General features: G+C 71.3%; 97 protein-coding genes, 1 tRNA gene and 1 riboswitch (2 of these 99 running past the window's edge). Of the genes, 44 read left to right on the forward strand and 54 right to left on the reverse strand.

The genetic code is table 11. The annotated features are described in order from the left end of the window. Positions 1-866 carry the 3' portion of an EamA family transporter RarD gene (rarD, locus tag P8S73_RS04800; RefSeq protein ID WP_396350534.1) on the forward strand. 73 nt of this gene lie to the left of the window's left edge, so 866 of the gene's 939 nt are visible here — the last part of the coding sequence; its start codon lies beyond the left edge, outside the window; its stop codon occupies positions 864-866. Between the two features lie 123 nt (positions 867-989). Here rarD and P8S73_RS04805 read toward each other — a convergent pair whose 3' ends face one another. From P8S73_RS04805 to P8S73_RS04820, 4 genes are all read right to left on the reverse strand, one after another. After that, positions 990-1,274 (reverse strand): methionine/alanine import family NSS transporter small subunit, encoded by a 285-nt coding sequence (locus P8S73_RS04805; RefSeq protein WP_191872433.1) that lies wholly within the window; start codon positions 1,272-1,274, stop codon positions 990-992. Then, positions 1,271-3,037, reverse strand: coding sequence for a sodium-dependent transporter (locus P8S73_RS04810; protein WP_124109489.1), 1,767 nt, complete (start codon positions 3,035-3,037; stop codon positions 1,271-1,273). Before P8S73_RS04810 ends, P8S73_RS04805 begins: the two co-directional genes overlap by 4 nt. Before the next feature lie 95 nt (positions 3,038-3,132). After that, positions 3,133-4,095 (reverse strand): polyprenyl synthetase family protein, encoded by a 963-nt coding sequence (locus tag P8S73_RS04815; RefSeq protein WP_223110203.1) that lies wholly within the window; start codon positions 4,093-4,095, stop codon positions 3,133-3,135. 109 nt (positions 4,096-4,204) lie between these two features. Beyond that, positions 4,205-5,476 carry a geranylgeranyl reductase family protein gene (locus tag P8S73_RS04820; protein ID WP_124109491.1) on the reverse strand — a complete coding sequence of 424 codons (1,272 nt, stop codon included), beginning with the start codon at positions 5,474-5,476 and terminating at the stop codon, positions 4,205-4,207. 269 nt (positions 5,477-5,745) lie between these two features. On the opposite strand from P8S73_RS04820, the gene P8S73_RS04825 reads away from it, so the two are divergent. The 4 genes from P8S73_RS04825 (at position 5,746) to P8S73_RS04840 (ending at position 10,005) form a co-directional block, all read left to right on the forward strand. Then, positions 5,746-7,167 (forward strand): isochorismate synthase MenF, encoded by a 1,422-nt coding sequence (locus P8S73_RS04825; protein ID WP_124109492.1) that lies wholly within the window; start codon positions 5,746-5,748, stop codon positions 7,165-7,167. Positions 7,168-7,446: 279 nt separating this feature from the next. Beyond that, positions 7,447-8,217 carry an ABC transporter substrate-binding protein gene (locus P8S73_RS04830; RefSeq protein WP_047978709.1) on the forward strand — a complete coding sequence of 257 codons (771 nt, stop codon included), beginning with the start codon at positions 7,447-7,449 and terminating at the stop codon, positions 8,215-8,217. Between the two features lie 82 nt (positions 8,218-8,299). Continuing rightward, complete coding sequence (locus tag P8S73_RS04835; RefSeq protein ID WP_047978710.1) at positions 8,300-9,094, forward strand: amino acid ABC transporter permease; 795 nt, start codon at positions 8,300-8,302, stop codon at positions 9,092-9,094. Between the two features lie 146 nt (positions 9,095-9,240). Further along, the gene (locus P8S73_RS04840; protein ID WP_124109502.1) at positions 9,241-10,005 is read left to right on the forward strand and encodes an amino acid ABC transporter ATP-binding protein; all 765 of its coding nucleotides are present in this window, start codon (positions 9,241-9,243) and stop codon (positions 10,003-10,005) included. Positions 10,006-10,170: 165 nt separating this feature from the next. Here P8S73_RS04840 and P8S73_RS04845 read toward each other — a convergent pair whose 3' ends face one another. From P8S73_RS04845 to P8S73_RS04880, 8 genes are all read right to left on the reverse strand, one after another. Beyond that, positions 10,171-10,908, reverse strand: coding sequence for an SDR family oxidoreductase (locus P8S73_RS04845; protein ID WP_047978711.1), 738 nt, complete (start codon positions 10,906-10,908; stop codon positions 10,171-10,173). A 167-nt stretch (positions 10,909-11,075) separates the two neighbouring features. Continuing rightward, entirely contained in the window at positions 11,076-12,929 is a 1,854-nt protein-coding gene (gene menD, locus P8S73_RS04850; RefSeq protein WP_396350535.1) for a 2-succinyl-5-enolpyruvyl-6-hydroxy-3-cyclohexene-1-carboxylic-acid synthase, read from the reverse strand. 113 nt (positions 12,930-13,042) lie between these two features. After that, positions 13,043-14,383 (reverse strand): sulfate adenylyltransferase subunit 1, encoded by a 1,341-nt coding sequence (locus P8S73_RS04855; protein WP_047978712.1) that lies wholly within the window; start codon positions 14,381-14,383, stop codon positions 13,043-13,045. Positions 14,384-14,385: 2 nt separating this feature from the next. Next, the gene (cysD, locus tag P8S73_RS04860) at positions 14,386-15,321 is read right to left on the reverse strand and encodes a sulfate adenylyltransferase subunit CysD (RefSeq protein WP_047978713.1); all 936 of its coding nucleotides are present in this window, start codon (positions 15,319-15,321) and stop codon (positions 14,386-14,388) included. Continuing rightward, positions 15,303-16,166 carry a phosphoadenylyl-sulfate reductase gene (locus tag P8S73_RS04865; RefSeq protein WP_144803523.1) on the reverse strand — a complete coding sequence of 288 codons (864 nt, stop codon included), beginning with the start codon at positions 16,164-16,166 and terminating at the stop codon, positions 15,303-15,305. The genes cysD and P8S73_RS04865 overlap by 19 nt, the downstream gene beginning before the upstream one ends. Further along, positions 16,163-17,875 carry a nitrite/sulfite reductase gene (locus P8S73_RS04870; RefSeq protein ID WP_047978715.1) on the reverse strand — a complete coding sequence of 571 codons (1,713 nt, stop codon included), beginning with the start codon at positions 17,873-17,875 and terminating at the stop codon, positions 16,163-16,165. Before P8S73_RS04870 ends, P8S73_RS04865 begins: the two co-directional genes overlap by 4 nt. A 277-nt stretch (positions 17,876-18,152) precedes the next feature. Further along, positions 18,153-20,378 (reverse strand): PhoX family phosphatase, encoded by a 2,226-nt coding sequence (locus tag P8S73_RS04875; RefSeq protein WP_144803520.1) that lies wholly within the window; start codon positions 20,376-20,378, stop codon positions 18,153-18,155. A 187-nt stretch (positions 20,379-20,565) separates the two neighbouring features. Continuing rightward, a complete protein-coding gene (locus P8S73_RS04880; protein WP_396350559.1) occupies positions 20,566-21,501 on the reverse strand; it encodes an o-succinylbenzoate synthase in 936 nt (311 codons plus the stop codon). A 520-nt stretch (positions 21,502-22,021) separates the two neighbouring features. Between P8S73_RS04880 and P8S73_RS04885 the strand changes: the two genes are divergently transcribed. From P8S73_RS04885 to P8S73_RS04900, 4 genes are all read left to right on the forward strand, one after another. Then, on the forward strand, positions 22,022-22,321 hold the full coding sequence (locus P8S73_RS04885) for a hypothetical protein (RefSeq protein WP_144803517.1): 300 nt from the start codon (positions 22,022-22,024) through the stop codon (positions 22,319-22,321). Further along, positions 22,318-23,658, forward strand: a complete 1,341-nt coding sequence (locus P8S73_RS04890; RefSeq protein WP_144803514.1) for a glycosyltransferase family 2 protein — start codon at positions 22,318-22,320, stop codon at positions 23,656-23,658. Before P8S73_RS04885 ends, P8S73_RS04890 begins: the two co-directional genes overlap by 4 nt. Then, entirely contained in the window at positions 23,655-24,305 is a 651-nt protein-coding gene (locus P8S73_RS04895) for a family 16 glycoside hydrolase (protein WP_223110188.1), read from the forward strand. Before P8S73_RS04890 ends, P8S73_RS04895 begins: the two co-directional genes overlap by 4 nt. Before the next feature lie 145 nt (positions 24,306-24,450). Further along, positions 24,451-26,229, forward strand: coding sequence for a DUF2334 domain-containing protein (locus P8S73_RS04900; RefSeq protein ID WP_144803511.1), 1,779 nt, complete (start codon positions 24,451-24,453; stop codon positions 26,227-26,229). A 64-nt stretch (positions 26,230-26,293) separates the two neighbouring features. Here P8S73_RS04900 and P8S73_RS04905 read toward each other — a convergent pair whose 3' ends face one another. Next, on the reverse strand, positions 26,294-27,412 hold the full coding sequence (locus P8S73_RS04905) for a Fic family protein (RefSeq protein ID WP_245190526.1): 1,119 nt from the start codon (positions 27,410-27,412) through the stop codon (positions 26,294-26,296). Positions 27,413-27,699: 287 nt separating this feature from the next. Here P8S73_RS04905 and P8S73_RS04910 point away from each other — a divergent pair, with 287 nt between their 5' ends. The 8 genes from P8S73_RS04910 (at position 27,700) to P8S73_RS04945 (ending at position 40,559) form a co-directional block, all read left to right on the forward strand. Further along, on the forward strand, positions 27,700-29,673 hold the full coding sequence (locus P8S73_RS04910; protein WP_327062704.1) for a class I SAM-dependent DNA methyltransferase: 1,974 nt from the start codon (positions 27,700-27,702) through the stop codon (positions 29,671-29,673). Next, positions 29,670-30,995, forward strand: a complete 1,326-nt coding sequence (locus P8S73_RS04915; RefSeq protein ID WP_396350536.1) for a restriction endonuclease subunit S — start codon at positions 29,670-29,672, stop codon at positions 30,993-30,995. The genes P8S73_RS04910 and P8S73_RS04915 overlap by 4 nt, the downstream gene beginning before the upstream one ends. 9 nt (positions 30,996-31,004) lie before the next feature. Continuing rightward, complete coding sequence (locus P8S73_RS04920; RefSeq protein ID WP_396350537.1) at positions 31,005-34,205, forward strand: type I restriction endonuclease subunit R; 3,201 nt, start codon at positions 31,005-31,007, stop codon at positions 34,203-34,205. A gap of 301 nt (positions 34,206-34,506) precedes the next feature. After that, positions 34,507-34,971: a prevent-host-death protein gene (locus tag P8S73_RS04925; protein WP_396350538.1), complete on the forward strand. Its 465-nt coding sequence runs from the start codon at positions 34,507-34,509 to the stop codon at positions 34,969-34,971. Positions 34,972-35,288: 317 nt separating this feature from the next. Continuing rightward, positions 35,289-36,497 (forward strand): TAXI family TRAP transporter solute-binding subunit, encoded by a 1,209-nt coding sequence (locus P8S73_RS04930; protein WP_396350539.1) that lies wholly within the window; start codon positions 35,289-35,291, stop codon positions 36,495-36,497. Beyond that, positions 36,494-38,683 (forward strand): TRAP transporter permease, encoded by a 2,190-nt coding sequence (locus tag P8S73_RS04935; protein ID WP_396350540.1) that lies wholly within the window; start codon positions 36,494-36,496, stop codon positions 38,681-38,683. Before P8S73_RS04930 ends, P8S73_RS04935 begins: the two co-directional genes overlap by 4 nt. A 173-nt stretch (positions 38,684-38,856) precedes the next feature. Continuing rightward, complete coding sequence (locus tag P8S73_RS04940) at positions 38,857-39,687, forward strand: enoyl-CoA hydratase/isomerase family protein (RefSeq protein ID WP_396350541.1); 831 nt, start codon at positions 38,857-38,859, stop codon at positions 39,685-39,687. Beyond that, positions 39,684-40,559, forward strand: coding sequence for a 3-hydroxyacyl-CoA dehydrogenase family protein (locus P8S73_RS04945; RefSeq protein WP_396350542.1), 876 nt, complete (start codon positions 39,684-39,686; stop codon positions 40,557-40,559). The genes P8S73_RS04940 and P8S73_RS04945 overlap by 4 nt, the downstream gene beginning before the upstream one ends. 6 nt (positions 40,560-40,565) lie before the next feature. On the opposite strand, the gene P8S73_RS04950 is transcribed toward P8S73_RS04945, so the two are convergent. Next, positions 40,566-41,489 carry a LysR family transcriptional regulator gene (locus P8S73_RS04950; protein WP_396350543.1) on the reverse strand — a complete coding sequence of 308 codons (924 nt, stop codon included), beginning with the start codon at positions 41,487-41,489 and terminating at the stop codon, positions 40,566-40,568. A 122-nt stretch (positions 41,490-41,611) separates the two neighbouring features. Between P8S73_RS04950 and P8S73_RS04955 the strand changes: the two genes are divergently transcribed. From P8S73_RS04955 to P8S73_RS04965, 3 genes are all read left to right on the forward strand, one after another. Further along, entirely contained in the window at positions 41,612-42,787 is a 1,176-nt protein-coding gene (locus tag P8S73_RS04955; RefSeq protein WP_396350544.1) for a CaiB/BaiF CoA transferase family protein, read from the forward strand. Then, entirely contained in the window at positions 42,784-43,986 is a 1,203-nt protein-coding gene (locus tag P8S73_RS04960) for an acyl-CoA dehydrogenase family protein (protein WP_047979104.1), read from the forward strand. Before P8S73_RS04955 ends, P8S73_RS04960 begins: the two co-directional genes overlap by 4 nt. 285 nt (positions 43,987-44,271) lie before the next feature. Then, entirely contained in the window at positions 44,272-45,525 is a 1,254-nt protein-coding gene (locus P8S73_RS04965) for a phosphatase PAP2 family protein (RefSeq protein WP_235005140.1), read from the forward strand. Here the strand turns inward: P8S73_RS04965 and P8S73_RS04970 are convergent. After that, positions 45,434-46,333 (reverse strand): MBL fold metallo-hydrolase, encoded by a 900-nt coding sequence (locus P8S73_RS04970; RefSeq protein ID WP_135010868.1) that lies wholly within the window; start codon positions 46,331-46,333, stop codon positions 45,434-45,436. The genes P8S73_RS04965 and P8S73_RS04970 overlap by 92 nt on opposite strands. 188 nt (positions 46,334-46,521) lie before the next feature. On the opposite strand from P8S73_RS04970, the gene gluQRS reads away from it, so the two are divergent. Both gluQRS and putP read left to right on the forward strand, forming a co-directional pair. Then, positions 46,522-47,448 (forward strand): tRNA glutamyl-Q(34) synthetase GluQRS, encoded by a 927-nt coding sequence (gene gluQRS, locus P8S73_RS04975; protein ID WP_160119497.1) that lies wholly within the window; start codon positions 46,522-46,524, stop codon positions 47,446-47,448. 121 nt (positions 47,449-47,569) lie between these two features. Further along, positions 47,570-49,108, forward strand: coding sequence for a sodium/proline symporter PutP (gene putP / locus P8S73_RS04980; protein ID WP_396350545.1), 1,539 nt, complete (start codon positions 47,570-47,572; stop codon positions 49,106-49,108). 103 nt (positions 49,109-49,211) lie between these two features. On the opposite strand, the gene P8S73_RS04985 is transcribed toward putP, so the two are convergent. From P8S73_RS04985 to P8S73_RS05000, 4 genes are all read right to left on the reverse strand, one after another. Continuing rightward, complete coding sequence (locus tag P8S73_RS04985) at positions 49,212-50,180, reverse strand: L-lactate dehydrogenase (protein WP_396350546.1); 969 nt, start codon at positions 50,178-50,180, stop codon at positions 49,212-49,214. A 483-nt stretch (positions 50,181-50,663) separates the two neighbouring features. Next, positions 50,664-51,599: a CoA ester lyase gene (locus P8S73_RS04990; RefSeq protein ID WP_053069501.1), complete on the reverse strand. Its 936-nt coding sequence runs from the start codon at positions 51,597-51,599 to the stop codon at positions 50,664-50,666. Positions 51,600-52,104: 505 nt separating this feature from the next. After that, the gene (gene hrpB, locus P8S73_RS04995) at positions 52,105-54,744 is read right to left on the reverse strand and encodes an ATP-dependent helicase HrpB (protein ID WP_102614082.1); all 2,640 of its coding nucleotides are present in this window, start codon (positions 54,742-54,744) and stop codon (positions 52,105-52,107) included. A gap of 34 nt (positions 54,745-54,778) precedes the next feature. Beyond that, on the reverse strand, positions 54,779-55,546 hold the full coding sequence (locus P8S73_RS05000; protein ID WP_102614083.1) for a sulfite exporter TauE/SafE family protein: 768 nt from the start codon (positions 55,544-55,546) through the stop codon (positions 54,779-54,781). 177 nt (positions 55,547-55,723) lie between these two features. Here P8S73_RS05000 and P8S73_RS05005 point away from each other — a divergent pair, with 177 nt between their 5' ends. The 4 genes from P8S73_RS05005 (at position 55,724) to P8S73_RS05020 (ending at position 59,903) form a co-directional block, all read left to right on the forward strand. Next, a complete protein-coding gene (locus P8S73_RS05005) occupies positions 55,724-56,680 on the forward strand; it encodes a 1,4-dihydroxy-2-naphthoyl-CoA synthase (protein ID WP_102614084.1) in 957 nt (318 codons plus the stop codon). Between the two features lie 8 nt (positions 56,681-56,688). Then, the gene (locus P8S73_RS05010; protein WP_396350547.1) at positions 56,689-58,362 is read left to right on the forward strand and encodes an AMP-binding protein; all 1,674 of its coding nucleotides are present in this window, start codon (positions 56,689-56,691) and stop codon (positions 58,360-58,362) included. 19 nt (positions 58,363-58,381) lie between these two features. After that, the gene (locus P8S73_RS05015; RefSeq protein ID WP_121566537.1) at positions 58,382-58,894 is read left to right on the forward strand and encodes a 2'-5' RNA ligase family protein; all 513 of its coding nucleotides are present in this window, start codon (positions 58,382-58,384) and stop codon (positions 58,892-58,894) included. Positions 58,895-59,018: 124 nt separating this feature from the next. Then, positions 59,019-59,903, forward strand: coding sequence for a 1,4-dihydroxy-2-naphthoate polyprenyltransferase (locus tag P8S73_RS05020; protein ID WP_396350548.1), 885 nt, complete (start codon positions 59,019-59,021; stop codon positions 59,901-59,903). A 6-nt stretch (positions 59,904-59,909) separates the two neighbouring features. Here P8S73_RS05020 and P8S73_RS05025 read toward each other — a convergent pair whose 3' ends face one another. Then, entirely contained in the window at positions 59,910-60,188 is a 279-nt protein-coding gene (locus tag P8S73_RS05025) for a DUF4229 domain-containing protein (RefSeq protein ID WP_019311124.1), read from the reverse strand. A gap of 103 nt (positions 60,189-60,291) precedes the next feature. Between P8S73_RS05025 and P8S73_RS05030 the strand changes: the two genes are divergently transcribed. After that, positions 60,292-60,864: a PLDc N-terminal domain-containing protein gene (locus tag P8S73_RS05030; RefSeq protein ID WP_035885419.1), complete on the forward strand. Its 573-nt coding sequence runs from the start codon at positions 60,292-60,294 to the stop codon at positions 60,862-60,864. Between the two features lie 224 nt (positions 60,865-61,088). On the opposite strand, the gene ccsB is transcribed toward P8S73_RS05030, so the two are convergent. From ccsB to P8S73_RS05085, 11 genes are all read right to left on the reverse strand, one after another. After that, positions 61,089-62,219 (reverse strand): c-type cytochrome biogenesis protein CcsB, encoded by a 1,131-nt coding sequence (gene ccsB, locus P8S73_RS05035; RefSeq protein ID WP_019311121.1) that lies wholly within the window; start codon positions 62,217-62,219, stop codon positions 61,089-61,091. Positions 62,220-62,235: 16 nt separating this feature from the next. Next, complete coding sequence (locus P8S73_RS05040; RefSeq protein WP_019311120.1) at positions 62,236-63,927, reverse strand: cytochrome c biogenesis protein ResB; 1,692 nt, start codon at positions 63,925-63,927, stop codon at positions 62,236-62,238. Further along, a complete protein-coding gene (locus tag P8S73_RS05045; RefSeq protein ID WP_019311119.1) occupies positions 63,924-64,682 on the reverse strand; it encodes a cytochrome c biogenesis CcdA family protein in 759 nt (252 codons plus the stop codon). The genes P8S73_RS05040 and P8S73_RS05045 overlap by 4 nt, the downstream gene beginning before the upstream one ends. Continuing rightward, positions 64,679-65,311: a TlpA disulfide reductase family protein gene (locus P8S73_RS05050; RefSeq protein WP_019311118.1), complete on the reverse strand. Its 633-nt coding sequence runs from the start codon at positions 65,309-65,311 to the stop codon at positions 64,679-64,681. Before P8S73_RS05050 ends, P8S73_RS05045 begins: the two co-directional genes overlap by 4 nt. Before the next feature lie 44 nt (positions 65,312-65,355). Beyond that, positions 65,356-66,027, reverse strand: coding sequence for a histidine phosphatase family protein (locus P8S73_RS05055; RefSeq protein ID WP_019311117.1), 672 nt, complete (start codon positions 66,025-66,027; stop codon positions 65,356-65,358). 58 nt (positions 66,028-66,085) lie between these two features. Next, positions 66,086-66,427 (reverse strand): glutaredoxin family protein, encoded by a 342-nt coding sequence (locus P8S73_RS05060; RefSeq protein WP_082019223.1) that lies wholly within the window; start codon positions 66,425-66,427, stop codon positions 66,086-66,088. 69 nt (positions 66,428-66,496) lie between these two features. Further along, positions 66,497-66,595 carry a 30S ribosomal protein bS22 gene (locus P8S73_RS05065; protein WP_005504750.1) on the reverse strand — a complete coding sequence of 33 codons (99 nt, stop codon included), beginning with the start codon at positions 66,593-66,595 and terminating at the stop codon, positions 66,497-66,499. Positions 66,596-66,749: 154 nt separating this feature from the next. Continuing rightward, positions 66,750-67,547 carry a FadR/GntR family transcriptional regulator gene (locus P8S73_RS05070; protein ID WP_059280799.1) on the reverse strand — a complete coding sequence of 266 codons (798 nt, stop codon included), beginning with the start codon at positions 67,545-67,547 and terminating at the stop codon, positions 66,750-66,752. 87 nt (positions 67,548-67,634) lie between these two features. Continuing rightward, positions 67,635-68,975, reverse strand: a complete 1,341-nt coding sequence (gdhA, locus tag P8S73_RS05075) for an NADP-specific glutamate dehydrogenase (protein ID WP_039100592.1) — start codon at positions 68,973-68,975, stop codon at positions 67,635-67,637. 39 nt (positions 68,976-69,014) lie between these two features. Continuing rightward, entirely contained in the window at positions 69,015-70,127 is a 1,113-nt protein-coding gene (locus tag P8S73_RS05080; protein ID WP_052239179.1) for a metalloregulator ArsR/SmtB family transcription factor, read from the reverse strand. A gap of 72 nt (positions 70,128-70,199) precedes the next feature. Next, a complete protein-coding gene (locus P8S73_RS05085; RefSeq protein WP_019311112.1) occupies positions 70,200-71,411 on the reverse strand; it encodes an acetoin utilization protein AcuC in 1,212 nt (403 codons plus the stop codon). 140 nt (positions 71,412-71,551) lie between these two features. Here P8S73_RS05085 and P8S73_RS05090 point away from each other — a divergent pair, with 140 nt between their 5' ends. Further along, positions 71,552-72,997: a TrkH family potassium uptake protein gene (locus P8S73_RS05090; protein ID WP_019311111.1), complete on the forward strand. Its 1,446-nt coding sequence runs from the start codon at positions 71,552-71,554 to the stop codon at positions 72,995-72,997. Then, on the forward strand, positions 72,990-73,658 hold the full coding sequence (locus P8S73_RS05095) for a TrkA family potassium uptake protein (RefSeq protein WP_019311110.1): 669 nt from the start codon (positions 72,990-72,992) through the stop codon (positions 73,656-73,658). The genes P8S73_RS05090 and P8S73_RS05095 overlap by 8 nt, the downstream gene beginning before the upstream one ends. Positions 73,659-73,822: 164 nt before the next feature. Here P8S73_RS05095 and P8S73_RS05100 read toward each other — a convergent pair whose 3' ends face one another. Both P8S73_RS05100 and proC read right to left on the reverse strand, forming a co-directional pair. Continuing rightward, on the reverse strand, positions 73,823-74,914 hold the full coding sequence (locus P8S73_RS05100) for a YbdK family carboxylate-amine ligase (RefSeq protein ID WP_059280800.1): 1,092 nt from the start codon (positions 74,912-74,914) through the stop codon (positions 73,823-73,825). A gap of 46 nt (positions 74,915-74,960) precedes the next feature. Then, the gene (gene proC / locus P8S73_RS05105) at positions 74,961-75,800 is read right to left on the reverse strand and encodes a pyrroline-5-carboxylate reductase (RefSeq protein ID WP_019311108.1); all 840 of its coding nucleotides are present in this window, start codon (positions 75,798-75,800) and stop codon (positions 74,961-74,963) included. Positions 75,801-76,310: 510 nt separating this feature from the next. Between proC and P8S73_RS05110 the strand changes: the two genes are divergently transcribed. After that, positions 76,311-76,838, forward strand: coding sequence for a potassium channel family protein (locus P8S73_RS05110; protein ID WP_019311107.1), 528 nt, complete (start codon positions 76,311-76,313; stop codon positions 76,836-76,838). Positions 76,839-76,967: 129 nt separating this feature from the next. Here P8S73_RS05110 and P8S73_RS05115 read toward each other — a convergent pair whose 3' ends face one another. The 5 genes from P8S73_RS05115 to P8S73_RS05135 form a co-directional block, all read right to left on the reverse strand. Then, positions 76,968-77,774 (reverse strand): sugar phosphate isomerase/epimerase family protein, encoded by an 807-nt coding sequence (locus P8S73_RS05115; protein WP_396350549.1) that lies wholly within the window; start codon positions 77,772-77,774, stop codon positions 76,968-76,970. Next, on the reverse strand, positions 77,771-78,751 hold the full coding sequence (locus P8S73_RS05120; protein ID WP_019311105.1) for an exopolyphosphatase: 981 nt from the start codon (positions 78,749-78,751) through the stop codon (positions 77,771-77,773). The genes P8S73_RS05115 and P8S73_RS05120 overlap by 4 nt, the downstream gene beginning before the upstream one ends. Before the next feature lie 95 nt (positions 78,752-78,846). Then, a complete protein-coding gene (gene topA / locus P8S73_RS05125; protein WP_039100590.1) occupies positions 78,847-81,747 on the reverse strand; it encodes a type I DNA topoisomerase in 2,901 nt (966 codons plus the stop codon). Positions 81,748-81,978: 231 nt separating this feature from the next. Next, the gene (locus tag P8S73_RS05130; RefSeq protein WP_135010873.1) at positions 81,979-83,733 is read right to left on the reverse strand and encodes a methyltransferase; all 1,755 of its coding nucleotides are present in this window, start codon (positions 83,731-83,733) and stop codon (positions 81,979-81,981) included. A 2-nt stretch (positions 83,734-83,735) separates the two neighbouring features. Then, entirely contained in the window at positions 83,736-84,194 is a 459-nt protein-coding gene (locus P8S73_RS05135; protein WP_039100588.1) for a pyridoxamine 5'-phosphate oxidase family protein, read from the reverse strand. Positions 84,195-84,471: 277 nt separating this feature from the next. On the opposite strand from P8S73_RS05135, the gene P8S73_RS05140 reads away from it, so the two are divergent. After that, positions 84,472-86,802, forward strand: coding sequence for a DEAD/DEAH box helicase (locus tag P8S73_RS05140; RefSeq protein ID WP_039100629.1), 2,331 nt, complete (start codon positions 84,472-84,474; stop codon positions 86,800-86,802). 191 nt (positions 86,803-86,993) lie between these two features. Here P8S73_RS05140 and P8S73_RS05145 read toward each other — a convergent pair whose 3' ends face one another. From P8S73_RS05145 to ssd, 7 genes are all read right to left on the reverse strand, one after another. Further along, positions 86,994-87,362, reverse strand: coding sequence for an Rv3654c family TadE-like protein (locus P8S73_RS05145; protein ID WP_135010764.1), 369 nt, complete (start codon positions 87,360-87,362; stop codon positions 86,994-86,996). Beyond that, entirely contained in the window at positions 87,349-87,846 is a 498-nt protein-coding gene (locus P8S73_RS05150) for a TadE family type IV pilus minor pilin (protein WP_052239178.1), read from the reverse strand. Before P8S73_RS05150 ends, P8S73_RS05145 begins: the two co-directional genes overlap by 14 nt. A gap of 121 nt (positions 87,847-87,967) precedes the next feature. Next, on the reverse strand, positions 87,968-88,345 hold the full coding sequence (locus P8S73_RS05155; protein WP_039100586.1) for a DUF4244 domain-containing protein: 378 nt from the start codon (positions 88,343-88,345) through the stop codon (positions 87,968-87,970). 140 nt (positions 88,346-88,485) lie between these two features. Continuing rightward, on the reverse strand, positions 88,486-89,091 hold the full coding sequence (locus tag P8S73_RS05160) for a type II secretion system F family protein (protein ID WP_124109104.1): 606 nt from the start codon (positions 89,089-89,091) through the stop codon (positions 88,486-88,488). Continuing rightward, the gene (locus P8S73_RS05165; RefSeq protein ID WP_224764893.1) at positions 89,088-89,858 is read right to left on the reverse strand and encodes a type II secretion system F family protein; all 771 of its coding nucleotides are present in this window, start codon (positions 89,856-89,858) and stop codon (positions 89,088-89,090) included. Before P8S73_RS05165 ends, P8S73_RS05160 begins: the two co-directional genes overlap by 4 nt. Further along, on the reverse strand, positions 89,855-91,075 hold the full coding sequence (locus P8S73_RS05170; RefSeq protein WP_224764892.1) for a TadA family conjugal transfer-associated ATPase: 1,221 nt from the start codon (positions 91,073-91,075) through the stop codon (positions 89,855-89,857). Before P8S73_RS05170 ends, P8S73_RS05165 begins: the two co-directional genes overlap by 4 nt. Beyond that, positions 91,072-92,328 (reverse strand): septum site-determining protein Ssd, encoded by a 1,257-nt coding sequence (gene ssd, locus P8S73_RS05175; RefSeq protein ID WP_224764891.1) that lies wholly within the window; start codon positions 92,326-92,328, stop codon positions 91,072-91,074. Before ssd ends, P8S73_RS05170 begins: the two co-directional genes overlap by 4 nt. Positions 92,329-92,499: 171 nt before the next feature. Between ssd and P8S73_RS05180 the strand changes: the two genes are divergently transcribed. Beyond that, entirely contained in the window at positions 92,500-93,081 is a 582-nt protein-coding gene (locus P8S73_RS05180; protein WP_121566562.1) for a hypothetical protein, read from the forward strand. A gap of 36 nt (positions 93,082-93,117) precedes the next feature. Here the strand turns inward: P8S73_RS05180 and P8S73_RS05185 are convergent, their stop codons facing one another. After that, positions 93,118-93,792: a peptidyl-tRNA hydrolase PTH2 gene (locus P8S73_RS05185; RefSeq protein WP_019310059.1), complete on the reverse strand. Its 675-nt coding sequence runs from the start codon at positions 93,790-93,792 to the stop codon at positions 93,118-93,120. A 223-nt stretch (positions 93,793-94,015) separates the two neighbouring features. Here P8S73_RS05185 and P8S73_RS05190 point away from each other — a divergent pair, with 223 nt between their 5' ends. Together P8S73_RS05190 and P8S73_RS05195 are read left to right on the forward strand one after the other, a co-directional pair. Beyond that, on the forward strand, positions 94,016-94,462 hold the full coding sequence (locus P8S73_RS05190) for an HD domain-containing protein (protein ID WP_019310058.1): 447 nt from the start codon (positions 94,016-94,018) through the stop codon (positions 94,460-94,462). A gap of 186 nt (positions 94,463-94,648) precedes the next feature. Beyond that, positions 94,649-96,406 (forward strand): bifunctional 3'-5' exonuclease/DNA polymerase, encoded by a 1,758-nt coding sequence (locus P8S73_RS05195; RefSeq protein WP_019310057.1) that lies wholly within the window; start codon positions 94,649-94,651, stop codon positions 96,404-96,406. Positions 96,407-96,502: 96 nt separating this feature from the next. Here P8S73_RS05195 and P8S73_RS05200 read toward each other — a convergent pair whose 3' ends face one another. Together P8S73_RS05200 and nth are read right to left on the reverse strand one after the other, a co-directional pair. Further along, positions 96,503-97,285, reverse strand: a complete 783-nt coding sequence (locus tag P8S73_RS05200) for a CoA pyrophosphatase (RefSeq protein ID WP_019310056.1) — start codon at positions 97,283-97,285, stop codon at positions 96,503-96,505. 11 nt (positions 97,286-97,296) lie between these two features. Further along, positions 97,297-98,160 (reverse strand): endonuclease III, encoded by an 864-nt coding sequence (gene nth, locus P8S73_RS05205; RefSeq protein ID WP_019310055.1) that lies wholly within the window; start codon positions 98,158-98,160, stop codon positions 97,297-97,299. 183 nt (positions 98,161-98,343) lie between these two features. Between nth and acs the strand changes: the two genes are divergently transcribed. Next, entirely contained in the window at positions 98,344-100,293 is a 1,950-nt protein-coding gene (gene acs, locus P8S73_RS05210) for an acetate--CoA ligase (protein ID WP_019310054.1), read from the forward strand. Positions 100,294-100,510: 217 nt separating this feature from the next. Continuing rightward, complete coding sequence (gene aroQ, locus P8S73_RS05215; protein WP_029603198.1) at positions 100,511-100,957, forward strand: type II 3-dehydroquinate dehydratase; 447 nt, start codon at positions 100,511-100,513, stop codon at positions 100,955-100,957. Positions 100,958-101,059: 102 nt separating this feature from the next. Here the strand turns inward: aroQ and P8S73_RS05220 are convergent, their stop codons facing one another. Beyond that, a complete protein-coding gene (locus tag P8S73_RS05220) occupies positions 101,060-102,244 on the reverse strand; it encodes a MarP family serine protease (protein WP_039100578.1) in 1,185 nt (394 codons plus the stop codon). Between the two features lie 254 nt (positions 102,245-102,498). On the opposite strand from P8S73_RS05220, the gene P8S73_RS05225 reads away from it, so the two are divergent. Next, complete coding sequence (locus tag P8S73_RS05225; protein ID WP_019310051.1) at positions 102,499-103,176, forward strand: Crp/Fnr family transcriptional regulator; 678 nt, start codon at positions 102,499-102,501, stop codon at positions 103,174-103,176. 84 nt (positions 103,177-103,260) lie between these two features. Here P8S73_RS05225 and P8S73_RS05230 read toward each other — a convergent pair whose 3' ends face one another. From P8S73_RS05230 to P8S73_RS05240, 3 genes are read right to left on the reverse strand one after another with little or no spacing between them, the layout of a single operon-like run. After that, entirely contained in the window at positions 103,261-104,175 is a 915-nt protein-coding gene (locus P8S73_RS05230) for a hypothetical protein (RefSeq protein WP_019310050.1), read from the reverse strand. Between the two features lie 2 nt (positions 104,176-104,177). Beyond that, positions 104,178-104,657 (reverse strand): RidA family protein, encoded by a 480-nt coding sequence (locus P8S73_RS05235; RefSeq protein ID WP_019310049.1) that lies wholly within the window; start codon positions 104,655-104,657, stop codon positions 104,178-104,180. 19 nt (positions 104,658-104,676) lie between these two features. Further along, complete coding sequence (locus P8S73_RS05240; RefSeq protein ID WP_019310048.1) at positions 104,677-104,871, reverse strand: DUF4177 domain-containing protein; 195 nt, start codon at positions 104,869-104,871, stop codon at positions 104,677-104,679. Between the two features lie 118 nt (positions 104,872-104,989). Between P8S73_RS05240 and P8S73_RS05245 the strand changes: the two genes are divergently transcribed. The 3 genes from P8S73_RS05245 to P8S73_RS05255 are packed head-to-tail and all read left to right on the forward strand — an operon-like array spanning position 104,990 to position 111,079. Next, positions 104,990-107,131, forward strand: a complete 2,142-nt coding sequence (locus P8S73_RS05245; RefSeq protein WP_019310047.1) for a transglycosylase domain-containing protein — start codon at positions 104,990-104,992, stop codon at positions 107,129-107,131. Further along, positions 107,128-108,051, forward strand: a complete 924-nt coding sequence (locus tag P8S73_RS05250; RefSeq protein ID WP_019310046.1) for a metallophosphoesterase — start codon at positions 107,128-107,130, stop codon at positions 108,049-108,051. Before P8S73_RS05245 ends, P8S73_RS05250 begins: the two co-directional genes overlap by 4 nt. A gap of 10 nt (positions 108,052-108,061) precedes the next feature. Beyond that, a complete protein-coding gene (locus tag P8S73_RS05255; protein WP_039100576.1) occupies positions 108,062-111,079 on the forward strand; it encodes an FAD-binding and (Fe-S)-binding domain-containing protein in 3,018 nt (1,005 codons plus the stop codon). 16 nt (positions 111,080-111,095) lie between these two features. Here P8S73_RS05255 and P8S73_RS05260 read toward each other — a convergent pair whose 3' ends face one another. Next, positions 111,096-112,343: an MFS transporter gene (locus tag P8S73_RS05260; protein ID WP_039100575.1), complete on the reverse strand. Its 1,248-nt coding sequence runs from the start codon at positions 112,341-112,343 to the stop codon at positions 111,096-111,098. Between the two features lie 98 nt (positions 112,344-112,441). Here P8S73_RS05260 and P8S73_RS05265 point away from each other — a divergent pair. The 3 genes from P8S73_RS05265 to P8S73_RS05275 all read left to right on the forward strand — a co-directional run bounded on the left by P8S73_RS05265 (position 112,442) and on the right by P8S73_RS05275 (position 113,877). Next, positions 112,442-112,515: transfer RNA gene (locus tag P8S73_RS05265), tRNA-Pro, on the forward strand. 91 nt (positions 112,516-112,606) lie between these two features. After that, positions 112,607-113,461 carry a PhzF family phenazine biosynthesis protein gene (locus P8S73_RS05270; RefSeq protein WP_039100574.1) on the forward strand — a complete coding sequence of 285 codons (855 nt, stop codon included), beginning with the start codon at positions 112,607-112,609 and terminating at the stop codon, positions 113,459-113,461. After that, the gene (locus P8S73_RS05275) at positions 113,458-113,877 is read left to right on the forward strand and encodes a thiol-disulfide oxidoreductase DCC family protein (RefSeq protein ID WP_224764890.1); all 420 of its coding nucleotides are present in this window, start codon (positions 113,458-113,460) and stop codon (positions 113,875-113,877) included. Before P8S73_RS05270 ends, P8S73_RS05275 begins: the two co-directional genes overlap by 4 nt. A 15-nt stretch (positions 113,878-113,892) precedes the next feature. Here the strand turns inward: P8S73_RS05275 and thiE are convergent, their stop codons facing one another. Next, positions 113,893-114,555 carry a thiamine phosphate synthase gene (gene thiE / locus P8S73_RS05280; protein WP_039100573.1) on the reverse strand — a complete coding sequence of 221 codons (663 nt, stop codon included), beginning with the start codon at positions 114,553-114,555 and terminating at the stop codon, positions 113,893-113,895. 132 nt (positions 114,556-114,687) lie between these two features. After that, positions 114,688-114,810: riboswitch (TPP riboswitch) on the forward strand. On the opposite strand from thiE, the gene thiO reads away from it, so the two are divergent. Then, a protein-coding gene (gene thiO, locus P8S73_RS05285) for a glycine oxidase ThiO (RefSeq protein WP_039100572.1) crosses the window boundary here: on the forward strand, positions 114,801-115,343 show its beginning. It continues 729 nt past the right edge of the window; 543 of the gene's 1,272 nt are visible here — the first part of the coding sequence; it begins with the start codon at positions 114,801-114,803; the stop codon falls past the right edge of the window. Its footprint overlaps the riboswitch before it by 10 nt.

A 115,343-nucleotide genomic window follows, 5' to 3' on the forward strand; every position in this document is an offset into this window, starting at 1 on the left:
TCGGCGCCTACGCGATCTGGGGGCTGCTGCCGCTGTACTTCGTGCTGCTGGCGCCCGCCACGCCCTTCGAGATCGTGGCCATGCGGGTGGTCTTCTCGTTGCTCTTCTGCCTGGTCCTGCTCACGGTGACGGGCGGGCTGCGGCAGTACCTGCGGGTCTTCCGCGACCGCCCCGCCGTCCTGGCCCTGAGCGTGGCGGGTGTGCTGATCGCCGGGAACTGGCTGCTCTACACCGTTGCCGCCACCACCGGGCACACGCTCGAGGCGTCCCTGGGGTACTTCATCAACCCCATCGTGGCCATCCTGCTGGGTGTGCTCGTGCTGCACGAGAAGCTGCGGCCCCTGCAGTGGGCCGCGATCGCCGTGGGAGTGGTCGCCGTGCTCGTGATGTCCGTGTTCTACGGCTCCGTGCCGTGGCTGTCCCTGGGACTCGCGTTCTCCTTCGGCTTCTACGGGCTCGTGAAGTCCCGGCTGGGGTCGCGGTACCCCGCCCTCGTCACGCTCGCCGCGGAGACCACCATGATCACCCCGCTGGCCCTCGTGGCCGTGGCCGTGCTCGGGGTGCAGGGGCAGATCACGCTCGTCTCGGAGGGCGCCGGGCACTTCCTGCTGCTGCTCTCCGCCGGCGTGATCACCGCGGTGCCCCTGCTGCTGTTCGGCGCTGCCGCCTCCCGTCTGCCCCTGAGCACCGTGGGCATGATCCAGTACGTGGCCCCCATCGGGCAGTTCATCCTGGCCACGGCGGTGTTCCACGAGGCCATGCCGCCGGAGCGGTGGGCCGGTTTCGTGCTCGTGTGGATCGCGGTGGTGCTGCTCGTGCTCGACGCCGTTCGCGCACCGCGTGCCCCGCGGCTGCCCCGCCGCTGAGCTCTCGCCGGAAGACGCTGCGGCACCCCGTCGCGGCGAGCCCGCGGCCGAACCGCCCCCGGGGACGACGAAGGCCACTGCCGGAGATCTCCGGGAGTGGCCTTCGCTCGTGGGAGGGTCGGGTCAGAGGTGGCGGCCCGCGGTCTGCTCGGGAGCCTGGGCACCCTCACCCGCGGGGTGCGGCCCACCACGCAGGTCGCGCGGACCCCCGGCCGGGGTGCTCGCCCCGCCTGCAGCGTCGTCGACGCCCCCGTGGTGCGCCTCCAAGGGCTCGTCCTCGTCCTCGGCGGGCGTGTCGATCTCGTCCTCCAGCTCGGGAGAGCGCTTGATGTTGATCAGCGCCAGCACGAGCCCGCCCCACACCAGGGTCATGGCCACGACCATCATGACGATTGCGCTGCCGTTCATCGGTTCTCTCCTTCGCTGTGGCGGGACGCGGTGCCCGCGGGGGTGGTCTCACGGGTGCCGCGCTCGGCGTTCGAGCGTGACCACGGCATCCTGCGCCTGACCACGGTGCCGCGGTAGATGGCGCGCAGGGAGAAGTCCTGGCCCAGTGCCGGGGTGCGCCCGGCAGTGTCCGGGTAGTGGGTCAGGGACTCCTGGTTCTCCAGCGCCTTGCGGTCCAGGTAGGCGTCCTGCACCGAGGGTGCAGGGCTCGTGAAGGCCTCCGACGTGCGTCTGCTCCAGGGCAGCCGGGAGATCAGGAAGGAGATCACGATGAGCCCGACCGCCATGCCCCAGCCGAACACGTTCACGAACCACTGCGGCATGTCGTTGTAGCCCTCGGCCACGGTCTGGGTGAGCTGGTCGATGAGGATGTAGCCCAGGATCACCGGGGTCACACCGCCGGCCATGATCATCCAGGTGCGCCCCAGCTTGAAGGACGAGACCGAGTTGATGTGGTCGCGCAGCGTGGGCAGCGCGGTGAACCCAGAGGTGAGCAGCAGCACCGAGACCAGCGCGGCCGTGACGATGCCGAAGTTGTTCACGAACGCGTCCACCACGTCCAGCAGGTTCAGCCCCGTGGTGGTGGGGAAGAAGAGCAGGGACACGGCCGCGAGCGGCAGGACCACGGTGGCCACGGCCGCCTTGCGGGAGAGCCCGAGCTTGTCGCGCACGCCGGCCACGATGACCTCCACGATGGAGATCAGGGACGTGAAGCCCGCGAAGGACAGGGCGCCGAAGAACAGCACGCCCAGAACGGTGCCGAACGGCGCCTCGGAGATGATGGCCGGGAAGGCGATGAACGCCAGGCCGATGCCGGACGTGGCCACCTCGTCCACGCCCACGCCGGAGGCCGTGGCCATGAAGCCCAGGGCGGCGAACACGCCGATGCCGGCGAGGATCTCGAACGAGGAGTTCGCGAAGCCCACCACCAGGGCCGAGCCGGAGAGGTCCGAGCGGGGCTTGAGGTAGGACGCGTAGGTGACCATGATGCCGAAACCCACGGAGAGGGAGAAGAAGATCTGCCCGTAGGCGGCCACCCACACGGAGGAATCGCCCAGGGCCTCCCAGTTGGGAGTGAACAGCGCGTTGAGCCCCGCGGAGGCGCCGGGCAGCGTGACGGCCATGACCACCATGATGAGGAACATGACCACGAGCAGCGGCAGGAGCACCACGTTGAGCTTGCCGATGCCGTTCTGCACGCCCATCATCAGCACCACGAGCAGCACGACCCAGGCGATCGCGGTCACGAGGAACACGGGCCAGATGTAGTCGAAGCCGATGGTCACCTCGTCCGAGACCTGCATGTAGTCCGACATGAAGAACGTGGCGGGATCGTCCCCCCACGCCTTGGTGAAGGAGAACACCGTGTACTGCATGGCCCAGCCGATGATCAGCGCGTAGTAGACCGCGATGACCACGCAGATCCCGAGCTGCCACCAGCCGATGGTCTCGAGCTTGGGGTGCAGCCGCCGGAAGGACAGCGGGGCGGAACCGCGGTAGCGGTGCCCGATCGCGTAGTCCAGCATGAGCAGGGGGATCCCCGCGGTGAGCAGTGCCACCAGGTAGGGGATGATGAAGGCGCCGCCGCCGTTCTCGTACGCGACGTACGGGAAGCGCCAGATGTTGCCCAGGCCCACGGCCGAGCCGATGGCGGCGAGGATGAACATGGTGCGGCCGGAGAAGGCTTCCTTCGCGGCGCCACCCTGTTTCGTGTCAGTGGTCATGTGTGAACCTCACGGGGGAATTCGTCCCATAGACGCGGCCACCGGGGTCCCGGGGCACGCAAGCGGATCGTGAATGCCCCAAGGATACTGACAACTCAGCCGGTTCTGTGGACCACGGCGTGAGCGAATTCACAGAGTGCGGACTTGGCCACGGAACCGGGCAGGGGCGCGAGCGCCTCGACGGCCTCGTCCGCCCACTGGTTCGCGATCCGCCAGGCCTCCGCGGAGACCGGGTGCTCGGACACGGCGTCCACGGCGCGGGCGAGCGCCTCGTCCTCGGAGAGGTCACCGTCCACGAGGGCGAGCACCTCGCGTGCCGTGGCGGCGGCCTGCGTGTCGGTTCCCGCCGCCTCGCGGCGCAGCAGCAGCACGGGCAGCGTGTCCACGCCCTCGCGCAGGTCCGTGCCGCGGGTCTTGCCGGAGACGTCCGGGTGGCCGGTGAGGTCGATGATGTCGTCCGCGAGCTGGAAGGCGAGCCCCAGCTTCTCGCCGTAGACCACCATGAGATCCACCACGGAGGCGGGGGCACCACCGAGCAGGGCGCCGTACTGGCCGCTCGCGGCGATCAGCGAGCCGGTCTTGCCCGCGATCACGTCCAGGTAGTGCTCCACGGGGTCCTCGCCCTCGGCCGGCCCGGCCGTCTCGCGCAGCTGACCGATGACCAGCCGCTCGAAGGTGCGGGCCTGGATCATGAGGGACTCCTGGCCGAGCTCGGACACCATGGACGAGGCCCGCGCGAAGATCATGTCCCCGGTGAGGATGGCCACCGTGTTGCCCCACACGGTGTGCGCGGTCTCCACGCCCCGGCGCATGGGGGCGGAGTCCATGACGTCGTCGTGGTAGAGAGAGGCCAGGTGGGTCAGTTCCACCACCACCGCGGCCTCGACGACGTCCTCGTTCACGGACCCGGCCACTTCCGCCGCGAGCAGCGCGAGCAGGGGCCGGATGCGCTTGCCGCCTGCATTGAGCAGGTGGCGCGCGGTGACGTCCGCCAGCTGGTCCGTGGAGCGCACCGATTCGCCCAGGCGCTCCTCCACGCGCTCGAGCGAGCGCAGCATGAGGGGACCCAGGCGAGGGTCCTGGGCGATGAGTTCGAACCCCGCGGGCAGGCGCGGGGAGGCCTCGGGGCGGCTGGGATCAGTCACGGTGCACCACTCTATCGACAATTCAGCGCGCGGGCGTCAGCGCGTCCAGCACCGCGATGGCGCGGTCCGTCAGGGTCCGGGCGGGGTGGTCCGAGAGCTCGGTCATCACCTGCACGGCGAAGCGCATCAGCGCGGGCACGTGCATCCCGGCGCGCACCGCGGCCGAGAGCACCGCGGGGTGGCCGATGAGCTCGGCGAGCGCCCTGCCCTGCGTGAAGTGCGATCCCCACTCGTCGCGCACGAGCTGCGGGTAGCGGGCCAGGGCGTTCTCGCGCTGCTGGGCGCCGTTCGCGCCGGCGGCGTCGAGGATGCAGGACGCGGCGAAGAGCCCGGACTCCATGGCGTTGGAGATCCCCTCGCCGTTGAACGGGGAGACGAGCCCGGCGGCGTCGCCCAGGAGCATCAGACCGGGAACGTAGTGGGGGGTGCGGTTGCCGGCCATGGGCAGGGCCGCGGAGCCGATGCGCCCCACCTGGTGCTCGGGGTCGAACGTCCAGTCCGCGGGCATGGAGGCCACCCAGTCGCGCAGCACCGCGCGGTAGTCCAGGGTGCCGAAGGCGGGGGACGTGTCCAGGATGCCGAGGCCCACGTTCGCGGTGCCGTCCCCCACGCCGAACACCCAGCCGTAGCCGGGCAGCAGCGAGCGCTGCGGGGAGGTGCCGTCCTGCAGCTCCAGCCAGCCCTCCATCCAGTCCAGCTCGGAGCGCGGGGAGCGGTAGTACGTGCGCACGGCCACGCCCATGGGCCGGTCCGTGCGCCGGTGCAGACCCGCGGCCACGGCGGTGCGGGTGGAGTTGCCGTCCGCGGCGAGCACGAGGTCCGCGGTGTGATCCTCGGTCTCCGCGGTGCGGCGGCCGGTGGCGGGGTCCATCACGGTGGCGCGCACGCCCACCACGCGGCCGGTGCCGTCCCGCAGCACGTCCTTCACGGCGCGGTGCTCGACCACGTGCGCGCCGGCCCGCTGCGCGTGGCGGATGAGGTCCTCGTCGAAGCCCGCGCGGGTGCGAACCAGGCCGTAGGAGGGGAAGTCGGTGAGCTCGGGCCAGGGGAACTCCACGGTGCGCCCGGCCGCGACGAGCCGCAGCCCGCGGTTGCGCGTGTAGCCCTCGGCCTCGCCGTGGGGCAGTCCCATCAGCCGCATCTGCTGCACGGCGCGCGGGGTGAGTCCGTCCCCGCAGACCTTCTCCCGTGGGTAGCCCGTCTTCTCCAGGACGGTCACGGGGATGCCCTGGCTCGCGAGCCAGTACGCCGCCGTGGCGCCGGCGGGACCGCCCCCGCTGATCAGAACCTTCACTGCGCCGCAGCCCTCCGCGTCCTCGTGCACCCGGGGTGTGCGCCGGCCGGCGCGCGTGACCCCCTGGAATCCACGGACCATTGTGTCACTGCCCGCCGACGCCGCCCGCCCACCCGGCGTCCCGGCTCAGCCTTGCGCTCGGGCTCCGGTGCGGGCCGCGAGCCCGCCATTGCGCACCACCGGGGCCGGGATCCCGCGAGAGGGCAGGGCCCAGGGGCGGGCTGCCGAGCGGCAGCACCGGCACCCCGCGCGTCCTATGCTGGTGGGCGATGACACCAGAGTTCCCCGCGCCCCGTCTGAGCGCGCTCACCCTCCCCCTCTCGGACGTCCCCGCCGCCTCGGACTTCGCGCGCGACCCGGACGTCCGCCGCCTGCTCGGCAGCGAGGACCCCGCCACGTGGATCGTGCGCGGCCAGGGCCTCGTGGGCCTCGGGCGCACGGCCGCCTACCGGGTGCGCGGCGGCACGCGGTTCACGTCCGCGCGCGTGTGGTGGGACGCCGTGCGGGAGGCCGCCCACGTCACGGACGAGGTGCGGCTGCCGGGCACCGGGCTGCTGGCCTTCGGCGCGTTCGCGTTCGCCCCGTCCTCCACCGTGGACTCGGGACTGATGGTCCCCGAGCTCGTGGTCGGCACCAGCGGGGACACCGCGTGGCTCACGCTCGTCACCACTGACCCCTCCCCCACGGTCTCGGACCTCGACGCCGCCTGGCGCCGCCTCGCACGCCTGGCCCCCACCGGGCACGCTGCCCCCGCCGGGCACGACGCCGCAGCGCCGCCCCGCACGGACGGCGACCGTGCGGCGTCGTCGCACCCCACGGCGGTGCCCGGTGCGCTGGACGAGGAACGCTGGATGGCCGCCGTGGCGGACGGCGTGGGCATGATCCGCGCCGGGGAGCTGGACAAGCTCGTGCTCGCGCGGGACGTGGTGGTGGACACCGGCGCGGACATCGACCTGGGCGGGGTGCTCGGGCGGCTGAGCGAGCGCTTCGACACGTGCTGGACGTACTGCGTGCGTCTGGGCGAGGAGGGCTCGCCGTGCGCGGGGCGCCTGCTCGGCGCCACCCCGGAGATGCTGATCCGCGTGCACCGCGGCACCGCGACGGCCCGTGTGCTCGCGGGGACGCTGGACCGGCAGGACCTCCCGGAGGGTGCGAACCCGGAGGACTTCGCGGGCACCGAGCTGGGCGGGTCCGAGAAGCAGCAGCGCGAGCACCGCTTTGCCGTGGACTCCCTGGTGGCGGGGCTGTCCCCGTACGCGGACGAGGTCTCCGGCGGCGAGCACCCGTTCATCCTGGCCCTGCCCAACGTGTGGCACCTGGCCTCGGACGTCACCGCGCAGCTGCGCATCGGTGTGGACGGCACCCTGCCCTCCGCGCTGGAGCTTGCGGAGGCCGTGCATCCCACCGCTGCGGTGTGCGGGACCCCCACAGTCACCGCGGGCGCGGTCATCGAGGACCTCGAGCGCATGGACCGCGGCCTCTACGCGGGACCCGTGGGCTGGCTCGACGGCGCCGGCAACGGCGAGTGGGGCATCGCCCTGCGCGGGGCGGTCCAGCTGGACGGCCACCGGGCGCGCGTGAGCGCGGGCTGCGGGATCGTGGCGGAGTCCGATCCGCGGGCCGAGCTCGCCGAGACGTGGGCCAAGCTGCGTCCCATGCTGGAGTCGCTGCCCGCGCGGCAGACACCCTGACCCGGACCGGCCGGCGCGCCGGGGTGCATCGCAGGGCGCACCGGGGTCCGTGACGGGGCACGCCAGAGGGTTGCTCCGGGTCTCTCTTCGAGAGCACGGAGAGGCCCCAGCGAGGTCGCGGTGCTGCGATCTCCGAGGCCGCCGCAGGGCCGTCCACGATCCGTCACCGGGACCGCTGAGGGATGGTCACGGGGCGCGCAACGGGCCGGATGTGATGTGCGGCATAGTACGATCGCCAGCAAGCACCACCCGATCCGCCCCACTCGATGAGGAGTCCCCATGCCTTCCCTGCGCCAGCTCGTCCCCGCGCTCGCCGTCATCTCCGTGGCGGGACTGGCCCTGACCGGGTGCGAGTCCACCTCCGGCGGGGACTCCGAGGCCAGTGGCGGATCCGGCACCTTCACCGTGTGCACCAACTCCCCCTACGCCCCGTTCGAGTTCGAGAAGGACGGCGAGATCGTGGGCTTCGACATGTCGCTCGCGGACGAGATCGCCAATGACATGGGCAAGGAGAAGAAGGTGGTCCAGGCCAACTTCGAGACCCTGGAGTCCGGGGCCGCCCTGGACACCGGCCAGTGCGACGCCGCGATCTCCGGGATCACCATCACGGACGCCCGCAAGGAGTCCGTGGACTTCTCCAAGCCGTACTTCAACGACCAGATCGCCCTGCTGACCACCAAGGACTCCGGGATCTCCGGCTTCGACTCCGTGGGGGGCAAGACCGTGGGCGTGCAGCAGGCCACCTCCGGTGAGCAGTACGCCAAGGACAAGGGTCTCAAGACCCAGCAGTTCGAGGACGTGGAGCTCATGTTCCAGGCCCTCGAGTCCGGCGGCGTGCAGGCCGTGTCCGGCAACATCTCCACCCTGTCCAAGCGCGCGAGCGAGAACCCGGACCTGAAGGTCGTGCAGTCCGTGGACACCAACGAGAACCTCGGGGTGGCCGTGAAGAAGGGCAACACGGAGCTGCTGGACTCGGTGAACAAGACCCTGGACCGGGTCACCAGCGACGGCACCGTGGACAAGATGAAGGAAGAGTGGATGGGGCTGTAGGCCCCGCCGATGAACACCCGTGCCGGGCGGTGACCACCGCCCGGCACGCACTTGTGGAGAACCCACGGACAGGGAGACACCCATGGCCATGACCACCAGGCAGCGGGCCAGGCTGTCGCGCGGCATCCAGTACGCCGTGCTCGTGATCGCGCTGATCGCCTTCGTGGTGCTCGCGGACTGGGAGGTGCTCTACCAGAAGGTCTTCAACCCGGAGGTGGCGCTGGCCCAGTTCCCGGAGATCATCACGGTGGCGCTGAAGAACACCCTGATCTACACGGTGCTGGGCTTCGTGGTGGGCCTGACCCTGGGCGTGCTGCTCGCCCTCATGAAGCTCTCGTCCGTGGCGCCGTACCGGTGGCTGGCCACCCTCTACATCGAGTTCTTCCGCGGGGTCCCCGCGCTGCTGGTGTTCCTGGCGCTCGGCTACGGCATCCCGCTGGCGTTCGGCTTCCGCTTCAACCACTACGTGACCGTGATGATTGCGCTGGGCCTGGTGGCCGCGGCGTACATCGCCGAGTCCCTGCGCGCCGGTCTGCAGGCCGTGCCCCCGGGCCAGTACGAGGCCGCCCGCTCCCTGGGCATGTCCCACAGCAGGGCCATGGTCACCATCGTGATCCCGCAGGCGCTGCGGATCGTGCTCCCGCCGCTGACCAACGAGGTCATCCTGCTCACCAAGGACTCCTCCCTGGTGTACCTGCTGGGCATGAGCGTGGAGCAGTACGAGCTCACCAAGTACGGCCGTGAGGGCATCTCCGACGCCGGCGCCGGGCTCACCCCGCTCGTGGCCGCGGGCGTCTGCTACCTGATCATCACGGTGCCGCTGGGGCTGCTGTCCCGCCACTTCGAACACAAGACCGACCGGGTCGCACAGTCCTAGGAGCTTCCGTGTCCACTTCCGCAGCATCCCCCACGCCCGGTCCCGGTGGCCCCGTTCCCGGTGCGTCCACCGGAGCGGACCGTGCCGCGGCGTCGTCCGCCGCTCCCGCCCAGGGCACCGCCTCCCCCGAGCGCAGCGGCACCGCCGTGCGCGTGCGGGAGCTGCACAAGTCCTACGGGGACCTGGAGGTGCTGCGCGGGATCGACCTGGACGTGGAGACCGGCGAGGTCGTCTGCCTGATCGGGCCCTCGGGCTCGGGCAAGTCCACCCTGCTGCGCTGCCTCAACCTCCTGGAGACCCCGCAGTCCGGGAGCATCACCGTGGACGGCTTCGACGTGATGGACCCGGACCTCGAGGTGGACGCCATGCGCCGGCGCGTGGGCATGGTGTTCCAGCAGTTCAACCTGTTCCCGCACCTGAGCGTGCTGGAGAACTGCACCGTGTCCCAGGTCAAGGTGCTCAAGCGCTCCAAGGCCGAGGCCCAGCGCGTAGCCCTGGCCAACCTGGAGCGCGTGGGGCTGGGGAACAAGGCGGACAACCGCCCCGCCCAGCTCTCGGGCGGTCAGCAGCAGCGCGTGGCGATCGCCCGGGCCCTGTCCATGGACCCGGACCTGATGCTCTTCGACGAGCCCACCTCCGCCCTGGACCCGGAGACCGTGGGAGACGTGCTCGCCATCATGCGCGGGCTCGCGGCGGACGGGATGACCATGCTCGTGGTGACCCACGAGATGTCCTTCGCGCGCGACGTCGCCGACCGCGTGGTCTTCATGGACGGCGGCGTGGTCGTGGAGCAGGGACCGTCGCGTGACGTGATCGGCTCGCCGCAGCACCAGCGCACCCGCTCGTTCCTCTCCCGCGTGCTGAACCCCACCACGGTGGAGGCACCGGAGGCTCCGCCCGCCCACGCCTGAGGCCCGGAGGGACGGGCGCGGGTGACGAGGCTGGTTGGGTCGGGGAGGCCCACCCTGCGGTCGGTCCCGCGGGCACAGGGTGGAGAACCCGGGCCCCGCGGCCCCGGACATGACGCGGACCCCGAACGCCGCTCCTGACCGCCCGAATCCCCGTCCTGGTGGTGCTCAGCGCATCCCGGAGGGGCGCACGGAAATGACCTCAACCTCGGAGGTGCGCTCGGCGTCCACCGCCATGCGGACCGCCGCGGCGATCTGCTCGGGTTGGATCCACTCCTCCGGGCGGTACTCCTGGCCCATGTACTCGTGCAGCTGCTCCTGCATGTCCGTGGCCACGCGGCCCGGGTGCACCGAGGCCACGCGCACACCGTGCTCGCGCTCCTCCTCACGCAGTGCGTCCGTGAGGGCCCGCAGCGCGAACTTGGTGCCGGAGTACAGCGCGGAGGACGCGCGGGACGTGAACCCCGAGCCGGAGTTGATGGCCACCACGTCCCCCTGCGCCGCGCGCAGCTCGGGCAGGGTGAGCCGGGTCAGCTGCGCCACGGAGATCACGTTGACGTCGAAGATCTGCTCCCACATATCACGGGGTGCGTCCGCCACGAGGGACTGCGGGGCGATGCCCGCCGAGTGCACCAGGACGTTCAGGGCCCCGAACTCCTCGCGCAGGGGCGCCCACGCGGCGGCCACCTGCTCGTCGTCGGTCACGTCCGCCACGAACGGGCGGGTCCCGGGGCCCACGCCGGCGAGCTCGGCGCGCAGGCGCTCGACGTCCTCGGCCGAGCGGCCTCCCACGAACACCACGTGGTCGGCGGCGAGGTCCCGGGCGATCGCGCGGCCGATGCCGCGGGTCGCGCCCGTAACCAGGGCGGTGCGAGGGGTGCTCTGCGGTGCGGTCTGTTCACTCATGACGCCATGCTAACGAGCGGGCCCGCACCCCGGGCCAGCGGGGGCACGCGGCGGACGGCGGACACACCGCCGCGACCACGGTGACGGTGCGGCCCTCCGCAGCTCTCGGCAGCACGACGCCGCCCGGTGCGGGCGGCCTCCCGGGTTCAGCTCGGTTGGTGCTCGGCTCAGCCGCGCGCGAGGTGCTCCTGCGCGGCCCGCGCTCCCGCCCGCCGCGCAGCCGCGTTGACGTCCCGCAGGGTCTCCCGGGACACCGGCACCTCGATGACCCTGCGGCCCACCACGGGTGCCGCGAGCGCGGCGGCCAGTTCCACGGCCGTCTCCGCCCGCACGTGCTCCACGCCGTGGGCCGCGCACAGGTCCGCGATCCCCGCCCGGTGCGGGGTCCCGAAGAACCGCTCCACCGCTGCGGTGTAGCGCTCGTCCAGGCCCAGCCCCCCGTGCTCCAGGGTCTGGAAGATGCCCCCGCCTGCGTCATTGACCACCACCAGGTGCACGTCCGGAACCTGCTCCCCCGGGCCCACGAGCAGCCCCCCGGCGTCGTGCAGGAACGTGAGGTCTCCCATGACGGCGCGCACCGGGCGCCCGGTGCCCAGCCCCACGCCGTGGGCGGTGGCGACCGTGCCGTCGATCCCGGCAAGGCCCCGGTTCGCGATCACGGGCACGGGCGAGTCCGCTCGCGCCACGAGGTCCACGTCCCGCACCACCGTGGAGGAACCCACCACCAGCACGGAACCGTCCCGGCAGCTCGCGTCCCACACCGCGCGCGCCACGTGCAGCCGGGTCAGCTCCTCCCGGGTGTCCGCGAAGCGCAGCACGGCGGCGTCGGCGGCGTCCCCGGCCTCGCGCCACGCACCGAGCCACCCCTCGGTCACGGTCCCGACGGCGCTCGCGGCCTCCTCGAAACTGGGCACCTCGGTCTCGGAACGGCGCCCCGGCTCGAACCACGGTGCAAGGTCCGGGCGCACTGCGACGACCCTGACCCCGGAACGCTTGAGCAGGGCGGAGACCGCGCGGCTCAGCGTGGGCCGTCCCACGAGCACCACGGTGTCGATCTGCCGCCCGAGGGTGGTGTCCAGGAGGCTCTCGTAGGAGGCGATCGCCTCCCCCTCGCGGGCGTTCGAGGAGGGTTCCGCGAGCAGGGGAAAGCCGTGCTTCCGGGCGAATCGAGCTGCGGCCCGCCCGGCGCCGTCGCCCGCGAAGACCACCGGATGGGAGGGCACCGAGGCCGTGCCCGAACCGGGAAGCGGTGTGGACGGGGCGTTGGTCGGCGCGCCATCCGTCGGGGCCTCATCGGTGGGGGCCCCAGCGGGCAAGAACGGCTCGGGCAGGAACGGCTCGGGCAGCACCGACCACGGGTGGGCCGTGAGATCGGAGGGGCCGTCGGACCGGGTTCGGCGCAACTGTCCGGCCAGTTCCCGGGCCCAGTCCTTCAGGTGCTCGTGGTCCTCGTCCGAGACGGGATAGAGAGGGTCCCGGAGGGCGATGTTGAGCTGCACCGGGCCCGGCGCGGCGTCCCAACTCCCGGCAAGCGCGGCGAGCGGGGCGTGCAGGGCGGCGTCGATCTCGGCGCGCTGCTCGACCTCGGTGCCGGTGCCGTCCGGGGGCAGAACGTCCACCTCCGCACGCACGAAGGTGCTGAACAACCCGGGCTGGCGCGTGGTCTGATTGGCGCCGGTGCCGCGCAGCTCGGGCGGGCGGTCCGCGCTGAGCACCACCACGGGCACTCCCGCGTGGGAGGCCTCCATCACGGCGGGCAGCAGCTCCCCCACGGCGGTGCCGCTCGTGGTGAGCACGGCGCACGGGTGGCCCGTGGAACGCGCGACCCCGAGGGCGGTGAACGCGGCGTCCCGCTCGTCGATCCGCACGTGCACACTCAGCGCACCGCTCGCGTGGGCGGCCGCCGCGGCGTAGGCCAGCGGCGCAGAGCGCGAGCCGGGGGACACCACCAGGTGCCGCATCCCGCGCTCCGCGAGCGCGCGCAGAACCGTGGTGGCCGTGAGGATGCTGGGGGTGATCACCCTCCCGAGGGTACTCAGCCGCACCGACGCAGGCGGACCGGTCGACGGCGCCGGGCACGGCACGCACCCGGCGGCACCGTGGAACCGGACCGGGCGGCGTCGTCAGCCGGGGCTCAGATGGCCCACTCCCCCGCGTCCGCGCGGAGGCTGCCGAGCACGCCGGGGGTGCGCACGCTGTCGTCCTGGACCATGCCCGCGGCCTGGGTGCGCCCGGACTGCGGGTCGATCAGCAGGAACGAGCCGAGCGCGTGGGAGGCCGTGTACGCGGTGGTGAACAGGGGTTCGGCCACGCGGATGCTCACGCGCCCGATGTCGTTGAGCTCGAACGCGCCCACGGACTCCGCCGCGAGGCTCTCCAGGTTGAGCCGCCCGTCCAGCGAGCCGACGATGCCGCGGACCACGCGCGTGGTGTGCTTGAGCAGCACGCGCTGGCCCTCGCGCAGGGGGTTCTCATCGTCCAGCCAGCACACCACGGCGTCCACCGTCTTGGAGCCCCGCGGCGCATCGGCAGGGGCGGCGAGCAGGTCACCGCGGCTGATGTCGATCTGGTCCGCGAGACTCAGTGTGACGGACTGCCCCGCCACGGCGTGCTCGGCGGGGGCGCCGGCGACGTCGATGCGGGTCACCGTGGTGGTGCGCCCCGCGGGCTGGACCGCCACAGCATCGCCCACGGCCACGGACCCGGAGGCAATCTGACCCGCGTAGCCGCGGTAGTCCGTGAACTCCGGGGACACCGCCGCGGACTGCGGGCGGATCACGGTCTGCACGGGCAGCGCGAAGGGCTCGGAACGCGTGAGCTGCGAGGAGTCCGGGAGGTTCTCCAGCCATCCCAGCAGGGAGGGCCCCGAGTACCACGGGGTGGCCTCGGAGGTCTCCACCACGTTGTCCCCGCGCAGCGCGGAGACCGGGATGCTCTGCAGGTCCAGCACGCCCAGCTCGTCCGCGAGCGCGTGCAGATCCCGCTCCAGCGCCTCGAAGGCGTCCTGGGCGTCCGCCACCAGGTCGATCTTGTTGACTGCCACGATCAGGTGCGGCACACCCAGCAGCGCGGCCACGGCCAGGTGGCGGCGGGTCTGCTCCACGATCCCGTGGGTCACGTCCACCAGCACGATCAGCGCGTCCGCCGTGGAGGCGCCGGTCACGGTGTTGCGGGTGTACTGCACGTGCCCGGGGCAGTCGGCCAGGATGAAGCTGCGCGCGGGGGTCGCGAAGTAGCGGTAGGCCACGTCGATCGTGATGCCCTGCTCGCGCTCGGCCCGCAGCCCGTCGGTCAGCAGGGCCAGGTCCGCGGAGCTCAGCCCGCGGGATTCGCTGACCCGCTCGATGGCCTCCAGCTGGTCCACCAGGATGTTCTTGGTGTCGTGCAGCAGCCGCCCCACCAGGGTGGACTTGCCGTCGTCCACGCTGCCGGCCGTGGCGATGCGCAGCAGGCTCGCTTGGTTCTCGGTGCTCATCTCTAGAAGTAGCCCTCTCGCTTGCGGTCCTCCATGGCGGCCTCGGACACGCGGTCGTCCGCGCGGGTGGCCCCGCGCTCGGTGAGCGTGCTGGTCCTGACCTCGGCCAGCACCTCCTGTGCGGTCGCGGCCGGGGACTCGACGGCGCCCGTGCAGCTCATGTCCCCCACCGTCCGGTAGCGCACGGTGCGGGTCTGCACGGTCTCGTTCTCGCGCGGGCTCACGTGCTCGCCCACGGCCAGCCACATGCCGTCCCGGCTCACCACGTCCCGCTCGTGGGCGTAGTAGAGGGAGGGCAGCTCGATGCCCTGCTCGGTGATGTAGGACCAGATGTCCAGCTCGGTCCAGTTGGACAGCGGGAACACCCGCACGTGCTCCCCGGGGCGGTGGCGCGTGTTGTACAGGCTCCACAGCTCCGGGCGCTGGTTGCGGGGGTCCCACTGGCCGAACTCGTCCCGCAGGCTGATGATCCGCTCCTTGGCGCGGGCCTTCTCCTCGTCCCGCCGGGCGCCGCCGTAGACCACGTCATGGCGGCCCTCGGTGATGGCGTCCAGCAGGGGCACGGTCTGCAGCTGGTTGCGGGTGCCGTCCGGGCGCTCGGTGAGGCGGCCGTCGTCGAGGTAGTCCTGCACCTTCGCGACCTCCAGGCGGATGTGCAGCTGCTCCACCGTGCGGTCCCGGAACTCCAGGACCTCCGGGAAGTTGTGCCCGGTGTCCACGTGCAGCACGGGGAACGGGATGGGTGCCGGCCAGAAGGCCTTGGCGGCCAGGTGCAGCATGACCACCGAGTCCTTGCCGCCGGAGAACAGCAGCACGGGGCGCTCGCCCTCCGCCGCGGTCTCCCGGAAGATGTGGATGGACTCGGCCTCGAGGCGTTGCAGCTGGCTCAGCGCCGTCTCAGTGGGGGCAGTGGTGGTGCTCACAGGTGGATCCCGCATTCTGTCTTGCCCACACCGGACCAGCGTCCGGCACGGGGGTCTTCTCCGGGGGCAACCTTCCGCGTGCACGGGGCGCACCCGATGGACGGGTAGCCCTGGCTCAGCAGCGGGTTGACCACCACCAGGTTCTCCTCGGCGTACGCGACCACGTGGTCGAAGGTCCAGTCCACAATGGCGTTGATCTTGACCATCTGGTGGTGCTCATCCCACTCCACGGGCGCGGCGTTCGCGCGGTGCGGCGTCTCTTCACGACGCAGCCCGGTCACCCACGCCTCGTAGCCCGCCAGGGCCTTGTCCAGCGGAGCCACCTTGCGCATCCCGCAGCACAGCCCCGGGTCACGGTCGTGGAGCTGGGCACCGTACTTCTCGTCCTGCTCGGGCACGGTGAGCTCGGGCAGCAGGGTGCGCACGTTCACGGGCCAGTCCCGGGCGAACTCGTCGCGGGTCTGCAGGGTCTCCGGGAAGTGGTAGCCGGTCTCCAGGAACAGCACGTCCACGCCCTTGAGGTGCGTGCTGACCAGGGCGGGCACCACGGTGTCCGAGGCCATGGAGCACGCCACCGCCAGGCGGGGCCCGAAGGTCTCCGCGGCCCACGCGAGCACCTCGTCCGGGTCCGCGTCCCGCTCGCCGAAGCGCTCACGCGCCTCCTCCACGAGGGCCTTGAGCTCCTCGGCGGAGCGGGTGCGCCCGGGTGAGACCCCCTGGGAGGTGGCCGGTGCCGCGGAGCCCGCGGGCGGCGTCGTCGTACCACGGGCGTCCAGGGCCGCGGCGGACCGCGCCGCCGGGTCCCCGCCCTGCCCCGCCGCGAGCGGGTGCGTGGTGAGCTGGATGTCGGTGGCTGTCATCGCAGGGAATCCTCCTCGGCGCTCAGCGCCCACTCGGCGAAAGACTGTTCGGGGCCGCGCTCCCGCAGGAAGGTGCGGGTCACGCGCTCCACGTAGTCGGAGAGGTCGTCCGCTGTGACCTTGAGCCCGCGCACGGTGCGACCCAGGCCGCCCTCCTCGCGGTCGGTGGAGGCCAGCCCGCCGCCCAGGTGCACCTGGAACACGTACTCTTCCCCGATGTACTGGCCCTTGAGCCCGATGTCCGCGGTCTGGATGCGGGCGCACGAGTTCGGGCAGCCGTTGATGTGCAGGGAGATGGGCGTGGGGATTTCCACGTCCGCCAGGCGGTCCTCCATGTCGTCGATCACCCGGGCGGCCAGGCCCTTGGTCTCCACGAACGCGAGCTTGCAGAACTCGATGCCGGTGCACGCAATGGTCGAGCGGCGGAACGGGCTGGGCTTCGCGTGCAGTCCCAGGGGCTGCACGGCCTCGATCAGCCCGTCCACGGTGTCCTCGGGCACGTCCAGCACCAGCACCTTCTGGTGCGGGGTCAGGCGGATGCGCTGGGAACCGGCGGCCTCGGCGGCGTCGGCCAGGGCCACGAGCGCGTCCCCGGAGAGCCGGCCCGCGGTCAGCGCGAAGCCCACGTACCGGTTGCCGTCCACCTGCTCGTGCACGCCCACGTGGTCCGAGTGGCCCACCGCGCGCTCGGGGGCGGGGCCGTCCGGCAGCTCGAAGCCCAGGTACTCGTCCTGCAGCACCTGCCGGAACGTTGAGGGGCCCCACTCGGCCAGCAGGAACTTCAGGCGGGCCTTGGTGCGCTGCTTGCGGTAGCCATAGTCGCGGAAGATCCCGCACACCCCGGCCCACACGGGCACCACGTTCTCGCGGGAGACGAACGCGCCCAGGCGCTCGCCGAGCCGCGGGGCCACGGACAGCGCGCCGCCCACCCACAGGTCGTAGCCGGGGCCCAGCTCGGGGTGGTTCACGCCCACGAAGCTGACGTCGTTGATCTCGTGCACCACGTCCAGCGTGGGGCTGCCGGTGATCGCGGTCTTGAACTTGCGCGGCAGGTTCACGTACTCGGGGTTGCCGATGAACTCCTCGCGCAGCGCGGCCAGCTCCTCGCTGGGGTCGATGACGGCGTTCTTCTCCACGCCCGCCACGGGGCTGCCCAAGAACACGCGCGGGGTGTCCCCGCACGCCTCCAGGGTGGTCAGGCCCACGGCCTCCAGGCGCTGCCAGATCTCGGGGACGTCCTCGATGCGGATCCAGTGCAGCTGGATGTTCTGCCGGTCCGAGACGTCCGCGGTGCCGCGCGCGAACTCCCGGGAGATCTCCCCCAGCACGCGCGCCTGCTCGGTGCTGAGCTGCCCGCCGTCCAGGCGGATGCGCTGCATGAAGTACTCATCCGAGAGGGACTCGGCGTCCAGCTTGGAGGTGCTGGCACCCTCCACACCCTGCTTGCGCTGCGTGTACAGGCCCAGCCAGCGGAACCGGCCGTGGACGTCGTCCGTGGGGATCGAGGCGTAGCCGGTTTTCGAGTACTCCTCGATGATCCGCCGCTGCACGTTGAGCGAGTTCTCCTCCGCCTTGAACTCCTCGTTGTGGTTCAGGGGCGTGCGCCCGCTGACCTTCCACTGGCCCAGATCGGTGCCCTTGCGAGGTCCGCGCACGCGTCCGGACGCGCTCTTGGGGGGCGCGGTCCCGGTGTCTGCGGAGGTGGTCATGGGGTGCTCCTTGGGTGAGAGGGAGGCGAGTCGTTCCAACGTACAGACCGCGCGGTAACCCCCACGAACCCCCGTCACAAACACGTCACATACCCGGCGTCCTCCCACGTCACACCCGGTTTCGACGGAACGACGACGCCGCTGCGCCCGGTTCTGCGCCCGGCCGCACCAGGCCACGGAAGGCGCGCGGGCGGCGTCGCCAACCGGGCATGGAAAAGCGGGCGGGACCGCGGCTGTCCGCGATCCCGCCCGCCTGCTCAGGCCGAGCCGGAGAGTCTCAGCTCTCGTAGCTCTTGGGGGCCTGCTGTGCGCGCTGCTGCAGCTCCTGGGTGGGCTTCTCGTCGTAGCCGCGGTACTGCGGACCGGTGGCGCCGTTCTTGCGCTTCTTGTCCTGGTTGGCGGTCTGGCCGGGCTGATCGCTCACGCCGCCCGGGAACTGGGGCTGGTTCTTCTTGTTCTTGCGGAAGACCTGCACCACCGCAGGGCGCGGCATGGAGAACTCGCCGGGCTTGACCCGCGTGGGCAGGGCGTAGTCCGGGAAGTACGAGCGGGGCTGCTCGAACGTGCCGTCCTCACCCGGGTGCTGCACGGAGATGTAGACCATGCCCTCGGTGTCGTGGATCACCGGGCCGCAGGTCTCGGCGTCCTGCGGGACGGACAGGAACTGCTGCACGCGGCCGCGCTCGGAGCCGTTGAGGGTCACCTTGAACAGACCGTCGTTGTAGCCGATCTTGGAGGGCGCGCCGTCCGTGGAGATCCACAGGTTGCCGGCCTTGTCGAACGCCACGTTGTCCGGGCAGGAGATCGGGGAGACCTTCTCCTTGGGGAACCCGCCGAAGTACGTGCCGGAGTCCTTGGTGGGGTCGCCGCACACCAGCAGCAGGTTCCAGTCGAAGCGCGTGGCCTGCGGGAGGTTGTGGCACTCGGTGAGCTCCAGGACGTAGCCGTCCCGGTTGCCGGTCTTCGGGTTGGCCTCGTCCACGCCGGCCTTGCCCTTGGAACCGCGGTCCGAGTTGTTGGTCAGCGCCGCGTACACCTTGCCGGTGTGGGGGCTGGGCTCCACGTCCTCCGGGCGGTCCATCTTGGTGGCGCCGGCCTTGTCCGCGGCCAGGCGGGTGTAGACGAGCACCTCCTCCACGGACATGCCCTTGATCTTGGACTTGCCGTCCTTGACCAGCGGGAGCCACTCGCCGGAGCCGTCGAACTCGCCGTCCTTGGGCAGGGTGCCGTCACCGGTGATCTGCTTCTTGGGCGAGTTGCCCTTGAGCCGGGCCACGTAGAGATCACCCTCGGACAGCAGGGTCATGTTGTGCTTCTTGTCGCCCTTCTTGTACTTCTTGGCGGAGACGAACTTGTAGATGTACTCGAACTTCTCGTCGTCACCGGAGTAGGCCACCACGGTGCCGTCGTCGCCCACGCGCACGTTCGCACCCTCGTGCTTGAAGCGGCCCATGGCGGTGTGCTTGAGCGGGGCGGAGTTCGGGTTCTGGGGGTCGATCTCCACCACCCAGCCGAAGCGGTTGGGCTCGTTCTTGTACCCGGGGATACGGGCGTCGAAGCGCTTCTCCACCTCGGGCCAGCGGCGGGAGGGCATGGTGGTGGGGAACCCGTAGCGCTTCTCCTCGGCGGTGCCGGAGGTGATGAAGTACTGGTGGATGTTCTCCTCGCCGGAGAGCACGGTGCCCCACGGGGTCACGCCGCCCGAGCAGTTGTTCTGGGTGCCCAGCACGCGCTTGCCCGTGGAGTCGTCCTGCGTCTTGAGCAGGTCCGAGCCGGCCGCGGGGCCGTCCACCACGAACGGGGTGGTGAGGGTGATGCGCCGGTTGCGGGCGCCGCCGCGCACGTACGTCCAGGGCTCCCCCACCTTGGTGCGGGTGATCTCCACGACCGCCATGCCGTGGGCCTGGATGGCCGTCTTGACCATGTTGGTCAGGTTGGTCTTCTCGTACCCCGTGGGGAACATGGTGTTCTCGTTGGTGTACTCGTGGTTGTTCACCAACACGCCTGTGAGACCGTTCGGGTCCGGGATGATGTCCAGGTAGTCGGAGTTGTAGCCGAACTGCTTGGCCTGCGCCTCCGGGGTCTGGTTCTTGGGGTCGAACTCCGGGGAGTCGTAGAACAGGGGGTCACCCCAGCGGATGATGGGCGACCAGTCGTAGCCCTTGGGGACGTTGAGATCGTCCACCGTCATGTTCACCGGCTTGATGGGGGTGAAGTCCAGGCGGGACTTGCCCTTGCCCCAGTAGCCGTAGGTGGCCTCCGCGGGCTGGGCGGTGGCAGCCACCAGACCCACCGTGACGGCGCCGGCGGCACCGAGCCCGAGAGCGGCACGGCGGCTCATCGCGGCGGAGATGACGTCCTGCACGTACTCGTTGCGGGAGGTGTTGGTGTCCGGGGTGGTGCACTGGCTGCCGCACTTGAGCTCGCACGTGAGCGGGCTGCGCTTGCCGTTCACGTGGCCCAGCATGGGCAGGAGACGACGGCGTTCGGGTGCTTGGGTCATGGAGTGGCTCCCTGGGTGAGACATGCGTCCGTGCATGTCAGCGAGTGATTCCGTGGTCCACCTCACCACCCGGGCGTGATCATCACGCGACCTGGAAGCGAACTGCGGGTTAACCCGGGACTGCGCCACCGGCAGGTGCATGCACACGCACAGAGGTTCGTCACCTGCGGCGAGGCCATGGGTAGAGCTACAGCCCCGCCAGCAGCGCGTGCGTGCGGCGCACCCGGTCCAGCCACCAGTCCCGGCGCTCACCGGTGACGGCGTGCTCGGTGAGCAGCGCCTCGTCCACGGCGACGTCCCGCACGGGCAGGAACCCGTCCACGGGGCGCAGGGGCTCGGCCGTCACGTCCGCCGCCATGAGGGAGAGGGTGCCCAGTCCGCACGCGTACGGCAGCTCGGGCAGCGCGGCGGCCAGGGCCACGCCCGCGCGGATCCCCACGGAGGAGTCGATGGCCGAGCTGACGACGGCGGGCAGTCCCGCCTGCGCCACGATCTCCAGGGCGCGGCGCACTCCCCCGAGCGGCGCGACCTTCACGACGATCAGGTCCGCCGCCCCGGCCCGGGCAACGGCCAGCGGGTCCTCGGCCTTGCGCACGGACTCGTCCGCGGCGATCAGCGTGCCCACGCCCTTCTCCCGCAGCCGACGCCGCACGCTCGCCAGGCCCTCGACGCTCGCCACGGGCTGCTCGGCGTAGGCGAGGTCGAACTCGCTCAGCGCACCCAATGCGGCCACGGCGGTGTCCTCGTCCCAGCCCATGTTGGCGTCCACGCGCAGTTCGGCGTCCGGGAGGAGGTGGCGGACGGCGGCGACGCGCGCGACGTCGTCCGCGAGACCCTGGCCGCGCTCGGCCACCTTGATCTTCACGGCGTGAACCCGCCCGGAGTAGCCGCCGAGAACGTCCGCGACGCGCTCGGCCGGGACCGCGGGGACGGTGGCGTTGACCGGGACGCGGTCACGAACGGGCTCCGGGAAGCCCTGCCACGCGGCCTCGATCCCCGCGCGCAGCCATGCGGCGGCCTCGGTGTCCCCGTACTCCGGGAATGGGCCGAACTCGCCCCACCCGGCGGGGCCGCGGAAGACGACGGTCTCGCGCTCGGTGACGCCGCGGAAGGTCACGCGCATGGGGAGGGAGACCACGTGGGCGGAGGCCAGGAGGTCCGGGAGCGGGGGAACGAACAGGGAGGAAGTGGTCACCGGCCCAGGCTACGTGCCGCGCGCGCCGACGGACGGGCTCGCGAGGACCACCACGTCCCGTTCGCGGATCGACACCCTGCCCCGCGCTCGACGCCGCGCCTCTCCCGGCCCCGCAGCGGTCGGGACCGCCGCTCGTCGCCCTCCGCCGTGCCCGAGGCCGCGAGGGAGCTGCGCCGTAACAATCCATGAATGTCGAACGACTCTTCACCCCCTTGTTGAATGCGTTTGCAATGGCACTTCGGAGGCCGCCGCATCCCAGACCTCCGCCCGGGGAGTACATGCCCCCACAACGCCCCACAGTTGCGCCCGCGGAAGCTCAACCGAGGTGTTTGCCATTGCTATTTCTCGGGGCCACACTCAGGAGCAGAGCCACCCCCAGTGGCTCTCCACACACGTCGCGCCTCCGGGGGGATGCGCGCGACGACCGGCGTGAATCGGGGGATTCCACATGCCAACACCCATGCTGACCCAGGCCGCCACAGTCGGGGAGTCGTTGCAGACGTTCCTGCAGGGCGGCAGCCGTGTCCTGCTCATGATCGCCATGGCGCTGTTCCTGGCCTACATGATCTTCTTCCTGGCCACCGTCTCCATTGCTAGCGCCGTCACCACGTGGCACCAGCTCCGCCGCCACCCCCGGCAGGCCGCGCACCCGCGGGCCATGGCCCCGGTGGTGCCCGCGGAGGAGCTGGCACACCAGCAGCTGCCGGCCCACGGCCGCCGCGCCGTGCACCACGGAGGCCGCGCGTGATCCTGCTCTTCGGCCACCGGGTGGACCTCGTCCTCCTGCTCGCCGTGGTCCTCGTGGTCGTGAGCGTGCTGTACGGTCTCTTCATCCTGGTGCTCTCGCGATTCGAGCCCAGAAGCTGCCAGGACCGCCGCGTCCGTATCGCCTCGCTGGAGGACCACCTCAAGGTGGTCTTCGTGGTCCCGTGCCTCAACGAGGAGCGAGTGCTCGGCGCAAGCCTGCAGCGCCTCGCCGGTCTCGACCACCCCGGCGTGGAGATCATCGTGATCGACGACGGCTCCGACGACGGGACGGCGGAGATCGTCCGTTCCTTCCCCGATCCCAGGGTCCACCTGTTCCAGCGCACCCTGCCGCACGCCCGGGAGGGCAAGGGTGAAGCGCTCAACGCCGCGATCCAGCACCTGCGCACGAGCGAACTGATCGCCGGCACGTCGCACTCGGACGTGGTCGTGTGCGTGATGGACGCGGACGGCCGCCTGGACCCGCATGCGCTGCAGGACGTCATGCCGCTGTTCCGGGACCGCCGCCTGGGTGCCGTGCAGATCGGCGTGCGCATCAACAACCGCGCCCAGAACCTGCTCGCGCGCATGCAGGACCTCGAGTTCGTGCTCTACACGCACGTGTTCCAGCGCGGCCGCCGCCACCTGGGCAGCGTGGGCCTGGGCGGCAACGGCCAGTTCGTGCGGCTTTCTGCCCTCAACGGTCTGGGTGTCTCCCCGTGGTCCCGCAGCCTCACCGAGGACCTGGACCTGGGCGTGCGGCTGCTCATGGACGGCTGGCAGACCGAGTTCGTCTCCACCGCCTCCGTGCACCAGCAGGGCCTGGTGGACGTCAAGCGGTGGGTCAAGCAGCGCACCCGGTGGTTCCAGGGCCACCTGCAGTCCTGGAGCCTGGTGCCGTGGGTGCTGCGCGACCTCTCCGGGGCGCGCCGCGCGGACCTCGTGTACCACCTGACCAGCCCGTTCCTGCTGCTGCTCACGTCCTTCCTGTCCCTGGCCTTCGCGTTCTGGGTGCTGGACCTCGCGGTGGGCATCGTGACCGGTCACGCCGTGGTCTCCGGGTGGTGGCTGTCCTCCTACCTCATCGCCTTTGGCCCGGCCCTGCTCTACGGGCTGGTCTACTGGTCGCAGGAGCGCCACAGCGGCCTCTCCGCACTGGCCGCGGTGGGCCTGATCCATCTCTACGTGCTGTACGCGGTGCTGTGGTACGTGGCCGGGTGGAAGGCCGCCTGGCGGGCGGCGCGCGGGAAGAACGGCTGGGCCAAGACGGAGCGCACCGTGGAGAACCAGGAACAGGTGGACTCCTCTGCAGACGCGCTGACGGCCGAGGCCCATGCATGAGGCGACGCGGCGTCGTCGTGACCCTGGTGGTGCTGGGCGTTGCACTGCTCGTGGTGACCGCCATGAATAACCTGTGGCGGGTGCAGCCCTGGGCGGACGGATCCACGCACGGGCGGTGGCAGGTCATGTACACCGGCTACGGAACCGTCACGGGCAACGACCAGCAGGTGCGGCTCGAACCGCACACCGCAGAGGCCGCGAACATCACCCACGGTGCGCTCGTGCACACCACGGACACCTACCAGGACGCCTCGTTCGCGGTCACGGTGCGCACCGAGGAGCAGCTGCGCCGCAACGACCAGCCCAATGCCTGGGAAGTGGGCTGGGTGCAGTGGAACCTGCGGGACAACGACCACTTCTACGCAGTGGCTCTGAAGCCCAACGGCTGGGAGATCTCCAAGCAGGACCCCGCCTACCCCGGGGCGCAGCGGTTCCTGGCCACCGGGACCGAGCGGACGTTCCCCGTGGGGGGCGACCACCGGGTGGAGATCACCCAGGAGTGGCCCCGGATGACCGTCACCGTGGACGGCACCGAGCTGGCCACGGTCACTGATGAGGAGAACCCGTACCGCGGAGGCTCCATCGGGCTGTACACGGAGGACGCAGCGGTGCTCTTCCACGACTTCCGGATCTCCGGAGAGGACTGAGCAGCCAGCTCGGGGCGGGCTGGGAGAACAGACACGGCGAATGGCATCGGCCAGGCAACGGGAAACCTGGCCGGCCCGCTCGCACCAGGAAGCGAAGGACGTCCGTGCCCGCGGGAGATGCGGAGCCGAGGGGAGAGAGAAGACGATGGACGAGAATTTCCGACTGACACGGCGCGCGCGGTTCGCGTGGCTGGCAGGGCTGACCGTGGCGCTGACGATCGCGCTGGTGGTGGTGTTCGGGCTGACGAGCAGCACCCTGGTGGAGGGTCAGGGGTCATCCCTGGCCAAGCAGTACACGGACCCGGCGCTGGACGGTGAGAGCTCCACCGCACCGGAGGAGCAGCTGCCGGCGAGCTACGGACGCGAGGGCGGGAAGTCCACGCTCGTGCTCTACGACGCCTCCGGGAAGTACGCGGAGGACGCGGCCATGTACGCGATCGCCACGGGCAACCTGCTCTCGCACTTCGGGCGTACGGAGCTCAAGCCCGTGGCCGAGTACACGGCGGGCACGGTGGAGGCCCACGACGCCACCGTGTACATCGGCACCGACTACGCGGCCACCCTGCCGGAGGAGTTTCTGGCGGACGTCCGCTCCACCGAGCGGCCCGTGATGTGGCTGGACCAGAACGTGGACGAGCTCGCCGGACAGGACCAGGCGCAGAAGGCACGGTTCCAGCAGCGGTACGGATGGGACCCTGCGGCCACCACCACGGTGGGCAGCTCCCGGGTCACCACCGTGGCGTACGGCACGAGGTCCGTGCACCGAGAGAGCGCAGGGGCGCAGGAGCTGACCGTCCCGTTCACCGGAACCAGGGATGGAGTGGAGGTGCTCGCCACGTCCCAGTGCACCGAGGGCGGCAAGCCCGCGTCCTGCACCGGCGCGCGCAGCGGGCCCACCGAGGTCCCCTGGGCCGTCCGCTCCGGCAACCTGACGTACCTGGCCGAGGTGCCGCTGGACTACATCGACTCCAACGACGTGTACCTGGTCTACGCTGACCTGTTCTACGACCTGGTGGGCTCTGAGGCCCGCGCCACCAAGCAGGCCGCCGTGCGGCTCGAGGACGTGGGCCCGGAGTCCGACCCCGAGGACCTGCGCCGGGTGGCCGACTACCTGGCCTCTGAGAACGTCCCCTTCCAGGTGGCCGTGATCCCCATCCAGCTGGGCAAGAACAAGGACGGATCCGACTGGTACGGGCTCAGCCTCAAGGACCGGCCCGAGGTGGTGAAAGCCCTGCAGTACATGCAGGAGAAGGGCGGAACACTGATCCAGCACGGCACGACCCACCAGATGGGCACGGGCACCAACCCCTACAGTGGCCGCTCCGGGGAGGACTACGAGTTCTACCGGTACGGGTGCACCACCACGGACACCGCGCCCTACACGTTCGAGGAGTGCACCAACGACTCCTACATCACCCCCGTGGCGCGGGTGGCGCAGGACGACGTGGCGCAGTGGCAGGAACGCCTGGAAGCCGGACGAGAGGTCATGGTGGAAGCCGGGCTGGGAGAGACCACCATCTTCGAGACCCCGCACTACGGCGGGTCCGTGAACTCCTACGTGGCCATGGCCCGCACCTACGACGCCCGCTACGAGCAGGGCGACTACTACGCGAGCATCCTCACCGGCACACCCTCCGAGGCCGGGAAGTCCTACAGCCAGCAGTTCCCCTACACCGTGCACGACATCTACGGCGGCACCGTGCTCCCCGAGAACCTGGGCAACATCACCGAGGGCGAGCAGAACAACCACGCCGCCCGCACCCCCGAGTTCCTGGTGTCCCGGGCGGAGGCGAACCTGACCGTCCGGGAGTCCACGGCCAGCTTCTTCTTCCACCCGTACCTGGACCTGGAGTACCTCAAGAAGACGGTCACGGGGATCAAGGAGCTGGGGTATGAGTTCCAGGTTGTGACGGAGTTGAAGTAGGAGATGGCGCTCACCGGTGAGGTGGCCCGCGACCATGTGGTGCGCTGGCTCCGCTCGCCATTCCTCATCCTGCGGAACGCCGCCCCGCCCGCTCCGCAAAAGCGTCGATCGCCGCGAGCACCTCATCACTGCGCCAGAACGGCCCCAGTTGGTGCTCTGCCTTGGACTTCACGATCCCCGCCTCGGTGAGCCTCCGCAGGGGCGGATACACGTTCGGTTGCTGGACCCCCAACTCCGAGGCCGCGGTGGCGCTGTCGAGCACGGGGCGGCGGGCCAGGACGTCCAGGAGCTTCCAGGCGTTGGAGTTCTTCCGTGCTGTGAGCCGGGTGTTCCACGATTCGCGGATGTGGTCGATCTCCGAGACAAGCTGTCGGGCGTTGGCCACCGCGCGGAGGGAGGCGTCGGAGAACTGCCGCACAATCGGTTCCAGGTCCCCCGTTCGGTACGCCTCCAGTGCCGCGTGGTACCCAGACACGTCGGCGAGCAGTCCCGCAGACACTGGCACCGCCACGTTGCGCGTGATGCCCCAGTGGCGCAGCATCGCCTGGGCCAGGGCTCTGCCGGTTCGTCCGTTGCCGTCGCTGAAGGGGTGGATGGTCTCGAACTGGGCGTGGGCCACGGCCACCGTCACCAGAGGGGTGGCGGTGCTCTCACCCATGAACTGCACCAGGTCCGCCATGAGCGCTGGGATGCGTTCGTGCCTCGGCGCCACGTATGCCGCCCCCACAGGGGAGTCGGACCGCGTGCCGATCCACACGGGCTCATCACGCCACTGCCCTGGGGTGTGCCTCGGCTGATCGGCCATGAGCACGCGGTGCATGTGCAGAACGGCCTCAATGGAGAGGTGGTCCGCGAGCGCCAGCGCCGACTGCATGGCCCGGGCGTTGGCGGCGATCTCGTCGGCGTTCCGGCTGCGGCGCACGCCTAGTTCTGCACTGAAGATCGCCCTGGCGGACGCCGTGAGGTTCTCAATCTGCGAGGACGACGCCGCCTCCGAACGCAGCAGCACCGGCGCGAAGGACGCCACGCGCTCCCCCAGCTCGGCGTCGAACCGCGTGAGTTCGTGGGCAGCTTCCTCAGCGATCAGCCGCGTACTCTCGCTGACCCCCGGCCTGCGTCCGGCAATGAGGGGGACCACGGCGGCCCGGTACGTGTCGGCTCGGCCGCCACGGGTAGCGCCCACGCCCCAGGATGCTTGGGCACTCGGCACCCATGTCAGTTCCTCGGACGAGATGGTCGGCCAGGTGGGCTTGCTCAGAAGATCGCCTCCCAAAGTTATGAGTAACTGAGTTTCTCATAAAAATTGCCCCACGCGTTATGAGTTCGGTGCTGCCCGCCGCCCGGTCCATTGGACGCCTCGGCACCTCCAGCCCATGCCCGCACGACGCCGCTGCACCTGCTTCCACGCCCCCGGCACCCCCGCGCCCTACACTCGCAGTACCCTCCCGATCACCACGTAAGGCCCCACAAGTGTTCAACCACGCATCCTTCATCTGGGGTGCCGCGGACATCCTCCGCGGCACCTACAAGCAGCACGAGTACGGGGATGTGATCCTGCCGTTCACGGTCCTCTTCCGCCTGGATGCGGTGCTGGCCCCCACCAAGGACGCGGTGCTGGACGCCATCGGTCCCATGTACGTGGGGGTGGAGCCGCCCATTGCCATGCTCCGCAACCGCGCTGGCCACACCTACAGCTTCTTCAACCGCTCCCAGCACGACCTCAAGTCCATGCAGGGCGATCCGGACAACTTGGAGGAGAACCTCCGGGACTACGTCAACGCGTTCTCCCCCAACGTGCGGGAGATCTTCCAGAAGTACCGCTTTGAAGACACCATCGTGGACCTCGCCAACCACGACCTGCTGCTGCAGATCCTCCAGCACTTCTCCAAGGCCAACCTCCACCCGGACGCCGTCAGCAACGACCAGATGGGCCACATCTTCGAGGAGCTGATCCGCAAGTTCGCGGAGGCCTCCAACGAGACCGCGGGTGAGCACTTCACCCCGCGCGAGGTCATCGACCTCATGGTCACCCTGCTGCTCACGGATGATGCGGACCTCACCGTCCCCGGCCTGATCCGCGAGGTGTACGACCCCACGGCCGGCACCGGCGGCATGCTCTCCGCGGCGGACGACAAGATCACCGCCATGAACCCGTCCGCGCAGGTGAACCTGCTGGGCCAGGAGATCAACCCCGCGTCCTATGCGATCTGCAAGGCGGACATGGTGGTCAAGGGCCAGCCGATCGACAACATCGTGCTCGGCAACACCCTCACGGAACCGGCGTTCCGGGGCCGCACGTTCCACTACTGCCTCTCCAACCCGCCGTTCGGCGTGGACTGGAAGCAGAACCGCAAGGAGGTGGAGCGCGAGCACACGGTCGCGGGCTTCGGCGGCCGTTTCGGCCCGGGCCTGCCCCGCGTCTCGGACGGCTCGCTGCTGTTCCTGATGCACATGATCTCCAAGATGCGCGAGCCGGGCTCCGCGGACGAGAACCAGGCGGCCGGCCGCGCGGCCATCGTGCTCAACGGCTCCCCGCTGTTCACGGGCGGTGCGGGCTCCGGTGAGTCGAACATCCGCAAGTGGGTCCTGGAGAACGACTACCTGGAGGCCATCATCGGCCTGCCCACGGACATGTTCTACAACACGGGCATCTCCACGTACGTGTGGCTGCTGGCCAAGGACAAGCCCGAGGAGCGCCGCGGCAAGGTTCAGCTGATCGACGCCACGGACATGTTCGTGAAGATGCGCAAATCGGTGGGTTCCAAGCGCAAGCAGCTCTCGGCGGAGAACATCGCGGAGATCGCCCAGCTCTACCGGGACTTCGCGCAGACCAAACGCTCCAAGATCTTCCGCACCGAGGACTTCTTCTACCGCACCATCACGGTGGAGCGCCCGCTCAAACTCAACTTCGCGTGCACGCCCGAGCGCATCGAGCGCGTCATGGCCGCCAAGCAGGTCTCCAAGCTCCCTGACGACGACGCCGCTGCGCTCCGTTCCGCACTCACCGGCCTGTCCCAGCGTGGAGACGGCAGTGTCAGCACCAACCGCGCGCGGTTCACCAACGAGTTCATGGAAGCCGCAACGGAGGCAGGGCTGCGGTTGAAGCCGGCGCTGGTGAAGGTGATCGTGAACGAGCTGAGCGAGCGGGACGAGGAGGGCGAGCTGCAGACCGGCCGCCTCAACCAGCCCGAAGCTGATTCGACACTGCGGGACACCGAGAACGTCCCCTGGGACGAGGACATTCACGAGTACTTGGAGCGCGAGGTCAAGCCCTTTGTTCCGGACGCGTGGATCGACGAGTCCAAGACCAAGGAGGGCGCGGAGATCCCCTTCACCCGCCACTTCTACGAGTACGTCCCACCCCGCCCGCTGGAGGAGATCGACCGCGACCTGGACGAGGTGCTGGGCCGCATCCGCGCGCGGTTGGAGGAGGTGAAGCGGTGACCGCCAACTCATGGGTCCCCCCGTTGCCAGACGGGTGGCAGAAGACCACGCTCCGGCGAATGGGGAGGATTTTCGCCGGAGGCACTCCAGACCGAAAAAACGAATTCTATTGGTCAGGTGGCGATGTTCCGTGGCTGAACTCTGGTGCCGTTAACCAGGGGGTCATCACGCAGCCCACGACTTTCATTACCAAGCAAGCCACCATGAATGGTGCGACTCGATGGGTGGCACCCAAAAGCGTATTAATTGCACTGGCGGGTCAAGGTAAAACCAAGGGTATGTCCGCAAGGACAGAAATCAGATCAACATTTAATCAATCCTTGGCCGCCATTGAACCAGATGGCAATTTAGATTACCGCTATTTGCACTACTGGGTTCAGTCAAACTACCAAAATATCCGCAATTTGGCCGGCGGCGACTTGCGAGATGGCCTGAACCTTGACCACATCGGCTCCATCGAAATCCCCCTTCCCCCTCGGGCAACTCAACGCGACATCGCGGACTACCTCGACCACGAGACCACCGAAATCGACAAACTCATCGGGGACCTTCAGTCATTCGACACCATTTACACAGAGCGGCAAATGGCGCAGGTTTCCTCCCTCATTGCATACCCGGCTGATCTCAGCACTTCCCACGCGTGCGCCTCCGGCATCGTGAAAGCTAAGTACCTGGGGGGCATCGCCCTGGGGAAGATGCTCGACGCGCGGCAGGAAGACGCGGATTCCACCACGCACCCCTATTTGCGAGCAGCCAACGTGCAGCCAATGGGGAAGCTGGCCCTTGAAGACATCAAGCACATGCGATTCACCCATCGCGAGGCTGCGCATTTGACTATCAAAGGTGGGGACGTACTTGTCGTAGAGGGTGGCGTCGGTGGTTACGGTCGGGCTGCGTATGTTTCTGGGGATATTCCTGAGACTGGCTTTCAAAACTCGATCCTCCGCCTACGGCCCCATGCCCACGCAGATGGCAGATTCATCACATATGCACTTCTTCTTCTACGTCACCGGGGATACATGAAGATGGCGGCGTCAGTGACGTCCATGCCACATTTCACTGTGGACAAACTTGCCAACACACCGATCCCTCTCATGAACCTCGCACGGCAGACCGAAATCGCCGACGAACTTGATGCCATGTGGCAGCGCGTGGACTCAGTGCGGGACGAGGGGAAGCGAGCCATCACCCTCGCTCGCGAGCGCCGCGCCGCCCTCATCACGGCGGCGGTCACGGGTCAGATCGACGTCACCGCTCGACACAAGCCGGCCGCGGAGCAGCTGGAAGACGACATCGCGCAGGGTCTGCACAGGGAGAACTAGGGAGAGCCCATGAGTCAGCAGCACCAGGAGAAGAAGCTCCAGCAGGAGATCGCCACCTACCTCTCCGAGCACGGGTGGCTCCACTCCCCCAGCTCGGAGGGGTACGACAAGGAGCGCGCCATCTTCCCGGAGGACGTCCTGGGCTGGCTCGAGGACACGGACCCGGAGAACTTCGCGAAGGTCGTCCCGCCCCACGGTGACGATGCCGCCCGGGCCAAGGGTGAGCGTCGCATCCTGGACCGGATCGCCAGTCAGCTCTCCCAACCCGAGCGGGACGGCGGTGGCGTGCTGAACGTACTCCGCAAGGGATTCCTGGTGCCCGGCGCCCGGCGCTTCAAGATGCTGCAGATGCCGCCTGCGGACGACCGCAACCCTCAGATTGCCGCCCGCTACGCGCAGAACCGGCTGCGCGTGGTCCAGGAGGTCGTCTACTCCACCCGCAAGGCGGACCGGATCGACCTGGTGTTCTTCCTCAACGGCCTGCCGGTGGCCACCGTGGAGATCAAGACCGACTTCACCCAGTCGCTCCAAGCCGCGATCAAGCAGTACGAGAACGACCGCACGCCCGCCGGCGAGCCCCTGCTGACCCCGTTCCGGGGCGCGCTGGTGCACTTCGCACTCACGGACCACGACGTCTACATGACCACCGAGCTGAAGGGCCCGGGCACGTCGTTCCTGCCCTTCAACCGCGGTCACCACAACGGCGCGGGCAACCCGCCCAACCCCAACGGCGCACGGTCCTCGTACTTCTGGGGGGAGACCCTGCAGCGGGACACGTGGCTGAGCATCCTCACCAAGTTCGTGTACGTGAACCACCAGAAGAAGGTGGATCCGCGTACGGGTGCGGAGATCGACCGCGCGCAGATCCGCTTCCCCCGCTACCACCAGTGGCGCGCGGTCAGCCGGCTCACCGCCGCCGCCCGGGAGGACGGCCCGGGTCACAAGTACCTCATCCAGCACTCCGCAGGTTCCGGCAAGACGGATTCCATTGCGTGGACCGCCCACCGCATGGCCACACTCCACACGGCCGCGGGCGAGAAGGTGTTCGACACCGTCTTCGTGATCGCGGACCGCCAGGTATTGGACCGTCAGCTCCAGGACGCCGTGGACCAGCTGGTCAACAGCACGGGACAGTTCCAGCCCATCACCTCGGGCTCGGAGGGTTCCAAGACCGGGCAGCTCATCGAGGCGCTCTCGGCGGGGGTGCCCATCATCGGCGTGACCCTGCAGACCTTCCCCTATGCGCTGTCCCAGATCCGGGAGAAGGGCGGCTCGTTCGAGGGCAAGCGCTTTGCGGTCATCGCGGACGAGGCCCACTCCTCGCAGTCCGGCAACGCGGCCAGTGCGGTCAAGGAGCTGCTGTACCTCAACGACCCCACCGCCGCCACGGGCTCGGACTCCCCCGCGGTGGACGAGAACGGGGACCTGGAACCGGGCGCCGACCAGGACGCCCTGGTCCGCATGGCCGCCCAGGCGGACGACGGTCACAGAATCAGCTACTTCGCGTTCACCGCGACTCCCAAGGCCAAGACCATCGAGCTCTTCGGCACCCCCAACGAGGCGGGCAAGAAGGAGCCGTTCGACCTCTACTCCATGAAGCAGGCCATCCAGGAGGGCTTCATCCTGGACGTGCTGAAGAACTACACCACCTACGAGCGCGTGGCCAAGATCGCGCTGCGGGGTTCGGACCCCGCGAACGTGCCCGGCGGAAACGGGACGAACGGCAGGGAGGGGGCGGGAGCGGCGTCGTCGTCCGGGCAGAGTGCGGAGAGCGGCGAGGTGGACGTGCGCCGGGGCACGCGCGCGTACATCGGGTTCGTGGAGCTGCACCCCACGAACGTGAGCTCCAAGGTGGACGTGATCGTCAAGCACTACCTCACCACGGTGCAGCCCGCACTGAACGGGCGCGGCAAGGCCATGGTGGTCACCGGCTCGCGCGCGGCCGCGGTGCAGTACCAGCGCGCGTTCCAGCGCCACATCGAGCGCGAGAACCTGCCGCTGAAGACCCTGGTGGCGTTCTCCGGCACCCTGCCGGACCCGGACGTGGCGGTGATCGGGGACGGCGAGCGCCCCGAGGTGACCGAGGCGTCCATGAACCCGGACGTGCGCGGGCGGGACCTCGCGGCGGTGTTCAACCAGGACGACCAGAACATCCTGATCGTCGCGAACAAGTACCAGACTGGCTTCGATCAACCCCTGCTGGTTGGCATGTACGTGGACAAGCAGCTCTCCGGCATCGCCGCCGTGCAGACGCTGTCCCGGCTCAACCGCCGCATGGACGGCAAGACGGACACGTACGTCCTGGACTTCGTGAACGATCCGGACCAGATCCTCGCCGCGTTCCAGGAGTACTACGAGGACGCCGAGATCAAGACGCCCTCGGACCTGGACCTGGTGATCAAGCAGCTGGAGAAGCTCAAGGCCGCCGCCATCTTCACCGACGCGGAGGTGGACCAGGTGTGGGACGCGTGGAACCACGTCCACGGCCGGCACACCGCGCTGCTCCCGGGCCTGGACCCCGCCGTCTCCCGTTTCATGGAGCGCTGGGACCGCGCGGACGACGACGCCGCGGAGCGGGACACGCTCGAGGAGTTCCGTTCCCTGCTGGGCCAGTACGTGACGTCCTACGCGTTCTTCTCGCAGATCCTCAATTTCGGGGACCCGGAGTTCATCAAGCTCTCCGTGTTCGCGGACCTGCTGGGGCGCCAGCTCAACGCCAGGCTGGACACCGAGATCCCCGAGACGGTGACCGCGGAGGACGTGGTGCTCACGCACTACCACCTGGAGAAGCAGCGCGAAGAAGACTTGAAATTACAAGAAGACCAGGCCGAGGGGCTGCGCGGGCTCACCGAGGTGGGCATGAGCAAACAGGCGGAGCGCGAACGTGCCGCCAAGGCCGAGCTGGTGGAGAAGGTCAACAAGTACCTGGGCGGGCTGGATGCCTCGGACGAGTACAAGGTGACGTCCGTGGACCTGTGGCTCACCCCGGCCCAGGAGAACGAGAACCTCCGGCAGCAGGCCCGCAACAACACCCCTGCGGACTTTGCCCGATCCCCCGAGCTGCGGGTGGTGCTGGAGGACAGCGTGTGGCGGCACAACGACCTCTCGGAGAAGTTCGCGAAGCTGCTGCAGGACATGCCCACCGAGGAGCTGGTGTCCCTGGCCATGGCGGCGGGGTTCTACGAGCGGTTGCGGGGACAGGCGGGGTAGCGTGGCCTTTCCATGCCCCACCTGACGACCGGGCACGGCGGCCCGCAAGCGGGCGGCTCAGGAGGCCGCACGAAACCGTGAGGAGCGCAGGGTCCGGGACCAGCGGCGTCGTCTGCTGGCGGACGTGCAGGCGCACCAGCGCAACGTGGCCCACGGAGGGGGCCCGGCGGCGTCGCGCTGAGTCCCGCGGACGCCCGGGTCGGGGCCCAACCGAGGACACGCGACGGGCGGAGCGGGCCCTGCCGCCTGGCACCGAGACCTCCGCTTGTTTTCAGAATAAGTTCAGAACTACAGTTACTCCATGAGCACCGCCCAGGCCCTCCCGCACGAGTTCAAGTCGTCAGACCTCAGTCGGTCATCCGCTGAGGTCTTTGCCGCTGCGACCGAGCACCCCGTGACCGTCACCCGGCGGGACGGCGAAACCCTCGTGATGATGACCGACAGCGAGGACCGCGCGCGCCGTGAACTGCTCGATCTGGCTGCTCAGCTGATCGCGATTGCCACCGACACCAGGGGCACGCTCACGGAACGCATGAGTGAGGTCTTCCCCTGGATGTTCGCACTGTCGCCGCAGGGCAGGGACGACTGCGCCCGGGCAATCCTGCAGGCCGCCCGTGCGTCGTTCTCCACCAAGCAGCCGCACCTGGCCGTCGCCGAGCTCACCTCGTGGAAGGAAACGGCCACCGCCCTGGCCGCCGGTCTTCGCAACGCCCCCGTGGAGTGGCTCGATGACGAAGAACCCGTCGAGCGGCCCACCGAAGGTTGAGGCTCTCCGACCCCTCCCCGCAGATGAATGTACGGAGGGGGTTCCTGAGGCCCACCTCAGCTACTGGGCCCGACCCTTTCGCACTGCGCCCCGAGCGCCCTTCCTGAGACCGCCAACGGCACCCACCCGTGTCGCAACCCGGCCCGGCGTTGCCCGCCCCAACCACCGCTGATACCCGTTACGCATAAAACTCGCGAGTAAGTGTCGTAGATCACTTCATGGCTGTATGAATGAGAACCTCCGGTTCCCCTGGCCGCGCCCACTGGGGCGGGACGCAGGACCCGGTCGATCCGTCGGACCAGTTCAGTGGAGGCACCATGCCGCGTACCCTCAACCGCCGCGCGCTCCTGGCCGCAGCGGCGTCGTTGCCCGTGCTGGCCGGTGTGGCCGGGTGCTCGGGCGGCTCGACGGCCGCCGGGGGCACCCAGCAGCTCGTGTGGTCCACGTTCGGCGTGGGCACGGGCACGTACAACGACCTCGCTGCGGTGGCCAACACGCTGACCCAGGAGACGGGCCGGCAGATCCGGCTGATGACCTCGGACACCGGCATCGGGCGCCTGGCGCCGCTGATCAACGGGACGGCGCAGTACTCGCGCACCGGGGACGAGTACTACTACGCGTTCGAGGGCAACGACGAGTACTGCTCGGAGCAGTGGGGACCGCAGGCGCTGCGCCTGGTGTGGACGCCCCCGGGCAACTACGGGGTGCTGGTGCGCAAGGACAGCGGCATCGAGACCGTGGCGGACCTCAAGGGGAAGAAGTTCCCCAAGCTGATCGCAAGCACGTCCATCAACCGCAAGATGGAGGCGATCCTCAACTTCGGCGGCCTCACCGGCAAGGACGTCCAGATGGTGGACGTGACCTACAGCGGCCAGATCGAGGCGCTGAAGACCGGGCAGATCGACACCCTGTACCAGAACGTGGTGGGCGCCAACGTGTCCGAGCTGGCGTCCCAGTACCCCATCCGCTGGTTGAACCTGGGCGGCGGCACACCCGCCCAGTACGCCACGTGGAAGGAGCTGGCCCCCATGGTCAAGCCCGGCGAGTTCTCCAAGGGCGCGGGCCTGGCCAAGGGCGAGACGGCGGTGAACATGCAGTACACCATCCCGGTGGTCGCCCGTGCGGACCGGCCCCACGAGGAAGTTGCGTCGCTGGTGGCTGACATGGACCACTACTACCCCGACTACAAGGACACCACCCCGGACGCCCACCGCTTCGGCGCGGAGCAGATCCAGCTCACGCCCCTGGTGATCCCGTTCCACGACGCCATGGTGGAGTTCCTCACCCGCAAGGGCCGCTGGAGCAAGGACCTGCAGACCCGCCAGGACGCCCTGCTGGAGCGCGAGCGCCGCATGCACGAGGCCTGGCCCGCGTTCTGGCAGGACCACAAGGACCGCGACGACCCCAAGTCCGCGCGCAAGGAGTGGGTGGACTGGAAGAAGGCCAACCTCCCCGAGCTCCCGGACACCCCCGGCACCCTGCCCGGCGCCTCGTCCACCACCGCACCCTCCGGAGGCCACGCATGAGCACCCCGTACCAGTCCGGCGACGCCGCCGGCACCGCCAGTGCCTCGGCTGCCGCTGGCACCGTTGGCCCCATCACCGCCCCCGGACCGGCCATCGACCCCCGCACCGGCGCTGAGATCACCGCCACGCGCCTGCACCCGCACGCCGCGGGCACCGGCAGCTCCGCGTCCGCCGCTCCCTCCGGGGGCGACGCCGCCCAGCCCACCATGCCCTCGGACGTCTCCCTGCACGACGCGAGCCCGCGGCTGACGCCGTTCTGGCGCAGCCTGGTGATCGTGCTGACCGTGGTGGGCGTGCTGCTGACCATGAACCAGGTGTTCTTCTGGAACGTGGGCGGGGTGACCATCCCCACCAACTCGTTCCTGTACCTGCTGATCGCGGTGTTCGTGCCGATCGTGTTCATCGTGACCCCCATCCGCAAGCACGCCCCCGGGGCCGCGGCTCGGCAGCGGCGGGGTGTGCCGTGGTACGACGTCCTGCTGCTGCTGGCCGTGGTGGGCACGTGCGTGTACTTCGCGGTGCACGGCATCGAGATCCAGGAGTACGGCTGGCAGTACATGGCACCCACCCTGGCCACCGTGCTGAGCTTCGTGTTCTGGGCCCTAATCCTGGAGACCCTGCGCCGGGCCGCCGGTCTGGTGGTGCTCGTGATCGCGTTCCTGTTCTCCGTGTACCCGCTGTTCGCGGGGATCATCCCGCTGTCCTTCCTGCAGGGCATCTCCTACGACCTGCCCACCCTGGCCCAGGTGCACACCATGGGCGTGGACAGTGTGCTGGGCCTGCCCCTGCAGACCGCGGGCACCATCCTGGTGGGCTTCCTGCTCTTCGGCGTGGTGCTGCAGCACACCGGGGGCGCGGACTTCTTCCACGAGCTGTCCATGGCCGTGTTCGGCCGCTACCGCGGCGGCTCCGCCAAGGTGGCCGTGGCCAGCTCCGCGGCCATGGGCATGATGAGCGGCTCGGCGGTGTCCAACGTGCTGACCACGGGGCCCATGACCATCCCGGCCATGAAGCGCTCCGGGTTCAGCGCCCGGGTGGCCGGGGCCGTGGAGGCCACCGCGTCCTCCGGCGGCTCCATCACCCCGCCCATCATGGGCACCGCGGCGTTCCTCATGGTCTCCTTCGTGGGCGTGCCGTACACGACCATCCTGGTGGCGGCCACCATTCCCGCGATCCTCTACTACCTGGGCATCTTCCTGCAGATCGACGGCTACGCCGCCCAGCGCGGCCTGCGCGGAACGCCCAAGAACCTGCTGCCGCGCGCCCGTCACGCCCTGGCCATGGGCTGGCCGTACCTGGGTGCGCTGGCCGTGCTCACCGTGCTGCTGTTCACCACGGACTCCGAGGCCCAGGTGCCCTACTGGGTGGTGGCCATCCTGCTGATGATCGCCCTGGCCAAGCCCAGCGTGACGTTCGGTCCCCGCCAGTGGGTGGACATGGGCGTGGACGTGGGCAAGACGCTCGCGCAGATCGTGGGCATCATCGCCGGGGTGGGCCTGATCCTGGGTGGCCTGACCGCCACGGGCGTGGCGCTGTCCCTGTCCCGCGACCTGGTGGCCCTGGTGGGCGACAACGTGGTGCTCATCCTCATCGCCGGCGCCGTGGTGTGCTTCATTCTGGGCATGGGCCTGACCATCTCCGCCGCGTACGTGTTCCTGGCCATCGTGATGGTCCCGGCCGTCACGGCCCTGGGGGTGGACCCGATCGCCGCGCACCTGTTCGTCATCTACTGGGCATCGGTCTCCTACATCACCCCGCCCGTGGGGCTCGCGGCCTTCGCCGCGGCCGGCATCTCCAAGGCCTCCCCCATGGCCACGTGCTTCTCCGCCATGAAGCTCGGCGCCGTGAAGTACGTGGTGCCGTTCGGCTTCGCGCTCAACCCCGCACTGGTGGCCCAGGGCGAGCCAGTGCACATCGTGCTGGCCTTCCTCTCCAGCCTCGTGGCGGTCTACGCGATCGCCGCGGCCATGGGCGGCTGGCTGACCTTCGTGGAACGGCAGCTGCCCGTGTACCTGCGGGTCGTTCTCGCGGTGGGCGGATTCATGATGTTCCTGCCCGGCGTGCTCGTCACGGTCATCGGGCTGGCCCTCGTGGTCGCCGCGGCCGCGCTGGCGCGCCTCAGGAAGCCCCGCGCCGTCGTCGACCCCGAGACCGGGGAGATCACCCGGGTCCCCCAGGGCGCGTGACCCACCGCCGAGCGCAACCCCCGGGCGCGTTGCCCGCACCGCAACGGATTGATGCCGGATCGGAATGAATGCCCGGCGAGTGCGACCCGCGTCACCGTCAGGCGGTATGAAAGAAGGTGACGACGAGCGCGGGCCGCAAGGCTCCGTACGAGCACACCGAAGGAGAACGCCCCATGAGCACACAGAACACCGACGTCCTGACCGTGGACGTCACGGACGGGATCGCCCTGGTCACCGTGAACCGGCCAGAGGTGCGCAACGCGATCAACGCCACCGTGCTGCGGGCCATCACCGAGACCCTCGCGGAGCTGGCCGAGAACGAGGACGTGCAGGTGCTGGTCTTCACCGGCGCCGGGGACAAGGCGTTCGTGGCGGGCGCGGACATCAACGAGCTCGCCGTGCGCACGCCCAAGGACGGGCTGAGAGCCACCATGCAGGGCGTGTACGAGAAGGTGGAGCAGTTCCCCAAGCCCACCATCGCGGCGGTGAACGGCTACGCGTTCGGCGGTGGGCACGAGCTCGCCCTGGCGTGCGACATCCGCATTGCGTCCACGAACGCGCAGTTCGCGCTGCCCGAGACCGGGCTGGGCATCATGCCCGCCGCGGGCGGCACGCAGCGCCTGGCCAAGCTCGTGGGCCTGGGCCGGGCCACCGAGATCGTGCTGACCGGGCGCCGGGTGAAGGCCGAGGACGCCCTCGCCATGGGGCTCGTGACCCAGGTGGTGGAGCCGGACGAGCTGCTGGACACCGCCCGCGAGACGGCGCAGGCCATCATGGCCAAGGGCCCGCTGGCCATCCAGCTGGCCAAGACCGTGATCCGCCACGGCTTCGACGTGGACCACCAGACCGGGATCCTGCTGGAGCGCCTGGCCCAGTCCGTGCTCTACAGCAGCGCCGAGAAGGCCGAGGGAACCACCGCGTTCCTGGAGAAGCGCACCCCCGATTTCCGCACGGCAGCACAGCAGGACGCCCCGCAGAACGCACAGAAGGACGTGAGCAAGTGAGCGAGAACCCCCTGAAGGACATCCAGCACATCACCGTGATCGGCGCCGGGGCCATGGGCTCCCAGATCGCCATGGTGTGCGCCCTGGCCGGGTACGACACGGACGTGGTGGACATCAAGCAGGAGGCCGTGGACAAGGCCTCCGAGCAGCTGCACTCCCGCATGGACCGGGACGTCAGCAAGGGCCGGCGCACCCAGCAGGACGTGGACGCCGCGTTCGAGCGCCTGACGTTCTCCACGGACCGGGACGCGTGCGCCGCGCAGGCGGACTTCGTGATCGAGGCCGCGGTGGAGGACCTCACCATCAAGCGCCAGGTCTTCGCGGAGCTGGACGCGGTGTGCCCCGAGCACACCATCCTGGCCACCAACTCCTCGAACATCGTGTCCTCGCGGGTGGCGGACGCCACCAACCGCCCGGAGAAGGTGTGCAACGTGCACTTCTTCAACCCCGCGCTGGTGATGAAGTGCGTGGAGGTGGTCCCGCACCAGGGCACCTCGCGCGAGACCGTGGAGACCGCCATGGAGCTGGCCCGCGCGATCGGCAAGGCCCCCGTGGAGCTCAAGAAGGAGGTCCCGGGCTTCGTGGCCAACCGCCTGCTGGGCGCGCTGCGCTCCGAGGCGCTGAAGCTCTACGAGGACGGAGTGGCGGACTACAAGGACATCGACGTCGCGGCCAAGACCGCCCTGAACCACCCCATGGGTCCGTTCGAGCTCATGGACATGGTGGGCATCGACGTGGTCTACCTGATCCGCCTGGCCGAGTACGAGCAGACCGGTGACCCCGCCTCCCTGCCCGCGAAGTCCGTCACGGAGAAGTACGAGGCCGGTGACTACGGCCGCAAGACCGGCCACGGCTGGTACGACTACGAATAGGACCTGCTAGCTCCCGGGGACCCCTGCGGCCTGGCCGCGGGGGTCCCCGTAGAGGTTCTGGGCCAGGCGCACCACCGCGCGCAGGGCGGGGTTGGGGTCTGCCGCGCGCCACACGAGCTGGACGTCCAGCGGCCGCTGCGGCTGAACGAGGGGCAGGAACACCACGCCGTCCGAGGACACGTTGTCCCGCACGCTGTCCAGGCTCAGAGCGCAGCCGATCTGGGCGGCCACGAGCACCACCAGGGTCCACGAGTCCGGCGCCACCTGCGCCACGCGAGGCACGAAGCCCGCCCCGGTGGCCAGGGAGGTCAGCCGGTTCTGCAGCGCGGCCCCCGGACCCGCGGGCAGCACCACCCACGACTCCTCGGACAGCTGGGCCATGTCCACGCGGGCGGAATCGGCCAGCGGGTGGTTGCTGGGCAGCACCACCATGACTTCTTCGTGCCCGACCACGGAGCAGCGCAGCTCCGAGGGGATGAAGTCCCACCGCCCGATGGCCACGTCCAGGGATCCGTCCAGGACTTTCTGCATGGCGGTGTGGGAGAACTGCGAGCCGTGCAGCTCCAGGTGGACCCCGGGGCGGTGGGTGCGCACGTGACGCGCCAGCTCCGCGACCTTGCGGTTGATCGAGGCGCCCGCGAATCCCAGGCGCACCCGCCCGGTCTCCCCGGTGACGGACTTGGCGACGGCGCGGCGCGCGTTCTCGGACGCCGCCACCAGCTCGCGCGCGGGATCCAGCAGGGCCTGCCCGGCCGGGGTGAGCGAGACCTGCCGGGTGCTGCGCTCGAACAGCTGAGCCCCCAGGGACTTCTCGATGCTCTTGATGAGCCGGCTCAGGGGTGGCTGCGCGATGCGCAGGGTGGCGGCGGCGCGGCCGAAGTGCAGTTCCTCGGCAACGGCCAGGAATGCCTTGGCCTCGTGGACTTCCATGCCCGGAGCCTACGTGATTGTTGCCACAGGAGCATTACTGAGCGTCCCTTCGTGTATTGGACAGAACCCAATGCCGGTGGTTGTGTGTGGTGAAACACAGTCACCGGCACAGTGGAGCGTTCATGTCCCCCATTCAGGAGTCGACCCCCGGGCCGCTCAGCGGCATCGTCGTCGCGGACTTCTCCCGCGTGCTGGCGGGCCCGTACTGCACCATGCTGCTCGCGGACATGGGTGCCACCGTGATCAAGGTGGAGGGCCCGGCCGGGGACGACACCCGCGGGTTCAAACCGCCCAGCCGGGACGGGGTGGGGACCTACTACCTGTCCGTGAACCGCAACAAGCACTCGATCGTGCTGGACCTGGGCGAGCCCGCGGACCTGGAGACCGCGTACGAGATCATCGACGCCGCGGACGTGTTCATCGAGAACTTCAAGCCCGGCGGGCTGGCCCGCTTCGGTCTGGACCCGGAGTCCGTGGCCGAGCGGTGGCCCGGGCTCATCCACACGAGCATCACGGGCTTCGGCACGGCGGGCGGCGCTCACCTGCCCGGCTACGACCTGCTGGTCCAGGGGGTATCGGGCTTCATGTCCGTGACCGGCTCCGCGGACGGCCCGCCGCAGCGCGCGGGTGTGGCGATGTTCGACGTCCTCACCGGGCTGCACGCCGCCGTGGCGGTCCTCGGGGCCCTGCACGAGCGGGACGCCTCCGGGAAGGGCCAGCACATCCACCTGGACCTGCTCTCCTCCGCGCTGTCCTCCCTGGTCAACCAGACCACGGGCTACGCCGCGTGCGGCAACGACCCCCAGCGCATGGGCAACGACCACCCCAGCCTGTTCCCCTACGGCCCCTTCCCCACCGCGGACAAGGACCTCATCATCACGGTGGGCAACAACCCCCAGTTCCGGCGTCTCGTCACGGTGCTGGGCCTGCCCGAGCTCGGCGAGGACCCCCGCTTCGACACCGTGGAGAAGCGCAACAACCACCGGGACGAGCTGCGCCCGCTGCTCAACGAGGCGCTCTCCTCGGACACCGCCGAGGCATGGGCCTCCCGGCTGCAGGCCGAGGGCCTGCCGTGCGCCCCCATCCTCAGCATCCCCGAGGGCGTGGAGTACGCCGCCTCCCTGGGCCTGGAGCCCGTGGTCGAGGTGGGCGAGGGCGAGGAGGCCGTGCCCCTGATCAAGAACCCCGTGACCTTCAGCCGCACCCCGGTGCGCTACGACAAGGCCCCGCCAGCCCTCGGCGCGGACGGCACCGAGGTCATGAACTGGCTCCGCTCCCACCGAAAGGACCCGTCATGAGCGAACTGCTCGAGAACCCCGACTTCTTCCTCCTGGACCAGGAGCTCTCCGCCGAGGAGACCGCCCTGCGTGACCGCGTGCGGACCTACGGCCGGGAGCACGTGCTGCCCACCATCAACGAGGCGTGGGAGGCCGGCGAGCACCCCCTGCCCGTGTTCAAGGGCCTCGCGGACCTGGGCATCGTGGGCACGTTCATCGAGGGCTACGGCTGTCCGGGGCTCTCCCGCCAGGCGGCCGGGCTGGTGGCCCGGGAGATGGGCCGGATCGACGGCTCCGTGAACACGTTCTTCGGCGTGCACTCCAACCTGTGCATGGGCAGCATCTACATGCTCGGCAACGAGGAGCAGCGCCAGCGGTGGCTGCCCACCATGGCGAGGATCGAGAAGACCGGGGCGTTCGCGCTCACCGAGCCCACCCACGGCTCGGACTCCGTGTCCCTGGAGACCTCCGCTCGCCGGGACGGGGACCACTGGGTGCTCAACGGGCACAAGCGCTGGATCGGCAACGGCCACGCCGCGGACGTCATCGTGCTCTACGCCCGGGACGAGGCGGACGGGCAGGTCAAGTGCTTCGTGGTGGAGAAGCAGGAGGACGGCGAGTACCCGCAGGGCTACCGCCCCGAGGTCATTGCCGGCAAGATCGGCAAGCGCGCCATCAACCAGGCGGACATCGTGATCGAGGACCTGCGGATCGCGGACGAGAACCGGCTGGAGAACTGCCACAGCTTCAAGGACGTCAACAAGGTCCTCAAGGCCACGCGCGGCGGTGCGTCCTGGGAGGCCGTGGGCCACGGCATGGCGGCGTTCGAGATCGCGGCGAACTACGCCCTGGAGCGCGAGCAGTTCGGCATGCCGATCGCCAACTACCAGCTGGTGCAGGAGCGCCTGGCCACCATGCTCTCGGACCTGACCTCCCTGCAGCTGATGTGCACCCGCATGGCCCAGTTGCAGGAGAGCGACCAGCTCACGGACGCCATGGCCTCCCTGGTGAAGATGACCACGTCCCGCAAGGCCCTGGACATGTGCCGCACCGCCCGAGACATGCTGGGCGGCAACGGGCTGCTGCTGGAGAACCACATCGGCCGCCACCTCACGGACATGGAGGTGGTCTCCACCTACGAGGGCACGGACTCCGTCCAGGCGCTGATCGTGGGCCGGGCCATCACCGGCGTCTCCGCGTTCACGCGCTCCCGCCGCTGATCCGGGCCGTGCATCCGCGGAGCACGCCCCGTCTCCGCTTCCCCGTACCCGGGTCTCCGGGCCGCGCGCCCGCGGCCGAGCTCAGGGCCGGGCTCTCCGGAGTGCGCGCCCGCGGCTGATCCCCGCGCCCACCCCGATGCCCGGGGCCGGTTCGCTCCGAGCGGGCATCCAGCACGATGACGTGCGGCTCACAGCCGGAACCCGGCGGGTCGTGCCACCATGGAGGGCCGGGTCCACCATCTCCGAGGGGACCCGTCCGCTGTCTTCCGATGAGGTCCGCCGTCCGTGTCCCACACCCCGTACCCCCCAGGCCCCGACCCCTACCGCTCCGGCCCCCAGCACGGTGATCCGTACCGCGGTGGCCAGTACCCCGCACCGGTCTACGGCGGCGGCTACGGCGCCCCCGCTGCGGTTCCCGGCTCCCCGGGTCCTGTTCCCGTGTCCCCGGCCCGGCCCCTGAGTGCGGGCACCGTGGTGGCCGCGGCGCTGTCCGTGGCCCTGCTGTGGGGGCTCGTGCTGCTGGTGGCCCATGCCGGGCTGAACACGGTGACCGGTCAGGCCCTGGACGAGACCGCCCTGCAGCAGGCCAAGGCGGACCGCAACACCTTCTTCCCGTCCTTCGTGCTCGTGGCCGCCCAGTTCCTGCCCGAGGTGGTGGCGGTGCTCGCCGGGGCACTGGCGCTGGTGTGGGCCGTGCGCTACCGCCGGTGGGTGGCCGCCCCGTGCGCAGCGGTGGCCGTGGTCGCCGCCAATGTGAGCACCCAGGTCCTCAAGCACGGGGTCTTCGACAAACCGGACCTGGGGGTGCAGCAGATCGCCTCCAACTCGTTCCCGTCCGGGCACACCACCGCGGCCGCCTCCCTGCTCATGGCCGCGCTGCTCGTGGCCCCGCCGCACCGTCGGGCCCGCGCCGGACGGTGGGGGGCGTTCCTCGCGGCCGTGGTGGGCATGACCACCGTGCTCAACGGCTGGCACCGCCCCACGGATGCCGTGGCCGCCCTGCTCATCGTGGGCGGCTGGGGTGTCCTGGCGGCCCTGGCCACCCAGCTGATCGACGCCGCCGTGGCACGCAGCCGTCTCCGCACCGGGGGCACCCCGGCCGGGAGCTACCGCCGGTTCATGGACGAGCGCTCCCACCGCCGCCAGGAGCGCGCATGGAGCGAGGACCGCGGGGACAGCGCCTACTTGCCGCCCGCGCACGAGCGGCAGGCGCGGGAACTGGAGCGGGCGGCGTCGGCGGCGAGGGATGCGGAGCGGCGGAACCGGCCGCGGGCCCAGCGCGGGGCCTGGGATCCCCGGCCGTACGGGTACCGGGGCGCCCTCATGACCGTTCCCGCGAGGCCGCGGCTGGGCACCGCCGTCACGCTGACCGTGGTCACCGGCGCACTGCTGGCCGTGGCCATCTGGTGGCCCTATCCCGCGCTGGCGGGCACGTTTGGCGGGCGCGTCACGCTGACGGCGGGGTATCTGGGGATTGCGGCCGCAGCTGCTCTGGGATGGTCGATGGTGGCACGTCGGCTGCGCTCTGCGACTCGATGAGCGCCCAGCGGTCCAGGAACACCCGGGCCACACCGGCCTGGTAGGGCAGGCGGTACATCGCCGCGGTGGAGGGGCCGTCCTCCGTGACCTGCACCTCGCGGGCGCGGCGCAGGGCCAGCTCCATGGTGTCCGCCTGCTGCGTGACGAAGTTGACGGTCACGGGCGTGCCGTGGCCGGGCACGAACGCGGTGTAGCGCTCCAGGGTGGCCAGCGCGCGCAGGGACTCCACCCACCGCTGCGGGAAGGCGTCCTCGAAGTTGGGGTCCGCGCCCTCCTCCACGAGGTCCCCGCAGAACACGACGTCGTCCACGCCCACGCAGACGTCGTTGTCCGTGTGGCCGGGGCCCAGGAAGAACAGGGTCACGGGCCGCTCGCCCAGGTCGATGCGTGTGAGGGACGGGCGCAGGCCCGTGCCGGGCAGGGTGTTGGTGGGCAGCACCAGGCGGGTGTCGATCCCCTCGCCCGCGCCCATCTCCGGCTCCTGCGTGCTCACGAAGCTGCGCTGGTACTCCCCCACCTCGGCCATCGCGCTCGCGCAGGCCTTGTGCGCCCAGAACTCGGTGGCGCCGGCGCGCGCGAACACCGCGTTGCCCATGAAGTGGTCGTAGTGCGCGTGGGTGTTCACCACGGTCAGCGGCAGGTCCGTGATCTCACGGACGGCGGCCAGGATCTCCCGGCCCTGACGCGGCCCAGCACCCGTGTCCACCACCAGGGCGCGCTGAGTGCCCAGCACCAGACCGGAGTTCAGTCTCCAGTTGTCGGTGCCGATCACGTAGACGCCGGGGCGCAGCTCCTGGGTGCGTGCCATGCGCTTCACTCTATCCGTAACGCACTACCGGCCCCGCATCGGGAAGGGCCCGCGGAGCCCGCGGGACGGGGGCGCAGCGGGCGTGGTGCGAGCCACGCGCTGGTCCGGGCGGGGGCGGGAGCGCAGCCTTCCCAGACCGCACGCACCCCTCCGGTGCGCCGGGCTCCGGTGCTACTGTCTCTCGCGTGATGCCCCGCCACACCGAGACCGCCCCCGCCCCCGCGGGCCGCTTCGCGCCGTCGCCCTCCGGGGACCTGCACCTGGGCAACCTGCGCACGGCCCTGGCCGCGTGGGGTTTCGCGCGCGCCACCCGTCGCCGGTTCCTGCTGCGCGTGGAGGACCTGGACCGGGTGAAGCGGGGCGCCGCCGAGCGCAACGTCGAGGACCTGCGGGCCATCGGTCTGGACTGGGACGGGCCCGTGGACCTGCAGTCCGAGCGCATCCCCCTGTTCTTGGAGCGCGTGCGCACCCTCACGGACGCCGGGCTCACCTACGAGTGCTTCTGCACGCGCCGGGAGATCCACGCCGCGGCCTCCGCACCCCACGGCATCCCGGGTGCCTACCCGGGCACGTGCCGGAACCTGACCGAGGAGCAGCGGGCACGACGCCGCACGCAACGTCCTCCCGCCGTGCGGCTGCGCGCGGGGGTGCGTGAGTTCACGGTGCACGACCACTTCGCGGGCGAGTTCACGGGTGCCGTGGACGACATGGTGCTCGTGCGCAACGACGGCACCCCCGCGTACAACCTGGCCGTGGTGGTGGACGACGCCGAGCAGGGCGTGGACCAGGTGGTGCGCGGGGACGACCTGCTGCCCTCCGCTCCCCGGCAGGCCTACCTGGCTGGACTCATGGGCCACGGCGTCCCCGAGTACGCGCACGTGCCCCTGGTGATGGGCCCCTCCGGGGACCGGCTGGCCAAACGGGACGGCGCCGTGACCCTGCGGGAGCTGCAGGAGCTCGGGCACACGGCGCAGGACGTGGTGGGGTGGCTGGCCCGCTCGCTGGGGATCACCCACCCGGTGCGCACGGCCGCGGATGTCATGGATCACTGGGACCCCGCGAGCTGGACCAGGGAGCCCACGGTGTTCGAGCCGTGGGATGCGGCGCAGGACTGAACCGCGGAGTCCACCCGGGCGGCGTACCCTTGTGCTCTGCCTCACTTCATGCAACCGGGAACCATTTCATCCCCCTATACAGTGGGCGCAGTCCAACGACCCCGTACCGGAAGGCACGCGCATGTCCGATCAGGCGTACCAATTCATGGCGATCCTGGCGTACTTCATCGTCATGATCTGCATCGGCCTGTGGGCCAACAGCAAGACCAAGAACCTCGACGACTACATGCTGGGCGGGCGCAACCTCAAGCCCGGCGTGGCCGCGCTCTCCGCGGGGGCGTCGGACATGTCCGGGTGGCTGCTCATGGGTCTGCCCGGTGCGGTGTACCTCTCCGGTCTGGTGGAGGCGTGGCTCGCGATCGGCCTGACCGCGGGTGCGTGGGTGAACTGGAAGATCGTGGCGCCGCGGCTGCGCGCGTACACGGAGGTCTCCCACAACTCCATCACCATCCCGTCCTTCCTGGACAACCGGCTCAAGGGCAACACCCGGGTGCTGCGCGTGATCTCCGGCGTGATCATCCTGGTGTTCTTCACGTTCTACGTGTCCTCCGGCATGGTGGCCGGCGGCGTGTTCTTCCAGTCCTCGTTCGGCACCAGCTACCTCACGGGCATGCTCCTGGTGGCCGGCGTGACCGTCCTGTACACGTTCTTCGGCGGGTTCCTGGGCGCGTCCTACACGGACCTCTTCCAGGGCCTGCTCATGCTGATCGCGCTGCTGCTGGTGCCCATCGTGGGCGTCTTCCTGGTGGGTGGGCCCGGTGAGATGGTCAACCGCATCGAGGCCGTGAACCCGGACGCGCTCTCGCTCTTCGCGGGCGGCACCGCCGTGGGCATCATCTCGTCCCTCGCGTGGGGCCTGGGCTACTTCGGCCAGCCCCACATCATCGTGCGCTTCATGGCGCTGCGCACCCCCGCGGATGCGAAGGCCGGGCGCCGGATCGGCATCGGCTGGATGCTGCTCACGGTGCTGGGTGCGATCGGCACCGCCCTGGTGGGCCTGGCGTACTACGGCAACCGCCCCGGCGAGGAGCCCACCGACCCCGAGGCCATCTTCCTGGACATGTCCCAGGTGCTGTTCCACCCCCTGGTGGCCGGGTTCGTGCTGGCCGCGGTGCTCGCCGCGATCATGTCCACGATCTCCTCGCAGCTGATCGTCTCCTCCTCCGCCCTGGTGGAGGACCTCTACAACCTGGCCGCCAAGCGCACCCCGTCCCCCAGGGCGCAGGTGTGGCTCGGCCGCGGCGGCGTGCTGCTCGTGGCCGTGGTGGCCGCCGCGCTGGCGTGGGAGCAGAACTCCACCATCCTGGACCTCGTGGGCTTCGCGTGGGCCGGCTTCGGCGCCGCCTTCGGTCCCGTGGTGCTCATGAGCCTGTTCTGGCGCAAGCTCACCAACGCGGGGGCCATCTCCGCCATGGTGGTGGGCGCCGCCACGGTGTTCCTGTGGCAGTACACCCCGTGGAGCGACCTCTACGAGATCATCCCCGGCTTCATCCTGGGTGGCCTGGTGGGCGTCGTCGTCTCCCTGATCACCCACCGGGACAACCCGGAGATCGACCGCGAGTTCGACGAGACCCTGCGCCTGGTCAACCACCCCGAGGAGGCTGACCCCGCTGCCGCCGCCAAGGCCGCTGCCGGTGAGGCCCCCGCCGGGGCCGTCTGAGCAGACCCGGCGCCCCGGCGCTGACACGTGAGAACGCCCTCGCACCGTACGGTGCGAGGGCGTTCTCACGTCCACGGCCGTGGCGGTTCCGCCACGAACCGGCTCAGAACCCCAGGTCGCGCAGGGACCCGCGCATGGTCTCGGCGGAGGCGCGCAGCTGCTCCTTCTCGGGCTCACCCATGGGGATCCGCAGGCGCTGGCCCACACCGGTGCCGCCCACCACGGACGGCACGGACAGGGCCACGCCGTTCACGCCGTAGTAGTCGTCCAGCACCGTGGACACGGACAGCACGGCCTGCTGGTCCTTCAGCACGGCCTCGGCGATCCGCACACCGGCCAGGCCGATCGCGTAGTTGGTGGCGCCCTTGCCCTCGATCACGCGGTACGCGGCGTTGACCACCTGGTCCTTGAGCTCCACCAGGCGCTCCGGGGTGAAGGGACGGCGCCCGTCCACCTCCCACTCGCTGACCGGCACCTGGCCGATGCTCGCGGAGGACCACACGGGGAACTCGCTGTCCCCGTGCTCACCGATGATGTAGGCGTGCACGCTGCTGGTGTTGACCTGCGCCTCGTTGCCGATCAGCCAGCGCAGGCGGGAGGTGTCCAGCACGGTGCCGGAGCTCATGATCCGCTGGTACGGCAGCCCGGTGATCTGCTGGGCCACCACGGTGAGCACGTCGCACGGGTTGGTGACCAGCACGAAGACCGCCTGCGGGGCCTGCTCCAGCAGCTGCGGCATGAGGGACTTCAGGATCGCGGTGTTGGCACCGGCCAGGTCCAGGCGGGTCTGCCCGGGCTTCTGCTTGGCGCCGGCGGTCACGAACACGATGTCCGCGTCCTTGAGCACGGCGACGTCGTCCGAGCCCTCCACCCGGACCCCCGGGGCGAACATCTGCCCGTGGGAGAGGTCCAGTGCCTCGGCCTGCACCTTGGCGGTCTGCAGGTCGTAGAGCGCGATGTCCGTGGACGTGCCGCGGATCATCGCGGCATAGGCCAGCGAGGTGCCCACGGACCCCGCTCCCACGATTCCGATCTTGGTACGGCGGACGGTGGTTTCGTTGGACGGGCTCACGGTGTCACTGCTCCATTCGACGCGGACTGTCCGGCCACGCCCGGCCGCCTGGGCGGCACGGACACGGTCCGGTTGGCGGGAACACCTCCCGGTTCCGCGTTCCGCGCCCGGCCGAGGCCGGATACAGGTGGCACCGAAATGCGTTCCCACCACCATCTTCCGCCGTCGCCCCGTCCCGGGCAATGACGCAGCCCACTCCCCGGCGGCGTGTCTCCGCCGGGGCTGCCTCGAGGGGTGGGGACCCACGGGAGGCGCCTCCACCGGGACGGCGCAGGCCGGGGCCCGCGCAGGTGGACGTGCGCGGCGTCGTCGCCCACGGTGCCCGGCGCCAGGCCGGGGCACACACGCGGGAACGGGGCGCCGGCCGGGACGCCGTGCTCGAGGGGCCGGCGCGCGCACGACGGCGCGGCGGCGTCGCCATCCGGGGATGACGACGCCGCCGCGCCGGGTTCCGCACGAACGCCCGGGTGGGGCGCCGCGCGCTCAGCAGTGGTAGGTGTCCGTGGGGGCCTCGAAGTGCATGTCGTAGCCCTCGGGCAGGCGCATGCCGAACGCTGTGGCCAGGCCCAGCACCTTGCGGGCGCGGGCCAGGCGCGGGAGGTCGGAGCCGTTGCGGATCTGGCCGCCGTCCTCCTCGAACTCCTGCAGGAACTCGGTGGCCCAGGACAGCTCGCTCAGGGACGGGGACAGGCCCTCGTTGACCGTGGCGGTCTGCTCGGGCATCAGGCACAGCTTGCCGGTCATGCCGAACTCGTCCGTGACACCGGTGGCCTCGGCGAGCTTGGCGCCGAGCGCCCCGACCGCGGGGCCGTCGATGGGACCCGGGAGGTTCGCCGCGCGGGAGGCGATGGTGAACTGCGAGCGCGTGTACGCGAGCGCCATGGGGTTCTCGCCGAAGCCGGTGTCTCGGCGGTAGTCGCCGATGCCGAACGCCAGGCGGTACGTGGAGCGCGCGGTGGCGATGTCCTGCAGGTTCTGCACCCCGCGGGCGGTCTCCACCAGGGCCACGATCCGGGTGCCGCGCAGCAGCTCCGCGGTGCGGGTGACGTGCTCGGGGGACTCGGTCATGGCAAGCATCACGCCGTCCAGGCCGGGGACGTCACGCAGGGCCTGGAGGTCCTCCTCCCACCACGCGGTGCCGAAGCCGTTGATGCGCACCCACGCGCGGTTGACCTGGCCGTCCTGGTTGCGGGAGCCGAGCCACGCGATCACGTTCTCACGGGCCTGGGCCTTGTCCGCGGGTGCCACGGAGTCCTCGACGTCCAGCACCACGGCGTCCGCGGCGCTCTGGGCGGCCTGGTCGAAGCGGGAGACGTGCGAGCCGTTGACGAGCAGCCACGAACGGGCGAGCTCGGGGCCCACGGCGGGGATCTCGGTGGGGTCGATGGTCATGGCGGTTTCCGCTGTGGTGGTGGTCATGAGAGTCACTTCGCGATCTGTGTCTGAGAACGGACACGCCCCCTCGCGCCTCGGGCCCCGCTGCGGGTGCAACCGGTGTGCGGCACCGAGCGGATGCTCCGTGGTCGCTCACCGGCCCGTCCGCGCGACGGAACGGGTGAGGCGGGATGGCGCGGGTCAGCCGAGCACTCGAACCAGCCTGGATGATGAGGCGGCTGGTGCGGGTCGTCTGCCAGTCGTGCTGCCCGGGCCCCGCCCGTGAGGTGAACGGGCAGGCCCGCGACGCACGTGGTGGTGCGCCCCGGGGGATCGGGCGAAACTTCACAGTAACCCAGGTCACATCCCATCTCAACCGGGGTGTCCACGGGCGGTCCCGGCCGCACCGCACCCCCTCTGCGGTCACGGGTCGGCAGCCTGCGTCCACCCGCACCGTCCCGCCCCGAACCGGGGCAACCGTCCAGACCCCAGCGCCCCCGCCGCGTGCGCACACCGGGCCCGCGATGGCCGCCCGCGCCCGGACCCTTGCTCAGCCGTCCCGCCGCAGGGCGCGCGAGGTCTTGGCGGTGGCCACCGCGTTCCACGGGTCCTCGGGCCAAGGGTGCTTGGGGTAGCGCCCGCGCATCTCCGCGCGCACCTGGGTGTAGGGCCCTGACCAGAACGAGGCAAGGTCCTCGGTGATGGCCAGCGTGGCCTTCCCCGGGGACAGCAGGTGGAACTGCACGGGCACGCACCCGTCTGCCACGCGCGGGGTCTCCGCCCAGCCGAAGCACTCCTGCAGCTTCACGGCCACCACGGGCGGCCGCGCGGGTTCCGCCTCGTCCCAGACCTCCGGGTAGTCGATCCGCGCGGTGTTCCCGCTGGGCACCTCGAGCCGCCGCGGGACCAGCTCGTCCAGGCGGGCGGCCTCGGGCCAGGGCAGCAGCCGGCGCAGCGCGTCCGCCACGCGCACCGAGCGCAGCGATCCGCCGCGGGCCACGTCCCGCAGCTCCGTGCCCAGCCACTCGTCCGCGCGGGCGAGCAGGGCGGCGTCGTCCACCGCTGGCCACGGCTGCCCCAGGTGACGACGCAGCAGGGCAAGGCGCGCGCGCAGCCCGCGGGCGGCGTCGTCCCAGGGCAGCAGGTCCAGGCCCTCGGCGGCGAGCGCGGCGCGGATGGCAGGCACGGCGGTGTCCGGGTCCGCACGGACGGGCGTGGCGGAGAGCTCGATCGCGCCCACCGCACGCACCTCCCGGGTGCTCACGCGGCCGTTCGAGAAGCTCGCGCGCGTCTCGGTGCGGGCGAGCGGGCCCGCCACGAGCTGCGCGTGCTCGAGGTCCAGCGGTGCCGCCGCCCGGATCACCGCGCCCGTGCCCGCGGCGGCCCGTCCCGCGGCGCGGCTGAGGTCAGCGACCGCGAGCCACTCGTGGTGACGCAGCGGGCTCCCGGCCTCCAGCCCCGCGCGCGTTCCGGAGGCGAGCAGCCACTGGTCCCCGTGGGCGTCCATCCGCCGGGCCACCCACTCGGGCCGCGCCAGGCCCACGACGACGCCCTCCCGGACGCCGGCAGGCACGTCCGGTTGCGGCCCGCGGAGCGGCGCGTCCGTGTTCTCGTTGCCCTCGTCCGCCGCACCGTCGCCCGTGGGCGCGGGGTGCGCCGCCATCCGCTCCAACCGCTGCACCTCCTGGCGCCACCGGGCGGACTCGCCGCCGCGGGAGGAGCGCAGTCCGCGCACGAAGGCGGGGATGTCTGCGGCGGGCACGCGGGCGCCGTCGGAGACCGTGGCGATGACCTCCGCGGCCGTTCTGGCACCCACGAGGTCCGCACCGTCCAGCAGGGCGCGGCCCCAGCGGGGTTCCACGGGCAGGGAGACCAGCAGGCGGCCGAGGTCGGTGGCGCGGCCGTCCTCGGCCACCGCACTCAGCCGGGTCAGCTCGGCTTTGGCGTCCGCGCGGGCCCGGGGCGGCAGCGGGTCCGGCAGGGCCATGCCCTCGCCACCCGGGGAGCCCCACACGGCGAGCGCGAGGCACGCGGCGGTGAGGTCCGCGGTGCGCACCTCGGGGACGGTGTGGGCGGGCATGGCGCCCCAGGCGGCGTCGTCGTAGCAGCGCACCACGGTGCCCGGGCCCTGGCGGGCGGCGCGGCCCGCGCGTTGCTCGGCGGACGCTTTGGACGCGGAGACCGTGACGAGCCCGGAGATCCCGCGTCCGGCGTCCCGGCGGGGCTGGCGGGCCAGGCCGGAGTCCACCACGAGGCGCGCGCCGTGGACCGTGAGCGAGGACTCCGCGAGGGACGTGGTGACCACGATGCGCGGGCGCTCCCCCGTCGCGCGGCCCGCCACAGCGCGATCCTGTTCGCGCGGAGGCAGCTGGCCGTGCAGCTCGAGGACCTCGGCGTCGGTCAGGCCGCGCAGCTCGGCCGCCACGCGGGAGACCTCCCGGGCGCCGGGGAGGAACACGAGGGCGTCCACGGACGGGTCCTGTGCCAGAGCCTTGCGATGCGCGTCGGCCGCTGTGCGGGCCGTGTAGGAAAGGAACGCGGGGGTGACTCCGCGCTCGTCGAGACGCTGCGGGCCCGGCGCCCACTCGACCCCCAGCGGGTGCAGGGCCGACGGGCAGTCCACCACCGGGGCGGGCACGTCCCCGCCCAGCAGAGCCGCAAACCGCTCCGCCTCCACCGTGGCGGACATGGCTACGAGCACGAGGTCCTCCCGCAGCTGCCGCAGCTCCGCGAGCATCCCCACGAGCAGGTCCGACTCCACGCCGCGCTCGTGCACCTCGTCCAGCACCACCGCGGCGGTCCCGGTCAGTTCCGGGTCACGCAGCAGGCGGCGCAGCAGGATCCCGGGGGTCACGAACTCCACGCGGGTTGCCTTCGACGTCTTCCGCTCGCCCCGCACGCTCCAGCCGACGACGCCGCCCGGCTCCGTTCCCGTGAGCGCGGCCAGCCGGCGCGCGGCCGCCCGCGCCGCGACCCGACGGGGCTGGACGACGACGACGCGGGCAACCTCCCCCGCAGTGGTGCCATGCACCAGGTTGGCCACAAGCGGCGGGACCACCGTGGTCTTGCCCGTGCCCGGAGGGGCCTGGACCACGGCCACTCCCCCGGACAGGGCGCGCTCCAGCTCGGGGACGGACTCCGCGAACGGGAGCCCCGCGCCGATGTGGTCCAGGTCGAAGGGGATGAGCATGGTGTCCAGTATCGCGGAGCCCTCCCCCCGTGGTTCACACGAGCAGGTACAGCGCCCCCAGCACCGTGACCACGATGACTGCGGTGTCGAAGACCCGCTGCCGGATGCGGGTGATCGCCCACCGCCCCGCGAACGCGCCGAGCACCACGCCCGGAACCAGCAGGGCGTCGAGCACGAGGGTCTGGGTGGTGATGAGCCCGAGCCCCACGGAGACCGGAACCTTCAGCAGGTTCATCACCGCGAAGAACCATGCTGCCGTGCCCAGGAACGCGTGCTTGGGGAAGCGCGCGGCCAGGAAGTACATGGACATCACCGGGCCCCCGGCATTGGCGACCATGGTGGTGAACCCGCCCAGCGAGCCGTACCCCGCGGCCACGGCGCGAGAGGCAGGGGCGGGAGGAGCGGCGTCGTCGTCCCGGGGTGCCGCGTCCCGGTGACGCTGCCAGAGCGTGAGCGCCATGAGCATCAGCAGCATCACGCCGATCACGCGACGGACGAGCGAGTCCCCCGCGAACGCGAGGAACACGGCGCCCAGCCCGAGGCCCACCAGAACGGCCGGGAGCATACGAATCAGCGTGGGCCAGTGCGCGTGCTTGCGGTAGGTCCACAGCGCGAACATGTCCCCCACGATCAGCAGCAGGAGCAGCGCGCCGGTGGAGGGCTTGGCGGGGAGCACCGCGGCGAAGATCGCGACGGCCAGGGTGTTGATCCCAGGCAGAGCCGTCTTGGAGAACCCCACGAGCACCGCGCTCACCGCCAGGGCGGCCCAGGCGAGGGTGCTCAGATCCGGGAGCAGGGTCATGGGAGGTCCTTTCCGCGTGACGGGCGGAGAACTTCCCCGGCGCCCCGCACAATCTAGTGGAGCAAAGACAGCCCAGCGGCCCGGAATCTGCACTAACGGAGCACATGCAGGCGCCCGGGCAGAAGTGGATGGTGCGGACCGCGAGGGCACCGCCCACCCCGTCCTACAGTGGTACCCATGACCAACGCGCAGCTTCCCGACCGAGTGTCCGAGATCTTCGACCCCCAGCAGTGGCGACCCGTGGAGGGCTTCACCGATCTGCAGGACATCACCTACCACCGCGGGGTGGAGCGGGATGCCAGTGGTGCCGTGGTGAAGGACCTCCCGTGGGTGCGCATCGCGTTCGACCGCCCGGAGGTTCGCAACGCCTTCCGCCCGGGCACCGTGGACGAGCTCTACCGCACGCTGGACCACGCCCGCATGTCCTCGGACGTGGGCGCCGTGATCCTCACCGGCAACGGACCCTCCGCCAAGGACGGCGGCTGGGCGTTCTGCTCCGGCGGGGACCAGCGCATCCGCGGCCGGGACGGCTACCACTACGCGGAGGGCGAGACCGCGGACTCCATCGACCCCGCCCGCGCCGGACGCCTGCACATCCTGGAGGTGCAGCGCCTGATCCGCACCATGCCCAAGGTCGTGATCGCGGCGGTCTCCGGGTGGGCCGCGGGCGGCGGGCACTCGCTGCACGTGGTGTGCGACCTGACCATCGCCTCCGCCGAGCACGGGAAGTTCAAGCAGACGGACGCCACCGTGGGCTCGTTCGACGCCGGCTACGGCTCCGCACTTCTCGCCCGCCAGGTGGGCCAGAAGTTCGCCCGAGAGATCTTCTTCCTCGCCGATGAGTATTCCGCCGAGGACATGCACCGCATGGGCGCCGTGAACCGCGTGGTCCCCCACGCCGAACTGGAGTCCACCGCCCTGGAGTGGGCGCGCAAGATCACGGCACAGTCCCCGCAGGCCGTGCGCATGCTCAAGTACGCGTTCAACCTCCCGGACGACGGCATGGTCGGCCAGCAGGTCTTCGCCGGCGAGGCCACCCGCATGGGGTACATGACGGACGAGGCCGTGGAGGGCCGCGACGCGTTCCTGCAGAAGCGGGACCCGGACTGGTCCGCGTTCCCCTACTACTTCTGAGCCGCCACGTGAGTCCCCACGGCCCCTCACCGGCCCACGACGACGCCGTGCCCGCCCACCGCGGGCCCGGCACCTCCGCGGCGGGGCCGGGCTCTGCGGCCTCCCCCGCCGTCCCGGAATCCCCTGCCCCGGCGGCCCATGCAGCATCCGCTCTGGTGGCCCACTGCGGGCCGGGCACCTCCATGTCCAGGCCGGGCACTTCCGCGTCCGGACAAGAGCCCGGCCACCCGCTCGACGCGCCGCTGGCCGCGGAGCTGCCGAGCGACGTCGTGGTGCTGGACGGCCCCGTGGAGGGCAACCCGACGGCGTTGCTCCCCCGGCTGCGGGCAGTGCTGTCCCGCCCGGGGGCCGCGGTGGTCGTGGCCACCTCGGGATCCACGGGACGACCCAAGAAGACCGTGCTCAGCGCCGAGACGCTCACGGCCTCCGGGCGCGCGACCGAGCGGGCGACCTCCGGGCCCGGCCAGTGGCTGCTGTGCCTGCCCGCGCACTACGTGGCCGGGGTGCAGGTGCTCGCCCGCTCCGTCCTCGCGGGCACCACCCCCGTGGTCATGACCGGCGAGCACTTCACACCCCGGGCGTTCGCCGATGCCGCGGAGGGCATGAACCACCCCGTGCGGTACGTGTCCGTGGTGCCCACCCAGCTGCAGCGCATCTTGGACCCGGCCGACGGCTCCCCCGACCCCCGCTCGGTGGAGGCGCTCGCGCGTTTCGACGCCGTGCTCGTGGGCGGCTCTCCCCTGTCCCCGGCGCTGGCGCATCTGGCCGGCGCCGCCGGGGTGCGCGTGGTCCGCACGTACGGCATGTCGGAGACGTGCGGGGGCTGCGTCTACAACGGCGAGCCGCTGGACACGGTCACGGTCCGCATCCTGCCCGACGACGCCGATCCCTACCTCGCGCACGCCCCCGCACTGAGCGTTCCTCCCACCGAGGAGGCGTCCGCCGAAACCCGGTCTGCCGAGGCGGGGCCCGGAGGGACCTCCTCCGGAGCGGCGGGGTCCGCGGAGGCTCCCTCCGCCGCGGCACTGCCCGCCGTTGACCAGGGCCCGGCGTCACCGCTCGAGGGCCGGATCTGGCTGGGCGGCGAGGTGGTCGCCTCGGGCTACCTGAATGACCCCGAGCAGACCGCCGCCCACTTCCGTGTCTGCGAGGGGCGGCGCTGGTACCGCACCGACGACCTCGGATCGCTGGACGAGAACGGCCGCCTCACGGTGCTGGGCCGCACCGACGACGTGATCAACACCGGCGGCGTGAAGGTCTCTGCGGCTCGGGTGGCCGATGTGCTCCTGGACCACGACCGGGTGCGGCAGGCGCTCGTGCTCCCCGTGGCCCACTCGGAGTGGGGCCAGGTGGTGGCCGCGGTGGTGGCCGTGCGGCGGCCCCTGCACAGTGGGTCCGTCCCGGACGACCACCATCCCGACGGCGGTTTCGAGGGAGACCTCGACCCCGGCCTCGAACGAGAGCTGGCCCAGTCGGTGCGCGAACGACTGGGAGCCCCCGCCGTGCCCAAACGCTGGTGCCGGGTGGACCGCCTCCCCCTTCTCGCCACGGGTAAGCCCGACCGCCGCGCAGCCGCCGCGCTGTTCACCGCGGAACCGGGAGCGAGCCCTGGTGCGGGTCCGGGCGTGGGGCCGCATGCCGGCACCGCCGCGGAACCCAGCGCGCGCCCCGGCGAACGCTGAACGGCGGAACGGAGAAACTGTGCCCCTGTACTCCCTGGACCTCGTTCTCGCTCCGGGCGACGACGCCCTCGTCCGCGCCCGGTGGGATGCCCTGGACCGTGCCGGACTTCCGAGCCAGGCCCGCCACCGCAGCTCCTCCAACGCCCCGCATCTCACGGTGGTCTCGGCCCCGGGCTTCTCCGAGGCAGTGCTGCAGCGGGCCCGGGAGCTGTTCGGCCCCCTGCTGCCGTTCGTCGTGCCCGTCACCGGGCTCACGGTCCTGGGCAGGGGGCCGTACGTGCTGGCCGAGTCGCTCGCGGTTCCGCCCGCTGTCCTCGGCGCCGTGGCCGAGCTGCGGGCCCTGCTGCCGGAGCAGCGCACCCCGGCCGGCCCGTGGGTTCCCCACGTCACCCTCGGCACGCGCCTGGACGCCCCTGCCGTGGGCCGGGCGCTGGAGGTGCTGAGCGACGTCGCGCCACCCCGCTCGCTGGACGTCACCGCGCTGCGGCGCTGGGATCCTGACGCGCGAGAGGTCACGGTGGAGGTGCCTTGAGCCCCGCTCCGCGCCCGAAGCGCTCCGAGGTCGCACGCGCCAGCGCCGCCCGCACGGCATGTGCACCTGCACAGGGCATGAAACAATGACGGGACGTCCTCGTCCGTTCACGAAAGGTTGCACCGTGGCCACACCAGCTCAGTGGGTCGAAGGGGCACGCCTGCGCACGCTGCCCATGGCCGCGGCCCCGGTGATCGCCGGCACGGCCGCCGCGCAGACCATGTACGAAGCCCGTGTGGTGCCCGCGCTGCTGGCCCTGGTGGTCGCGCTCGCGCTGCAGATCGGCGTGAACTACGCCAACGACTACTCGGACGGCGTGCGCGGCACGGACGACGAGCGCGTGGGCCCCTTGCGCCTGACCGGTTCCGGCGCCGCCACCCCGCGGGAGGTCAAGACGGCCGCGTTCGCGTGCTTCGGCATTGCCGCCGTGGCGGGTGCCGCCCTCGTGGTGCTCTCGCAGCAGTGGTGGCTCGCCGTGGTGGGGCTGCTGGCCATTGCCGCCGCCTGGGGCTACACGGGTGGGAAGAAGCCGTACGGCTACATGGGCCTCGGGGACCTGTTCGTGTTCCTCTTCTTCGGCCTGGTGGCCACCCTGGGCACCACGATCACCCAGGCCGGCCGCCTGAACATGGACGCCTGGGTCATGGCGGTCTCCACCGGGCTCTTCGCGTGCGCCCTGCTCATGGCCAACAACATCCGGGACATCCCCGGGGACCGCGAGGTGGGCAAGCAGACCCTGGCCGTGCGGCTCGGGGACCCCAAGGCCCGGCTCACGTTCACCGCGGAGCTGTTCGTGGGCATGGTCCTGCCCCTGCTGCTGGTCCCCGGCAACCCGTGGGTGCTGCTGGTCTACGCCATGACCCCGCTGGCCGCGAACGCGGCCTCCACGGTGCTCAAGACCCCCGAGCGGCGCGAGCTGATCCCCGTGCTCAAGATGTGCGGGTTCATCAACCTGGGCGTCACCGTGCTCTACGCGGTGGCGGTGTTCGTGCAGCAGTACGTGGGCTGAGTCCGCTCAGAGCTCCTTGCGGGCCTCGGCGTCCGTGTACGAGTCCTCGATCTCCTGATCCTCGAGCTCCACACGGTTGGTGGGCTTGGGCGAGCGCGCGATGAAACGGTGGAAGTCCTGGCCCGCGGCGTAGTGCAGCGTGGGGAAGAAGATGTAGCAGATCGCGAACGCGGCCACCACGGCCGCGATCCCGGAGAACACCAGTCCCAGTCCCAGGAGCATGAACAGCAGGAACAGGACCACCAGGATGCCCAGGCGCAGCAGGGAGTACTTCAAGAAGTTCACGGGCCCATTCTAGGTGGTCTCGCTGTGTGCACCCCGGGCGCGGCGCTGCACAGCCACGGCCATGAACGCGGTGGCCCCGGCGCACTCCCCTAGGATGATCGGCATGGGCAGAGCCATCCTCATCATCGGGTCCGGCGCACTGGCAGTGGGCCTCGTCATCTACGCGCTCATCGAGTGCGCACAGTCGGAGAGGTACCGCGTGCGTGCCGTCCCCAAGGGCGCGTGGCTGCTCATCATCCTCCTGCTGCCCGTGGTCGGGGCCGTGCTGTGGCTCTTCTTCGGCCGTCCCCGCACGGACGACGCCGCCCGGGACGCCGCCCGTGGCCGCGGCCCGGACGACGACCCCCAGTTCCTGCGCAATCTCGAGGAGCGCCGCAAGCAGCAGGAGCAGGCGCGCAAGCTGCAGGAGTGGGAGAACGAGCTCAAGCGCACCGGTCAGGCCCCGGGGGCCAAGCCGCAGGTAAATGAGCCGCTGGACCCCTCCGACCCGCGCTGGACGGACCCCACCACGGGGTCGCACGCCGCGGACGACTCGCTCGGCGGCACGGGCGCGAACCCGGGCAGCGGGCGGAGCACCGGCCGTGAGCAGCCCACCGACGAGAACCCGAGCGCAGCCGACGGAACCGGTCGCCAACACCCCGAAAACCCCGAGGGTGAGCCTCCTCGCCACGACTGACCCGCGTCCGCGACTCGGTCGATGAACGGCCCCACGCGGTTTCTCCTGGCGCCCGGCCACCGCGCGCGCTCGGCGTCCCCCAGCACCACGGGCACCCCGCTCGCGTCGGGGCTCTGAAGTACCCAGCACCGCACGACAGAGCCCGCCCCCGCAGCAGCGGAGGCGGGCTCGTTCGCGGAAGGGTGCGGGCGGCGTCGTAGTGTGTGCGGACGCCGCCCCGCGCGTCACAGGCCGGAGTAGGAGTGCAGACCCGGGAACAGCGTGTTGACCACGGTGAAGTTGAAGACCACGCACATGTAGCCGGCGATCGACAGCCACGCGGAGCGGTTGCCGTTCCAGCCGCGGGTCACGCGGGCGTGCATGTAGGCGGCGTAGACCGTCCACACCACGAAGGTCCAGACCTCCTTGGTGTCCCAGCCCCAGAAGCGGCCCCACGCCTGGTCCGCCCAGATGGCTCCCGCGGCCAGGGTGAAGGTCCAGAACACGAAGCCCACCGAGTTCAGGCGGAACGCGAAGTTCTCCAGCGTGACGGAGTCCGGCACCGCGCGCAGGAAGCCCATGCGGGACTCCTGCCCGGAGGCCAGCAGCCGCTCGCGGCGGGACTGCATGAGCTGCAGCACGGCCATGGCGAACGTGATGGTGAAGACGCCGGACGCCGCCACCGCGATGGACACGTGGATGATCAGCCAGTAGGACTGCAGGGCAGGCTGCAGCGGGGACACCGGGGTGGGGAACGCGATGGTGGCCAGGCACAGCATGGTGAGCACCAGGCCGGAGACCATGGGACCCACGAAGCGCAGGTCCTTGAAGATCAGGGTGACCAGGTACACGCCGGAGACCACCAGGGCACCCGTGCTGCAGAACTCGTACATGTTGGCCCACGGCACACGGTCCGCGGCGATCCCGCGGGAGACCACGGCGAAGGCGTGGAGCACGAACGCGATGACCATGAGGGCCACGGCCACGCGCGCCGCCGGGCGGCGGGTGTTGTGCTGGTAGTTCAGCGCCTCGAACTCGCCGGCACCCTTGGTGGTGTTCTGCGCGGAGGTGCGGAACTCGTCGGAGACCGTCCCGCCCGCGTCCGCCGCCGGGGTGGCCTCGCCGCTCGCGCCCGACGCCGCCGGGCCGGCGACCGCACCCGCGGAACCCGCCGCGGAGGAACCGCCCGCGACCCCCGCGCCGGCGCCCACGAGCTGCTCGGACTTCCGCTCCGCGGCGGCCTGCTTGGCGGCCCGTGAGCGCTCCTTGACCGCGAGGGTCTTGGAGTGGGTGGCCATGTCCCACACGAAGGCCACGAACGCCACCATGTAGGTCATGGCGGCCAGGAGCATGAACCACTCGCTCCAGTTGCCCAAAGTCACATTGATGTCGCTACCCATTGTTTTGCGCCTTATCCGACGAATCCAGGTGGAACTCCCGCACGCCGCGGTCCTCCCACAATGACGTCCACAGAGCTGTCAGTTTTTCGGCTTCCGCACCCAGGCGGTGGTCCTCGCCACGCGCCAGCAGGCCGTACTCCAGAACAGTACACCGCACCCCGTGGGCGTCCTCGGTCTCCACGGCCCGCACCCACGCCCGGCGGCGCGCAATGAACAGGCTCATGATGAGCCCGGTGAACGCCACCAGGAAGGAGATGAAGGCCGGGATCCGCCCCGGGTCGTAGTGCACGTCCAGGCCCACGTAGCGCTTGACGTCCACGAACTCCACGCTGCCCTTGCCCTCGGGCAGCGTGGCCGTGCGGTGCTGGCCGTCCAGCACGATGGGCCCGTTGGCAGAGCTCATGGAGTTGAGTTCCTCGAGGTTCTGGGTGTCCAGCACGTACACGTTCTGCGGCTGGCCGCTGTTCAGTCCCAGGTCGCCGCTGAACGAGGAGAGCAGCAGCGCGGGGTTGTTCAGCGCCGGGTCCACGGACTGTGGGATCTTCCCGTCCTGGGAGACCGCCGTGGGCAGCAGGAGGCCCACGAAGCCCAGCTGGTCCGGAGCGGCGTCGGGCACCTTGAGGGTCAGGGAGGACGTGTAGACCGAGTCGGAGGGCACCGTGACCACGGGCCCCTCGTAGGCCACGTTGCCCTCGCCGTCCTTCACACGCAGCACGGGGGCGTAGCCGTTGCCCACCAGGTACACCTTGGTGCCGTCCACGTTCAGCGGCTTGTTGACCTCCAGCTTCACGTCCTCCGGCGCGGCCCCGGGCTCCTCCGTGACGGTGAGGTCCGCGTTGAAGTCCGTGGGCTGGCCGTAGTGCTCGGGGTCCGAGGTGTCACGGCTGAAGGTGGCCTCGAACGAGTCCAGCTGCAGGGAGAACGGGTTGAGGGAGTCCTCGTCGAAGTTGCTGCCCGGCTCGAAGGAGTCGTAGTCCACCAGGGTGTTCACGAACGACTCGCCCTCCACGACCACCTTCTGCCCCTTGTACCCGTACAGGGATCCGATGGCCACGGAGATCAGCACGGCCAGCAGCGCCACGTGGAAGAGGATGTTGCCCACTTCCTTGAGCATGCCCCGCTCGGCCGCCACCGACGGAGCCGCGGAGCCCAGGTCCTGCACCTGCACACGGTAGCCGCGCTTCCTCAGCGCCGCCGCCGCCTGCTCGACCGCCTCGTTCGGGGTGGGGCCCTCGCCGCCGTCCCGTCCGCCCAGCATGACCTTGCGGTACTGGGGCATCCGGGTGAGCCGCCTGGGAGTGCGGGGCGGCTTGGAGCGCCAGGCCTTGAAGTGCTGGATGGCACGCGGGATCACGCAGCCAACGAGCGAGATGAAGAGCAGGATGTAGATCGCCGAGAACCAGTAGGACTGGTAGACGTCGAACAGCTGCAGGGTGTCCAGCACCGGGCCGATCGTGGGATTGGCCTCGATGTAGCTGGTGACGGCCTCAGGGTCCTGCACCCGCTGCGGGAACAGGGACCCTGGCACCGCGGCGATCGCCAGGAGCAGCAGCAGCACCAGGGCCGTGGACATCTTGGTGAGCTGCCGCCACGCCCAGCGCAGCATCCCGACGAACCCGAGGGCCGGGACCTCCACGTCGGGGCGCTTCGGCTTCCGCTCACGCGGAGTGCGCGCTGTCGTCATATCGGCATCACCCAATCGGTTACGAATTCGGACTGGATCCAGGAGACCAGCGCGGACCAGACGCCCGTGGCCATGGCCAGGCCGATGAGCACGAGCACCACGCCGCCCACACGCTGCAGGGTGAGGCGGTGGCGGCGGAAGAAGGACATGGCACCCATCCCCCGGCGCATGGCCAGGGCGATGAGGATGAACGGGACCCCGAGTCCCAGGCAGTAGGCGGTGGTCAGCACCACGGCCTTGCCCGTGGAGGCACCGTCCACGTAGGCCAGCGCCTGCACGGCCGCGAAGGTGGGGCCGATGCACGGTGCCCACCCGAGCCCGAAGGTCATGCCCAGCACGGGCGCGCCCCACAGACCGGGAGGTGGCCGGCGTTCGATCTTGCGGTCACGCTGGAACCACGAGAGCCCGCCCAGGAAGACCACGCCCATGACCATCACCAGGATCCCCAGCACCACCATGATCCACTCCTGGCCCCGGAACCACGCGAAGGCCCCGAGCTGGGCGAGCACCACGGACATCACCACGAACACCAGGGAGAAGCCCAGGACGAAGAGCAGGACCCCCCAGAAGATGCGGCCGCGGCGCTGCTCGCGCAGGTCCGCTCCGGTGAGGCCGGTGATGTACCCCAGGTAGCCCGGGATCAGCGGCAGCACGCACGGGGAGGCGAAGGAGACGAAGCCCGCCAGCAGAGCCACGGGCAGCGCGGCAATCAGTGAGCCGTCGAGGATGACCTCGGCGAAGGGATTGCCGTTCATGCGGACTCGGCCACCGTGTCCTTGATGAGCGCGTCCAGTGTGGACTTGTCCGCCTTGCCGAGGATCCGGGCGGCCACCCGGCCCTCCGAGTCCAGCACCAGGGTGGTGGGCACCGCCTGCGGGGGCACGTACTCGCTCAGGGCCAGCAGCATCTCACCGTTGAGGTCCGTGGCGGAGGGGTACTCCACGCCGAAGGTGCGCTCGAACGCCTCGGCGGTGGCCTGCTGGTCCCGCAGGTTCACGCCCATGAACTGGGCCTGGTCCCCGTACTCCTCGTGCAGCGCCACGAGGTCCGGGGCCTCCGCACGGCACGGGGCGCACCCGGCGTACCAGAAGTTGAGCACCACGGGCTTGCCGCGCAGGCTCTCCGCAGAGACGGTGGAGCCGTCGTACATGGCGGCGTTGAAGGACACCGGCTCGCCGCGCTGCTCCGGTGCGTACTCGCTCACGGAGCCGTCCCCGGCCACGTACCCCTTGTCCCCGCCGGAGTTCGCCTGGTCCGCGAGGTCGTCGGAGGACGCCGAGCAGCCCGTGAGCGCGAGGCCCGCCGCGGCCACCACGGCGATCAGCCCCGTGCGCACACGCGTGCGGGCGCGCGGACGCCGGGCGGAGGAGGGCTGTGGGGTCACGGAGTCATCACCTGAAGACGTGAGGGGGTGGAGTGGGACATCGATTATGAGCCGGGAAGCTGGTTGACACCTGGATAGAGGTGGGCGGCCGGTTCCCGGTAGTGCAGCTGCGGGACCTCGGCGGCATCAACGTCCCGGAACGTCAGGGAGGTCAGCGACGCGAGGTTGCACTGGCGGCGCCGCGGATCGTGCGGCAGGGGGCGTCCCTCCACCGAGAGGCGGGTCAGCCAGATGGGCAGCTGGTGGGACACGGCCACGGCCTGAGCGCCGTCGCCCCCGATCCGCACGGCTTCCCGGGCGAGCTCCCGCACAGCCTGCGCCATGCGCTCCACCTGATGGCGGTACGGCTCGCCCCACGAGGGGTGCAGGGGGTTGAGCAGGTGCGGCCAGTGCTTGGGCTTGGCCAGCTCTCGGCCGGACACGTGCAGGCCCTCGAAGTGGTTGGCGGGCTCGATCAGCCGCTCGTCCGTGCGGACGTCCAGGCCAAGCTCACGGGCCACCGGTGCGGCCGTCTCCCGGGTGCGGGTCAGCGGGGAGGACGCGAGGAGCACGATGTTCTCCCCGTCCTGCACGCGCTGCGCGAGGTCCGCCGCGGCGGCCTCCGCCATGCGGGCGCCCTTCTCGGAGAGGTGGTAGTCCGGCAGGCGACCGTAGACCACGTGCTCGGGGTTGTGGACCTCGCCGTGGCGCAGGAGGTGAACGGTAGCTGAAGGCATGGCCCCAGTGTCTCAAACCCCGCCGGGAGGCCCCAATCCGAGGTCCAGGCTCCGAGGTTCAGGCGAGCACCGCGCGCAGCCGCTCGCCGTCGATCCGCCAGCGGTCCCAGGCCGCGCCGTCCACGAACACCACGGGCACGAACTCGGCGTAGTCCCGGACGAGGGCGGGGTCCCCGGTGATGTCCTGCTCGCGCAGCTCGGTGCCGGTCTGTGCGCAGACCCGTTCCACGACGTCCCGGGCGTCGTCGCACAGGTGGCACCCAGGCTTGGTCAGCAGCGTGACCTCGTGCCGCGGACGCGTACGGGTCCAGTCCACACCGGACAGTAGCCCACCCGTGCGCCCGGACGAGCCCGGGCCGGTGCCTGCGGGTGCCTGCGGGGAACGGGGCTGATCGGTCATGGCGACCATGCTACGCACACGGCAAGGCCCCGCTCCCCCACGGGGAACGGGGCCTGGCACGGGCGCTGCCTACTTCTTGTTGCGGCGCTGGTGACGGGTCTTGCGAAGCAGCTTGCGGTGCTTTTTCTTGGACATGCGCTTGCGGCGCTTCTTGATGACCGAACCCATAGGATCCCTCACAATTCTCTGGACAGTGTGTTTGCTGGGGGCTGCGAGTCAACGCCACCCCGCCCCATCGAACTCAGGGGCAACATCCGATTAACGGCAAACTATGCCATAGCCTACCGCGTGACCCCGCCCCGCCTGAAAACGGGGGCGGGGCTCACGCGCTCGCGCGGGGCGCGGCGGAGAACTCGTCGTCCTCGGCGGCCGGCTCCGGCGACGCCGCGGCGTCGCCCAGGGCGTGCGGGTCCGCCGCGGTGGCGCGGGCCTGGTCCGGGTCCACGCCGGCCTCCTCGTACTGGTACTCGATGTGCTCACGCACCAGCCGGGCCGCGAGGGTGCGGTCACCGGCGTCCAGGGCCCCGACGATCGCCCGGTGCTCGGCGCGGATGCGGCTGGAGGTGGTGGACCACAGCGGGACGTGACCCACCAGGGCCATCGTGTACTCGTAGATCGAGTCGCGCAGCGCGGTGAACAGGGCCGTGCTGACCGCGTTGCCGCAGGACTTCACCAGGGCGATGTGGAAGCTCACGTAGAGGTCGTGGAACCGCTTGAGCCCCAGGTCCTCCCGGTCCATCTCCGTCATGATCCCCCGCAGCTCGTCCCGGGGGATCCAGCGCTGCTCCGAGGCGTGCAGGGCGGCGGTCTCCAGCAGCACCCGGGTCTGGACGATGTCCCGCAGGGGGTGCTCGGAGGTGGCCATGTGCAGCTGCAGCGCCGGACCGGCGGACGCCGCGGGCTCCCGGACCAGGATGGGCAGGATGGCCCGGTGGGGGCCCTCGAAGAGCCTGACGATGCCCTGCGCCTCCAGGATCTTCAGGGCCTCTCGCATGGAGTTGCGGGACACGCGGAAGATCGCGGCCATGTCCTTGTCAGTGGGCAGTCGCTGCCCCAGCACCAGGTGTCCGTCGAACAGCTCGTTCTCGAGCCACTGCAGAACCTCTCGATGCGTTGCCATAGTCTCCACCCTAGACTCGACGGGTGACCAACCGCTGGATGCGGCGGTCGGTCACCTTCGCGAGCCCTCGTGCTCTCGTGCGCGGTCTCAGATGATGCCCTGGGCCACCATGGCGCGTGCCACCTTGATGAACCCGGAGATGTTCGCGCCGGCCACGTAGTTGCCGGGCATGCCGTACTCGTCGGCGGTCGCGGCGCAGGTCTCGTGGATGCCGCGCATGATCTCCTGCAGCCGGTCCTGCGTGTGCTCGAAGCTCCACGAGTCCCGCGAGGCGTTCTGCTGCATCTCCAGCGCGGAGGTGGCCACGCCGCCGGCGTTCGCGGCCTTGCCCGGTGCGAACAGCACGTCCGACTCCTGGAAGAGGTGTACGGCGTCCGTGGTGCAGGGCATGTTCGCGCCCTCGGCCACGGCCACCACGCCGTTCTCCAGCAGGGTCTTGGCCTGGCGGCCGTTGAGCTCGTTCTGGGTGGCGCACGGCAGGGCCACGGATCCCGGGACGTCCCACACGGAACCACCGGCCACGTAGGTGGCGGAGGAGCCGCGGCGCTCGGCGTAGTCGCTCATGCGCCCACGCTCCACCTCCTTGACCTGCTTGAGCAGCTCCAGGTCGATGCCGTCCTTGTCCACCACGTAGCCGCCCGAGTCCGAGGCGGTGAGGGCCTTGGCCCCGAGGGACTGGGCGCGCTCGATCGCGTAGATGGCCACGTTGCCGGAACCGGAGACGATCACGTCCCGGCCGTCGAAGCTCTTGCCCTGCGTCTTGAGCATCTCCTCGGCGAACATCACCGCGCCGTAGCCGGTGGCCTCCGTGCGCACGAGGGAGCCGCCCCAGGACAGGCCCTTGCCCGTGAGCACCCCGGACTCGTAGCGGTTGGTGATCCGCTTGTACTGGCCGAACAGGTAGCCGATCTCCCGGCCGCCCACGCCGATGTCACCGGCGGGAACGTCCGTGTACTCGCCGATGTGGCGGTACAGCTCGGTCATGAAGGACTGGCAGAAGCGCATGATCTCGGCGTCGCTGCGCCCGGAGGGGTCGAAGTCCGAGCCGCCCTTGCCGCCGCCGATGGGCATGCCCGTGAGCGCGTTCTTGAAGATCTGCTCGAAGCCCAGGAACTTGACGATGCCCAGGTACACCGAGGGGTGGAAGCGCAGCCCGCCCTTGTACGGGCCCAGGGCGGAGTTGAACTCCACGCGGAAACCGCGGTTGATGTGCACCTCGCCCTGGTCGTCCACCCAGGGCACGCGGAAGATGATCTGCCGCTCGGGCTCGCAGATCCGCTCCACGATCGCGGAGTCCAGCACCTCCGGGTGGCGCGCCACCACGGGTCCCAGGGACTCGAAGACCTCGTCCACGGCCTGGTGGAACTCGGACTCTCCCGGGTTGCGTGCCGTGATGATCTGCCGGATGGGGATCAGTTTCTCGTGCATGGCTCTCCTGCCGTCTCGTGGTGTCGGTGGGTGGGGCCCTCAGTCGCGGCGTGTGCCGCGGCCACGGCGCCGGAACCCTGTCAGAGTGGACAGCAGACCGCTCTGACGACGATGCGCCCCACCGCGCGGACGCAGCAGCTCCGCGCTCTCGGACGGGTCGGACCCCGCAGGATCGCGGGGGCCGGTCTCGCGCGCGGCATCGGACTGCGCGCGTGCGTCGGCGGGGACATCGTGCTCCACACTAGCCGGTGTGACCGGGGTCTCCGCGTCGGGAAGGGGCTCGGCCGAGTGCTCCGCGGTGGTTTCGAGGTCCTCGCTCTCGCGGTCGGCGGCGGGGTCCGTCTCTGCGAACCCTGTGCGGTGCTCCGCGGCCTCGTCCTCGGCGTCAGGCAGGGCGGGCGTCCCGGACTCGCGCTCCGCCATCCCGGGCTCGTGGCCCGCCATCCCGGCCCCGGGCGCGTCCTCCACGGAAGCCGGTACGACGCCGGTCCCGGCCTCCTCCTCCTCCGTCACCTCGGTGACCTCCGCGGTGAACCACGGCACGGACCGCTCGGGGGCGGATTCGGCGGCCGGGGAGCGGTCCTCCTCCGAGGACGGTACAGACTCCTGAACGACGGGGGCGAGCTCTGGTGCCGACCCGTCCGGATCGGGAAGCTCGATCGCGGCGTCGATGTCTGCGGCGGCAGTCTCCTCGACGGCTTCACCGGGCTCCGCGGCCTCTGCTGCGGTGGGCCCCTCCGAGTGCGCGGCATCAACGGCGGCGGCGTCCTCCGGCTCAGCGGGGTGGCCGTCCTGCGCTGCGGCATCGTCCGACGACACCGGCGGGACGGGCGGAACGGGCGCCGGGGCCGGCGCGGGCGGCGTCGTCCCCTCAGCAGGATCCGCGGCACCGGCGGCGGCGACGAGCTCGCCCAGCCAGGCCACGACCTCCTCCAGGGGTTCGGGGGCGATGCTGTAGAAGCGCTTCTGACCCTGTGCCCGGGTGCTCACCATGCGGGCGTCACGCAGCACCTTGAGGTGCTTGGACACCGTGGGCTGGGAGACCTCCAGCTCGGTCACGAGCTCGCCCACCGGCCGCGCGCCGTCCTGCAGGGCCGCGAGGATGCGGCGTCGTGTGGGATCGGAGAGCGCGGAATATGCATCGTGGGACATGGGAAACAGCCTAGTGGGAGCGCGCGCGTCCGCCCCAATCCGCCGCCCGGTGCGCCCCGACCGGCAGATGCGTCAGTCGTACCAGGGGTCCAGCCCCCAGTGGGGGAAGACCTCCTTGCGGGTGGCCATGATGCTGCGGTCGGTCTCGTCGTTGGGGTCGTAGCCGATCTCCCAGGACCGCCACCACAGGTCCACGTCGTCACCCATGACCTCGGGGGGCCGGCCGCCGTACGTCTCGCTCATGTAGTCCCGCCAGGACTGCGGCACCCTGGTGGTCACGGCCACGGGGTGCCCCGACGCGACACCCACCAGGTGCGCCCAGGAACGCGGCACGGCATCGTGGACGTCGTAGCCGCCGCCGCCCGTGGCGAGCCAGCGGCCCTCGCAGACCTCCTGCGCGAGGTCGCGCACGGCGAGCGCCACCTGACGCTGACCGTCCACGCTCACGCGCAGATGGGTCAGCTCGTCCTGGAAGTGGGAGTCGCAGCCGTGCTGGGAGACGATCACCTCGGGAGCGAACTCCCGCGTGATCGGGGGGACCACGGCGTCGAACGCGCGCAGCCACTGGGCGTCGTCGGAGCGCGTGGGCATGGCCACGTTGACCACTGTTCCGGCGGCCTCGCCCTCGCCGATCTCGTTGGCGAAGCCCGAGCCCGGGAACAGGGAGAGCCCCGTCTCGTGCAGGGAGATGGTCATGACGCGGGGCTCGTCGTAGAAGATCGACTGTGTACCGTCCCCGTGGTGGCCGTCCACGTCCAGGTAGAGCACGCGCTGCACACCGTTGTCCAGCAGGTGCTGGATGGCCACGGCGCAGTCGTTGTAGACGCAGAAGCCCGAGGCCTTGTCCGCGGCCGCGTGGTGCATGCCGCCGCTGAAGTTGACGGCGTGGACCACCTTTCCGCTCAGCAGCTCCACGGCTCCCTGGTAGCTGCCACCCACCAGCCGCGCACTGGACTCGTGGATGCCCGCGTAGCCGGGGGTGTCCTCCGTGCCCAGGCCGCACTCCGGGATCTCGCGGGTGGGGTCCTCGGAGACAGCGCGCACGGACTGCACGTACTCCGGGGTGTGCACGAGCTCCAGGACGCTGTCCTCCGGGACCTCCGGCACCGTGACCCGCACGTTCTCCGCCGTGTCCAGGCCGAGGTCCTGCACCAGGCGCATGGTCGCGTCCAGCCGCGTGGGACTCATGGGGTGGTAGTCCCCGAAGTTGTACTGCAGCAGCTGCGGGTCCCAGTAGACGCTGGTGGGGTGCTGGGCGTCGTTGCCCTTTGTCGCGGAGCTCACAAACCCATTAGACCACTCGGGTTGCGGGGCTGTCGCCGCACCGCACCGGGACAGGGAATACTGGGGGACGTTGCGCCCAGCAACCCCCGGGATCCGCTCCGCGCACCCCGGATCATCCGTGGCCGCCCCGAGGAGGTGCCGTGAGCGAGCTCGAGCAGCCCAGTGCCGTGGAGGAGCCGGACACCGACGCCTCCACCTCAGAACCCCTGACCACGCGCACCGCGCGCGGGATCCGCGACTTCGTGGACCGGATCGCGGACTCCTCCCCCGCGCGGCTGGCCGTGATCGTCTTCGTGATCGTGGACCTCGGCTTCGCGCTGCTGCTGTGGCTGCCGGTCTCTGCGCAGCCCGGGCGGCACACGAACTTCGCGGACGCCGTGTTCACCGCCACCTCCGCCGTGACCGTCACGGGGCTGACCACCGTGTCCACCGCCGCGCAGTGGTCCCTGTTCGGGCAGGTGGTCATCCTGGTGGCCATCCAGGTGGGCGGTCTGGGCACCCTGACCATGACTTCCATCCTGGCCCTGGCCATCGGGCGGAAACTGGGGCTGAAGTCCAAGCTCATCACGCAGGAGGCGCTGAACATCGGCCGCCTGGGCGAGGTGGGCTCGCTGCTGCAGATCATCGTGATCACCTCCATCACCATCGAGGCCGCGCTGGCCGTGGTGCTCTCCGTGGGCTTCCTGGCCGAGGGCGAGCCCCTGGGCACCGCCCTGTGGCACGGCATTTTCTACGCGGTCTCCAGCTTCAACAACGCCGGCTTCACCCCGCACACGGACGGGCTGGTCCCCTACGACCACGCCGGGCCCACGGTGTGGCTCATCCTGCTCCCGGTGTGCGTGGGCGTGATCATGGGCTCCCTGGGCTTCCCCGTGATCCTGGTGCTGCGCCAGGTGGGCTTCCGCTTCAACCGCTGGAACCTCAACGCCAAGCTCACCGTGGTGACCACCGCCATCCTGCTGCTGCTCGCGTGGGTGCTGTTCCTGGCCGTGGAGTGGAACAACCCGGACACACTGGGGGGCAAGTCCGTCCCGGAACGGATCTTCCAGGGGTTCTTCGCGTCCGTGATGATGCGCTCCGGAGGGTTCAACCTGGTGGACATGCCGGACACCTCCCAGGTTACCCTGCTGCTCACGGACGCCATGATGTTCGCCGGGGGCGGTTCCGCGTCCACCGCGGGCGGGATCAAGGTGACCACGCTCGCCGTCGTGTTCCTGGCGATCCTCGCGGAGGCGCGCGGCGACCAGTCCGTGATCGCGTTCTTCCGCACCATCCCGGACTCCGTGCTGCGCATCGCGATCTCCGTGATCATGATGGGGGCCTCCGTGGTGCTCGCGGGCTCCGCCGTGATGGTGGCGCTCACGCACCTGCCCCTGGACCACGTGCTGTTCGAGGTCATCTCCGCGTACGCCACGTGCGGGCTGAGCACGGGTGTCTCGGCGGCGTCCCCGGACGCCGGGAAGTACGTGCTGTCCGTCATCATGCTGGTGGGGCGCATCGGCACCACCACGGTGGCCACCGCCCTGGCGCTGCGCTCCCGCCGTCGTCTGTACTCCTACCCGGAAGAGAGGCCGATCATTGGCTAAGAACTCCTCCCACGCCGCCCCCGTCCTGGTGGTCGGGCTAGGCCGGTTCGGTGCCGCCACGGCGCTGCAGCTCATCCAGCAGGGCCGCGAGGTGCTCGGCGTGGAGCGCGATGCGAGCCTCGTGCAGAAGATGGCCGGGCAGCTCACCCACGTGGTGGAGGCCGAGGCCACGGACATGGACGCCCTGCGCCAGATCGGTGCCGCGGAGTTCTCCTCCGCGGTGGTGGGCGTGGGCACGTCCATCGAGTCCTCGGTGCTGATCACCGCCAACCTGGTGGACCTGGGCATCGACCGGATCTGGGCCAAGGCCATCTCCCCCGCCCACGGCAAGATCCTGGCGCGCATCGGCGCGCACCACGTGATCTTCCCGGAGGCGGACGCCGGACGGCGCACCGCCCACCTGGTCTCCGGGCGCCTGCTGGACTACATCGAGTTCGACGACGACTTCGCGATCGTCAAGATGTACCCGCCCCGCGAGACCCAGGGCTTCACGCTGGGCGAGTCCGACATCCGCTCCAAGTACGGCGTGACCGTGGTGGGCGTGAAGTCCCCCGGCGAGGACTTCACCTACGCCCGCCCCGAGACCACGGTCTCCTCGCGGGACCTGCTGATCGTCTCCGGGCACGTGGACCTCATCGAGCGCTTCGCCGCCCGCCCGTAGCACGACGCCGCACGGTCGCCTCCCGGGCGTCCTTCACCCGCCGGAGGTCGGCGGCCGTCCCGGCCCGCGGGAGAAGACGCGCAACGGCACCCGCGGGTGCGGCGGCGTCGTACCGGCCCGCACACGCGTGAACGCCGCAGCGCAACCGTGCGCGGTTCCCCGGCTCAGGCGCGCGGGTCCGCCGTCATCGCCTGCGTGGCCATGTCCATGAGCCCGGGGATCCCGGCGCGGGCGAACGCGCGGCGCTGCCGGATGGCGCCGTTGCCGCGCGCCACGATCCGGCGCACGCCGGTCTCCGCGAACTCCCGGTCCGCGGCCGTGGGGTGGTAGTCCCGCGCCCGTTCCAGCAGCGTGTCCACGAGGGTCTCCCCGGGGACGAGCTCCGCGGCCACAGGGTCCAGGACGCGACCGCTCAGACCCCACCGGGCCGCCTGCCACAGGGCGATGTCCAGGTACTCCTGGCTCAGCTCCACGGTGGGCGGCACGTCCACGGCGTAGTCCGCGAGCGCGCGGATCAGCACCGCGATGGCCACGGAGTCCTGCGCCTCCAGCTGAACGTCGCACGCCCGGATCTCCAGGGTGCCGTGCTTGTGGGAGAGCCGGGCCAGCCAGCTCAGGGTGGAGGGGCTCTCCATCACGTCGAACGCGCTGAGCACGGCCACGCGCTGCTCGTGGTCCGCGAGGTCCTTGAAGTGCGGCGGGATGTCGTTGGCGATCCAGCGGCGGTAGTGGATGGAGCGCCAGGACTCGAAGCCGGACTCCGTGCCCCGCCACAAGGGCGAGTTGGCGCCGATCGCCACGAGGGCGGGCAGCCAGCCGCGCAGCCCGTTCAGTGCCCGCACGGCGTCCTCCATGTCCGGGAAGCCCAGGTGCACGTGCATGCCACTGATGTACTGGTCCGCGGCGATCGCGGGCGTGTACCCGGCGAGGCGCTGGTAGCGCTCGTTCACCGTGATGTCCGCGGGCTCGGGGCGGATGTCCGGTGCGGCGGCCACGCCCACCACGTCCATGCCCATGGCGTCCGTGGCCTCGTGCAGCGCGGTGCGGAAGTCCACGAGCGAGGCCACGGCCCCGGCGGCGTCGTGGAAGATCGGGGAGGTCTCCTCCACCTGGCACGAGAGCCACTCGGGTGTGGCCGCGCCGCCGCCCGCCTCCAGGGAGACCAGCTGCGCGGACTGCTCGGGGGTGGGGCGGGCGGGAAGCCTGTCCCCGCGGTCGATCAGGAGGAACTCCTCCTCGATGCCGAACGTGCTCATGGTGTACCGCCTTGCTGGTCTCGTGGGGTGGGCGTGGGAGCGGGCGTCACTGCCCGTCGTACTCCTTCTCCATCTCGTCGCCCTTGGTCGCGGAGGCCTCCGCCCCTGCGGCGACGATGTCCCGCAGGCCCTTCTCGTCGAACGTGGTGATGGCCTGCTCGGTGGTGCCGCCCGGGCTGGTGACGGCCCGGCGCAGGGCCGCGGGATCGGCGTCCTCCGGGGCGAGCAGCTCACCCGCGCCCGAGACCGTCTCCTTGGCCAGCACGCGCGCGGTCTCCGGGTCCAGGCCGAGCTTCTCGCCCGCCTGCTGCATGGCCTCGGCCAGGTAGAACACGTACGCGGGGCCCGAGCCGGAGACGCCGGTGACCGCGCGGATCAGGTGCTCGGGGACCTCCACCACGGTGCCCACCGTGGAGAGGACGTCCTTGACCTGCGCGAGCTGCTCCGCCGAGGTGTGCTCCCCCGGCGTCACGGACAGCGCGCCGCGGCCCACGCTGGACGGCGTGTTGGGCATGCAGCGCACCACGGGCTGGCCGTCCGGCAGAGCCCGCTGCAGCGCGTCGAGGGTGACGCCCGCGGCCACGGAGACCACCACCGTGGAGGGGTCCAGCGCGGGCGCGACCTCACGGGCCAGGTCGAGGATGGCGTAGGGCTTCACGCCCAGCAGCACAATGTCCGCGCCCGCCACGGCCTTCCGGTTGGCCTCCGGGTCCGACTCGCCAGCGAAGACCTCCACGCCGGTCTCCCGGTGCAGGGCCTCCGCCGACGCCGCCGAACGGGTCGTCGCGCGCACGCCGCCCGCCTCCGTGCCCGCGGCCAGCACGCCGCGCAGGATGGAGCCGTTCATGGAACCGGCTCCGAGGAACGTCAGTGTCAGCTCAGCCATGGTGTCTCATCCTCTCGGGCCCCGCGGGCACGCCGGGTGGCGCCGTTCACGGGCTGTGGTGGTCGGGAAGCTCCCTCGACGGTACCGCGCCGCGCCGGGGGCCCGCGAGCGGGGGTGCTCCGTGGCCCGTGAGAGTTCCGGGACCCAGGGAGGACGGCCCGTTCCGCACGGGGCACACCGGCGGTCCCCGAGGTCGCCGCGCTGGCCACCTCGGACGGTCCCTTCCGCGCGGGGCACACCGGGGGCGTTCGCGGGGCACACCGGAGGCGTTGACGGAGTCCGCGGAGCTGCAGACGCACCGGGGGCGTTCGCGGGTTGGCCCGATTAGGGTTGGGCCCAGCACACCACGCATCGAGTCAGGAGTCCGTGTGTCCTCTTCCCTCCACCGTGCCTCGCGGGGGTGCAGCGCCGACCAGAGCGTCGGGCAGCGCCGCTCCGCCGCGTCCGCGGATGCCGCGCCGCGTCTGCTCGTGCCGGCTCCGTGTCCGCCGGTGAGGCAGGAGGTGCGCGATGTCCTCGGAGCAGTCTGAGACGCAGCCCCCGTCCCACCCGCGGCGTGGTTCCCACGGGCGCGGTCTGACCAGTTCCATCCGCCCCGTCCGGGCCGTGATCGGGCTGCTGGCGGTGACCGCCACGTACTACGCGATCCCCCTGGACCCGGACCGCGACCTGGTGGGACGCATCATCGCCTCACTGCTGGGGCTGGCCGTGGTGGGTGCGGTGATCATCCGCCACCTGCGCCGCGGGGACGACCCCGTGGGCCGGCTGTTCCTGCTGCTCATGGTGGCCGTGGCCGTGATCGCCCTGTCGTTCCATGCGGTGTCCATGATTCCCGGCCAGTTCGAGGGGCTGGAGACGCGCACCGACGCGCTGTACTTCACGGTGGTCACCCTGGCCACGATCGGCTACGGGGACATCCACCCCGTGGGGCAGACGGCCCGCGCGCTGGTGGTCGTGGCCATGGGGTTCCACGTGGTCTTCCTGACGTTCCTCGTCTCCGCCATCTCCCGGCGGATCGGGGAGCGCCTGCAGGGGTAGGTTCGCAACCGCGGGGCCGTCCCCGCGCGCGGTGCCGGCCCAGCGACGTCGCCCGGCTGCGTCCACGGCCGCGCTGCCGGTGCGAGCGCGCGGTTCGCCAAATGACAGTGCCCGTTCCGGGCGGACACCTCAGCCCTGGACCGTCATGTGACGGCGGGCGAAGTCCAGGGACTCCGCAAGCCACTCGTCGCGCTGCTCCGGGGTCTCGCACTTGCGCGTGGAGACCTCCACACCCACCACGCCCTGCCAGCGCTGGTCGCGCAGGTATTCGAGGGTCTGCGCGACCGGCTGCACACCGTGGCCCGGGAGAAGGTGCTCGTCCGCGAGCGTCTCCCCGGACCCGTCCGTGAGGTGCACGTGGCCCAGCCGGGACCCGAGCTCCTTCACGGCCGCGAGGGAGTCCATCTTGGCGGTGGCGGCGTGGGAGAAGTCCCACGTGACCCAATCGTAGTCCTGGCCCAGCGGGCTGTAGTGCGGGGAGTAGACCACTGCCTCCCGCCCGGCCACGCGCCACGGGTACATGTTCTCCACGGAGATCTTGGTGTCCGTCATGCGGGAGACCTCCCGGGCCCCGGCCACGAAGTTCTTGGCGTACTTGCGCTGCCACCGGAACGGCGGGTGGGCCACCACCACCTCTGCGCCCACCTGGTGGGTGAGCTTCGCGGCCATCTGGATCTTGGTCCAGGACTTGCCCCACACCTGCTGGGTGAACAGCAGCGTGGGCGCGTGGATGGTGGAGATGGGGATCTGGTACTTCTGCACGCTGTCCAGCAGCTGGTGGGTCAGCTGGCTCATGCGCTCGTGGGTCACCAGCACCTCCACGCTGTCGTAGCCCAGGCGTGTGGCGGCCTCGAAGGTCTCCGGGACGCCCTGGGGGTACAACGAGCTCGTGGACAGCGCCACGTGCGGGCGGTAGACGGCGGGGGTCTCGCTCATCGGCGGTTCACCAGGTCCTTCGGGTTGACGGTCTCGCTCGTGGCGTCCCGGGCCAGGCGGTCCATGCGGCGCAGGATCAGACCCTCCCGCAGTGCCCACGGGGAGATCTGCACGGTGTCCACGGCCAGCATGTCCATCGCGGTCTCCGCGACGATCGCCCCGGCCACCACCTGGGCAGCGCGGTGCTCGGAAACTCCCGGCAGATCCGCACGCTCACCCACGGTCATGGCCTCCATGCGACGGGTCCACAGCCGCAGGTCCTCCAGGTGCATGAGCCGCTCCACGTACGGCCCCTGGGCAGACGGTGCCGCACCGCAGATCCGGGCGAGGGAGCGGAAGGTCTTGGAGGTTCCCGCCACGAGGTTCGGGTGCCCACCCCCTGCGATCCGGTCCACGGCAGGGCGCAGGGTGGTGCGCACGTGCTTGCGCAGGGCCTTGAACTGGGCGGGCGAGGCGACGTCGGACCCTGCCAGGTACGCCCGGTACAGCCGACCCGCGCCCAGCGGCACGGAGGTGGCCACCGTGGGCAGCGCATTGGTGCCGATCGCCATCTCGAACGAGCCGCCCCCGATGTCGAAGTCCAGGATGCGCCCCGCGCTCCACCCGAACCAGCGGCGCACCGCGGAGAACGTGATGGCGGCCTCCTGGTCCCCGGACAGCTCCGTGAGCGTCACCCCCGAGGTGGACTGCACGTGCTCCAGCACGTCGTTGCCGTTCGTGGCCTCACGGATGGCCGAGGTGGCGAACGCCAGCAGGTCCTCCGCGCGGTGCTCCACCGCGAAGTCCCGGGCCTCCACCACGAAGGACGTGAGCAGGTCCCGGCCCTCGTCCGTGATCCGCCCGTCCTCGTCCTGGTAGTCCACCAGCCGCAGTGCCACCTTGTGGGACGCGTAAGGCTCCGGGCGGGAGCCGGGGTAGACGTCCAGCAGGAGCAGGTGCACCGTGTTGGAGCCGACGTCCAGGACGGAGAGCCTCATGGGTGTTCCTTACTTTCGCAGACGTGCGGTGCCCGGCCCAGCTCGGAGCGCGAACCAGACGGTTGGCCCCAAGAATGCCGGGCGGACGGTGGACGCTACTTCGCGGCGGACTTGGTGGCGGCCGTCTTCCGGGCGGCCGGTTTCTTGGCGGCGGGCTTCTTCGCCGCCGGCTTCCTGACCGCGGGCTTCTTCGCGGTGGAGCTCTTGGCGGTCGAGCTCTTGGCCCGCGAGCGCGCCGGGGCCTTGGCCGGGGCGGGGCCCTTGGCGCGCTTCTCCGCGAGCAGCTGGGAGGCCCGGGCCGCGGTGATCTGCTCGATCGCCTCTGCACGCGGCACGGTCACGTTGGTCTCGCCGTCAGTGATGTACGCGCCGAAGCGGCCCTCCTTGATGACCATGCGCTTCTCCGTGAGGGGATCCGCGCCCAGGTCCGCGAGCGGCGGTCGCGCGGCCTGCCGGCCGCGCTGCTTGGGCTGCGCGTAGATGGTCTTGGCCTCCTCCAGGGTGATCGTGAAGATCTGGTCCTCGGAGGAGATCGAGCGGGAGTCCGAGCCCTTCTTCAGGTACGGCCCGTAGCGCCCGTTCTGCACCGTGATGGTCTCACCGTCCGTGTCCTGGCCGAGTTCACGCGGCAGGGACAGCAGCTTCAGGGCGTCGTCGAGCGTGATGTCCTGCAGGTTCATGGACGAGAACAGCGAGGCCGTGTTCGGCTTGGGCTTCTCGATCTTCTTGGGCTTGGGGTTGCCGTTCTTGTAGTACTCGGTGGGGATCGCGTCGAGCTCCTCCTGCGTGGGCTCGGGCACGATCTCGGTGACGTAGGGGCCGTAGCGGCCGTCCTTGGCCACGATGGTGCGCCCGTTCTCCGGGTTCACGCCGAGCTCCCGGCCGTCCGCCTTGCCGATCTCCATGAGCTCCTGCGCCTTCTCCGGCGTGAGCTCGTCCGGGGCGAGGTCCAGGGGGACGTTCGCGCGCACGGGATCCGTGATCTCCCCGGTCTCCGGGTCCACGGTGCCGCCGGACTCCAGGTAGGGGCCGTACTTGCCCACGCGCAGGGTGATCTCGTCCGTGATCGGGATGGAGTTCACCGCGCGGGCGTCGATCTCCCCGAGGTCTTCCACGATGGGCTTGAGCCCGGGCTCGGACGGGTTCTCCCCGAAGTAGAAGCCCGAGAGCCACTTCACGCGCTCGGCCTCGCCGCGGGCGATCCGGTCAAGGTCGTCCTCGAGCTCCGCCGTGAAGTCGTAGTCCACGTAGTCGGAGAAGTGCTCCTCCAGCAGGCGCACCACGGAGAACGCGAGCCAGGACGGGATGAGGGCGGAACCGCGCACCTGCACGTAGCCGCGGTCCATGATCGTGGAGATCGTGGCGGCGTACGTGGAGGGGCGTCCGATGCCCAGCTCGTCCAGGGTCTTCACCAGCGAGGCCTCGGTGTATCGGGCCGGCGGGGTGGTGGTGTGCCCGTCCGCGGTGACCTCGGAGGCGTCCAGGGCGTCGCCCTCGGCCATCACGGGCAGGCGTTTGTCCTCGTCCTTCGCGCCCTTCTTGCCGGAGTCCGCGGTGAGGTCCGGGTTCACGTCCCGGCCCTCCTCGTACGCGGCCAGGAACCCCCGGAAGGTGATGACGGTTCCGGAGGCCGAGAACTCGGCGTCGGCCCCGGCGTGCTCACCGGCGGCGGAGGTGGCCGTGGCGCCCAGGCGCACCGTGGCGGTGTCGCCCTTGGCGTCCTGCATCTGGGAGGCCACGGTGCGCTTCCAGATCAGCTCGTAGAGCTTGTACTCGTCCACGGACAGCTGCGAGCGCACCTGGGAGGGCGTGCGGAAGGTGTCCCCGGCGGGGCGCACGGCCTCGTGGGCCTCCTGCGCGTTCTTGGACTTGGAGGCGTACACGCGCTTGGAGGACGGCACGAACTCCGGGCCGTAGAGCTCCTTGGCCTGCGCGCGGGCGGCGTTGACGGCCTGGTCGGACAGGGCCACCGAGTCCGTTCGCATGTACGTGATGTAGCCGTTCTCGTACAGCCGCTGCGCCACGCGCATGGTGGTGCGGGACGTGAAGCGCAGCTTGCGCGCGGCCTCCTGCTGCAGCGTGGAGGTGGTGAACGGTGCCGCGGGGCGGCGTGTGTAGGGCTTGGTCTCCAGCGAACGGACCGAGAAGCGCGCGTCCTGCAGGCCGGCCGCGAGCGCCGTCGCCACCGCTTCGTCCAGCGTGACCGGGGCGTTGCCGGAGGACGGGGACTTGAGCTGGCCGCGGTCGTCGAAGTCCTTGCCCGTGGCCACCCGGCGGCCGTCCACGGAGCTCAGCCGCGCGGAGAACGCGCGCCCGGCGTCCTGGCCCTCGGGGCGGGAAAACTGGCCCGTGAGGTCCCAGTAGTCGGCGGGCACGAACGCGATCCGCTCACGCTCGCGCTGGACCACCAGACGGGTGGCCACGGACTGCACACGCCCCGCGGACAGGCCCGCGGCCACCTTGCGCCACAGCACCGGCGAGATCTCGTAGCCGTAGAGCCGGTCCAGGATCCGGCGGGTCTCCTGGGCGTCCACGAGGTCCTGGTCGATGTCCCGCAGCTGGCCGAAGCCGCGCTCGATGGCCTCCTTGGTGATCTCGGGGAACGTCAGGCGGTAGACGGGCACCTTGGGCTTGAGCACCTGCAGCAGGTGCCACGCGATGGCCTCGCCCTCGCGGTCCCCATCGGTGGCGAGGTAGAGGGCGTCCGCGTCCTTCAGCTTGCGCTTGAGCTCGGTGACCTTCTTCTTCTTGTCCGGGTTCACCACGTAGTACGGGTCGAACTCGTGCTCCACGTCCACCGCGAACTTGCCGTACGGGCCCTTCTTCATGTCCGTGGGCAGCTCGGAGGGCTGCGGCAGGTCACGGATGTGGCCCATGGAGGACTCCACCTCGTAGGCGTCCCCCAGGTAGCCCGCGATCGTCTTCACCTTGGACGGTGACTCCACGATCAGCAGGCTCTTGCCCGTGCCGGCGGTCTTGGTGGCCTTCGGTGCCAAAGGTGCTCCTCGTCGTGACCCGTGGTTGCGGGGCGGGTCTGTTGCTGGTGGTCGCCGTTCAGCGTAGGCGACGGCGCCCGGTCTGGTGCTCGTGGGGTGTCTCGTCCCGCGTCTGAGACGTCAGCGTACGTCACGCGGCTCACCGGCCCCGCTGTGTCTCGCGACTGTGCAGACGTTCACACCCGGTGGGCGGCCGTGGTCCGGATCAGGATCACGCGCTCGCCCACGGGGTCAGTCTGACACCTCCAGCAGGAACCCGTGGGCGATGAGACCTGCGATCTCGGCCACCAGCTGCTCGGACGGGCCCTCCTCCCACCCCAGCAGCACGCCCAGGGCCGTGAGGATCTGCTGGGCGCTGAGCTCGCCGTCGCACACCCCGGCGAAGCCCGCGGCCTCGCTGGACAGGATCACGGTGCGCCGCAGTCCTGCGCCCTGCCGCAGCAGGATCAGGGACGGGTCCTCCGCGCCCGGGGTGCCGTGGCGCTCCTCGGTGACGTCCGGCGCCACGGTGAGACGACGCTCCAGCCACGCGGGCTGCCCGGCGGCACCGCTCTGGGCGTCCGCCGCCTCCCGGCCCAGGCGCACGGTCCGCTCCCACTCCGCGGCCAGGGCTGGGGCGATCGGCTGCTGGATCGGGTGCGGGACGGTCTCGAAGATCCGCGGCAGGGACGACGACGCCGCACGGCCGGGTTCCACGGTCCCGCTCACCGTGCGCTCGGTGTCCTCGGGGCGCTGCAGCCACACCATGCCGAAGCCGATCGCGGCCACGTCCCGGGAGGCGAAGTCGTCCAGGTAGGCGGCGTAGGCGCGGTCGAACGCCTGCGGATCGCGCTGCTGGGAGGCGTCCTGCAGCCAGGTCTCGGCGTACTCGCACGGGTCCTGCAGCTCGCGCTGGATGACCCACGCCCCGGTGCCCGTGGGGATCCAGGACTCCGGGCCGCGGGACCACGTGGACTCGGGCTCGCCCTGGGGATCGCGCGGGATCTCCCAGTTGGCGAGCAGGTGCGCGGTGCCGCCCGGGGCCAGCACCGAGGGCAGCTCCGCGAGCAGGTCCCGCACGATCCGGTCCCCGGGCAGGCCGCCGTCCCGGTAGGTGAAGCGTTCGGTGTCCGTCTCCTGCGGGGTGCGCGGGGTGATCACGAACGGCGGGTTGGACACCACCATGTCGAAGTGCTGCCCGGCCACCGGCTCCAGCATGCTGCCCAGTTCCAGGCGCACACGGTTCTCCAGGTGCTCCGGGTCCAGGCCCAGGGCCGGGGCGTTGAGCACCAGGTTGAAGCGCGTGGTGGCCAGGGCACGCTCGGAAATGTCCGTGGCGGTGACGTGCTCCGCGTGGGCCAGCAGGTGGAACGTCTGGATGCCGCAGCCCGTGCCGAGGTCCAGGGCCGTGGCCACCGGGCGGCGCGGGGTGGACTGCACCAGGGTGGTGGAGGCGCCACCGATGCCCAGCACGTGGTCGTGGCGCAGCACGCCCGGGCGCTGGAAGGCCCCCAGGTCGCTCGCGACCCAGAGCTCCTCGGAGGAGTCCGTGGCGTAGGGGCGCAGGTCCATCGCGGCGCTCAGCAGCGGGTCGGCGCCTGCGCCGGTGCCCGCGCCGGAGTCTGCGCCGGTGCCCCCGCCGGTGCTCGTGGGCTCGGAGGTTCCCTCCACCAGCCCGAGACGCACCAGTCCGGCGGCACCCACGGTGGGAAGGGCGGCGTCGAGCGCGGAGGACCGAACAGGGTCGCCCAGGAGGAAGAACGCCGTCAGGGCGCTCAGCGCAGGATCCTGTGACCCGCGCTCGCGCAGGGCACGCCGGGCGGGCACGGCCTGGTCGCGAGACCACGCGGACATGGCCTCCGGGCCCACCAGGTCCGTGACACGGTCCACCGTGAAGCCCGCCGCGGCGAGGTCCGCGCGCAGGGCGGCGACCAGGGCGGCGTCGTCGGAACGGGGTGCGTCCGGGACGGTGCTGAACCGGGCGGGACCGGAGGCGGCCTGGGCCACGCTCAGTGACCCAGCCGGAACGCGCGGCCGGTGATGCGCGTGGGGGTGATCTCCACGAACTCGATCTTCTCCGTGTTCAGCCACGGCCGCAGCCCGAGCCCCTCCACGCGCTTGATCTCGTCCGCGTCCGTGATCATGGCCGCGGTGCCGCGGACCACCACGGAGTGCGCCTCGGAACCGGCGGTGCGGTCGATCTCCAGGGCCACGTTCGGGTTCAGCTGCAGGTGCAGCACCTTGGTGCCCTTGGCGGAGCGGAAGTAGATCTTCTCGCCGTCGGCCACGATGTTCAGGGGCGTGATGTCGATCTCGTCCCCGTCGCGGGTGGCCAGCCGGGCGAAGCGGGCCTGGCGGAGCAGCTCCCAGCTCTGCTCCTCGCTGAGCTCCGTGACGGGCGAGCCCTGCGGGGCGTCCTCGTGCTCGCCGGAGATGTTCATGGGGTGGGGATGTGCGTCGTTGCTCATGCCCCCATGATTCCACGCAGGTGGGCGCGGTGGGTGAGGGTGGCCGGACACGTCGTCGGCACCCCGGGCGGGGAGCGGGCCGTGGGGCGAGCAGCAGGGCCGGGGCGGGCGGCGCCGCCGATGCGCCGCGCGGCCGAGGTGCGGTGTGGCCGGCGCGCGGTACGGCCGGGGTGTGGGGCGGCGGCAGTTCGGTGCGGCGGCGGTGCGGGCCGCCAGCCGCCCCCGGGAGCGGGGCAGCTCGTTCGTGGCCCCTCACCGGGTGAGTGACAATGACGGGATGACGACCTCCCAGGAGATGGTGGACCTGCTCGGCCGCGGACCGCGCCCCGAGCAGGTGCGCCACGTCCGGGAGATTCCCGAGCGCGCCCCGGTCCACGCCCCGTGGCCGGACTGGCTGCACCCGGACGTGGTGGCCGCCTACGAGCGGCTGGGCATCCACGAGCCCTACGCACACCAGGTGGCCGCGCTGACCGCCCCGCGGCACGCGATCGTGGCCACCGGCACCGCCTCCGGCAAGTCGCTCGTCTACCAGTCCCTCGTGGTGGACGCCGTGCACCGCGGCCGCCTGGCCGTGGCCGAGCGCCCCGGGATGCTCCACCACCCGGACGAGGCCACCGCCCTCTACCTCTCCCCCACCAAGGCGCTCGCCGCGGACCAGCTCACGTCCCTGCGCTCCCTGGGGTTCGACGACCTCCGGGCCGCCACGTACGACGGGGACACCGATCCCGGCGAGCGCCGCTGGATCCGCGAGCACGCGGACGTGATCCTGTGCAACCCGGACATGCTCCACCACGGGGTCCTTCCGAACCACGCCGGGTGGTCCCGGTTCCTGCGGCGGCTGCGCTACGTGATCATCGACGAGGCCCACTCCTACCGCGGTGTCTTCGGCTCCCACGTGGCGGTGGTGCTGCGCCGGCTCGCGCGGATCGCGGCGCACTACGGGGCGTCCCCGCGGTTCATCGGGGCGTCCGCGACGAGTGCCTCCCCGCAGGAGTCCTTCGCCAAGCTCATCGGCTGCCCTCCCGAGGACGTCACGGCGGTCACCGAGGACACCTCTCCCCACGGCTCCCGCACGGTGGTGCTGTGGGAGCCCGAGCAGTCTCCCGGGGGCTCGGACAATGGCGCCCCACGACGCCGCACGGTCACCGCCGAGGCCTCGGACATGCTCACCGATCTGGTGCTGCGCCAGGTGCGCACCATCGCGTTCATCCGCTCCCGGCGCGGCGCGGAGACGATCGCGCAGGCCGCCCACCGGCAGCTGGAAGAGGTGGACCCCTCCCTCGGCCACCGGGTGGCGGCGTACCGCTCCGGTTTCCTCCCGGAGGAGCGGCGAGAGCTGGAGCAGCAGCTGCGGGACGGGCGGCTGCTCGGGGTGGCCAGCACCTCCGCGCTGGAGCTGGGGATCGACATCGCGGGCCTGGACGCCGTGCTCGTGGCCGGGTGGCCGGGCACCCGGGCCTCGTTCCTGCAGCAGATCGGCCGGGCCGGGCGGTCCGGGCAGCAGGCGCTCGCGGCGCTGATCGCCGGGGACGACCCCCTGGACGGGTACCTGGTGAACCACCCCGAGGCGATCTTCGACGTCCCCGTGGAGGCCACGGTGTTCGAGGCGTCCAACCCGTACGTGCTGGCACCCCATCTGTGCGCGGCGGCCGCCGAGCTGCCGCTGCGCCCCGAGGAGCTGGAGCGCTTCGGGCCCACGGCCCGGGACGTGGTGGACTCCCTCACCGCGGCGGGCCACCTGCGGCGCCGCCCGTCCGGCTGGTTCTGGACCCGCTCTGAGCAGCCCGCGGGCATGGTCTCGATCCGTTCCGGGGACGGCGGACCGGTGCAGATCATCGACTCGGACACGGGAACCGTGCTGGGCACGATGGGCGCGCCGCAGTCCCACTACCAGGCACACCCCGGGGCGGTGTACGTGCACCAGGGCAGGACCTACCTGGTGGACGAGCTGGACGAGGAGCTGCACGTGGCGGCCGTGCGACGGGCGTTCCCGGATTTCTACACGGTGGCGCGGGACGTGACCGAGGTGCGGGTGGACTCGGTGGCGGACTCCATGCAGTGGGGTCCCGTGACCGTCCACCGCGGTGCCGTGGACGTGACCACGCAGGTGATCAGCTACCAGCGCAAGCTTGTGGCCTCCAACGAGGTGGCGGGCGAAGAACCCCTGGAGCTGCCACCGCGGCAGCTGTCCACGGTGGCCACGTGGTTCACGGTGTCCGGGCCTCAGCTGGCCGCCATGGGCATCGAGGAGCCGGACATCCCCGGAGCCCTGCACGCCGCGGAGCACGCCATGATCGGGCTGCTGCCGCTGCTGGCCTCGTGCGACCGGTGGGACGTGGGCGGGCTGTCCACCGCGCTGCACGTGGACACCGAGCTGCCCACGATCTTCGTGCACGACGGCCACCCCGGCGGCGCGGGCTTCGCTGAACGCGGCTACGACATGTTCCGCACGTGGGTGGCCGCCACCCGGGACGCGATCGCCCAGTGCGAGTGCGAGTCCGGCTGCCCGTCCTGCGTGCAGTCCCCCAAGTGCGGCAACCGCAACAACCCGCTGGACAAGGCCGGAGCCCTGAAGCTGCTCCACGGGGTGCTGCGCTTCGCACCCTGAGCGGCCTCCGCGCGGGCAAGGGCGGGCGAGGTGCCCACCCTCCACGGAGTCGGCGCCCCGTGCGGTCTCCGTGCGGGCGAGGGCGGACGGGGACTCCTGCCGCCGGTGGCCCTCCTCCCGCGACGCCGACCAGTTCCATCCGTGTCCGCCCGGCCCCGGAGACCCTGGGCGCTTCCCCCGGGTCGTGACCATCACGGCTCCCCCGGCGGCGGCCCGGCGCGGGACACCCCGCGCGCCGGGCCAAGCGGAGTCAGCGGCGACGGCAGGTCAATGGTCGCGGTGACGTCCACCGTGGTGTTCTCCGGGGCCAGCACCGCGCACTCGACGGCGTCCGCACCGTTCTCCCGGGCCACCGCCTGGGCGGTCTCGCACGGGATGCCAGTGCTGAGTCCGCGGGCGACGTCCGCGGCCGCGAGCGCCGCCAGGTCCGCGGCCTTGGCGGCCCGGTGGGTGGCGATCCCCGCCTGCGCCACGAGAAGCAGCGCGATCAGCAGCGTGCACAGCACCGCCGCGAGGGTGAGCCCGTGCACCGTCCCGGAACCCTCGTCACGGTCCTCCATCACCCGCTCCGTCCTGGTCCGTGGCGGGCTCGTTGCCACCGGATTCTTTCGTGGCGCCCTTTTGCTTGAGCTCCTCGGCCTCTCTCTGCCCGTCGTTCGACCGCGCTCCCGCGCCACTCTCCACCGCGGCACTCGCGTTCGCGTCGAGGCGCCAGTTGCTCCACTGACCCAAGATCCCGGGGGCTGGACCGCTCACGGCCACCGTCACGCGACCGGCTGCCCCGCCCACGACAACGTTGGCCGACTCACCGGCGATCTCCCGCGCGGTGCGCTCGACCACCGCCGTATTCTCACCGCGCGCGGCAGCACGGGCGGACGCCCGCGCCGCTTCCTCGTAGCGGACGGTGGTCATCCCCGCGGCGGCCGCCGCGAGCAGGACCGCGAGCAGCAGCACGAGGGCGGGCATGATGACTGCGGTCTCCACGGTCACCGCACCCCGGTCCGGGTCGGTGTGGTCTGGACGAGCTCTGCTCCGGTCGATCATGGTTCCTCCTGACGGGTGGTGGGTGACTCGGCAGCCCGGTCTCCGTTGCACCGACCCACCGGAGCGCGGGGCGTCCGCCCGTTGCGACGAGCACCCCGCGCTCCGTGGCGTCGGCGGCATCTCAGATGGCCAGGGCCTTCTGAATGATCCCGAGCAGCATCCCGGACACGGAGTCCGAGGAGAGCACCGCGGCCATGACCCCGCCGAACGCGGCGGCGGCCAGCACGATGACCGCGTACTCCGCGGTGGACGCCCCGAGGTCGGGGTCGTCCCGGTCCAGGCAGGCGAGCTCGGAGACGCCGGGGTTCGTGTCGTCCCCCGCGTCCTCGACCGGGTGCTGCGACGGGTCCGTGACCTCGGCAGGGGCCTCGGTGTCCGGCCCGAACGTCGGCTCGGTGACCGGCACGGCCCGGGGCGGCACGTCAGCGAGGTGGGCGGCGTCGTCGTGCTCGGGGGTCGAGCTGGCGGGAGTGGCGGAAGAGCAGGTGAGCGTGGACATGTGGGTCTCCTTCGGTGGGTGGAACGGTGGTGTGCAGTGCAGGATGTGAAAAGGGGTGTGGTGGGCGCGCGCAATGGGCCGCGCACGCACGCGAGCGGGCGGGCCCCGCGCCCGAGAAACCCGGTGGATGTGCCGGGCGGTCATGAGCCGAACGCCCTGGGCAGCAGGCTCATGAGCACGGGCACCACGCCCCAGCACATGAACGCGGGCAGGAAGCACAGGCCCAGGGGAAGCACGAGCTTCACCGCGAGGGCTTCGGCGGCGCGCTCCGCCCGGCGGTACTCGGCGCGGCGCACCAGCTCCGCCTGCCCGCGCAGCACGGAGGCGGACGCTGTGGCCGAGGTGGCCGTGAACTCCAGGGCGTCGCGGTAGTCGTGGATCTCCTGGGGCAGCGTCTTCTCGTGCGGCCACGCCGTCTCCCACGAGAGACCGAGCCGCAGGGCGGCGGCCGCCCGGGACAGTGCCGGGTACGGGCGTCCCGCGCTGCTGTCCGCCAGGACCCCCACGGCCTCGGCGAGCGGCAGCCCAGCGTCCAGCTGGCACGCCGTGAGCTCGACGAGAGCGGCGGCGGGCAGAGCGGGAAACGAGTGGTCCCCCGGCCCCGGACGAGCACGGCGCGGGGCGGAACCGTCGGCCGCGCGGCGTCGTCGGCCCGGCCCGTGTGAGCGGAGACCGAACGCGCCCGGTGACGCCCACAGCAGCAGGGCACCGGCGGCGAGCAGGCCCGCGAGGACTGCGGCGATCACGACCCGTTCACCGCCTCGGCGCGGTGCATGAGGCTGCGCGTCCACAGCCGGCCCGCGATGCTCAGTCCGGCCCCGGCGGCGAGCGCGATCCGCCCCCACACGGTGGTGAGCAGGGTGGTCACGGGGTCCGTGCCCATGAGCACGCCGAGCCCCAGGGCGAGGACGGGCAACCAGGACAGGGTGCGGACGGTGACGCGGGGCCCGGCCAGGGCGCTCTCGCGGGCGGCCTGGGCGTCCAGCTGCGACTCGAGGGACTCCGCGACCCCGGAGAGGGTCTGGGCGAGTGAGGAGCCGGAGCGTTCCGAGATCTCCCAGCACGCCGCGAGCTGGGCGCACACCGAGCGGGCCGTGGCGCCGAGCATGCGGTCCCCCACGGGGGCGGGCCTGCGGGCGAACTGACCGAGCGTCGTCGAGACCGGAATGCCCACGAGAGCCGCGGCGTGCACCTCCTGGCACACCCGGGTGATCCACCGGGATGTGGGATCGGCTGCGGTGGCGCCGGGAGCGATCTCCGCGAAGACCGTGGACGGCGCCCGCCCGGCGTGCAGCAGCGCGGCCAGGCGGCGCACCGTGGTGACCCAGCGCATGGCCTCGGTGGCACGGTCCCGGCGCCGCCACCTTGCGAGCAGCCGCGGGCGCGGCGTCGCGCCCGCGCGCGACGGGGACAGAACGCCTGCCGACCTCAGCCGACCGGCGGGTGCGGCAGTACCTGTGCCGAGGAGCAGGGCGGCGAGCACCAGAGCGCCCGCGAGCACGGCGGCCGTCACGACAGCTCCCGTCCGCGGGCCAGCAGCTGCGCCAGTCGGGGCCACCCGGGGCCCTGCACCGGGTGGCCGTCCGTGGTGGTCAGCGCGGGCAGGGTGCGCAGCACACCGTCTCCCAGTGCCAGGACGCACACCTCGGTCAATCGTCGACCGGCGGGTGTGCGGTCCACGTGGGCCACGAGGTCCAGGGCACTGGCCGCCTGCAGGTCCACGGCCTCGCGGCTGAGCCCCGCCAGGGATCCGAGCGCGGCGAGCCGCGCGGGCACCGACCGGGCCGAGTTCGAGTGGACCGTGCCCGCTCCGCGGTGCCCGGTGTTCAGCGCCGTCAGCAGGTCCCGCACCTCCGCACCGCGGCACTCGCCCACCACGAGCCAGTCCGGGCGCATCCGCAGGGCCTGGCGCACGAGCTCGGAGAGGTCCACGGACCCGGCGCCCTCCACGTTCTCCTGGCGGGCCTGCAGACCCACCACGTGCGGGTGCTCCGGGTTCAGCTCGGCGGCGTCCTCCACCAGCACGATCCGCTGCTCGGACGGGCACTGGGACAGCAACGCGGAGAGCACCGTGGTCTTCCCGGAGCCGGTGGCTCCGCTGATCATGAGGTTCGCCCCGGCCGCCATGGCGTCGGTGAGCACGTCCGCGACGAAGGGGTGCACCGTGCCGGAGGCCACGAGATCCGCCAGGGACAGCCGCTGCAGCGCCCGGAACCGGATGGACAGCAGCGTTCCGCCGGTGGACACGGGCGGGATCACGGCATGCACGCGCAGGCCGGCTGAGGTCTGCACGTCCACGCAGGGGTGGCCGTCGTCCAGCCGCCGCCCGGCGGCCGTCACGAGCCGCACGGCGAGCGCCCGCAGCTGCGCCTCGCCCGTGAACGGGGAGGTCACTCGCCGGATCCCCTCCAGGGTCTCCACGAACACGTTCTCGTGGCCGTTGACGTAGAGATCGCTCAGCCCGGAGGCGGGCAGCAGGGGTTCGAGCGGGCCCAGGCCGGTCAGCTGCGCCTTGACGTGTTGGGCCGCGCGAACCGAGCCCACGGCGCCGAGCACCCGCCCGGTCTCCCGCACGGCGGTGGCGATCCGGGTGTCCGTGATGGCGCCGCCCTCGGCGAGCAGCCGTTCACGCACCTGCTCCACGAACGCGTCGTCGAGCTCGGTGGCGCTCCCGGCGGCGTCGGCGGCCCTGGCACGGTCGTGGCTCGTGCGGCTGGACACCGCGGTCACGACAGCTCCTCCAGGGCCCGGGCGAGCGCCGCAACCGTCTTGGCGTGCTTGGCGGTCCGGCCGCGGCGCAGCACGGTGCCGTCGTCCAGGTGCTGGGGCACGCGCGCATCGAAGGCGATCGTGGCGGCGCACGGCACCCCGGTGGCGTCGGCTAGGACGCGCGGTTCGAGGTCCGCGACGTTGATGCCCGTGAGCGCGGTGAGCGCGGGCACCGCACCGCAGCGGGCCACGGTGTGCTCGGCCGCAAGCACACCGCGCACCGTGCGCGGGGTCAGCACCAGCACGGCGTCGCACCAGCGGGCCTGGCGTTCGAGGTCCGCGCGGGAGAGGTCCACGACCTGCACCGCCGCGGCCCCGCGCAGTGCCGCGACGACCGTGGCCGCGGGCACCGTCTCCGCGTGCGTGGCGCGGCGGTCCCACGAGAGGTAGCGCAGCGACTCCACACGCGGCATGGCGGCCCACAGCTGGTCCGCGGCCACGGCGCCGGAGAACTGGTTCAGCTCGGGCCAGCGCAGCCCGTCCGTGCCCTCCTCACCGAGCACGAGGTCCAGTCCCGCACCCAGCGGATCCCCGTCCACCAGGGCGGTCCCGTGGCCCTGCGCGGCGAAGTGCCCCGCGAGCCAGCTCGCCACGGTGGACGCGCCGACCCCTCCGGTGGCCCCGACGACGCCGTACACCCGCCCGAGCGCCCGCGGCACCTCCGCGTCCACGGAGCGGGAGATCAGTTCGGCCAGCCACGCGGCGGCCTGCGGCAGCACCACCACGGCGGACGCCCCGCGCCGTGCCGCGACGTCCCACGCGTCGCCGTGCTCGGCGAGCGCCACGACCACCACTCCCGGTGGCACGGCCTCCCCCTCCCAGCAGGCGTCCACGAGCACCACGTCCGACGACGCTCGCACCCCCGTCTCCCCGCCCTCGACCGTGAGAGGTACCGCGGCGCCGATGCACACCGCCTCCACGGCCTCCGCGAGGTCCGGGCAGCTGGTGAGCAGGCGGACGCCGCGCCCGCGATCCTGCCGTGACGGGGCAGGGGCCGACCGGGTGCGCCCCCACTGGCGGGGCGCGATGGGCCCGTCCCACGAGGCGGGCCCGTGGCCCACTCGCTCGTCCCCGGTGAACCGGTCCACCGACGTCGATCCGGCGGCTCCCCGGGGCGGTCCGACGGCCTCCGGAGCCGCGCCGGCGGCGCGACGAGCTCGGCGCGGACTGGCTGCGGTGGGAGCGCCCGGGGCGGTCATGTGTGCGGTGGTCATGCCCCCACGGTGGCGTTCCCGCCACACCCACCGACCGGGCCGCCTCCCGATTGGGGAGCGTCGCCAACTGCCGGTCAGGGCGGGACGGGCTGTGCAGTGACCCCGCCGCGCGCCGAGAGCTCTGGCCGAAGGTCCATTGCCTCCGCTGGCTCGGACGGCAACCATGAGGTGATGGACATCAAGCCCGTCACCCGTGCGTCAGTCGTCGGCGCCCTGGCCCTCTGGTTCGCCTACGTGGGGCTCGTGGTGCTCCTCTTCCGCTGGGCGAGCGGCGAGTTCGCCCCGATCCTCGTGGCCGCGGCCGTGGTGGCGGGCGTGTCTGCGGCCATCTTCAGCGTGGTGTCCTGGCGCCCCGGCGTTCGCCGGGACGAGGGGTGGGAACTCACGGTCCACGGTGCCCGCTGCCAGGGCCGGGCCCATCTGGATGTCCCTGCCGAGGACGTGCCGGGACTGGTGGAGCGGGTGTGCCAGCGCAATGAAGAGCTGGGGCTGCGGACACTCGCGGCTCACGGCGGCACGGCAACAACGGGGCCCTCGTTCCGGACGTGGGGCGAGCGCCTGCGCTTCGCCATCCGCCCGTCCTCCGACGGAGGCTCCGAGGTGGAGGCCACGTGCCGTCCGGTCGTGCCGTTCGTGGTCTCGGACTGGGGTCGCAGCGAACGGATCCTCCGCGAGTTCCTGAACGATCTGCACCAGGAATCCCTCCAGACACAGGCCCCGTCCCACACCGCCGGGCCGACACACACCCTCTAGAGGGGCGTCCGCCTCACAGGGCGAGGGCGACTCTGCTCACCACCACGCCCGCGTGGTGTCCGTGGGCCCGTCCAGCTCGGTCAGCCCGGAGTCCGTGACCGTCACCGGCCGTCGCGTCCCGGTCCACTCCCGCTCCGAGGGGAACACCACCCTCACGCGGTAGTCATCCGCCCGCCAACGTTCCCGCACGTCGGCGGGCATGTCCTCCCACGCGAGCTGCGCGGCGTGACCACACTGGGCCGCGAGCTTGCCGCTGGAAATCCCCAGCCCCGGCGCCACCTCCACGGTCACCACGGCGTCCTCGGTCCGTGACGCGCCTCCCGCCGGGAACTGCGTTCCGGACACCTGCAGCTTGTGCAGTTCTCTCGGCAGGGGGCGCACCGGGGCCGGGACGAACGCGCGCACGGCGGCCGCGGCGTCGTCGTCCAAGCCGGTGCGAACCACCGTGACGCCGGGCAGGGACTGGACGTCCTCCCAGCGCTTGCCGTCCGCGCGGCGCACGAGCTTGCGGATCTGCACGTCCCGCCAGGTCCGCACGGCCTCGTGCCAGGGCCCGCCGGGGGCGCTGCGCTCGTCGGCCAGCAGGGTGACGACGGCGCTCGCGGCCGCCTCCGCCACGTCCACCTCGCGTGCCGGATGGGCCTTGTCCCGGTGCACGACCAGCTGCATGGCCCACGGCACGTCCTGCTCCTCGTTCGCCTCGCTCGTCATGCCGACCAGTCTTCCACCGGCCCCGCGGAGCACGACGCCGCCCGCTCCCCCTGGCCTGCGCGTCCCGGGTTCAGGAGCGGCCGCGGTCGCTTATGCGTGTCCTGGCCATCCGGTAGACCTGGAGGCATCAGCGGGACGGGACGTGCTGGCAGAAAGAACGCGTGGGCGGTTCCCCGGCCACGACGCAGCACTCACCGCGCCCGCCCGGCATGCAGGAGGAGCCATGAGCACTCTCACGGACCGCGCCAGGGACATCGCCACCCGGGCGCACCGGGGCCAGACGGACAAGACCGGCGCGGACTACATCGACCACCCGCGCCGCGTCGCTGAGCGGGTGCGCCAGTACGCGGCCGCGGACCAGCAGGAGGCAGCCCAGGTGGTGGCGTGGCTGCACGACGTCGTGGAGGACACCGGGGTGACCCTCGACGACCTCCGCGAGGACTTCCCAGCGAATGTCGTCGCCGGAGTGGACGCCATGACCCGGCGGCCAGGTGAGGACGGCGACGACTACTACCGGCGGGTGGCTGCCCACCCCCTGGCGCGCGCCGTGAAGCAGGCAGACCTGGACGACAACACGGACCCCGCCCGCACGGCCCTCCTGGACGAGGACACCCGTGCCCGCCTGGCCCGCAAGTACGCCCACGCCCGGGAGGTGCTTGCGGCCGGGTGAGGTGCTCGCCGCCGGGTGAGGTGCTCGCCGCCGGGTGAGTCCTCCGGCGAACCGTGGCGGGTCCGCCTGTTCCTCCCCCCGTTCGCCGCCGAACGCATAAACACCTGCCCCCCGCAGAGACCCGGCGGGGCGGAAGCTCGGCGCAGCGGGCCGCCGCTGTCGGAACCCCGGCCCATAATGAACCCCATGCACATTGTGGTGGCCGCCTCCGAGCCCGGGACCTGGGTCCTGCAGGTGGTCTCCGCCAACGGCGAGCGCGCGGGGCAGGAGCTCACGGTCTCGGACGCGGAGCTGCCCGGCGTCGTCGCCCAGCAGGAGGAGGCGGCCGCCCGCGCAGGCGTCCAGCCCCCGGTGTGGACCTGGCAGGACACCTCCGTGCCCGCCGCGCTGCTGTGCGCCGCGGGGGTGTGGGTCACGCGGTGCCGGGACCTGGGGCTGTGCGCCACCATCCTGGCCACGGCCTCCACCGCCCCGGGCTCGGGCGCGCCCGACGACGCCGGGGAACCCCGCCCCCTCACCTACCGTCCCGTCCTCGAACCGGCAGACCCGCGGCACGTTCCCGGGCCCCGGCCACTGGCGCCGGCGAGCAACCAGGGATCGCTGTTCGCCGTGGCCGAGGAGCACGGACCGGGCGTCACGGAGCTGATCGCCGAACTCGCGGCCCAGACCAGCGCATGTACCACGGCCCGGAACCCGCAGCGTCTCGAACGGCTGCTGAGCCTCGAGTCCCAGGGGGCGCTCGTGGCCGCGGACATGCGCCACCGGGGCATCCCGTGGAGCCCCACGGTGCACCAGCAGATCCTGGAGGACATGCTCGGCCCGCGTCCGGCGGGTGAGGAGCGCCCCGCCCGGATGCAGGAGCTCGCACAGGAGGTCCGCACCGCACTGGCCGCGCCCACCCTGAACCCGGACTCGCCCGTGGAGCTGCTCAAGGCCCTGCGCAACGCCGGGGTGGACGTGGACACCACCCGCGCGTTCAAGCTCCAGGACTGGACGCTCGTCAACGGTCAGCCGCAGGAGCAGCGCGTGGCCACCGTGGCCCCGGTGCTCGAGTACAAGAAGCTCTCCCGCGTCTTCTCCGCCACCGGGTGGCACTGGCTGGACACCTGGGTCCACGAGGGCCGCTTCCACCCCGAGTACGTGGTGGGCGGCGTCGTCACCGGCCGGTGGGCGGCGCGCGGCGGGGGTGCCCTGCAGATCCCCAAGTACATCCGGGACGCGGTGCGCGCGGACCCCGGGCACGCGCTCGTCGTCGCGGACGCCGCTCAGCTGGAGCCCCGCGTGCTCGCCATCCTCGCTCGCGACGACGCCCTGGCCGAGGCCTCGCGCGGCCGCGACCTCTACACCGCCATCGCGGAGCAGGGCCAGGCCCGCGGTTCCGAGCTCACCGAGCGCTCCCACGCGAAGCTCGCGCTGCTGGGGGCCATGTACGGCGCGACGTCCGGGGCGGGCGGGCGGTTCATGCCGCAGCTGACCCGCATGTTCCCGCGGGCCGTGGGCTACGTGGAGCATGCCGCGCGCGTGGGCGAGCTCGGCCAGCAGGTGTGCACCTACCTGGGCCGCTGGTCCCCCGCGCCGGGCCCGGAGTGGTTCGAGGTGCAGCGCGCCACGGACACGCAGGCCGGCGAGCGCCGCGCCGCGCAGGCATCCCGCAGCCACGGCCGGTTCTCCCGCAACTTCGTGGTCCAGGGCTCGGCGGCGGAGTGGGCGCTCGCGTGGCTCGGCCACATCCGTCAGGGCCTGCACAGCGCGGACGTGGACGCGGAACTCGTGTTCTTCCTCCACGACGAGGTCATGGTGCACTGCGCCGAGCAGCACGCGGACCGGGTCCAGCAGATCGTGGAGCATGCCGCGGAGCAGGCGGTGCGTACGGTGTTCGGCACGGTGCCGGTGGAGGTACCGGTGGCCACGACCGTGGTGACGTCCTACGCGGACGCGAAGTAGAGGCGCTGCCTCACCGACCCGACGGAGAGGCCACCCAGACGCGGCCTCCGCAACCGGGTCACCCCACGTGACGAACTCACTCCGCCCGGCCCGGCCCTACTTCCTCGGCCCCATCCCCGGCGCCGGCCGCTTCACCGAGCGGTCCCAGTCCACGGACCACCCGAGCCACTCGAGCACGCGGTCCAGCACCACGCCCGTGAAGCCCCACACGGTCACGGTCTCGGGGACCCCGGCCACGGAGACGTCGAACGCCGGGGACTTGTAGGTCTGGTTCCCCCGGGTCACGGTCGCGTAGTAGCGGTGGGCGGGGTTGATGAGGTCCAGCACCGGCACGCGGAACACCAGGGAGGACTCGGCGTGGTCCACCACGTCCACGGGCGACTGGCTGCGCCACCACCCGATCACGGGGGTCACCAGGTGGTTGCTCACGGGCAGCGGCACCTCGTGCAGTGCCCCGAGCACCTCCACGCCGGCCGGGTCCACACCGGTCTCTTCCTGGGCCTCGCGCAGCGCCGCGCGCACGTGCGGGGCGCTCACGGTTCCTCCGGGGGTCTCCAGGGTGGTTCCCGGCTCGCCGTCGGGTGGGTCGAGGCGCCCGCCAGGGAAGGCCACCTGGCCGGGATGCGCCCGCAGCGTGGAGGCGCGCTGCACCAGCAGCACGTCCAGGTCCCGCCCGGGGCCCTCCGCGTGCTCGGCATAGGCGGAGGGCACACTGTCCAGCGCACCGAACAGGATGAGCACCGCCGAGTGCCTGAAGTTCTCGTCCAGCTGCCCGATCCGCCACGGCTCGCGGTCGTGCATGACCACGGAGTCGCCGTGGCGCGCGAGCTCCACGAGCTGCTCGCGCGGGCTGCCCGGCTGAGCCTGGGAAGTGGTCATCGTCCGTCCTCTCACGCGCTGAGCGTGTGTCCCTCGGCGCGCAGCTGCCGCCGGGTGCGCCCTGCCATGAACCCGGCCAGCAGGTCCTCGCGGCCGGGTTTCAATTCGTAGCCGAGCAGCGTTCGTGCCGCCTCCGGGTCCGTGGGGCCCTCGCCGTAGGAGGGGCACAGGTCCGCCACGGGACACACCCCGCACGCGGGCCGACGGGAGTGGCAGATCCGCCGCCCGTGGTAGATCAGCTCGTGGGACAGCTCCGTCCACAGCGCGGGCGGGAACAGCGCGGCCACGTCCGCCTCGACCTTGACCGGATCGTCCTGGGTGCTCCATCCCAGCCTGCGCGCGAGCCGTCCGAAGTGGGTGTCCACGGTGATCCCGGGCACCCTGAACGCGTTGCCGAGCACCACGTTCGCCGTCTTGCGCCCCACGCCGGGCAGGGTCACGAGCTGCTCGAGCGTGCCGGGCACGGCGCCGTCGTACTCGTCCACGATGCGCGCGGCCAGGGCCTGGATCGAGCGTGCCTTGGAGCGGTAGAAACCGAGGGAGCGCACCATCTCCTGGACGTCCTCGGCGGGGGCCTCGGCCAGCTCGCGCGGGCCGGGGTACGCGGCAAGGAGCCCCGGCGTGACCGCGTTGACCCGGATGTCGGTGGTCTGCGCGGACAGGACTGTGGCCACGAGCAGCTGCCAGGCGTCGTCGTAGTCCAGCTCCGCCACGGCGTAGGGGTACGTCTGCGCGAGGATCCGCTGGATGCGCCGTGCGCGCCGCGTCCTGGACAGGGCCGTCTCACTCCCGGCACGACGACGCCGCGCGGCCGCCTGCTCCGCCTGCCGCGCCGGGACGAAACGCACGTGCTCGGCTGCGGCGGGGGTCTCCATGCCCTCGATCATGCTGTGCCCCGTGACGGGGGTCAAACCCGCCCGAACAGCACGGAACGCGCTCGACATGCGCCCGCGCATGATGGAGCGGGCCCGCGCGGTTCCACTAGGCTGAGCGGGAGAATGTGAACTGCACCACGCGTCCGCGCGAGCGGCGCGCACCGGCCCCAGTGAAGGAGCACCATGACCCCGGATCCCGCAGCCCAGCCGAAGACCTTCGCCCCGAGCGAGGAGTTCGCCGCCCAGGCCAACGCCACCGCGGAGCTGTACACGCGGGCCGAGGAGCAGGGCGAGGAGTTCTGGGCGGACCAGGCCCGTGAGCTGCTCACGTGGTCCACCCCGTTCACCGAGGTGCTGGACTGGTCCAACCCGCCGTTCGCCAAGTGGTTCCAGGACGGCACCCTCAACGCCGCGTACAACGCCGTGGACCGCCACGTGGAGGCCGGCAACGGTGACCGCGTGGCCCTGTACTTCGAGGGCGAGCCCGGGGACAGCGCGTCCTACACGTACGCGCAGCTCAAGGACGAGGTCTCCAGGGCCGCGAACGCGTTCGAGGCGCTCGGCGTGGGCAAGGGCGACCGCGTGGCCGTGTACCTGCCCATGATCGCGGAGGCCGTGATCACCATGCTCGCGTGCGCGCGCATCGGCGCGATCCACTCGGTGGTCTTCGGCGGCTTCTCCGCGGACGCCCTGCGCTCGCGCATCGAGGACGGCGAGGCCAAGCTCGTGGTCACCGCGGACGGCTCCTACCGCCGCGGCAAGCCCACCACGCTCAAGCCCGCCGTGGACGCCGCCCTGGAGAAGGGCGGGAGCTCCGTCCAGCACGTGGTGGTGGTCAAGCGCAACGGCGAGGACGTCGCGTTCCGGGACGGCCGTGACGTGTGGTGGCACGAGGTCACCGAGAACGCCTCCCCCGAGCACACGCCCTCGGAGCAGAACGCCGAGGACCCGCTGTTCATCCTCTACACCTCCGGCACCACCGGCAAGCCCAAGGGCATCCTGCACACCACCGGCGGCTACCTCACCCAGGCGGCGTTCACCCACAAGAACGTGTTCGACCTCAAGCCGGAGACGGACGTCTACTGGTGCACCGCGGACGTCGGGTGGGTCACCGGCCACACCTACATCACCTACGCGCCGCTCGTGAACGGCGCCACCCAGGTGATCTACGAGGGCACCCCGGACTCCCCGCACCGCGGCCGCTTCTGGGAGATCGTGCAGAAGTACGGCGTGAGCATCCTCTACACGTCCCCCACCGCCATCCGCACCATGATGAAGTGGGGCGAGGACATCCCCGGCGAGTGGGACCTCAGCTCCCTGCGCCTGCTGGGCACCGTGGGCGAGGCCATCAACCCCGAGGCGTGGACCTGGTTCCACCGTGTGATCGGCGGCGGGCGCTGCCCCATCGTGGACACCTGGTGGCAGACCGAGACCGGCGCCATGATGATCTCCCCGCTGCCCGGCGTCACCCACGCCAAGCCGGGCTCCGCGCAGGTGCCGCTGCCGGGCATCGCCGTGGACGTGGTGGACGACGCCGGCACCTCGCTCCCCAACGAGACGGACGGCTTCCTGGTGGTCCGCAAGCCGTGGCCGTCCATGCTGCGCACCATCTGGGGCGACGACGAGCGCTTCGTGAACACCTACTGGGGTCAGTTCGGGGACAAGTACTTCGCCGGTGACGGCGCCAAGCGGGACGCGGACGGGGACGTGTGGATCCTGGGCCGCGTGGACGACGTCATGAACGTCTCCGGCCACCGCCTGTCCACCCCCGAGATCGAGTCCGCGCTGGTCTCCCACCCGTCCGTGGCCGAGGCCGCCGTGGTGGGTGCCAAGGACGAGACCACGGGCCAGGCGGTCTTCGCCTTCGTGATCCTCTCGGACCAGGCCACCGCCGAGAACCGGGACGCCGCCGAGCTCGCCGAGGAGATCCGCGCGCACGTGGGCCGGGAGATCTCCCCGATCGCCAAGCCCAAGAAGGTGCTGATAGTCCCCGAGCTGCCCAAGACCCGCTCGGGCAAGATCATGCGCCGCCTGCTCAAGGACGTCGCCGAGGACCGCCCCGTGGGGGACGTCTCCACGCTCGCGGACCAGACGGTCATGCAGCAGATCGTGGACTCGCTGGGCACCAAGTAGCCCACCGGCACCACCGCGTTCACGACGCCGCCGCGGCGCCTTCCCCACGGGAGGCACTGCGGCGGCGTCGTCCATGGCGCGGGCCCCGCGGCGGAGACCGCCGGACGCCCGGGCGGCGCCCGCCAGAGGAACGGCCCGCGCGATCTGCCCGGAAGAGGCACCGCGGCGTCGTGCGTCCGTGGCGAGGTGTGCGGGGCCGATGCGCTTGAATGGGGGCATGAGCGAGCTGCCGATCCACGTCCTCAACGGCCCCAACCTGAACACACTGGGGACGCGAAAGCCCGAGATCTACGGGAGCACCACGCTCGCGGACGTGGAGACGAACGTGCGCGCCAGGGCGCAGAGCTACGGCCTGGAGGTCGTGTTCGAGCAGTCCAACTGGGAGGGCCAGCTCGTGGACTGGATCCAGCGGGCGCGCACGGAGGCCTGCGGCATCGTGATCAACCCCGCCGCTCTGACCCACTACTCCGTGGCCGTCCACGACGCGCTGGAGATGTGCGAGATGCCGGTCGTGGAGGTGCACATCTCCAACGTGCACCGTCGGGAGGCGTTCCGGCACACCTCGTTCGTCTCACCGCAGGCCACTGCGGTGATCGCCGGGGCCGGGGTGCTCGGGTACGAGCTGGCCGTGGACGTGGTGGCCCGCAACCTCGGGATCGGCTGAGGGCACCGCAGCCCCGCCCTGCCACGGCGTGCTCAGCGCGCCCGCTCCACCGGCGGCGGCGTGCTCACTGCGCCCGATCGACCCGCGTCCCCGGGGAGGGACTCAGCCCGCCACGCACTGACCCGTGGGCACCGGAGCGGTGGAGTCACCCGCCGAGGCGAGGATCTCGGTGACCCGGTCCACGGGAATGGCGTACCCGGCCTCGCCCTCCACGGCCTTGGCGAACACGACGCCCACCACCTGACCGTCGGCGTCGAGCAGCGGACCACCCGAGTTGCCCTGCTCCACGTTGCCGGCGATCTGGATGATGCTGCGCGTCTGCGTCTCGCCCGTGGTCACGTTCTGCACGGGAGCCACCGCCTCACCCTGGATGGTGGCCGGGCGCAGGGTGTAGGGGCCACCCAGGGGGTACCCCGCGAAGGACACGGTCTCCCCCGGGCTCACCTCCCTGTGCATGGGGAGCGGGGCCTCCGGCAGGTCGGGGACGCGCAGCACGGCGAGGTCCGAGGCGGCGTCGTACTGCACCGTCTGGGCCGGGTAGACGCGACCGTCGCGCGTCTCCACCACCGGCTGGTCCACCCCGGCCACCACGTGCGCGTTGGTGACCACGGTGCCGGACTGAGCCACGAACCCGGAGCCCGTCTGGTTCTGCGCGCACTGGGCGGCCGTGCCGTAGACCTGCACCACGGACTGCCCGGCATCCGCGACCACCTGGGAGTCGGGGGTGTCCTGGGGATCCGGCGCCGCCTCCGTGGGGAAGAGCAGCTCGTCCAGCTGGCGGATGCCCTGCGCACCGCTGACGGCGTTGCGGGTCTGGGTCATGGCGTGGCGCACCGCGTCCGGCGTGAGCCGCTCGATGCCCCGCAGCACCTGCGAGGACGCCACCTGCTGGGACAGCGCGGGCAGGCCGAACTGGCCCACCAGAGAACCGAGCAGGGAGATGACCAGCGCCGCCACCGCCACGTTGAGCACCGCGCCCCCGAGCCGGTCCAGCAGCCCCACGCCGGATTTCTCCAGCAGCCCCGACAGCGTCCGGCCCAGCACGGTGCCCAGGTACTCCCCGAGCGCGAGCAGCACGAGCACCGTGAGCAGCACGGCGGGGATCTGCCACTGCGGGTCCACGTACGAGGCCACCACGGGGCCGGCCCAGAACGCGAGCACGGCGCCCAGGACCAGCCCGAGGATGGCGGCAAGTGACCGGAAGAACCCCCGGCGGTATCCGGCCATCAGGTACGCCAGGAGCACGACGATCAGCAGCACGTCCAGAAGGTTCAGGGCCAGGGTCATGAAGGTCCTCAAAGGTGGGGGGGCCACGCGGGGAGCTGGTGCGTGTCGGGTCGAGCATACGGTGGGTGACGGGGCAGACCATGAATCCGGGCGCCGCGCAATGGGCCCGGGACGGAAACCCGACAATTCCCTGAACGTTCACTCTGAGCACCACCCGAGGGCTGGACCCGGACCGTGTGAAATTCGTTACGATGGAACGTCATCTAGCACGTGGCCCCCACACGGGCTCACCCTTCTTCGTGAGGAGATCTACCTTGGATACCGACGTCCTGCGCCGCGCTCCGCTTTTCGCTTCCCTGGACGACGAGGCGTTCGCCGCTCTGACCAAGGAGATCACCGAGGTGGATCTCTCCCGCGGCGCCACCTTGTTCCACGAGGGCGATCCCGGCGACCAGCTCTACTTCATCGTCTCCGGCAAGATCAAGCTCGGCCGCACCGCGAGCGACGGCCGCGAGAACCTCGTGGCCGTGATGGGCCCGGGCGAGATCTTCGGCGAGATGGCGCTGTTCGATCCCAGCCCCCGTTCCACGTCCGCCACCGCGGTCTCCGAGACCCGCCTGGCCGGGCTCAAGCACGAGAACCTGCGCAAGGTCATCCAGCACTCCCCCGAGGTCTCCGCCCAGCTGCTCCAGGCGCTGGCCCGCCGGCTGCGCCGCACCAACGAGAACCTCGCGGACCTCGTGTTCTCGGACGTCCCCGGCCGCGTGGCCAAGGCGCTGCTGGACCTCGCGGACCGTTTCGGCCGCCCCGCCACGGACGGCATCCTGGTGGCCCACGAGCTCACCCAGGAGGAGCTCGCCCAGCTGGTCGGCGCCTCCCGCGAGACCGTGAACAAGGCCCTGGCCGAGTTCGTCCAGCGCGGCTGGATCCGTCTCGAAGCCCGCGCCGTGGTCATTCTGGACCTGCAGCGCCTCAAGCAGCGCTCGCGCTGATCCGTTCCCCGGAGCACGACGACGCCCGCGGCACCTGCCGCGGGCGTCTCACGTTCTGCGCCGTTCCCGGTGTGCGGACGGGTCTCAGCCGTCGAGCACGAGGACGGGTTCGCCGTCCCGCAGGTCCAGCCGCGGCCGCTTGACGCGCATGTCCCGCCGGGCCGCCAGGAAGGCCACCGCGGAGGACGCCTCGGCCACGGCCTCCACCGCGCACCGCACGCCCGGCGTGGTGAGCTCCTCCAGGTCGAAGTGCCAGGGGTCGTCGCTGCGCGCGGAGTCCTCCGCCTGCTGCCGGAACGTCTCGGGCACGTCCGTGGACCAGGGGTCCTCGAGCAGTGCGCGGGCATCCACCCATCCCAGCCAGGCCCGACCGCGCTGGGTGGCCAGTGCGCAGTGGCGCTGCCCCACGGGCACCGCGGCCGCGAAGAACAGCAGGTCCAGCCGCTGGTGCACGAAGTCCGAGGTGGCCCAGTGGGACAGGGGGCGCAGGCACTCGCTGTGGAACGCCATGCTGCGCTTGGCCAGCAGGTCCGCGAACGAGATGTCCTCCGTGGCCAGCAGCTCGCGCGAGCGCATCCAGTCCACGCCCTCCACGTTCTCCGCCACCCCGTGCATGGGTGTGCCCGCGAACAGGATTCCCGCCTCCACGAACGTCTTGCGTGCCGCCGTCACGAGGCTGCGCCGGGCCAGGCCGATGTCCTCGGAGAGCAGCTTGTGGGCCCACTGCGCCGAGGACGGCCCACGCCAGTCCAGGGGTTCGTCGTCGCTGGTCTCGGTGATGCCGCCGGGGAAGGACAGCGTGCCCATGGCCTGCCGCCCGGGGCGGTGCAGCATGAGGGTCTCCACCCCGCGGTCTCCGTCCCTCACGAAGACGGTGGCCGCGCCGTGCCGCGGTGAGGAGCCGTTGAGCCCGATCCCGCGGTCCAGCCACGCCCGGGCCGCCTTGGCGTGGGCGGGGGGCACGGTGAAGATGCGCTCCCCGCCGCGGTGCCCGGACATGCTCAGGCGAACTCGACGATCAGCTCGACCTCCACCGGGGAGTTCAGCGGCAGGACGCTGACACCCACGGCGGAGCGGGCGTGCACACCGGCACCGGCGAAGACCCGGCCCAGCAGGGTGGAGGCGCCGTCCACCACGGCCGGCTGACCGTAGAAGTCCGGGGCGCTGGCCACGAAGCCCGTGACCTTCACGATGCGCTGGACCCGGTCCAGGTCCTCGATCTGCGACTTCACGGCCGCGATGGCGTTGAGCGCGCAGCGCTCGGCGAGCTCCGCGGCGCGCTCGGGGGACACGGTGCCCTCCGCGCCGGAGTCGCTCACCACGCCGGTGGCCGGCAGCGAACCGGACACCAGGGGCAGCTGCCCCGCGGTGTAGACGTGGTTGCCGCTCACCACGGCCGGGGCGTAGGCCGCCAGGGGCTTGGCCACCTCGGGCAGCTGGAGTCCGAGCCGCGCGATCCTGGCTTCGACTTCCTCACTCATGGTGTGATCCTCCCCGCGCTCAGTTCTTGGGACGCTTGAAGTAGGCGATCGGGTTGGTCTGCACGGGCGCCGTCATGTTGCCCGCGGGCGTGTCCGCGGCCTGAGTGCCGGGCAGCACGGTCACGAGCTCCCACCCGTCCTCCCCCCAGTTGTCCAGGATCTGCTTGGTGGCGTGGATCATGAGCGGAACGGTTGCGTATTCCCAAGTGGTCATGGCCACCACACTACTTGCCGGGACGTGCTCGCGCGCGGGTCTGCCTGCCGGGGACATCACAGCCGAACCGCACCTCGGGTGGACCGCCGCGGTCGGACCCGGCTTGTAGACTGGCGCAATGGCATCACGCAACACATCGGGCCCTGAGCCCACCTCGGTCCTGGGCAACGTCATCGCGTTCATCGCGGTTGCCGTGGTTGCCGGAGTGGTCGTGGCCGGGCTCCTGATCCCCCCCGCCGCGGCCGCCGGAATGGCCGCCAACGCCTCCATCGGCTGGTTCAAGTCCCTGCCCGCCGAGATGGAATCGGGCCCGGTGTCCCAGGCGTCCACCGTGGTGGCCAAGGACGGCACCGAGGTGGCCAAGTTCTTCGCCCAGAACCGTGACCCCGTGCCGCTGGAGGAGATCTCCCCGCACATGGTGGATGCGCTGATCTCCATCGAGGACCGCGACTTCTACGAGCACGGCGGCGTGGACCCGTGGGGCATCGCCCGTGCCATGGCCAACAACCTGGTCAACCCGAGCGCCCGGCAGGGTGCCTCCACCATCACGCAGCAGTACGTGAACAACCTCATCATCGACCAGCAGGTGCGCAACGGCGAGGAGACCAGCACCATCGGCGCCGACAAGGGCGTGGTGGACAAGGTCAAGGAGATCAAGCTCGCCCTGTCCATGGAGCAGGAGAAGTCCAAGGACGAGATCCTCGAGGGCTACCTGAACATCGTGCTCTTCGGCGGCTCCAACTACGGCGTGGAGGCGGCCGCCCAGTACTACTGGGGCATCCCCGCGTCCAAGCTCAGCATTGCGCAGTCCGCCACCCTGGCCGGCATGGTGCAGTCCCCCAACTACTACGACCCCCAGGTGAACCCGGAGGCCTCCACCCAGCGGCGCAACGTGGTGCTGGACACCATGGTGCAGACCGGCGCCATCACGCAGGCGGAGGGTGAGAAGGCGGCCAAGGAGCCGATGACCCTGGACGTGCACCCCACCAACTCGGGCTGCTCCGCGGCGAAGTCCGCACCGTACTTCTGCGACTACGTGGAGAACGAGATCATGCAGTCGGACGTCTACGGGGCCACCCCGGACGAGCGACTGGCCACCCTGCAGCGCGGCGGACTGACCATCCAGACCACCCTGGACCCCAAGGCCCAGAAGGCCGCGGAGGAGCAGGTCAACGCCACCCAGCCCAAGGACAACAACCCGGACAACGTCTCCACGGCCCTGGTCTCCCTGGAGCCCAGCAACGGCCACGTGGTGTCCATGGCGCAGAACACCAACTACTCCGCGGCGGAGGGTGACTCCAACACCACGTACAACTTCAACGTGGACAGTTCCATGGGTGGCGCCGGCGGGTTCCAGGTGGGCTCCACGTTCAAGCCGTTCACCCTGGCCGAGTGGATCAACTCGGGCAAGGGCGTCAAGGCCAGCATCGACGCCCGGAAGCTGAACTACCCCGCGGACTACAAGTGGAAGGCCTCGTGCCTGCCCAACGGGTACAAGATCGAGCCCGGGACGAACGGCGAGGGCCTGACCTTCCAGAACGCCACACCGGGCTACAACAAGGTGATGGACGTGGACTACGGCATCTACAACTCCATCAACTCCGCCCTGTACGCCATGGCCGCGGACCTGGACCTGTGCGCGATCGGTGAGATCACCAAGGCCCTGGGCATCCACGACGGCAAGACCGGGGACCCCGTGGACACCACGGTGCTCTCCTCCCTGCTGGGCGGTTCTGCGGACATCTCCCCCATGACCATGGCCCGGGCGTTCTCCGCGTTCGCCAACGACGGCGTGATGTGCGAGCCGCGCGCCATCACCAAGGTCACGGACAGCACCGGGAAGAACTACGAGGTCCCGGCCACCAAGTGCGAGCAGGTGATCAAGAAGGAAGTGGCGCAGGGCGTGAACTACGTCCTGGAACAGGTGATCGTGAAGGGCTCCGCGTACCAGCGCGGGATCGGGCTGCCGAACGCGTCCGCCGCCAAGACGGGCACCACCGACAACTCCACCCAGACGTGGATGCTCGGCTACACCAAGGGCCTGTCCACCGCGTCCTGGGTGGGCAACTACGAGTACGGCTCGCGCTCCCTCAACGGTCTGAACATCGGTGGCAAGACCGGCGGCTCGGGCACCGACTGGGTGGACGGCGCCACCTACGCGGGTGCCCAGTGGCAGAACTACATGAAGGCCGTGGCCCCCAGCTACAGCACGGCGCCCTTCTCGGACCCGCCCGCCAGCGTCCTCTCCACCACGAAGTGACCGCAACACCCGAGACCGGCACCGCCTCGGCCGCGCGATTCGTCGCCGCGGCCGGGGCGGGCCTGTTCGCCGCGGGAGCGGGCACACTGGCCTGGGCCTCCCTGGTGGAGCGTCGGCGCTTCCAGCTGCGGCAGGAGACGGTGCGCGTCCTCCCGCGGGGCGCACGGCCGCTGCGCGTGCTGCACATCTCTGACCTGCACACCGTTCCGGGGCAGGAGGCCAAGAAGCGCTTCGTGCACTCCCTGGCCGCACTGGAGCCGGACCTGGTGGTCGACACCGGGGACAACCTCTCCCACATGAAGGCTCTGCCGTACCTGCTGGAGATCCTCGAGCCCCTGTTCCGCTTCCCCGGCGTGTACGTCCCGGGGTCCAACTGCTACTTCGCGCCGCGCCCCAAGAACCCCGCGCGCTACCTGTGGCGCACCACGGCCAGCGAGAAGAAGGACGAGGCGCCGCGGCTGCCCACCGAGGACATGCACCGGGCCTTCGACGCCCACGGCTGGGTGGGGCTCATCAACCGCTCCCAGCGACTGGAGGTGGCCGGCGCGGTCCTCGACTTCTCCGGCGTGGACGACCCCCACCTGAACTACGACCGCCACCCCGGTTTCCCCGAGGGCGAGCCGGCACCCGCGGACGTGCGGATCGGGGTGGCCCACGCGCCGTACCTCCGGACCCTGGACCGCTTCGCCGCGGACCGCGCGGACATCGTCTTCGCGGGACACACCCACGGCGGCCAGGTCTGCCTGCCCGGGGGTCGCGCGCTGGTCAGCAACTGCGACCTGGACCCGGCGATCTGCAAGGGGCTCATCGAGCACCGGGGCGTCCCCGTGAACATCTCCCAGGGACTCGGGGAATCCCGCTTCGCCCCGGTGCGGCTCTTCTGCCCGCCGCAAGCCGTTCTGGTCACTCTCACGGACTGAGGTACTTCCCATGGCACCGATCCGCCTCCCCCTCCCCACCCGCCGGCCCGACGACGCCGCCCCTGCCACCCCTGCCTCCCCGCTGGACCGCGCGGTGGCCAGGATCGAGCGGGAGTGCGGCAGCGGCGTCGTCGTCAGCGGGGAGCTGGAGCGGCGGGCCGTGGCCCACGACGCCTCTCACTACCTGCTGCAGCCCCGCGCGGTGCTGCGTCCGCGGGACGAGTCCGAGGTGGGGCGCATCTTCGCGGCCGCCGCGGAGGCGGGCGCGGGGCTGACGCTGCGCTCGGGCGGCACGTCCCTGTCCGGGCAGGCCGTCACGGACCAGCTGCTCGTGGACGTGCGCCGGCACTTCAAGGCCGTGGAGGTCCTGGACCAGGGCGCCCGCGTGCGCGTCCAGCCGGGCGTCACCGTGCGCCAGGTCAATGCCCGGCTGGCCCCGCACGGGCGGTCGCTGGGCCCGGATCCGGCGAGCGAGTCGGCGTGCACGCTGGGCGGAGTGGTGGCCAACAACTCCTCCGGGATGGCGTGCGGCACGGAGTTCAACACGTACCGCACCCTGGAGTCCATGGTGCTCGTGCTGCCCTCCGGCACGGTCCTGGACACCGCCGCCCCGGACGCCGCCGAGACGTTGCGGGCGCGCGAGCCCGAGCTGTTCGAGGGCCTGCTCCGGCTGCGGGACCGCGTGCGGGGCAACCCGGAGTCCGTGCGGACCGTGGAGCGGCTGTTCGCCATGAAGAACACCATGGGCTACGGGCTGAACTCTTTCCTGGACCACGAGGACCCCGTGGCGATCCTGGAGCACCTCATGATCGGCTCCGAGGGCACGCTGGGGTTCGTGGCGAGCGCGACCCTGCGCACCGTGCCCGTGCACCCGCACGTGGCCACCGGCCTGCTGGTGTTCCCCACCGTGGTGGCCGCCACGAGCGCGGTGCCGGAGCTGGTGGGCTCGCACTGCGCCACCCTGGAGCTGCTGGACGCCACGTCCCTGGCGGTCTCGCAGCGCACGGGGCTCGCCCCGCCCGCGATCATGGACATCCCCGTGGACCAGCAGGCCGCGCTGCTCGTGGAGTACCAGCACGACACCCCGGACGGTGTGCGGGAGCTGGCGCAGGCGGCGTCGTCCACCTTCGATGCGCTGGAGCTGACCGGGCCCGTGTCCCTGACCACGGACCCCCGCGAGCGCGCGAGCCTGTGGACCGTGCGCAAGGGGCTCTACACCACCGTGGCGGGCAACCGGCCGCAGGGCACCAACGCGCTGCTCGAGGACGTGGTGGTGCCCGTGGACCAGCTGGGCGGCACGTGCGAGCAGCTCACCGGGCTCTTCGACGCCCACGGCTACCGGGACTCCGTGATCTTCGGCCATGCCAAGGACGGCAACGTCCACTTCATGCTCAACGAGCAGTTCGACGACCCCGCCCAGCTGGAGCGCTACGAGCGCTTCACCGAGGAGATGGTGGACCTGGTGCTCGGCCGCGGGGGCTCGCTGAAGGCGGAGCACGGCACCGGGCGCATCATGGCGCCGTTCGTGCGGCGGCAGTACGGGGACGAGCTGCACTCCGTGATGGTGGAGCTCAAGGCCCTGATCGACCCCGGGAACCGCTTCAACCCCGGCGTGATCCTCACCGAGGACCCGCGTGCGTACCTGCGGGACCTCAAGACCGCCCCGCCCGTGGAGTCCGAGGTGGACCGCTGCGTGGAGTGCGGCTACTGCGAGCCGGTGTGCCCGTCCCAGGACCTCACGCTCACGCCGCGCCAGCGCATCGTGGGCCGCAGGGAGATCGCCCGGGCCGAGGAGCGCGGGGACACCGCCCTGGCCGCACGGCTGCGCCGCGAGTACGACTACGCCGGGCTGCAGACGTGCGCGGTGGACGGCATGTGCGTCACGGCGTGCCCCGTGCACATCAACACGGGTGACCTGGTGCGCCGGCTGCGCGCGGAGAACCACTCCACGGTCGCGGACCTCGCGTGGGGGGCCGCCGCGCGCTCGTGGGCCGCGACCTCTGCGGGGGCGTCCTTCGCCCTCACGCTGGCCTCGCGCATGCCCGCCGCGCTGCCCGCCTCTGCGACCCGCGCGGCCCGCGCCGTGCTCGGCGCGGACACGGTCCCCCGCTACAACGCCACGCTCCCGGCGGGTGGCGGCAACCGCTCCCGGTTGACGACGCCGCCCGCGCCCTCCCCTGCCGAGCGACCGTCCCGAGGGGCTGCGGGCACCCCGGGCACGAGTGCCGTGGGAACGGGTGCGGCGGAACCGGGGGCGACGGCTGCCCGCGGTGACACCGCGGCGTCGGCCTCCGCGCAGCACCATCCCGTCCGAGCCGTGTTCTTCCCCGCGTGCATCGGGGCGATGTTCGGCACGGTGACCGGGGAGGGCCCCTCGGCCTCCGAGGCGTTCCTGCGGCTGTGCGAGCGCGCCGGTGTGGCCGTGCGGATCCCGGAGGGCATCGACTCGGCCTGCTGCGGCACCCCGTGGAAGTCCAAGGGCCTGCCCACCGGCTACGCCACGATGACCGAGCGGACCCTCGGGATGCTGTGGGAAGCCTCCGAGCAGGGGCGGCTGCCGGTGGTGTGCGATGCGGCGTCCTGCACCGAGGGGCTCGAGACCATGCGGGAGCTGGCCACGGACCATCCCGTGTACCGCGAGCTCCGCTTCGTGGACGCCGTGACCTTCACCGCCGAGCACGTGCTGCCCGGCCTGGACCGAAAAGCACGCCTGGAGACCCTGGCCGTGCACCCCACGTGCTCGTCCGTGCACCTGGGCGCCACCGAAGACCTCATGCGGGTGGCCCGGGCGTGCGCCCGGGAGGTCACCGTGCCCGTGGACTGGGGCTGCTGCGGCTACGCCGGGGACCGCGGGATGCTGCACCCGGAGCTCACGGCGTCCGCCACGCGGCGCGAGGCCGCGGAGGTGCGGGCCGGTGATTTCGATGCATATGCATCGTTGAACCGGACGTGCGAGCAGGCCCTCACGGAGGCCACGGGCCGGCCCTACGAGCACGTGCTGCAGGTCCTGGAGCGAGTCACCCGCTGAGCCGGACGGACGCGGCTCAGCCCCGCGGCGGCGTCGTGCCCGGATCCGGGACACCCCGTGCCGCGGCGCGCGCCACCGGGACCGCGGAGGCCGCGCACACCAGCACGCCGAAGAGCAGGCACCACACGAAGCCCGTGGTGGGCTCCACCCCGGCCCAGCGGGCCACGGCCGGCGCCACGAGCGACAGCACGAACGGCACCGCGAAACCCGTGTAGGTGAGGGTGTAGAACACGCCGATGAGCGCCCCAAGCTCGTGCGGGCGGGCCATGAGCTCCACCTCGCGCAGCCCGGCCACCATCATGAACCCGTAGCTCACGCCCAGCACCACGGCCGTGGGAACCGCGAGCCAGCTCGAGTGCCAGGTCACCGTCAGCGCGCCGAGGACCAGGCCCACGCTCGCCGCGCCGAGCCCGGTGACGGACAGCGGGAGCCACCCGTGGCGCGCGAGCCGCGCCGCGAGCGGCTGCACCAGCACGCCCGTGAACATCACGGCAGCGGCCACGACGCCCAGGTAGGCCACGGGCCAGCGCACGGTGCTGAGCAGGAAGGACGGGATGCTCGCAAAGGCAATCGTCGCCGTGCCGAACACCCACGGCGCCCATGCCGCGACCACCCAGAAGAACCGGGACGTGCGCGCCACGGCAGGAACCAGGGGCCGTGACGGGCGCGGGCCGCTCGCGGGTGGCTGCGTCTCGGGGACGTTCCACACGAGCACCGCGGCCACCACGGTGAGGACCACGTGCACCACGAACGGGGTGACCTGCGGCGCGGGCAGGAACTGCGCGAGCAGCCCGGCCGCGAGCGGCCCGGCACCGAAGCCCGCGGAGAGCACCACGGTGGCCCGCCGGGGTCCGGCACCCGGGCGGTCGGTGCTCAGCTGCTTGACCCACGCGGACCCGGACGCCATGGCCATCCCCACGCCGAAGCCCATGATCCAGCGGCCCGGGTACAGCAGCCAGTCCGTGGTGTGGGACGCCGCCGCGAGCACCAGGGACGCCACGAGGACCACCGCGAGCGCGGGGCGCATCACGGCGCGCCGGCCCCGGTGGTCGGAGACCGGGCCGAGCACGAGCAGCGCAGGCACGAGGCCCGCCGCGTAGATCCCGAGCATCCCGGTCACGAAGGACTCGCTGAGCCCGTCCTGCGAGCGGTAGACCTCGAGCATCGGGGCGAAAAGGTTGGCACCGAACCCCACGGTGAACATGGCCGTGCCCACGCGCCACCACGTGCGAGGGGTGACGGCCGTCACGGCGGGGTTCTCCATACCAGCGAGGCTACCGGGGCGGCGCGGGGAAATTTCACATTCTCCGGACCCTGACGCTATGCTGAAGCAGTTGTTCGCGGGTTCGCCCGTGCAACTTCCGGGATGTGGCGCAGCTTGGTAGCGCGCGTCGTTCGGGACGACGAGGTCGCAGGTTCAAATCCTGTCATCCCGACCGAAATCCCCTTGCTCCTCCGCAACCGGAGCAAGGGGATTTTTTTCATGCCCGCCCCCCGCGCGTCGGGGCTCCGTGGTGGAATCGGGGCATGACCTCCGCACCCCGTTCCCGCCCGTTCGCCCAGGTGGACGTGTTCTCCGCCGAGCCCTTCCGGGGCAATCCCGTGGCCGTCGTCCTGGACGGCGCGGACCTCACGGACGAGCAGATGGCACGGTTCGCGAACTGGACCAACCTCTCCGAGACCACGTTCGTGCTGCCGCCCACCTCCCCCGACGCGGACTACCGGCTGCGCATCTTCACGCCCGACCGCGAGCTGCCGTTCGCGGGCCACCCCACCCTGGGCTCGGCCCGCGCGTGGCTCGCGGCGGGAAACACGCCGCGCGGTGACGTCATCGTCCAGGAGTGCGCCACGGGCCTGGTCCGCGTCCACCCCACGGACGACGACGCCGCCCTCGCCTTCGAGGCCCCGCCCACCCTCCGCTCGGGGGACCTCACGCCGGACGTGCTGGAGCCGATCACCACCGGGCTGGGCCTTCACCCGGACCAGGTGGTGGCGCACCAGTGGGTGGACAACGGCCCGGGGTGGGCCGCGCTGCTGCTCAGCTCCGCGGACGAGGTGCTCGCACTGGAACCCACCTTCGCCGCACTCGGGGCGCACAAGGTGGGAGTGCTCGGCCCCGCCCCCGACAGCGCGGAGCACCGCTTCGAGGTGCGCGCGTTCGTGCCCGGGGCCACCGGGTACGAGGACCCCGTGACCGGCAGCCTCAACGCGGGTCTCGCGCAGTGGCTCGTGCGGACCGGCCGCGCCCCGCAGGACTACACCGCACGTCAGGGCACCCGGATGGGTCGTCGAGGGCTGGTCCGCGTGAGCGCGGATGCCAGGGGTGCCGTGCGCGTGGGTGGGCACTGCACGGTGTGCGTCTCGGGGAGCGTGGTCCTGTGAGCACCCGGCTGCACGTGGTCTTCGACGGCCGGTGCGGTTTCTGCACCCGCACGGTGGGCTGGGTGCAACGCCTGGACCGCCACGGACGGATCGAGCTGCACGCGTGGCAGCACCCGGGCGTGCCGGAGCGCTTCGGCCTGACCCCGCAGCAATGCGACGCCTCGGTCTGGGCGGTGCCCGCCGGGCCCGGGGACCCGCAGGGCGACGGCGGGCACGCGGTGAGCGGTGCCCGAGCAGTTGCGAGCATCCTTGACACAGCCCTGGGCACACGCTTCTTCAGCGCGCTCTACGGGCTGCCGCTGGTGGCCCGCACCCAGGAGACCGTCTACCGCTGGGTGGCCGCTCACCGAGGACGCTTTCCGGGCGTCACCCCGTGGTGCGAGCAGCATCCCGGGCAGTGCGGTGCCGTTCGCTGACCGGCGCCTCCCCCGTCAGGCGGGCAGCGCGTCCCGCAGCGCGCGTGCGGCGGCGGTGACGTCGGTGGCCTCGGTGACCGCCCGCACCACCACGATGCGCGAGGCCCCGGTGCCGAGCACGGCGGGGAGCCGGGCGGCGTCGACACCCCCGATCGCGAAGAACGGCGTGTCCCCGGCGTGCTCCGCGGCGTAGCGGGGCAGCTCCAGGCCCACCGCGGCCCGTCCCGGTTTGGTGGGGGTCTCCCAGACCGGTCCGGTGCAGAAGTAGTCGAGCCCGGGATCCGCGAGCGCGGCGTCCACCTGGGCGGGCGAGTGGCACGAGCGGCCGAGCACCACGTCAGGGCCCAGCACCGTGCGGGCCTGCTGCGTGGTGAGATCCCCCTGGCCCACGTGGAACACGTCCGCGCCGGTCAGCAGGGCCACGTCCGCGCGGTCGTTCACCGCGAAGAGCTTGCCGTGCTCACGGGCGACCTCCGCGAGCACCTCGATGGCCTCGATCTCCGCGGCCGCCTCAAGCGTCTTGTCCCGCAGCTGGATGATGTCCGTCCCACCCTCGTACGCGGCGTGCAGGAACTCCCGCAGGTCACCGCGTTCCCGTCGTGCGGTCACGCACACGTAGAGCCGTGCGTCCCGCAGCTTCTCGCGGCGTCGTCGTCCCTGGTCCTCGATGTGTGCCATGCCGCCATAGTGGCACGAACCGGCACTGGGCGCGCGGCGAGCGATCTGCTCCCCGCGAATTCCCCGGGGACGGGGGCCACGGGGAGGACTAGACTGGCCGCGTCGTCCGGCCGCCACCCACCGCGCCGTCCGACGAGCTCCACGGGAGCCCGCACCCGTCCGCACGGACCACCGCAGCGGGCTGAGAGGGCGTGAGCCGCCGACCGGTCACCTGATGCGGATCATGCCGCCGGAGGGAGGAAGAGATGCCCGAGAACACACCCGCCCACGTGGTGGTGGCCGGGGCCGGTCTGATCGGCCTGGCCACAGCGCTCGAACTGCGACGCCGCGGGGCCGCCGTCACCGTGGCCGATCCCCAGCCCGCGTGGGGCGCCACACGCGCCGCCGCGGGGATGCTGGCGCCCGTCGCGGAGACCCAGTACGGCCAGGAGCGGCTCTACCCCCTGATGCGCGCGTCCGCCGAGGAGTACCCCGGCTTTGTGGAGCGCGTGGCCGCGGCCACGGGACTCGGCACGGGATACCGCACCGAGGAGACGCTGGTGGTCGCCGCCGACGCCGCGGGCGCCCGGTCCCTCTCCGACCTCGCCTCCCACCAGATCGCCTCGGGCATGGACGTGGAGGAGATCTCCACGCGCGAGGCCCGCTCCATGGAACCCGCGCTCGCCCCCAGGCTCGGGGGTGCCGTGCGCATCGTCTCCGACCGTCAGGTGGACCCGCGGATGCTGGCCGCCGCCATGGTCGAGGCCCTCAACGCACCGCACGCCGAGACGCTCGAGGGCGCCGCGGAT

Source organism: Kocuria sp. ChxB (genome assembly GCF_044359605.1).
Classification (GTDB): Bacteria; Actinomycetota; Actinomycetes; order Actinomycetales; family Micrococcaceae; genus Kocuria; species Kocuria rhizophila.

Excerpts from the sequence above, each read along its gene's own strand:
- P8S73_RS04845 (WP_047978711.1), bottom strand. The coding sequence starts at position 10,908 with ATGAGTGAACAGACCGCACCGCAGAGCACCCCTCGCACCGCCCTGGTT.
- P8S73_RS04940 (WP_396350541.1), top strand. The coding sequence starts at position 38,857 with ATGAGCACACAGAACACCGACGTCCTGACCGTGGACGTCACGGACGGG.
- P8S73_RS05070 (WP_059280799.1), bottom strand. The coding sequence starts at position 67,547 with ATGGCAACGCATCGAGAGGTTCTGCAGTGGCTCGAGAACGAGCTGTTC.
- P8S73_RS04880 (WP_396350559.1), bottom strand. The coding sequence starts at position 21,501 with ATGCGCGTGACCTTCCGCGGCGTCACCGAGCGCGAGACCGTCGTCTTC.
- P8S73_RS05150 (WP_052239178.1), bottom strand. The coding sequence starts at position 87,846 with ATGATCGACCGGAGCAGAGCTCGTCCAGACCACACCGACCCGGACCGG.
- P8S73_RS05100 (WP_059280800.1), bottom strand. The coding sequence starts at position 74,914 with ATGAGCACGTTCGGCATCGAGGAGGAGTTCCTCCTGATCGACCGCGGG.
- P8S73_RS04855 (WP_047978712.1), bottom strand. The coding sequence starts at position 14,383 with ATGAGCACCGAGAACCAAGCGAGCCTGCTGCGCATCGCCACGGCCGGC.
- P8S73_RS05140 (WP_039100629.1), top strand. The coding sequence starts at position 84,472 with ATGACGACCTCCCAGGAGATGGTGGACCTGCTCGGCCGCGGACCGCGC.
- P8S73_RS04950 (WP_396350543.1), bottom strand. The coding sequence starts at position 41,489 with ATGGAAGTCCACGAGGCCAAGGCATTCCTGGCCGTTGCCGAGGAACTG.
- P8S73_RS04875 (WP_144803520.1), bottom strand. The coding sequence starts at position 20,378 with ATGACCCAAGCACCCGAACGCCGTCGTCTCCTGCCCATGCTGGGCCAC.
- P8S73_RS05145 (WP_135010764.1), bottom strand. The coding sequence starts at position 87,362 with ATGGAGGACCGTGACGAGGGTTCCGGGACGGTGCACGGGCTCACCCTC.
- P8S73_RS04885 (WP_144803517.1), top strand. The coding sequence starts at position 22,022 with ATGCCAACACCCATGCTGACCCAGGCCGCCACAGTCGGGGAGTCGTTG.
- P8S73_RS04835 (WP_047978710.1), top strand. The coding sequence starts at position 8,300 with ATGGCCATGACCACCAGGCAGCGGGCCAGGCTGTCGCGCGGCATCCAG.
- P8S73_RS05065 (WP_005504750.1), bottom strand. The coding sequence starts at position 66,595 with ATGGGTTCGGTCATCAAGAAGCGCCGCAAGCGCATGTCCAAGAAAAAG.
- P8S73_RS05230 (WP_019310050.1), bottom strand. The coding sequence starts at position 104,175 with ATGTCCGGGCACCGCGGCGGGGAGCGCATCTTCACCGTGCCCCCCGCC.
- P8S73_RS05115 (WP_396350549.1), bottom strand. The coding sequence starts at position 77,774 with ATGAGCGAGACCCCCGCCGTCTACCGCCCGCACGTGGCGCTGTCCACG.
- P8S73_RS04970 (WP_135010868.1), bottom strand. The coding sequence starts at position 46,333 with ATGGCACGCACCCAGGAGCTGCGCCCCGGCGTCTACGTGATCGGCACC.
- P8S73_RS04825 (WP_124109492.1), top strand. The coding sequence starts at position 5,746 with ATGACACCAGAGTTCCCCGCGCCCCGTCTGAGCGCGCTCACCCTCCCC.
- P8S73_RS05235 (WP_019310049.1), bottom strand. The coding sequence starts at position 104,657 with ATGAGTGAGGAAGTCGAAGCCAGGATCGCGCGGCTCGGACTCCAGCTG.
- P8S73_RS05000 (WP_102614083.1), bottom strand. The coding sequence starts at position 55,546 with ATGACCCTGCTCCCGGATCTGAGCACCCTCGCCTGGGCCGCCCTGGCG.
- proC (WP_019311108.1), bottom strand. The coding sequence starts at position 75,800 with ATGGCTGAGCTGACACTGACGTTCCTCGGAGCCGGTTCCATGAACGGC.
- P8S73_RS05185 (WP_019310059.1), bottom strand. The coding sequence starts at position 93,792 with ATGACGAGCGAGGCGAACGAGGAGCAGGACGTGCCGTGGGCCATGCAG.
- gluQRS (WP_160119497.1), top strand. The coding sequence starts at position 46,522 with ATGCCCCGCCACACCGAGACCGCCCCCGCCCCCGCGGGCCGCTTCGCG.
- P8S73_RS05040 (WP_019311120.1), bottom strand. The coding sequence starts at position 63,927 with ATGACGACAGCGCGCACTCCGCGTGAGCGGAAGCCGAAGCGCCCCGAC.
- P8S73_RS05270 (WP_039100574.1), top strand. The coding sequence starts at position 112,607 with ATGACCTCCGCACCCCGTTCCCGCCCGTTCGCCCAGGTGGACGTGTTC.
- cysD (WP_047978713.1), bottom strand. The coding sequence starts at position 15,321 with ATGCGGGATCCACCTGTGAGCACCACCACTGCCCCCACTGAGACGGCG.
- P8S73_RS04960 (WP_047979104.1), top strand. The coding sequence starts at position 42,784 with ATGAGCGAACTGCTCGAGAACCCCGACTTCTTCCTCCTGGACCAGGAG.
- P8S73_RS04805 (WP_191872433.1), bottom strand. The coding sequence starts at position 1,274 with ATGAACGGCAGCGCAATCGTCATGATGGTCGTGGCCATGACCCTGGTG.
- P8S73_RS05195 (WP_019310057.1), top strand. The coding sequence starts at position 94,649 with ATGCACATTGTGGTGGCCGCCTCCGAGCCCGGGACCTGGGTCCTGCAG.
- P8S73_RS05045 (WP_019311119.1), bottom strand. The coding sequence starts at position 64,682 with ATGAACGGCAATCCCTTCGCCGAGGTCATCCTCGACGGCTCACTGATT.
- hrpB (WP_102614082.1), bottom strand. The coding sequence starts at position 54,744 with ATGCTCATCCCCTTCGACCTGGACCACATCGGCGCGGGGCTCCCGTTC.
- P8S73_RS05260 (WP_039100575.1), bottom strand. The coding sequence starts at position 112,343 with ATGGAGAACCCCGCCGTGACGGCCGTCACCCCTCGCACGTGGTGGCGC.
- P8S73_RS04930 (WP_396350539.1), top strand. The coding sequence starts at position 35,289 with ATGCCGCGTACCCTCAACCGCCGCGCGCTCCTGGCCGCAGCGGCGTCG.
- P8S73_RS04955 (WP_396350544.1), top strand. The coding sequence starts at position 41,612 with ATGTCCCCCATTCAGGAGTCGACCCCCGGGCCGCTCAGCGGCATCGTC.
- P8S73_RS05005 (WP_102614084.1), top strand. The coding sequence starts at position 55,724 with ATGACCAACGCGCAGCTTCCCGACCGAGTGTCCGAGATCTTCGACCCC.
- P8S73_RS04810 (WP_124109489.1), bottom strand. The coding sequence starts at position 3,037 with ATGACCACTGACACGAAACAGGGTGGCGCCGCGAAGGAAGCCTTCTCC.
- P8S73_RS05255 (WP_039100576.1), top strand. The coding sequence starts at position 108,062 with ATGGCACCGATCCGCCTCCCCCTCCCCACCCGCCGGCCCGACGACGCC.
- P8S73_RS05240 (WP_019310048.1), bottom strand. The coding sequence starts at position 104,871 with ATGACCACTTGGGAATACGCAACCGTTCCGCTCATGATCCACGCCACC.
- putP (WP_396350545.1), top strand. The coding sequence starts at position 47,570 with ATGTCCGATCAGGCGTACCAATTCATGGCGATCCTGGCGTACTTCATC.
- P8S73_RS04925 (WP_396350538.1), top strand. The coding sequence starts at position 34,507 with ATGAGCACCGCCCAGGCCCTCCCGCACGAGTTCAAGTCGTCAGACCTC.
- ssd (WP_224764891.1), bottom strand. The coding sequence starts at position 92,328 with ATGACCACCGCACACATGACCGCCCCGGGCGCTCCCACCGCAGCCAGT.
- P8S73_RS05080 (WP_052239179.1), bottom strand. The coding sequence starts at position 70,127 with ATGTCCCACGATGCATATTCCGCGCTCTCCGATCCCACACGACGCCGC.
- P8S73_RS05155 (WP_039100586.1), bottom strand. The coding sequence starts at position 88,345 with ATGTCCACGCTCACCTGCTCTTCCGCCACTCCCGCCAGCTCGACCCCC.
- P8S73_RS05060 (WP_082019223.1), bottom strand. The coding sequence starts at position 66,427 with ATGACCGATCAGCCCCGTTCCCCGCAGGCACCCGCAGGCACCGGCCCG.
- P8S73_RS04900 (WP_144803511.1), top strand. The coding sequence starts at position 24,451 with ATGGACGAGAATTTCCGACTGACACGGCGCGCGCGGTTCGCGTGGCTG.
- aroQ (WP_029603198.1), top strand. The coding sequence starts at position 100,511 with ATGAGCGAGCTGCCGATCCACGTCCTCAACGGCCCCAACCTGAACACA.
- nth (WP_019310055.1), bottom strand. The coding sequence starts at position 98,160 with ATGGAGACCCCCGCCGCAGCCGAGCACGTGCGTTTCGTCCCGGCGCGG.
- P8S73_RS04990 (WP_053069501.1), bottom strand. The coding sequence starts at position 51,599 with ATGACCACCACCACAGCGGAAACCGCCATGACCATCGACCCCACCGAG.
- P8S73_RS05245 (WP_019310047.1), top strand. The coding sequence starts at position 104,990 with ATGGCATCACGCAACACATCGGGCCCTGAGCCCACCTCGGTCCTGGGC.
- P8S73_RS04815 (WP_223110203.1), bottom strand. The coding sequence starts at position 4,095 with ATGCTGCGCTCGCTCGAGCGCGTGGAGGAGCGCCTGGGCGAATCGGTG.
- P8S73_RS05055 (WP_019311117.1), bottom strand. The coding sequence starts at position 66,027 with ATGCCTTCAGCTACCGTTCACCTCCTGCGCCACGGCGAGGTCCACAAC.
- P8S73_RS04920 (WP_396350537.1), top strand. The coding sequence starts at position 31,005 with ATGAGTCAGCAGCACCAGGAGAAGAAGCTCCAGCAGGAGATCGCCACC.
- P8S73_RS04830 (WP_047978709.1), top strand. The coding sequence starts at position 7,447 with ATGCCTTCCCTGCGCCAGCTCGTCCCCGCGCTCGCCGTCATCTCCGTG.
- P8S73_RS04865 (WP_144803523.1), bottom strand. The coding sequence starts at position 16,166 with ATGACAGCCACCGACATCCAGCTCACCACGCACCCGCTCGCGGCGGGG.
- P8S73_RS05200 (WP_019310056.1), bottom strand. The coding sequence starts at position 97,285 with ATGACCACTTCCCAGGCTCAGCCGGGCAGCCCGCGCGAGCAGCTCGTG.
- thiE (WP_039100573.1), bottom strand. The coding sequence starts at position 114,555 with ATGGCACACATCGAGGACCAGGGACGACGACGCCGCGAGAAGCTGCGG.
- P8S73_RS05030 (WP_035885419.1), top strand. The coding sequence starts at position 60,292 with ATGGGCAGAGCCATCCTCATCATCGGGTCCGGCGCACTGGCAGTGGGC.
- gdhA (WP_039100592.1), bottom strand. The coding sequence starts at position 68,975 with ATGCACGAGAAACTGATCCCCATCCGGCAGATCATCACGGCACGCAAC.
- P8S73_RS05135 (WP_039100588.1), bottom strand. The coding sequence starts at position 84,194 with ATGAGCAACGACGCACATCCCCACCCCATGAACATCTCCGGCGAGCAC.
- P8S73_RS04935 (WP_396350540.1), top strand. The coding sequence starts at position 36,494 with ATGAGCACCCCGTACCAGTCCGGCGACGCCGCCGGCACCGCCAGTGCC.
- acs (WP_019310054.1), top strand. The coding sequence starts at position 98,344 with ATGACCCCGGATCCCGCAGCCCAGCCGAAGACCTTCGCCCCGAGCGAG.
- P8S73_RS05120 (WP_019311105.1), bottom strand. The coding sequence starts at position 78,751 with ATGAGGCTCTCCGTCCTGGACGTCGGCTCCAACACGGTGCACCTGCTC.
- P8S73_RS05220 (WP_039100578.1), bottom strand. The coding sequence starts at position 102,244 with ATGACCCTGGCCCTGAACCTTCTGGACGTGCTGCTGATCGTCGTGCTC.
- P8S73_RS05190 (WP_019310058.1), top strand. The coding sequence starts at position 94,016 with ATGAGCACTCTCACGGACCGCGCCAGGGACATCGCCACCCGGGCGCAC.
- P8S73_RS05110 (WP_019311107.1), top strand. The coding sequence starts at position 76,311 with ATGTCCTCGGAGCAGTCTGAGACGCAGCCCCCGTCCCACCCGCGGCGT.
- P8S73_RS04895 (WP_223110188.1), top strand. The coding sequence starts at position 23,655 with ATGAGGCGACGCGGCGTCGTCGTGACCCTGGTGGTGCTGGGCGTTGCA.
- P8S73_RS04870 (WP_047978715.1), bottom strand. The coding sequence starts at position 17,875 with ATGACCACCTCCGCAGACACCGGGACCGCGCCCCCCAAGAGCGCGTCC.
- P8S73_RS05180 (WP_121566562.1), top strand. The coding sequence starts at position 92,500 with ATGGACATCAAGCCCGTCACCCGTGCGTCAGTCGTCGGCGCCCTGGCC.